We start from the raw sequence: 96,960 nt of genomic DNA, 5'->3' as shown, positions 1-96,960 counted from the left end.
GCATCGCCGATGTCGAACGCACCTATGGCCAGCAGCGCGCGGCGGCGACGCCGCGGTCTTCATAATGGACGTATGAGCCGAAGCAGTTTGTCCCCAGCTTTCCTATCGGGTGAGTGGGTTTTTCGCCTATCTCGATTATCTCCGCTTTAAGCACGAGGCCTCTGTTTGAAAGGCCTTCTATCGGACACTGCCCGCGTTCGATGAAGTCGCAGGGGACGACGTTGGCCTCGCCTATGCGAAGGTTGTTTATCTTTTTAGGCATTCCGCCGCTCATCATGAGCGGTATGGAGGTGGTGCCGCCGCCCGATACAACTTCAAGCTCCCTGCCGATGACTTCTTCTATTTTCATTGCATCGGCGGAAAGCAGGGAGAGGTTTTCTGCCGTCGGAATGACGGAGCCGTAGCAGGTGAGGTTTGTACCCGCGCCGTAAAGGCGCAGGTTTTTGAGTTCCCGCTCAATGTAGACCGCCGTCTCGATAAATTCACGGCTGTCAAAAATCCCTTCCCGCAAGTCGCCGAGATCCCTCATCAGGATCACATTGTGGACGACGTCGGCAGTCTCCGCCGCGCGGTCGAGCGCGCGCATGGTTTCAATTTCGGAGTTGAGGCTGATATCGCAGAGCTTTACGACGTCGGCCGCTTCGGAGAGCATCGGGATGCGCAGCCCAAGCGTCTTTACCGGAAGTCCCGCTTCTTTCACGGCGGCCAGATGCGGCAGCCTTGAGCTCGCGAGGGTCTTATACCCCGCTTCAAGCAGCGCGTCCCTTATCTCGGGGATAGCGTTGAAACCTTTCAGCACGGCGAAGGGCTCGACGCCTCTCTTTCTGCATTCACGAAGAAGTATGCCTGCGTTGCGTCTGATAACGTTCCTGTCTATCTCAAGCAGCGGATATCTATTCATGGGCTTCACCTTTCTAAAAATGGCCGAAGGCCGCGTCGACGCCCTTCGACCGACTTCTCTTCTATCCTCTCGCTTCCCTTATCGACGCCGATATGCCCGCGAGGCCTGCTTTAAGTTCCTCCTCCAGCGGCCAGGCGTATCCTATGCGCATGTAGCGGTCGTCGAAACCGAACCAGTGGCCGGGGCCTATGTATGTGCCGTATTTTTCGTTCATGATCTTGTAGAATTTTTTTATATCAACGCCGGCTGACTCTTTGATGCGCGGGAAGCAGGTACAGGCCGCGCGCGGCTCAACCCACTCGATAAATTCGTCATTGTTCACCCATTCTTTGACTATGGCGAAGTGGCGGGCGATGAGGGCATCGTTTTTCTTTATCCACTCTTCCTTCTGCGAGAGCGCGACCCAGCCGATGTACTCGTCGACGACGCTGCCGCCGATACAGACTTGCTCCTTAGCGCAGATGAGCATGTCCATCATATTCTTATCCTGACACACGGCCCAGCCGATGCGGACGCCTGGTATGCCATAAGTCTTGGAGAGAGAGGAGATGGATACGACCTTCTTCGACAGAGATGCGGACACAGGCAGCGCTTCATCTTTGAACATGTCGCGGTAGGTTTCATCCATCAGAAGCCAGACGTTATGCCTCTCGGCGATGGCGATGACCTTTTTGACCTCCGCAAGGCTCATGAGCGTGCCGGTCGGGTTATGCGGATTCGTCAGCGATATGTACTTCGTGTCGGCGCGTATCAGCGACTCAAGTCTTTCGATGTCCACACGAAAACCATCTTCGAACTTCTGGTCAAGGTAGCTGATATCGGCGCCGATCGCCTCCGGAGTGGCGATGTTGGTGCCGTAATTCGGACGTGCCACGATCATGTGGCTGCCGGGCTCAAGCAGCGAAGAGGCGACCAGGAAGAGCGCCGACGCAGCGCCTGCCGTAACGATGACGCAGTCGGGATCCTCGATTCCAGATTGCTTGGCGATCAGTTCACGCAGCGGCTTATAGCCGAAGTGATCTCCGTAAGGGAGAAGAAGATCGTCTATCACGAGTCCCAGGTCTTTGATGTTGCGGTCGCGGACCGATGTCTCGGTGAGGTTGTTCTTGATCTTATCATAGCCGAACTGCTCCGGCGATTCCTTTTCGATAGGCATACGCGTATATTTCATATTTTGCCCTCCTGTATATTTTTATGTACCTGTACTACGTTTGACTCTGTGCTTTAAAGTTTATTATTTTCAAAGCATCAAGACAAAGGGCATTATATAAAAAATATAACAATATTATTTTTATTTTTTTATAAGAAATAACTATATAATGAAACATTTTCTTAAACTGATGATAAAATAAGGATGTTCATTGGACATCGGAAATCGGATTAATGCTCTATTGTCCAGGATTTAATGATACACGTCTAATTAAGCGACTTACGGCGAAGAATGCATTATCTTTATAAAAAAATATAACAATGCGAGGAAAAACGTGATGAACTATACCGTCTCAGATTTTCTGAACACTTATGAAGCTAAGGTGAAGCTCATAGCAGGAGCTGGTGGAGTTTCCCGCGTCATCAAAGACGTCGGCATCCTCGACTACGAGCTGGACAAGTCTCTCAAAGGCAGATACTTCTACACCAGTTCCTTCCGCGACCAGCTCGTCCTCACGACCTTCCTCTGCGCGAAAGACGACCCCTACATGATAGGCGAAGGCGTCAAACACCTCCTGAAACAGGGCGCCGCCGCTCTCGCGTTCAGAAACGTCTTCCGCCTGTCGATACCGGAATCGGCCATACGCTTTGCCGACTCCCGAAATTTTCCAATCATTCTCATCAACTCCATGGAGCTGTATTTCGAAAAAATAATCTACGACGTAAACCGCCACGCCGAACGCATGCGGAATATCGGTTTCCAACAGGACGAGATAAACGTACTGCTCTCGGGCAACCTATCCGCGGGCGACGCACGGGCGCACGCAAGGCTTATCAATCCTTCGTTTGAAGACAGATTCGCGGCTGTGTATTTCAAGAGCGGTGAATACTTCGGTGAAAGCGAGTTCGAAGAATGTTTCAGAAGATACGAGCGAAGCCCTCTGAACACGCTTGCGAGCACGATGTGCCTGTACAAAAACGGAGCCTTCCTTTTCTATTCGAGCAACGATACCTCAAATTCATTCGGCGACGCATTCGCCGCCCAAGCGATGCGGGAGATATTTCCCGACGTCGAAAATTTATCAGCTGGGATAAGCCGTACTCATTTCAGCCTTACAGAATTTTCCGCTGGTATCCGTGAAGGCCTGTACGCCGCGCTGCTTGGGCGGAGCCTCGCCCTGCCCCTTCTGCACTATGAACGCCTCGGCGCTTACGAGATCATCTTTCCTTTCGCCGAAAGTTTAGAAATGCAGGAATTTCGGCAACGCGTGCTCGAACCGGTGAGCGAGTACGACGCGGAGAACAGGACGAACCTGCTTGATACGCTTAGGCTTTATATCGCGTCTGGATGCGACATGCACAAAGCGGCGCTTGATGCCGCGCAGCACGAAAACACCATAAGGTACCGACTGGAAAAGATCGCCACGCTCACTGGGCTCGACTTCAAAATCCAGCCTCAGATGGAAGAGCTCTCCCTCGCGATAAGAATAGACACCTGCATTAGGCTCCTACAAAACGAAATCGTATAAACCGCGCTGCCTGGCAGGTAGCGCGGCGGCTCCGCAATCAGACTTGCCGCGTGTACATAAAGCTGTTAATAACTGAGTTCTATCGCACATTCCTGTTCTATCATAAGGTAAATAACAGCAAGAACTCGATTCACTTGTCCATGGTACATAAACGCCCACGCCGAACAGCGCCCTTACTGTAAACCTACCGTTGTATTCGTCGTACAGAAAGCTGTGAGCATTTTATTGACCTCTACCATGTTTGCAACACCGGTGAACAGGTAAACAGTGCAGGCGCGTTAATCGGGCGGCCTCATTCCGACTCGACGCACTTGAGAAAATGTCTCGCCGCAGAAGTCAGATAGCGCTTCTTAAGCCACACTACGTAAGACGCGCGTATAATAAATCATGCGGATATCAAACAGGAAATAGTTTTCAGAAAAATATAAAAGTAGGGGGAATGTTAAATGAAAAATATCGGAATCATTGGAGGGGTCGCATGGCCCAGCACTATCGTTTACTACCGAACGATCAACGAAGAGGTGGCAAGGCGCCTCGGAGGCAACGGCCTCCACTGTGCAAAGCTCGTACTGGCTCAGACGGATTTCGAGGAGGTCGAGCGCAATCAGGTCCTCGGAAACTGGGAAAGAGTGGGAGAATTACTTTCTGTAGAAGCGAACAAACTTAAAGCGGCAGGCGCTGATTTTTTCATCATAGCCTGCAACACCGTCCACACGGCGATGCCGTACATTGACGCAAAAACAGACCTCCCATACATACACATCGTAGACCCCGCGGCACAGACGGCGCTATCTAAGGGCTATAAAACCGTCGGTCTTCTCGGCAGCGGTTACACAATTAAGGGAACGTACTTTACAGGCAGGTTGAGGGAACGCTACGGGCTAAACGTACTGCTCCCTGAAGGAGAACACAGAGACAATGTTCACAACGCACTTTACAAAGAGCTTGCGAAGGGAATTTTTTTACCAAAGACGCGCGCTAAATTCAAAGCCGCTATTGAAGATTTGGTCAAGCGCGGCGCGGAAACAATCATCCTCGGCTGCACCGAGTTCGGAATGCTCGTCAATGAGGAAGACTGTCCTGTTCCGCTTATAGACACGACGATAGCCCATGCGAGAGCCGCCGTCGACCGTGCGCTTCAGGAGAATTAGAGGATTGATAAAATCCGCGTTAGATTCCAGATATACTTGCCTTTTTGCCTAATTAATATAGAGAAAGCGCCGCCCATATATGTGCGGCGCCCTGTAGGCTTCTATCAATCCAAAAATTTAGAAATTAGAAATTTCCTATGCTCGCCACCATGACCGCTTTGATCGTGTGCATGCGGTTTTCGGCTTCGTCGAATTGTCTCGCGTGGCGCGATTCGAAGACTTCTTCGGTCACTTCGTTGCCCTTGACGGCGGGGAGGCAGTGCAGGAAGATGACGTCTTCGTTGCCCGTCGCTTTGACAAGCTCCATGTTGACCTGATACGGCTTGAGAAGCTTTTTGCGCTCCTCTGTCTTCGCTTCTTCGCCCATCGACGCCCAGACGTCCGTGTAGATGACGTCAGCGTCCTTGACGGCGACTTTCGGGTCTTCGAATACTTCGATCGTCGCGCCCGATTCGCACTCTTTCGCTATCTTTTCGCACTCTTCTACGAGGGCGGGGTCGGGGTATAGCTCTTTCGGCGTGCCTACGACGAAGCGCATGCCCATCTTGGCCGCTCCAATCATCAGCGAGTTGGCGACGTTGTTGCGGCCGTCGCCGACGTAGACGAGTTTGATGCCTTTGAGGCGCCCGAAGTTCTCGCGAATCGTGAGGAAGTCGGCGAGTACCTGCGTGGGGTGGTAGTCGTCGGTAAGGCCGTTCCAGACGGGGACGCCGGCGTACTTCGCAAGGTCCTCGACGACCTTCTGGCTGAAGCCGCGGAATTCGATGCCGTCGAACATGCGCCCGAGAACGCGGGCCGTGTCTGCGACGTCTTCCTTGTGCCCGAGCTGGATGTCGTTTTTGCCGAGATATTCGGGGTGCCCTCCCTCGTCTATGGCCGCCACAGTGAACGCGCAGCGCGTGCGCGTAGACGGTTTCTCAAATATAAGGGCTACGTTCTTACGATCGAGAAGGTTCCCTTTTATTCCGGCGCGCTTCTTGTTCTTGAGGTCGGCGGCGAGGCTGAGCAGGTAATCGATTTCTTCCGGCGTATGGTGTTTCAGAGAGATAAGGTTGCGATTGCGGAGATTTACGGGCATGTAAACTTTCCCCTTTCAGTTTATGTAGTTTTATTTTAGTGAAGATATTTTACTACTTTTTAATATTTTGTAAATGGCCTTTTAAAATAATTTTATACCGGCAGGCGATTGAGCGGCATCGACATGCAGCGCGGACCGCCGCGTCCTCTGCCGAGCTCCGGTCCCTCGAGTTCGAGTACTTCTATTCCGTTGTCTCTAAGAATTTTCGACGCCGTGACGTTACGGTTGTAAGTTATCACCCTACCGGGCGCGACAGCCAAAGTATTGCACCCATCGTGCCACTGTTCGCGCGCCATTCCGGCCTTGTCGCCGCCCAGCATTTTTATCAGGCGGATATGGTCGAAGCCGAGTTCGTTCGCTATATCGTGCGTCCAGTCGGATCTCTGCTTGAGGCTCGTCAGCACTCCGCCTTCGTCGTAATCCAGCTGCCACACTCTCAAATAGTCGAGCAGCGGCGGATAGATGCAGAAAGCGTCTCTGTCGACCATCGTGAACACGGTGTCGAGGTGCATGCAGAAGCGTTTCCTCGGGATTTCGAAGGCGTATATGCGCTTGATCGAGGTGCGCGAAGAGAGGTTGCGCCCGATTCTCTGAACGGTGGTCGGAGCCGTGCGCTGCGAGACGCCTATCGCCATCGCCTTTTCCGTCAGAACGAGCAGGTCGCCGCCTTCCACTTTCTGCGGCCAGATTTCGTCCGGCGCGTCTCCGAAGAGTATCTGCATGCCTTCAAATCTCGGATGATGGTTCGTGATGTATTTCCAGTAGAGAGGCTCTATGCGGCGCGCTTCAAAGGTCATCTGCCCTATGATGATTCCGTTCGCTACGGTTATCGCTGGGTCTCTCTGGAAATAAAGGTTCGGTATCGGATGGATGAGGAAATCGCTTCCGTTTTCGACGCAGGAAACGAGGCTCAGACCGGTGCAGTCGCAGACATCTCTGACTTCTTTTTTCGTGTAGCCCGCGATCAGATGGTCCGCGAGCTCGAGGGACGGCATGTTCATAAGTTCGGTGATGAACGCCTCGCTGAGTCTGCGGTCGAGGCACTCAAACTTAAAAATGTCTTTTATGAGCCTCTCTCTGATCACAGGCGTTTCCATCACCTGAGCGAGGCACTCGTTAAAGTAGAGGACCTCCGTGCCTTCGTTTCTCAGCATCTCCGCAAAGTTGTCGTGCTCTCTCTGAGCCTGTTCGAGCCATAAAAGGTCGTCGAAGAGCAGCTCGTCCATGTTGTCTATGGTGAGCCTGTCGATTTCTTTGCCTGGCCTGTGGAGCATGACCTGTTTAAGTTTGCCCGTCTCTGAGAATACACAAAAATGGCTTTCCTGGTTCATTTTTTACACCTCCTAAGTTTTTAAAAAACTCTCACCGCAAAACAAAGTTGCATAAAGAAGGTAAAAAAGTATGAAATACCAACGTCACGTCATTATCTTATATTTTTGCGTCTCGTTAGTCAATATGTTTTTTATTATTTTTTATAAACTTGATGTTCATTAAGGTTTAGTAAGGAAAATTTCATGCTTTACCGTTTCTTCAAAGGTTTCCATCGAACCGCGGCATACGAAGGCTCCCTTTTTGAAGATGATGAAGCCTTCCGGGCTTCCGGCGATTCCCAGATCGGCGTTTGCGGCTTCCTTCGGTCCGTTCACTTCGCAGCCCATCACAGCGATCGTCATGCCGCTACAGGCGTCGGCGGGAATTATTTTACGCAACTTTTCAACAAGTGCGGCGACTTCGATTCTCCTGCGCCCGCAGGTCGGGCAGCTGATGAGCTGCCAGCCTCGGCTGCGCAGCGCGAGCGCCGAAAGGATGCTGTACCCAGTTTCGACTTCCTCCGCGCCAGCGCCGGTCAGGCTGACGCGTATGGTGTCGCCCATTCCCTGCGCGAGCATCAGACCGATGCCGACGGCGCCCTTGACGATGCCGGAATTTCCGCAGCCCGCTTCGGTTATGCCGACGTGCAGCGGGAAGGGATACTTCTGCGCGAGCAACGCGTTTGCGCGCACCGTCTCCGCAACCGACGAGGATTTCGCCGATACGATCACGTCTTCGAATCCTCTTTCAAGAAGAGCTCCAAGCTGTTCTTCGACTGCGACGACGAGAGCCGCGCCGCGGTCGCCTCCTGCCGCCGCGAGCTGCGCGTTGCCGACGGAGCCGCCGTTCGCGCCTATGCGTATCACGGCGCCTCTGTCCTTCGCGGCCGCCACCACCTCGGCCAGCCCTGCCGCTCCGCTCATGTTGCCTGGATTTACCCTTATCGCCGGCACTCCCGCGGAGAGGGCTGCAAGCGCGAGTTTATGGTTGAAGTGGATGTCCGCCATCAGAGGCAGCTCGGTTTTTTTCACGAGTTCGGCAAGCTTCGGCGCGAGAACTTCGTCGGGCAGCGCGACGCGCGCGAGTTCGCAGCCGGCCTTTAAAAGGGCGCGGCACTCCTTAACGCAGCCTTCGACGTCCGCGAGGCGCGTCTTTAGCATGCTTTCGACGCGCACAGGCGCGCCTCCGCCTATCTTGAGCCCCTTTATCGCCACGCTCTTTAAGCTCGCCATCGCCGCGCCTCTAACGCATCAGCCTGTAGATGTCTTTGCCTGTGACGAGCACGATAAGCAAAAGGAGTATCACATAGCCGGCGTAATGTATCATCGTCTCGACCCTTTCGGGGACTTTGCGGCGCGTTATCACTTCGATCAGTATGAAGAGGATGCGGCCGCCGTCGAGCGCCGGGAAGGGAAGGAGATTCAGCAGTCCGAGGTTGAGGTTTATTACGCCGAGGAAGGCGATGAAGGTCCAAAAGCCTTCGCGCATCGCGTCGCCGGCCATCGACGCGATGCCGACCGGCCCCGTCACGTCGGCCCTGAGCTGCCCGGTGATCGTCATGTAAAGGCCGCGCAGTATCTGCAGGCTCATGTTCCAGGAATAAATGAAGGATTTCGAAAGCGCCTCAAGTGGTGGAAATTTCTCAAGCGAGGGCTGCACGCCGAGCAGACGCGCGCCGGTCTTGGCGTCCTTAGGGACGCTTATCGTGTAACTTTTTTCCGCACCGCCGCGCTCTACGACTATTTCGAAAGAATCGCCGTCCTTATCCTCCTTCAGTATGTTCTCTCTTATATCGGACCAGCTTTTCAGCTCCACGCCGTCGATGCTCCTGATAAGGTCGCCGCTACGCAGCCCCGCGCTCTGCGCCGGAGTGCCTTCCATGATCTTGCCGAGCTTCGGTGTCTGCATATCGTAGACTCCGCAGCCCGCAAGGTAGAGGGCCGTGATCAGCCAGGCGAGAAAAATATTTACAGAAGCGCCGGCTCCGATGATGAAGATTTTTTCCCAAGGCTTTTTGTTCGCGAGAGAACGGCTCGGGTCGCAGGATTCGCGTTTTCCCTCGTCCTCTTCCTCCGCGTCCTCTCCTTCCAGCTTGACGAAGCCGCCTATCGGGAACGCGCGCAGCGAATACTGCGTCTCGCCGCGCCTGCCGCTCAATATCTCAGGCCCCATGCCGAAGGAGAACTCATGTATCATCACGTCGCGCAGGCGCGCGGCCCAGAAGTGCCCGCCCTCGTGCGATATGACGCATATGCCGATTACTATCAGAAATGAAATAACGCTAAGCAATTATACGTTCCTCCGTTTTATGCAAAGCTCGTCGGCCGCCCTTTCTCCCTCGCCCACAAGCGCTATCGCGTCTTCGAGCGTTTTCGGCGCAGCTCCCGAGTATTTTTCAAGCACGTCGTTTATTATGCCGGCGATGTCCATAAAGGATATCTCGTGATTCAGAAAATGCCGCACCGCGCTTTCGTCCGCTCCGACGAGCAGAGGAGGCATCGCGCCTCCTACTCTGCCGGCCCAGCGCGCCGCAGCGTAGCAGGGAAACAGCTTTTCGTCTATTTCGCGGAAACTCAAATCCCATTGCGAAGGCTCAAGCGGCGGCAGAATTTTTTCCGCCGCAGCAAGGCGCTTCGGCCAGGCGAGAGCCGCGGCCGCCGGCAGGCGCATATCCGCGCGGGAGACGAGCATCTTCAACGTGCCGTCGACGAATTCCGCCATCCCGTGGACCTGCGAGCGGGGATGTATCAGGGCGCCGACTCTTTCGGCCGGCATATCGAAGAGCTGCATCGCTTCGATACACTCTATCCCCTTGTTCATGAGAGTCGCGCTGTCTATCGTTATTTTCGGCCCCATCTTCCATATAGGATGCTTCAAAGCCGCCTCCGGCGTCACGTCCTTCATCTGCTCGCACGTGAAGTCTCTGAAAGGGCCGCCGGAGGCCGTGAGCCATATCCTCGATAACTCCTCCTTCGGCGCGTCGCGCAGGCACTGCCACACCGCGCTGTGTTCGCTGTCGACAGGGCGGAGCTGCCATTGCCGCTTAACGAGCGGCATCACCCACGGGCCCGCCACTACGACGCTCTCTTTATTTGCGAGAGAAACGTCTATCCCGCGTGAAATCGCCTTCTGAAGCGCCGGAATCGCCGCGACGCCCGACGAAGCGAAGACGGCGTGGTCGACGCGATCGTCTTCGGCTATCTCGGAGAGGGCCTTTGTCCCCGTAAGGCACTCGAAGCCATCCTCTTGCCAGCCCGCGCAGGGCTCCGTGAGGCAGAGGAGCTTCGCGCCGTGCCTCCTTCCGAGCTCCGCGAGCTTCTTCGCGTTGCACCTTGCCGCAAGGGCTGTGACCTCGAAAATTTCCGGAAAGCGCGAGCAGACATCGAGCACAGCTCCGCCGACGCTGCCGGTGGCCCCTATGACGGCGAGCCTGATTTTCTTTTCCATCTTACCCCACTAGCTCGAAGATGACGAAGGCGAGAGTCCCGTTCACGAGGATGCTGTCGAATCTGTCAAGCAAGCCGCCGTGTCCGGGTATCAGGCTGCCGGTGTCCTTGACTCCGGCCTCGCGCTTCAGCACCGATTCGCCGAGGTCGCCAAGCTGCCCGGCGACACCGCAGAGCAGGCCCATCAGAAGCAGCGGCATCGGCGGGAAGGAAAATATCAGCGCCATCAGGCCGCCGCACATAAAGCTCGCGGCCGCTCCGCCGATGAAGCCCTCCCACGTCTTATGTGGGCTCACGCGGCTGCAGAGAAGCGTCCTGCCGAAGCGGCTGCCTACGAAGTAGGCGGCGACGTCGCAGCTCCAAGTGCAAAGGAAAAGCGTCGCCAAAAACATCGCGCCTAGCTCCCTCGAGCGTATCAGAATCATGAACGACCACGGCAGCACGACGTAGGCTATGCCGGCGACGATAGCGCCCATAGACGCGAGGGCGTCGCTCTCTCCCGACACCTGATGTCTTAGTACTTCAAGAAAAAGCGCTATAAAAGCGACGGCGGAGATAGAGCAGAGTATCGCCGAAACGCTCATAAAGCCGAACGCCGTCCCAAGCAGGATGCAGAGCCCCGAGAGAAGAAGCAGGAGAGGCGAGGACGATATCCTTTCAGACTGCAGCTTATAGAACTCGCGCAGCGAAAGCGTCGCGATCAGAACGACGATCGCGCTCCACCAGAAACCTCCGAGAAGAATCCCGCCTATGACGAGAAGAACGATAAAAATACTGCTGACGGTCCTGAGCTTCAGCTCCGGGCTCGAAAGAAGAAAATCCCTAAGCTTTCCCATAACGGCGCTCCCTTTCATAGTAATCTTTCGCAGCCTCTTCGAGGCTCGCTTTATCGAAGTCCGGCCAATACTGGCCGGTAAAATAATATTCGCTGTAAGAGCTCTGCCACAGCCAGAAATTGCTCAGCCGCAGTTCTCCGCTCGTGCGTATGATCAGGTCCGGGTCGGGCACGTCGGGCAGATAGAGGTTCGCACGCAGTATCTCTTCGGTAATTGGCACCTTGATATTTTGGGCAGTTATTTTATTTATTGCGTCAAGGATTTCTTTGCGCCCACCGTAATTAAGACATATGATGAGCTGACGCTCCGCGTAAATTTTCGTCCTTTCCTCGACCTCGCGCAGTATCTGCACGATGTCATCCGGCAGAGCGTCGAGGTCGCCTGCGAAGCGCACGCGGCACTCCTCTTTGCACAGTTCGGCCAGCTTAGAGCGCATATAATAGCGGAAAAGCCCCATCAGCCCCGCCACTTCGCTCTGAGAGCGCTTCCAGTTTTCGGTGGAAAAGGCGTAAAGCGAAACGTAGGGAATGCCGAGTTCTTTGGCGGCGCGCACCGTGCGCTCTACGGCGCGCACCCCGGCGTGATGCCCCATTATACGCGGAAGGCGCTTCGCCTTCGCCCATCGTCCGTTGCCGTCCATTATTATCGCGACGTGCTCGAGTTTTTTCTTTTCCATCACGCCCTCCCGCCGACAAATATATCTTCGCTCAGCTTTCCCGCCGTCTTGACTTCTTCCCAGCGGCGCTTTACCTCCTGTATGTCGATCCAGGTGAGGGACTTCGGGCTCCCCTTTTCCCTGCTCTGATTGCGAAGCAGGTAGCTCGGGTGGAACATCGGCATCACGGCGACGCCGCGCCACTCGAACCAGCGGCCGCGCAGCTTCGTGATTCCTTCGTTGGTCTGGAGTATCCAGCGCATCGGCGTGTTCCCCAGCAGCACGATAAGCAGCGGGTCGATCAGCATTATCTGCGTCTGAAGGTGTCTGTCGCAGATGACCGTTTCCTGAGGCGACGGAACACGGTTTTCCGGCGGACGGCATTTGACTATGTTGGTGATGTAGACTTCTTTGCGGCTGATGCCCGCTGCGGTGAGTATCTGGGTCAGCAGCTGTCCCGCCTTGCCGACGAAGGGCAGCCCCTGCGCGTCCTCGTCGGCCCCCGGACCCTCGCCGATGAAGAGCAGCTTCGAATCGGGGTCTCCGTCGCCGAAGACAACCTTCGCGCGCGTATCGGCCAAAGGACAGGCGCGGCACGCAAGTGCATTTGAGCGCGCTTCCTCCCACAGAACTTTTTTGTAGGCAGCACGCTCGCCTTCCGAGAGCTTCATCAGCAGTTTTCTTTCATCGTTCATACCTGTACCTCCGAAATGATCACGTCCACGCTCTTCACGTCGAGACCGGTGAAATAGCGCAGACTGACGGCGATGCGCCTCTTCACGAGGGACGCGACTTCGATAAGCTTTTTATCGCCGAGCTTGACGGCGAGCTTTATCTCTATGCGCAGCGCGTCTTCCTGCGGCGTCACGCCGACTTCGTTCACCTTGACGATCTGGGCTGTCCTGCCGGCGATAAAAGAGACGAGCTCTTTTATCGCTTCGGGCTCTATATGCACGTCGCCGTAAAAGCTGAAGGGCGGACGCACTATCGTCTTTTCGCCTTCGCGCTTGTCCTTCGACTTCCAGAACACCCTCAGCTGGCCGACGAGTTTGCCGGCGAAATTCTTCCGCACGAGGACGTGCGAGACGGGTATCACGTGCTGTCCCTTCTTGAAGCGCTCCCTGCGCGCCTTCACTATCTCCTCCGGCGTCGCGACGTCTTCGATGTGCACGATCTGCGAAGGGGCGGGCAGTCTGAGGCGGCGCAGTATCTTCAGCGCCATGCCGTCGGACGTCGCTATAACCATCACAGACGCGGGCGCGGCCGATTTGAAGAAGGATATCACGGCCTGGCGGTGCTCTTCGAACTCAAAAAGCGCGCGCCTTATAGCGCTGACCTGATTCCTCTCAGACTTCGCACTCTTTCCGCAGACGATGCTGCCCTTGTATATCACGAGCCCGTCGTCGATTATATAATCAGCGTCGACTAAAGAGGCGACGAGCTGGGCGCGCTGGCTCTTCCCCGTGCCGGCTGCTCCGACGAAGGCCGATGTCGTTATCTTATCGTTGATCCGCTCTCTTTCTTCCGCCATTTTATCTTCCGTCAATCGGCGTATTCGATATCCGCGCCGAGAGAGCGCAGCTTTTCGACGAGTCCTTCGTAGCCGCGCCAGACGTGGTGTAGTTCGCAGATCGTGCTTTCGCCTTCGGCCGCGAGTCCGAGCAGTATCAGCGCCGCTCCGGCGCGCAGGTTCGAAGAATGCACCTCTGCTCCGGTCAAAGAGGGCACGCCCGTGATGATCGCGACGTTGTCCTGCACCTCGATTTTCGCGCCCACCTTTTTGAACTCGCTGATATGCAGCAGCCGCGAGTCGAAGACGCTCTCATGTATTACGCTCGTCCCCGACGCTAAAGTCAGCGCCGCCATCATCTGGGGCTGCACATCCGTCGGGAAGCCCGGATAGGGCATCGTCTTGACGGTGACGCCCTTGAGCGGCGCGCCGCACTTCGCGGTTATTTCGTTTCCAAAGACGTCTATTTCCGCCCCCGCCTCTTCCAACTTGTTCAGTATCGCCTCCATATAGGCGGCCGGAATGCCTCTCACTGTGACCGCGCCGCCCGTGATCACGCCGGCTATCAGATAGGTCGCGGCCTCTATCCTGTCCGGTATTATCCGGCCCGTCGCTGAGTGCAGCGAAGTCACTCCGCTCACGCGAATGGTCTCACCGCCGTCGCCGCTCACCGAGGCTCCCATAAGACGCAGAATCTCGGCCAAATTCACGATCTCCGGCTCCTTCGCGGCGTTCTCTATAAAGGTCGTCCCTTCGGCTAAAGTAGCCGCCATCATCAGATTCTCCGTCGCTCCCACGGAAGGGTATTCGAGAGTTATCGTCGTCCCTTTGAGCCGTCCCGCGGTCGCGTTCACCGCGCCCGACTTAAGCTCGATATCCGATCCCATCTTCGCGAGCCCTTTAAGATGGAAATCGAGAGGCCGGCTGCCGAGCACGCAACCGCCCGGCAGCGGTAGGTGCGCGCGTCCGCAGCGCGCGACGAGCGGACCGAGCACGAGCGACGAGGCGCGCATCTTGCGGACGAGTTCGACGGGAGTGTCGGCTTTTAATTTTTCCGGTACGTCGATCCTCATCCTGTGGCCGTTGAAGGTTACCGAAGCGCCGAGATCCGACAGCAGGTCGCGCATCGTGCGTATGTCATAGAGGTCGGGGACACCTTCGAGCGAGAGCGAACCTCCCTTCAACAGAATCGACGCGGCCATGACGGGCAGAGCGGCATTTTTAGCGCCCTGGACGTCTACGGTCCCGCGCAGTTTCCTGCCGCCTCTTATTAGCATTTTTTCCGCCATTTTTTTCTCTTCGCTGCTTTCCATCTATTTCAGAAGGCTCTCCTTAAGTGTATTTACTATTTTAACAGATGCGGTGCCGTCGCCGAAGGGCTGGGCTTCGCACCTCTTTTCGATCGCCGCGATCGCCCCCGGCTCTTCGAGCAGCCTGAGCGCCGCGGCAAGTATCTTCTCTTTCCGCACTCCGACGAGGAGACCGCTGCCCTGTTCGACGACCTCCGGGCGCTCCGTGACGTCGCGCAGTATCAGCACGGGTTTCTTTATCGCGGAAGCTTCCTCCTGAACGCCGCCGCTGTCGCTCAAAATAAATTTTGACGTGTTCATCGCCCATACGAAATCGGGATAGTCAAGCGGGTCGCAGAGTATCGCCCTGTCGCGCCCGCCTAGATATTTTCCGATCGTCTCACGGACCGCCGGGTTTTTGTGCATCGGGACGACCATCCAGACGTCGGGGTGCGCGTCCAGTATTTCAACGAGCGCCTCGCATATGCCTTCGAGCGGCCTGCCCCACGATTCGCGGCGGTGCGCCGTGACGAGAAGGAAGGGCGCTCCGTCCGGAAGTACGGAAAGCTCGCCGGCCTCGGGGCTCCTGCGTTTCGTTATCGTGTAGAAGAGTGCGTCTATGACGGTGTTGCCGGTGACGCTTATCGCGCCCTCGGGCAGACCTTCCTTTCTGAGGTTTTCCGCGGCGAGCTTTGTCGGGGCGAAACCCCAGGTTATCATCTTGTCGACCAGCACGCGGTTCATCTCCTCCGGGAACGGCAGACGCATGTTTCCGCTGCGCAGCCCCGCTTCGACGTGTCCGATCGGGATACCGCGGTAAAAGGCCGCGAGCCCCGCAGCGAAGGTCGTAGTCGTGTCGCCGTGTACGAGCACCGCGGCCGCCCCTGCGCCGTCAAAATATTCTCCTACGCCGGTAAGCACCGACGAGGTTATATAGTCGAGCGACTGACGCTCCCTCATTATATGCAGGTTTCTGTCAGCCGACAGGCCGAAGAAGTCGAGCACCTGGTCGAGCATGGCCGCGTGCTGTCCCGTAGCAAGCACGCGCACGTCGAATGACGCGTCGGCGGCGAGAGCCTTGACGACCGGAGCCATTTTGATGGCTTCAGGCCTCGTGCCTATCACGCATACAACTTTTTTCCTCTCCATTTTCGGCTCCCTCCAAATCAGAAAATATCAAAAAGCGGCACTCCGAGCAGACGGATGCCGAAGGCGATTATCAAAGCGTGCGCGGCCCCCATGACTATCAAGGTGGCAGACTTCGGCAGCCCCATATCCTGGAGCTTGTGATGTGCGTGTCCCCTGTCCGGCTCAAAAGGCGATTTTCCGTGAAGCATTCGCCTCGTCATCGCGAAGAGAGTATCGATCACGGGGACCCCGCCTAAAAATAGCAGTATAAGAGCGAGATAAATAAAATTTCTGCCGAAGGCGCTGGGGAAAATGCTCCACGCAAGCTGCGAAGAACATATATAGCCGAGGAGCGTGCTGCCTCCGTCGCCGAGAAAGGTCCGTGGCTGCGGAAAGTTCCACAGCAGCACACCGAAGACGAGGCCGCAGAAGGGCAGCCAGGCCGAAGCCCCGCCGAAGGTGAGCGCGCAGACGGACGTTATCAGAGTCATCGTCAAGCACAGCCCGTCCATCCCGTCTATGAGGTTATAGGCGTTCGTCGAGCCGGCAATCCACAGGGTAAAGAGTGCGCGCTGCCAGAAAGGTATCGGGAGCGGAAAGGCGACCCACAGCGCCGCGAAAAGGTGAAAGGCGAGGCGCAGCAGCGGGGGCAGCGGATGCATGTCGTCCATGTAGCCGACTATGAAGATCAGCGAAGCCCCCGTCGCGATATAGGGCACTTCGACGCCTGGGTTTCCGGTGAAGAGCGCCCATATCAGGTAACCGCTCCAAAGCACGAGCCCGGCGCCGCGCGGCATTATGCCGCCGTGCTTCTTTCTTCCTCCGGGGACGTCGAGCAGCCTGAATTTCCGCGCAAGAGCGATCGCGACGGGCGTGCCGACGAGTCCCCAGAGGAAGTTTAAAAGCGTAAAGAGATAAATCGAAAGCAAATTAATTTCCCTTCGCGTCAGTTATTTTGTGCCGAACAATCTGTCTCCGGCGTCTCCAAGCCCCGGAACGATGTAGCAGTGTTCGTTCAGATGGCTGTCGACTGCGGCGACAAATATATCGACGTCGGGATGCGCCTCATGGAAGGTCGCTATGCCTTCGGGAGCCGCGATGAGCGAGACGAGAGATATCTTCTTTCCGCCCCTCTCTATGATATGGCCGACTGCCGCCACGGCGGAGCCGCCCGTCGCCAGCATCGGGTCGACGACGAAAATTTCCCTTTCAGAAATATCGCAGGGCAGTTTACAGTAATAATCGACCGGCTTCAGCGTCTTTGGATCGCGGTAAAGCCCTATGTGCCCGACCTTCGCGTTAGGCACAAGCTTCAGTATGCCCTCGACCATGCCGAGCCCGGCGCGCAGCACCGGAACGACGGCGAGCTTCTTGCCGGAGAGAGTGAAGACGCGCGTCTTTTCGATCGGAGTCTCGATCTCCGTCTCTTCGAGCGGCAAATGGCGTGTTACTTCGTAGACCATCAGCCCGGCGACCTCCTGAACGAGGTCGCGGAAGTCCTTCGACGACGTCTCTTTGTTGCGCAAGAGGCCGAGCTTGTGGCGCACGAGGGGATGGTCTATGACGACAGTGCGTCCGCCGCCGGAGGAGGCTTCGAGCTTCTTGCAGTTCTCCTCCTCGTAGGCTGATATCTTGTCAAGACGGAAGGAGTGGCGCCCTCCTTCAAAGGGCTCGTCGAGCCACACATCGACCATGTCGCGCGCCACGTCGGCGCCGAGCACGCGCGCGCCGAGCACAAGCACGTTCGCGTCGTTGTGGCGGCGGCTCATTACAGCCGTGAAATGGTCGTGACAGAGCGCCGCGCGGATGCCGCGCACCTTGTTCGCGACTATGCTCATGCCTATGCCGGTGCCGCAGACTAGTATGCCGCGCTCCGCCTTGTGGCTCGCGACCGCTCCGGCCGCCTTGAAGCCCCAGTCCGGATAATCTACCTTCAGCTCCGCCGACGCGCTCCCAAAATCGAGCACATCGTAATTTTTTTCTGCGAGGTGTCTCTTTATTTCTTCTTTCAATTTGTAACCGGCGTGGTCGGAAGCTACCGCGATTTTCATTATCTATTCCTCCGTAAAAATTTACTTTATTATCTTCTGAATAATTTCTCCGGAGAGCGTATAGGGATCGCACTTCCTCGCGGACAGGTCCTCCATCAGCCCGTCGTTCCGGCGCTCTTTCCATTCCTTTTCGACAATAGAAGAAATTTCGCCGCGCAGTATCGCCTCGACCTCCATTTCGAGCTGCGACCAGCGGCGGCGCCTGCCCTCCGCGCTCTCCGCCAGATACGCGGAGTGCTTGTTTATCACCTCTTTGGCCTGGTCGACGCCGGTGTTTTTCTGCGAAGAGACGAGCACGACGGGAGGGACCCATTCCCTTTCGCCGAGCATCTTCAGCATGACCTGCACGTCTGCCGCAACCTTGTCGGCTCCTTCCCTGTCGGCCTTGTTTACAACGAATATATCGGCTATCTCCATAATGCCGGCCTTCATGATCTGGACGTCGTCGCCCATTCCCGGCGTAAGTATGAGACAGACGGTATCGGCGATTTTGACGATGTCGACCTCGGACTGCCCGACCCCGACCGTTTCGACTATAACTACGTCGTAGCCGCAGGCATCGAGGATCAGCGCGCCTTCGTGAGTGCTGCGGCTCACGCCGCCGAGGTTTCCGCGCGATCCCATGCTGCGGATGAAGACCTCCTCTTCTAGCGCGTGGTCCTGCATGCGTAGACGGTCGCCGAGAATGGCTCCGCCCGTAAAAGGGCTCGAGGGGTCGATCGCGATGACTCCGACCCTTTTGCCTTCGGCGAGGAACTGTGCGATCAGCCTGTTGACGAAGGTGCTTTTGCCGGCGCCCGGACTTCCTGTTATGCCTATCACATGCGCGCGCCCGCTTTTTGGATATATCGTCTTCATAATGTCCTTCGAAGACGAACTCTCGGCTTCCACAAGGCTGATCAGCCGTCCTATCGCCCTTATGTCGCCCGCTGCGGCGCGCTCGAGCAGATTATTCATCGATCAAACTCTCCCTGTCTATTGTATTGGTTGCGGAGCATCAAGAAATTTTTGCGCATCAGAGTCCGCCTCGGCCGAAAAGGATGTCGATTCCCGCGAAGCTGTAGAAACCGAGGCCTATCGACGCGGCAAAGGTGAAGCCGAGGACGACCCGCAGATAAGTGATCCACATCTCGTTTCCGGGCCACTTTCCCGACTGTATGTTCACAATCATCCTGGCGAGAAAGAGCGAAACGCAGAAGAGCGCCAGCGCTGCGAAAGCCTGGATATTTACAGATGGTATGTTTTTAAAAATTTCCGCCAACTTGCAAATCACCCTTCCGGCATCTGAGTGCACAAAAAAGAGAGGAAAAAATCTTTCCCTCTCTTAATAATAACTCTTAAATCGGCAGCTGTCATTGATTTTTTTAACGACTCTCGAAGCGGCGGCCGCCGTCGGTTTTTTACATCGCGGAAAGGATGGACGCGCTCTGCGGCTTTTCCTCGTGTATCTGGCGCAGCGCGGCGACGCAGACCTCGAGCGCGCGCTTGCCGTCCTTGATGCCGACCATGGGCTGGAGCCCGTCGCGTATGCAGGATATGAAATGCTGCAGCTCCATCTTCAGAGGCTCGGTCTTCGGGAAGACGGGATGCTCAACGACCTCGACGATATTGCCGCCGCTCTCGCGGACACTGCGCTGCACCGTTATGTCCTGCGTCTCGAAGTTCACCGTGACAAACCTCTCGGCTTCCGTTATCTCCATCATGCGCTGGCGCTTTTCGCTGACGCGGCTCACGAGAATCTGAGCCATCGCGCCGTTCGCAAAGCGCAGCTGCACCGAGGCGATGTCCTCGTGGTCGGTGCGTATGCAGCGCCCCATCGCCGATATGGATATCAGCTCAGAGTTGACCATCGAGAGGATTATATCCACGTCGTGAATCATCAGGTCGAGGACGACGCCGACGTCGCTTATCCGCGGCGAGAAGGGGCCGACCCTACGCGTCTGTATGAAATAGGGGTCTTTGACGAATTCGCGCACGTGCTCCACCGCGCTGTTGAAGCGTTCTATGTGGCCGACCTGAAGTATGACGTCCCTTTCCACCGCCAGGTTAAGCAGCTTCTCAGCCTCGTCGACGCTCGTCGTTACCGGCTTTTCCACGAGCACGTGCGCGTCGTGCTCCATAGCGACCTTCGCGATCTCGTAATGTTTGCTCGTCGGGACGACTATGCTGACCGCGTCCGGGCGGGCGATTCTCAGGAACGTTGCAAAATCGCCGTAAGCCGGCACGCCAAGCGGTTCCGCTATCGTCTGTGCTCGTTCCTCGTTTATATCGACGACGCCCACAAGCTGGGCGCCTAAAATTTCCGTGTAAACCCTCGCGTGGTGCATCCCCAGATGCCCCACGCCGACGACTCCCACCCGGATATTTTCCATTTGCTTCACCTCTCGGCCGTAAAAATTATTATCCAGCCTTTTAACATTCTCACACTTTCCCAGCGCTTTTGGCCTTCCCCGCCAAAAGAAAAAGCCTTTTTTCCCCGTCGCCGGCGCGGTAGGAGTAAAAATAATCGCGGCGGCAGGACGTGCAACAGTCGTAAATAAAAATATTGCCGCGCGGCACGCCGAAATCGGCGATCTGGCGCGCTATCTCGCGCTTGATGTCGAATCTGAAAAATTCTCCATCCTCGCGGAAGTTTTCAGCGGAAAATTTTTCAACGGCCTCCGCGGCGGACGGATCCTCCCTTCTGCGCGAGTAACACTCGGCGCCGATCGCGGGGCAGACCCACGCCCATACGCCGCGTGGGGAGAAAGAGCGGTACCTCTCCGCGGCGTTTTGGAGCACGGCGGCCGATATATTCTGAAGCGTGCCTTTGAAGCCCGAATGAAGTATATACATCCACGGCTCTTCGGCGCGGCCGGCGATCACGACCGGAGCGCAGTCGGCAAAGCGCAGGCTCGCGAAGGCCGACGAAGAGGGCGCGATATGCAGGGCGTCCGCCTCGGGGCGCAGCGGCAGGGCCACAGCCTCTCCGGCCTCGATTATCCTCGTGCCGTGCACCTGATGCGGCGCGACGAGCGGCGTCTCTCCGTACTCCGCGGAAAGCGTCCTCCACACGGCGCCCGGGTCGCCGCGGGCCGCGTCGTTCATCTCCCCCCTCGCGTAGAGCTTAGCGAAAAAATGTCCGCGTAAAAGAGGCGGCATCGCCATTTCTACGACGACGCCGCGTCCGTCTTCCGTCGTTTTAAAGCCCTCGAAGTTCACCTATATGTTCCTTTATGTAGCCGACGAGAAAGAGGCTGCCGCAGCAGAGCAGCGGCGAAGGCAGCGCAAGCGCCGCGTTTATCGCCTCTACCGGGTCGTCGTAGCCGCCAGCCGTTTCGAGCCCCTCCGCTTCCGCGGCGCGCTTCATCTCATAGGCGTCGAGGGAGCGCGCGCTGCCCGGCACCTGCGTGCAGAAAAGGGCCGCGTCCGCGCCTCGCAGATATGCGAGGGCCCGTCCTACTTCTTTGTCCTTCATCATCGCGACGACGATATTCACGCGCCGGCCGGGCAGCAATGTTTTGAGCGTCTGAGCCACGCGCCTCATAGCGTGCGGATTGTGTCCGCCGTCTATGATAAAGGGGCGCCGCGGGGAGACGACCTCCATGCGTCCCTGCCAGACGGCGGAGGCGGCACCGGCTTTTATCGTCTGCTTAGTGATCTTCGGGAAATCCTTCGCCAGAAGCTCGGCAGCCGTTACCGCAAGAGAAGCGTTCTCCGGCTGGAAGGTCCCGACGAGCGGCGTGTGATATGAATCTTTCGCGCCGGCCGCGTCGGCGAGCGTGAAGTCGCAGCCGCGCAGAGAGTACGACGCGTCGGTTATTCGGCGCAGCGAAGAAAAAATGTACGGGACGGCGCCGCTCGACTTCGCCGCCGCGGCGAACTGCGCGTTTAGCTCTTTGCTTCCGGCGAAGAGCGCGGGCGCGCCCCTGCGCATTATCGCAAATTTTTCCGCCGCCACCTTCGCCAGGGTGCCGCCGAGATATTCCATGTGATCGAGCCCTATCGGGACGATGACGCTGAGCCTGACGTCCCCAAGTATGTTCGTAGCGTCGAGGCGTCCGCCCATCCCCGCCTCGAATATCGCGACGTCCGGCTCCTCCTCGGCCGTTATCAGCATCGCAGCCGCCGTCGTCAGTTCGAAGTACGTCGGCAGATTCTCGGAAAAGAAGGGCGTCCTTCCTATTATAGATTCGATCTCCGCTATCGCGCCGCGCCATTTGGTGGAGGATATCCTTTTGCCGTCGATTTCCAGGCGCTCGGAAAAATCTACCAGATGAGGGCTCGTGTAAAGCGCCGTCTTATAGCCGGACGCGCGCAGAATCGAATAGAGCGACGCGGCGGTCGATCCCTTCCCGTTCGTACCGGCGATGTGGACCGCCGGAAATTTATCCTGCGGCGTCTCCGCTTCAAGGAGGAGCTTCGCAAGGCGGGCGAGCCCGGGGCGGATCCCGGGGCTCGCCATGGCCTGCAGTTTTTTTTCTATTTCCGCAAATTCTTTTTTTTCGCTCATATAGATCAGTCTGTCAGGCTGCTGAGGTTTTCCTTCATGCGGCGCGCCTTCGTTTCGTTGTCGGCGAGGGCACTCTTTTCCTTCTCAATGACCTCTTCGGGCGCGCGTTCGACGAAGTTTTTGTTCGCGAGCTTCGCTTTGCCCTTCTCTATCTCCTTTTCGAGCTTCGCTATGTCGTTCTTCAGGCGCTGAATCTCTTTTTCCACGTCAAGGAGCTCGCCGACCGGCAGATATACCTGTACGCCGTCGAGTACCGCCGCGAGGCTTTTTTCAGGCTTTTCGGAGCTTCCCTCCGCGAAGGTGATTCTCTTTACCTTCGTCAGCAGCGACGTCTGTTCTTCGGCGGAGCGCAACAGCGCAAGCTTGTCGGCGTCGTGCACGTTGAAGGTTACGCCGCCTATGAGCTGCTGAGGGGCGATGCGCGCCTCGGCGCGAAGGTTCCTGACCGCGCGCACGACGTCCTGGACGAAGGCCATATCCGAAAGGGGCTTTTCGTCTATCTCCGCGACGCGCGGCTTCGGCCAGCCGCAGCGCTCTATGAGCTCTTCACCGAAGGGGAAGGCGTGCCACAGTTCCTCGGTGACGAAGGGGATGATCGGATGCAGCAGCTTCAGCACGTCTTCAAAGAGCGCGAGCAGCACGGCCTGCGTCGTCCTGCGGCGCGCCTCGCCCTCTTCGCCGCGCAGCGCGGGTTTCGAAAGCTCCAGATACCAGTCGCAGAGCTCGCCCCAGGTGAAGTCGTACATGAGGCGCGCGGCCTCTCCGAAAAAGTAGCCGTCGAGCAGGCGCGTCATCTCGGCCGATATCTGTGATATCCTGTTGAGAATCCACTTGTCCTGCAGCTTGAGCTCCCCTTCGTCGATGCGGGGCTCCTCCCCTTTCGCGCCAAGGTTCATAAGAGCGAAGCGGCTTGCGTTCCAAAGCTTGTTCATAAAGAGGCGGTAGGTCGAGATGCGCTCGGTCGAGAGGAAGATGTCGCGCCCCTGCACCGTGAGGGCCGCGAGCGTCAGGCGCAGGGCGTCTGCACCGTAATCCTTGACTATCGTCAGCGGGTCGATGACGTTTCCACGCGACTTGCTCATCTTCTGTCCCTTTTCGTCGCGGACGAGCGCGTGGATGTAAACGTCGCGGAAGGGCACTTCGCCCTTCATCCCTTCGAGCCCGAACATTATCATGCGCGCCACCCAGAAGAATATGATGTCGAAGCCCGTTACGAGCACCGACGTCGGATAGAATTTTCTGAGCGTCTGCGTGTCGTCGGGCCAGCCCATCGTCGAGAAGGGCCAGAGCCCGCTCGAGAACCAGGTGTCAAGGACGTCCTCGTCCTGGCGCAGCTTCGCATTGCCGCACTTCGGGCACTTCAGCGGCGTCTCCTCTTCGACCATGACGCAGCCACACTCGTCGCAGTACCAAGCGGGGATTCTGTGCCCCCACCAGAGCTGGCGGGAGATGCACCAGTCGCGGATGTTTTCCATCCACTGATAGTATACGTTCGTCCACTGCTCGGGCACGAATTTTATCTTGCCGGCCTTGACCGCGGCGACTCCCGCATCCGCGAGAGGGCGCGTCTTGACGAACCACTGCTCCGAAAGGTACGGTTCGATGACGGTGTGGCAGCGGTAGCAGTGCCCCACAGAGTGCTTGAGGTCTGTAACGGAGAGCAGGAGCCCTGCCTTTTTCAGATCCTCTACGACGGCTTCGCGCGCTTCAAACCTCCCCATGCCCCGATACTTGCCGGAGTTTTCGTTCATCACGCCGCGCCCGTCTATGACCTGTATCTGTTCGAGGTTGTGGCGCTGTCCGACGAGGAAGTCGTTGGGGTCGTGCGCCGGCGTGATCTTGACGCAGCCTGTACCGAAATCGGGGTCGACCATATTGTCTTCTATAACGGGAATCACGCGCCCGACGAGAGGCACGACGACTTTTTTGCCGACGAGGCGGCGATTCTTCTCGTCGCGCGGATGTATCGCTATCGCGCTGTCTCCGAGAATCGTTTCGGGACGCGTCGTCATTACGACGACGGCGCCCTCCCCGCCATCCGCGAATTTATAGGAGACCTCGTAGAACCTTCCGTCCTCCTCCTCGTGCTCGACCTCCAGGTCGGAAAGCGCCGTCTGACATCTCGGACACCAGTTGATAAGGTACTTGCCACGGTAGATGAGGCCTTTTCTGTGCAGCTCGACGAATATTTTGCGGACCGCGCGTGAAAGCCCCTCGTCCATCGTGAAGCGCTCCCGCTCCCAGTCGCACGACGCGCCGAGCTTCTTGAGCTGATTGATGATCGTGCTGCCGTATTTCTCTTTCCACTGCCAGACTCTTTTCACAAATTCCTCGCGCCCGAGGTCGTGGCGTGAAACGCCCTCTTCTGCAAGGGAGCGTTCGACCACATTCTGCGTCGCGATGCCGGCATGGTCCGTGCCGGGCAGCCAGAGCACCTCGCAGCCCTGCATCCTCTTCGTGCGGCAGAGAATATCCTGCAGCGTATTGTCGAGCGCGTGTCCGACGTGCAGAGAGCCCGTCACGTTCGGCGGAGGGATGACTATCGAGAAGTGCGGCTTGGCCGACGTCTCGTCGGCGTGGAAGAGCCCGCTCTTCACCCATTCCGCGTACCACTTGTCCTCGATGGGTACGGGGTCGTAGCCCTTGCTCAACTGCGTCTTTTCAGGATCCATTTCAGATTTCCTCCTCAACGGACCGGCCTGGTGGCTCGGCCCTTCTATTCCCGTTCCCGGCAGTACGGCCGTTCCGACATACCGGCTCCGGGTAAAGCTCCGACTCTACTCGGCTTCAGCCTCGTCGAGCCGAATCATCTCCCTCAGCGCCTCGATGATTCCTTCGCGCAGCTTCTGCATATCCGCGTCGTTCACTCCGCAGGTGACGAAGGGCGGCAGCAGAGAATCGATTCCTGTGCGCAAGAGGGCGTTATACTGCGCTCTGCGTTTGCCGGGAGATATCTTATCCCCTTTGGTGAATACGACGAGGCGCGGCACTTCCCGCTCGTCGAGCCATTCTGTGAGTTCCCTGTCCTTCGCGAGAGGGCCGTGACGGAAGTCTACGAGATGCACGGCGTAGGATATTTTCCTCTTCTGTCCGAAGTAATCTTCGATAAGACGCCACCAGCTCCGGCGCTCCTGCACGCCGCATGCCGCGTAGCCGTACCCCGGCAGGTCGACGAGAAAAAATTTATCGGCGCCGGCGTCGACGCCGTAAAAATTTATACTGCGCGTCTTGCCGGGCTTAGAGCTGACCTTGGCAATTCTCCTGCCGAGCAGCGCGTTTACCAGAGTGGATTTGCCGACGTTAGAGCGCCCGAGAAAAACGATTTCAGGTAGAGCGGGCGCCGGGAGCTGCCCCTTGTTGAAAGCCGTGCAGAAGAGCTCAGATTTCCACGCCGCCATTTTATTCTCCAAGCGCGAAGGCAAATACCTCGGAGATATCCGAGACAAAATGCAGATGCATCCCCGAAAGCACCCATTCGCTCAGCTCGGATGTGTCTGCTTTGTTCGATATGGGCAGTATTATATCTTTGATTCCATATCGTTTCGCCGCTAAAATCTTTTCCCTGACTCCGCCGATCGGCAGCACGTTGCCGTGCAGCGTCATCTCTCCCGTCATCGCGAAGCTTGCGACGATCATTCTTCCAGTGAGCGTAGACGCGAGCGAAAGCGCGAGCGTTATGCCCGCCGACGGCCCATCCTTCGGGACAGCCCCGGCCGGTACATGGATATGTATGTCCTTCTTGTTCCATTTGAAATCAGAGAGCGAATAATCGGAGGCGTGAGACCGCAGATAAGCGAGCGCCGTGGTCGCAGACTCTTGCATTATCTCGCCTAAGTTGCCGGTGTAGGTGACCTTGCCGTTCCCGTCCATCACGGCGGATTCGATAAGTATCACGTCACCGCCGGCTTCGGTCCACGCGAGCCCTATCGCCGTGCCGAGCGTCTTATCCTTGGGGATTTTCGTGCTGTGAAGCTTCGGGGCGCCGAGGACATCTTTCAACCTGCCCTTCGAGAGCGAAACTTTTCCCTTCCCCTCCGAGAGCTCGACGGCGACCCTTCGCGCGATCTTTGAAAGTTCGCGGTCGAGAGACCTGACGCCCGCCTCTATCGTATAGGAAGAAATTATCTCTTTCAGAGCCGCGTCGGAAAGCTTCATATCGTTCTTTTCGAGCCCGTGTTCCGCCGTTATCCGCGGCAGCAGATGCCGCTTCGCGATGTTCAGCTTCTCTTCCATCACGTAGCCCGAAAGGGAGATCACTTCCATGCGGTCAAGCAAGGGGCGCGGAATCGTCGCGGTCGCGTTGGCGGTCGTGATGAACATCACCTTGCTGAGGTCGAAGGGGACTTCGAGGAAATTATCGACAAAGTGCCAGTTCTGTTCGGGGTCGAGGGCTTCGAGCAGAGCCGACGAAGGGTCGCCACGGAAATCCGAGCCGAGCTTGTCGATTTCGTCCATCAATATGAGCGGATTGTTGACGCCGCACTGCCTTATCTTCTGAATCAGCCGCCCCGGCAGCGCTCCGACGTAGGTGCGCCTGTGGCCGCGTATCTCCGCCTCGTCCCTCATGCCGCCGAGCGAAATGTTTATGAATTTGCGCCCCATAGCACGCGCTATCGAGCGTCCGAGCGACGTCTTGCCGACGCCGGGAGGCCCGGCGAAGCATATCACCTGCGCGCGCATTTTGCCGCCGGCACGGCTCTTCACGGCGAGGTATTCGAGTATGCGCTTCTTGACGTCCTCAAGGCCGTAGTGATCCTCTTCGAGCACGCGCCTCGCATTGCCGAGGTCGAGGCAGTCGTCGGTCGATTTGTTCCACGGCAGCTCGTTCAGCGTCTCTATATACGAGCGCGCTACGGCGGCCTCGGGCGAAAAGGGCGCAAGCTTGCCGAAGCGGTTTATTTCCTTGTTCACCCTTTCGAGAATCGCTTCCGGCATGCCGGCGCCCGCAGCGGCGGCTCTCATTTCCTCCGCTTCGTTAGCCGGGCTTTCCTCTCCCAGTTCTTCGTTTATCACCTTCAGCTTCTCGCGAAGGTAATAGTTGTGCTGCTCCTTTTCCATTTCGGAGCGCACCTTTTCTTCGATCTCGCGTTCGAGGGCGAGCAGCTTGTTCTCCGCGACGAGCATCCTCAGCAGAAGGTCGAGACGTTCCTCCGCGTCGGCGGTTTCCAGCAGCTTCTGCTTGTCTTCTATTTCGAGGCGGCTGTGCGACGCGATGACGTCGCCTAGCGTCGAGGCGTCGTCTATGTCGCTGACTGAGCGGTATATCTCGTCGGGCAGCTTTGGGTCGAGGCGGACGTTCTGCTCGAACTCGCGAAGCAGCGCGCGCATACGCGCCCTGACTGGTGCGGAAGGTGGGTTAGCTATGAGCCCTCTGCTGTCGTCGAGCGGCGCCACCGACGCCTGCATATACGAGTCGTGGTCCGCGAACCTGACGCTCTTCGCCCTGTAACCCCCTTCGGCGACGACCTTCAGAGAGCCGTCGGGCAGCCGGACGTTCTGCAGCATTTTGCAGACCGTGCCGACGGAGTAGAGGTTGCCCGGCGTAAGCGTTTCCGCATAGGGACGTTTTTCCGCCGCGACGAAAATAATGCGGTCGCGCTCCCCCGCTTCCTCCGCTGCGCGAATCGAACGCGGCCTGCTGACGAAGAGCGGCGAGACCACGCCGGGGAAAATTACAAGCCCCCTGACCGGTATAACGGGGCAGACTATATTTCTCTCACTCTGAACTGGCACGCGAAGCACTCTCCATTATAGGTTTTTCGGTACCTTCGACTGACTCCTTAGTAACCGTAAGAGATTTGATATTCGTCGCTTTATTGGGAATTTCGTATTGCAGGTCGAGCATGAGCTTTTCGAGGATCGTGCGCAGGCCGCGCGCGCCGGTGTTCAGCTTGACCGCTTTCTGCGCGATCGTCTTAACCGCGTCGTCCGTAAATTCGAGGTCTATATCCTCGAGCGAGAAGAGCTTCTTATACTGCTTGAGCGGTGCGTTCCTCGGCTCCTTGAGTATGCGTATCAGGTCCTCGTCGGAAAGCGCGTCGAGCGCGACGAGAACGGGAAGGCGGCCGATAAACTCCGGTATGAAGCCGAAGGCACGGAGATCGTCCGGTTCGAGCTTTCTAAGCAGCTCGTTCGTATCGCCGCCCACGCTTTTGGATTTTATCTCCGAGCCGAAGCCGAGCTGTTTTTCGCTCGTGCGCTGCGCGATGATCTTGTCGAGCCCGTCGAAAGCTCCGCCGCAGATGAAGAGGATGTTGTGAGTATCCATGGGGATCGTCTCCTGCGCCGGGTGCTTGCGCCCGCCCTTCGGCGGAATGTTGGCGACGGTGCCCTCTATTATCTTCAGCAGCGCCTGCTGCACTCCTTCGCCGGAAACATCGCGCGTTATTGAGGTGGATTCCGATTTGCGCGCGATTTTATCTATTTCATCGATATATATTATGCCGCGCTCCGCGGCCTGAATGTCAAAATCGGCCGCCTGAAGGAGGCGCAGTAGAATATTCTCTACGTCTTCACCGACATAGCCGGCTTCGGTAAGCGTAGTCGCGTCCGTCATCGCGAAGGGCACGCTGAGGCGCTTCGCGAGGGTCTGCGCGAGCAGAGTCTTTCCGCTCCCAGTAGGACCGACGAGCAGCACGTTGCACTTCGGCAGCTCTACGTCGTCGCTTTCATCGGCCGGATTCATTATCCTCTTGTAATGGTTATACACGGCGACAGAGAGGACCTTCTTAGCCTGGTTTTGCCCTATCACGTACTGATCGAGGTACTCCTTTATCTCATGCGGTTTGGGGAGCTCGTCGAGAGCCGGAAGCGAAGCCGGGGAGCCGGCGGAATCATAGCGCGGAGACTCGTAAGTCATCTGAGGCATGCTGTCCCTCATCATCATGTTGCATATCTGTACGCAGTCTGAGCAGATGTAAACGTTGGACTGCGGAGCAGCGAAAAGCCTCGGAACTTCGTCCTGCGACTTCCCGCAGAAGGAGCAGCGCCCCCTTCTGCTCTTAGCCCTTTCCCTTGCCGCCTCTTTTGTATCGTTGTTCTTGTCCATAGCCATGAAAGCACCTCTTGCATAAATGAGGAGATTCCCGCAGGAATCCCCTCGTGAGATGTGTTATCTTTTTTCGATTATCTTATCGACAAGGCCATAGGAAAGAGCCTCCTCGGCCGTCATATAATAATCCCTGTCGGTGTCCGTCGTTATCTTCTCGAGCGGCTGTCCTGTGTGTTTTGCAAGTATTTTGTTCAGAGTTTCGCGCGTTTTGACTATCTCTTTCGCGTGTATTTCTATGTCAGAGGCCTGCCCCTGCATGCCGCCCATCGGCTGATGAATCATTATCTTCGCATTCGGCAGCGCGAAGCGCTTCCCGGACGCGCCGGCCGTCAGCAGCACCGCACCCATGCTCGCCGCCATGCCGAGGCATATGGTCGAGACGTTGGGGTGAATGTACTGCATCGTGTCGTATATGGCGAGCCCGGCCGAAACGGAGCCGCCCGGACTGTTTATATAAAGTGAAATGTCTTTGTCCGGGTCCTCGCTCTCAAGGAAGAGAAGCTGAGCGACAACGACGTTCGCCACTGAATCGTCGATCTCCGTCCCGAGGAATACTATCCTATCCTTCAGCAGACGGCTGTAAATGTCATAGGAGCGTTCGCCGCGCCCGGATTGCTCGACAACGAATGGAATGTAATAACTCATAAGCTATTCCCCCTCTTTTTCCTCCGCCTTTTCCTCTTTTTCCGGCGCGCTTTCCTTGACCTTCATTGCAGAGACGAGATAGTCGAGCGTCTTGCGGTGGCGGAGCTTGTCAGCTATGTTGTAAAGGCGGTTGGCGTCTCCGTAGACGTATTCCTGGAACTTCTTCTCCTCGACTCCGATTCGCCTTGCAACGGACGCGATCTCCTTAGAAAGGTCGTCCGGCGTGCATTGGATGTCGTTTTCATCGGCCACGGCTTCAAGGACGAGCGCCTGCTTCACTATGTTTCTCGCCGCAGCGTCGAGCTCCGTATCGTAGACTTCCCTGTCCATTCCGTTCTTCTCGAGGTACTCGTCGAACGACGTCTTGTCGTCTCCCTTGAGACGCTCCTCCTGCTGCTTCTTCATCGCGGCCTTTTGGCGCTCGACGAGCTTCTGCGGCAGCTCGACCTCTATCTTGTCGCAGAGCGCGAAGAGCGCGTTGTCCTTCATGGCCTCCGCGCTGCGCGCCTCGCCGGCTTCCTTAAGGTGCTTCTCGATCTCGGCCCTGAATTCGTCGATGCTGCCGATTCTTTTGCCGGTGATTTCCTTCACCTTTTCGTCGGTCAGTTCGTCGTCCTTCTTCTTCATTATGCCGAGTATCTCTATCTCATGACGGCTCTTCAGCGCATGATCCGTCTTCGCATCTTCGCCCGATAGGGGAAGCTCGACCGATACTTTTTCTCCGGGCTTTCTGCCGACTATGGCGTCTACCACTTCGGGGCGCGAGTTCGGAGCTCCGAGGAAAATCTCCGTCTTCCGCCCCTCTTCGGCCTTTTCCTCGCTGCCATCCTCATGGCATACTATCGTGTCGAACTTCACGGAGGCATAGTCCTCCTTTGTAAGCGGGCGCTCTTCGTAGGTCGGGACCAACTCGCTGTAGGCGTCGATTATACTATCCATCCTGGCCTGCACCATCTCCGGCGTCGTCTCGTATATCGGCTTTTCGATCTCTATCTCGGAGATGTCGGGAAGCTCTATATCCGGTGTCACTTCGAATTTGACCGTGAACTCGTAACCCTTGCCTTCTTCTATTTTCTCCGGCTTCAGCTCCGGCTCTCCGATGAGCTTCAGCTCGAACTCTTCGACCATTTTGTCAACGGCGTCCGGAATGATTTTTTCAAGCGTCTCGGCCAGCACCGTCTCCTTCGGGAAATAGAGCTCTATAGCCCTGCGCGGCACCTTGCCCTTGCGAAAACCCTTAATGTTGGCCTCTCTTGAAATTTTTTTGTAAGTCTCGTCGATCGCCTTTGCGATCTCTTCGGCGGTGAACTGCGCTTTAGCTTCAACTATTTCCTTCTCTTGCGAAAGTATCTCTGTCTTCAATTTATTTTCCCCTTTCAAATATTCCAACGCCCTACGTTCAACCATAGCATTTTAACATAAGTGACGGCATTTCACACCCGCATCGCGAAAATTTTTTCCATGGGTCTCAACCGCACCGCCGTTTTTTTATTTCGAGGCGCAGTTCGCTCGACGATGATATCTTGACCTGAAATTTCATAGATTAAACAGCATTCCGTCGGCGAGCCGGCAAGGCGCTTTATTTGCGTCCTCTGCCCCTTTTTAAAAAGCGCGATATCGCTTCGGCGTCGCGATATCCTTTTTCGTACAGATATTTTCCCGCGTTCCTGTTTTTCGACAACATCCTCACACGTCCTATGTCATCCGGCGCAACGATGAGGACTCTGCCTTCGCTTTCGTATCTTTTGCAGAGCGCGAGCTGTGCGTTGTAGCGTTTCGCGCGCATCGAAAGCCCCTTTGCCGCTTTAGGATATTTTTTTCTTATGAGAAAAGAGATGAGAGTCTCCCTCTCGGCGTAATCCCTCGGCCTCGTCAGGATGACGACGACCCTGTCGCACCCTTCGGCAAGCGCCTTTTCGAGCGGGATAGGATCGCTCAGCCCGCCGTCGTAGAGCAGCCTTCCGCGGTAACGGTACGGCCTGTCGGCGATCGGGACGCAGCAGGAGCCTTTGATCATCCCGTAGTCGTCCCTCTTATAATCTTTTTTGGCGTAATAGACGGCTTCCCCGCTCTCCGCGTCCGTCGCGACGATGCACATATCGATATCCGAGTTCATCACGGCGTCGTAATCGAGGGGGTCCTCGCCGTCGGAATTCGTCAGAGTTCCGTAGATGTAATCGAGGTCGATATAATTTCCCGTCTTCAGAAAGCGTCCGACGCCCATGTATTCCTTCCGAAGCGAATACTCCGTGTAAAAACGGTAATTCCGCCCCCTCTGTCCCGCAAGGTAAGATATTATGTTCGCGCCTCCGGCTGAGACGCCGATGCCGTAATCGAAGCGGATGCCGCGATCCAGACAGTAATCAAAGACGCCAGCGCCGTACACCGCGCGCATACCTCCTCCAACATCAACAACGCCGACCATATCGCTCACTCCAATGCCTCGCCGCCAAAAGGATTCGGCCGTCGCAAAACGACAGCCCGCGGCCGCCTCTGATATTTTACATCCAGAAAGTGCCCGCGCGCATCTGACATTTGCCGTTTAGCGCGACGAACGCGGAGTATTCCGACAGCGCGGCCGGTAGATTATCTGTCTTTTATGCGCCGGAAATTTTCACGGCAGGGAATCACTTCAACGCCGTAAGCAGTATCACGGTTATCTCGGAAGGATCGAAGAGGCGCAGCAGAAAGCCGTTCCATATGCCCGTGCCGGGAGAGACGTAGAGCTTCATCGCGCCGACGCGGTAGAGGCCGCGCAGGTAGCCGCCGTTGAATTTTTTCACTATGGGCGACAGAAAGGGAGCCATACCGCCGTGCGTGTGCCCCGAGAGCTGCAAGTCCGCGCCCGCCGCGGCGTTTCTCTTCGCGGCCCCGGGCCGATGGTCTAAAAGTATTATCGGAACACCGGCAGGGATTCCCCAAAGGGCTTTCTTCACATCCGGAGGCTCGCGGCCGGAAAAACGGCGCGCCACTTCGTCCGCCAGGCCGGCGACGGCGATTTCCGCGTTGCCGCGCGAAATCAGCGCATGCGCGTTCAGCAGCATTTTTATGCCGAGCTCTTCTTCGAAAAAGCTCATCCATTCGTCTGGCCCAAAATAATATTCGTGGTTGCCAAGGATTCCCAAGACTCCGCACGGCGCGCGCAGCGCAGCGAGGGGAAGGACGTCTCCGCTTCTGACTTCTCTCGCGCCGTCGATAAAATCCCCCGCGATCAGTATCAGGTCGGGCGACAGTGCGTTCGTCCTCTCGGAGACGGCGCGCGCAAAATCCGCGCGCCGCGACGCGCTTATATGCAGGTCGCAGAGCAGAGCGATTTTGAAGTTTTCAAATTCCGGCGGCAGATTCGCTAGTGGAATTTTTATCTCCACGACTCGCGGCAGACGCTGCGCTTCGTAAGCACCGTAGACGGCGAGCAGCAGGGAGAGCGCGGAGATTGCCGCCGCCGCGCGGGAGGTCGGAGAAAAACGCGGCAGCCGCGGAAAGAAGAATCTCGCGGACAAAGCCACGATTTGAAAGACATCCTTGCAGAGCGTGAAGACAAAGAGCAGAAATAGGGCGCTGAACGCGCAGCCGTAGGCGACTATGAGCCACTGCGGCAGCTCCGGCGAAAAGAAGTCCCCGCCGAAGCGCATGAAGAACTGTTGTTTAAGCGCCGCGGCAAAGAGTAGAAAGGAAGCGGCGATTTTTACGGGGACCGAAAGCTGCAGCGGCAGGAGGAGCCTCAGGGTCACGTATATAGGAAGAAGGAACGGAAACAGCATAAACATGGCAATAGTATATCCGCAGCGCGCCTCCCATACAATAGGCGGTGCAACGCTTTTTCGCCACTGCTGCATCCTACCCTGCCGCGAGGAGGAGGCCGGGCGCGCCGATATTTCTCTTCGAGGGCGGCGACATGATGCTCGGGCTGAAGGGCTCGCTGTGACGACAAGCCCTGACGAAGCGCCGCATCACAGCTTTGAGTAAACCGTTTTCGCGCTCACCCCTGGAAACATTCCGAGCTTTCCGGAGAGGGCGCTTATTTTTTCGTTCGGCGCGTCGATGATCACGCTTATTATCGAAATGTTGCGCTCTCTGTACGGCATGCCCATGCGCCCTATGATAAATTCGCTGTATTCGTGCAGCAGCTTGTTTATCTTCTCAGCCGCGTCCGGGTCCTCTACTATTATTCCTATCTGCGCTATCCTTGTCTCCATTTCTCTCAGCCTTTCCGTCTGTCTCTTTTCTTCGCCGTCGACGGGCAGGATGCTCGCGTAAGCGCGTCCTCCTATCTTGAAGCGGTGTATGTATACGTCGATCTCAAACGCGCGCTTTAAATTTTCCTCGTTCAGCACGTTCGCGGCGCTGCCGTATATCGCGCTCCTGTCCGGGAGCAGCAGCAGGGCGCGCTGCGCGATGTCCATAGCGTGCTCCGGGTAATGGGTGTTAAGTATCGCGGCTATACCGCGCTCCTTGCAGAGCGTCGATATCGTCGAGAGCACCCTCTTTTGATTTTTAAAATCGAGGTTCGACTCCGGCTCGTCGAGCACAAGGAGGCGAGGTTCGGCGGCAAGGGCGCGCGCTATCAGCACAAGCTGATATTCGCCGCCGCTTATCCTGCTGCACAGCCTGCCGGAGAGGTCCGATACGCCGGCAAGCTCCATAGCGCCGCGCGCCGCCTCCCTGTCGCGCTCCTTCGGCATTGAAAGTCCGCCGATGTGCGAGTTCCTTCCAAGCAGCACCATTTCGCCGACGGTATAGGCGAAGGAGGAGAGCTTCGCCTGAGGGACGTAGCCCACGGAGCTCCAAAATTCTTTCGCCCGGATACTTTCGACCCTTCTGCCTCTCAGATAGGAGGCGCCGCGCTTCCACTTCTGCAGGCCGAGCATGCATTTCAGCAGGGTCGTCTTTCCCGCGCCGTTCGCGCCTAATACGCAGAGTATATCCGGCTCGCCGACGCAGAAATTTATATCGCAGAGCACGTCGCCGTCGCCGTAGGAGAAGCAGCCGCCGCGGACTTCAAAAAGGGGGGCCATCGGCTCGGCGGCGGTATTTTCGGCCGTCATGCCTTGATTCCCCCCGTCTTTCTCAGCAGGAAGATGAAAAAAGGCGCTCCTATGACGGCCGTCAGTATAGACGCAGGTATTTCGGACGCCGTCAAGCTCCTCGCAGCAGTGTCTATAGCGAGCATGAAGAGCGCGCCGAAGGCGACGCTCGCCGGCACGACGCGCCTGTTGTCGTTGCCGAAGGCCATGCGCGAAGCGTGAGGTATAAGCAGCCCCACCCATCCGATAAGGCCGCACATCGAAACGACGGAGGCGGTTATCGCCGCCGCGCTCGCTATCACGGCAAAGCGCGTCCTCTTGACGTCTACTCCCAGGGAAACGGCCTCGTCTTCCGAAAGGGTCATAGCGTTGAGCCTCCAGCGGTAAAGCCATATCACCGTCACCCCGGCGACTATCAGAGGCGCGCCGAGCGTCACGCTTTCGCGCGTGGTGCCGGAAAGGCTGCCCATAAGCCAGAAGGTCACGGCAGGCAGAACGTCTTGTGGATCCGCGGCGTATTTCACAAGCGACACGAGCGCGGAAAAGAGCGCGCTCGTCACCATGCCGGCAAGTATCATCATGATCACCGACGAGGAGCCGCGGATGCGGCTGACGAACATCACGAGCGCCACCGCGAAGAGCCCCGACGCAAGGGCGCAGAGCTGCACGCCGAACGACGGAAGCCCGAGCAAAATGCCGAGCGCCGCGCCGAAGGAGGCGCCCGTCGCCACGCCGAGAGTATCGGGAGTGGCGAGCGGGTTGGAAAAGAGCGCCTGAAAGGCTCCGCCCGCAACGCCGAGCCCGGAACCTGCAAGCATCGCGAGCAGCACGCGCGGCAGCCGTATATTCAGCACCACGTCGCGCACCACCTGCGGCGCTTCGGAGCTCCAGAGCCAAGGGCAGAGCGCCGAGATCGTATCGTGCGCCGAAAGGGGAAATCTGCCCGCCATCACCGCCGTTACGGGAGAAACTACAAGCGCGGCGGCTATCAGGGCGAACGCGGTTCTTTCACGCATCAGCTACTGTCTGAAGCCTTCGGCGGAGGCGCGCCCCTGATTGAAGATACCCTTCAGCTGTTTGTCCGTTAGGGTGATTCCAAAAATCTTTTTGTAATATGAATAGGCCTCCCTCTCCACGTTTATCTTGCCGAAGAGCTCGGGGTAGACCTTCTGAGCCATCCACATGAAGGTTATCGGCGTGTCCGCGCCGGGCGTGTAAGAGCGGTACATGCCGAGAGGCATCTTGTAGACCGCGTGGTTCTTCACGGCCGCCACATTGGACCAGTTGTCGCCGCCTATCCTGTTGTTGTATAGATCGTCCGGCATCGCCGGCGTGAAGTTCGTTATGAAGATCACGTCGGGATTCCACCTATATACCTGCTCCATCGTGATGACGGCGTTAGCGTTGTCCGCCGGCACCTCCTCGGCCGCATTCTTGGCGCCTATGGCGTCGCACCAGTATTGCCCGAAGAAGCTGCGCCCCGACGTCACCATGCGCTTGTCGTCGTACTGGAAGAGGAAGAGGACTTTTTTGCGCTCTTCCGGCATAACGTTCTTCACCCTCTTCTGCACGTCGCCGTAGATGCCCCGGCTGTACGAGGAGGCGGCTTCCGCCTTTTTGTTCTCCGGGAAGATGGAGCTCAGCGTCTTTATCCATTCGTCGTACGTGCGCATCACATCGTAATCCCATTTAGTCGGCGATATCGCCACGGCGGTCAAGCCGGCGTTTTTTATCATTCTGCCCATCTCCTTGTTGCCGGCGAGGTAAAAGACTATGTCCGGACGCAGGCGCATCAACTCTTCGATGTTGAGGTCGAGCCCAGACGTGAAATTCGTCTCAGCCTTCAGTATCTCGGGGAAAATTTCACCCAGCAGGCCGGCCTTCGCCGCGCCCATCGACGCAGGCGGTATGCCGACGAGCTTCTCAGCCGAGCCTAAAAACACCGTGAGCACCGACGGGAACGGCAGTATCCCCGCCACCGCGATGCGCTCGATCTTTTCCGGCACGGCGACGCTGTCGCCGGCGTGGTCCGTTATAATGTGCGACGCTTCCGCGCCCGCCGAAATCGTCAACAGCGCTGCACAGATAAGTAAAGCAATAAACTTTTTCATAGAGAAAGCTCCTTTTTAATCCATTCGTTAAAATTTCCGCCCATGATGAGCGGAATCTGATCCCTGAAAATCCTTCCCGAATAGCCCTCGTGGGGCAGAGAAAGGAAGCGGCAGCCCTTAGGCAGGGCCGGCTTGTAAAGCGGGTCGGCGATTACCGTGCGAGCGTTTTTCAATTGAGCGAATATCTTGTCCTCGTCGGGAAAATCGAGAGGTGAAATCGCGCCGACGCTTTCGATTCCAAAATCGCGGTGCAGCGCGCGCGCTATCTCGGCGCTTTGCACCGGCTCGCCTACGACGATAAACTCCGCGCCTTCCGCGTCGGGCGCGGGCATTTTTCTGTCATTTCCGTCCCTCGCCGCCGCGCGCGCCGCGTCGAATAGCTCCCGCTGCGCGGCCGCGCCGATCGGTATTCCCGTCACTGCTGGAATGGCGTATTTTTCGCGCAGGACCTTCGCCAACCCTTCGCCGCACGATGAGACGACGACGTTCACATGAGCCCTTCCGGCCTCCATCAGCCGCTCCCAGCCGTCGCCCATCGCCCAACAGCTGTTGACGCGAAAGCCGGCGTCCACGAAGGATTTTTTCATCGCTTCGACGTTGCCGGTGACGGAAAAATCAAGAGGCGTGACGCCGAGCAGATTGACCTCCGGCGCCTCCTCCGCCGCCAGCTCACGCCGCGAAAGCGATGGATCGCAGAAACGCTCCGCGACGGCGGCCAGCGCCGTAGACGCGCCCTTGTTGTAGGAGTGCATCCCGTTCGTCGCAAAGCCGAACGTCGGTATTCCCGTGCGGCTTTCTATCAGACGCGCGACGCCTTTGAAATCCGTTCCCATCATCATCGGGATCGGCGTGCCGGCGAGCGCGACGAAGCGCGGGCGAAGCTCTTCCGCGGCGCGGCAGACGTCGCCTATGAGTTTTTCGTCGTCGCCCATCACGGCGTCGACCTCGGCGAGAGCCGAGATGAAGACCATCGACGGCATATCGTACCAGCGCGGCTCGTCGTGCGTGTTGTAGGTCGAATTGCAGCCTGAGGCGTCGTGCATCACGGTCATCCCGCCCATTTCGTAGAGCGCCGAGCAGACGCCGGAAACGTCGGCCGCGTAGGTCGACAGAATAGCGCAGGTCTGTTTCAACAGCAGCACCCCCAGCCCTTGACCTGTATAATTTTTTTCGTATCTTTTTCTTCGACGAAGGCGTCGCATATCTCTTCGGCGACGCGCAAAATTCCGTCGAAACCCCAATAGCCGCCGCATTCGAGCATGTTCACGAAGTAAGTGGTGTCTTCGAAATACGCCGCCTTCTGTCCGATCGCCAGTACTTTCTCATCGCGATTCGCCGCGGCGCGCGGCAGCAGCCCCATCTTGGGATGGACGGTCGCGCGCAGCTCAAGCTCGGGAAATTTTTCGCGCAGGCGGTCGAAGGCAGGGCGCTCCTCGGCGATGAACGCGTCGGCGTAAACGGTGCGGACGTTGAAGCCGTGATCCAGCAGCAGCTCCGCGAGGCCGAGCGGGCGCGGCGTCGCGGTGTAGTCGAGCACGACGGGCGTATCGCGGAGGAGGCGCTTCGCCGCCTCAAGCGCGCGCTCCGCGTCGGCTTCTAGCAGCGCGGCGTTTATTTCGGGAATATCGAGGCGTTCGGATAGAGCCTGGATACTCTTCCTTATCTCTTCGTAATCATAGGAAAGAGGCATATAAATATAATCCATACATAGGCGCTCTTTAAGGTCGCGCAGCGCCGGAAGCGCGGGAGGCATATAGCCGACGTTCAGTCGGCTTTCACCCATCTTCCGGTACTCCTCCCAGCTGCGGCAGCGCGTGATGTCGCGTATTTCGTAACCCGCGCCGCGCAGCATCCGCGCGAAGTCGGAGGAGTCTTCCGTCGGGTAGTTGTTCCCGATGATATTGACGCTTTCCGCGTCGCAATGTGCGGACTTCGGCAGGAAGCTGTAGAGCCTCATGCGCATCATCGGATCCGGCGGCGTCTTCGTCTTGCGCATTATCGGATACATGTAGCAGTCCGTGAAATAAATATCGGGGAAGCGTCCGCGGAGCTGCGAATAAACGTATTTCAGATCGCAGCCCATAAAGTTGTGGATGCAGCTCGTGAAGACGAGCACGGCTTTGGGCTTCCGCGGCAGCTTGCGGATGACGTCGGCGACGCCGTCGATTATAAGAGATTCCATGTCGCCGTCGAGGACGTTGTTCTCGCATACCGCCACCGTAGAAAACCTATCCTGCGCGTTCATCTCCGCCGCGGTCAGGACCACGCCGCGCAGACAGCCCTGCGCGCATACGAATATCTGATGGCTCTCAGGCAGCAGCATCCCCGTGTGCACGATATTCCACAGCCCGCGCGCCGGCGAGCCGTATTCAAGGCCGTATTCGAAGGGATCGAGAGAGGCCGCTTCTTTGATTTTCAGCGAAGCGCCGCTCCAGTCGGGATTGTGGAGGTCGATCATCTCATTCACCGCAAGCCGCGAGGAGACGGCGGGCGAGCTCGCGGTATTCGCCGGCCATTTCGCTCTCGGGAAAGGCTTCGAGCACCGTCTTCGATATCTCCTCGGCCCGCTGCACCGTCGGGCTGAAATCCAGCGCGCCGACGATTTTCGTACCGACGTCCGACGCGAGCTCCGCGACTTTCTCTTCCTCGCGCGGTACGTTGCGGCGATTCAAAATTATCCCTCCGAGCGTCGCGTAGCCGCGTGAACGGAAATTCGCGACGGCCTCCGCGATATTCGCCGCGGCGTGAAGCGCCATGTTTTCGCCGGAGGTCACGACGAAGACTTTGTTCGCGTAGCCTTCGCGTATCGGCATCGCAAAGCCGCCGCAGACGACGTCGCCCAAAACGTCGTAAATCACCGCGTCGGGTTTGTAAATTTCAAAGGCCCTCTTCTCCTTCAGCTTCTCCATCGCCGCGATGATGCCGCGTCCCGCGCAGCCGAGCCCCGGCGCCGGGCCGCCGGCTTCGACGCAAAGCACTCCGGCGAAGCCCGGCGTAACGAGCTCTTCGAGCGTCAGCGCCGCGCCGCGCTCCCTTATAAGTTCGAGAACAGTCGGGACGCTCCCGCCGCCGCGCAGATTCACGGTCGAATCGGCCTTCGGGTCGCAGCCTATCTGCATGACGCGCATGCCGTTCTGCGCGAAGGCCGCCGCAATGTTCGACGCCGTGGTGGATTTTCCTATGCCGCCCTTGCCGTAAATCGCCATCTTTATCACTTGCAGCCCCCCATAAAATAAAAAACCCCTCCGCCGCAGACGGAAGGACAAAAAATACAGTGACCTCTCTCAAAAGCTCGCCTTCCGACTCCGAACGAATCATCGTCAATTCAGAACGATTTTATTTCAACTCTCACTGTGTGAATAATAACACGATACGGGCGCATCGGCAACGAAAACTTTAACGATTTTATTTACGGCGGGCTCCGCCGCGCGCCCATGACGCCGAAGCGGCGTGCGCCGCCCCGGCGTCACTTTTTCACTTCTCCGATGAATCACCTTTTATATCCGATGATGTCGCGCAGAAGCTTTACTCGCGAATCCATATCCTTTTCATCTTCGACGCCCTTTGTCCCAAATCCGTCGATGACCCCCATAACACCTCTGCCCTGTCCGCTCTCTGCGACGACAAGCTGCAATGGGTTTGCGGTCGCCGCAAAGATGCGGCAGACCTCCTGCGCGTCCTTGATTCTGCTCAGGACGTTGATCGGGTAGCCTCCTCGCATCGCTATTATAAAGACGTGCCCGGCGTTTATCTTTTTTGCGTTCTCTACCGCCGCGAGCTCCATGTCTTTATTGTTGCCGTCGTGGCGAATAAGGCAGTCGCCCGACGCCTCGCAGAATGCAATGCCGAATTCGATGCAGGGCGCGGACGTCACCATAGCCTCGTAGAGATCCTCGACCGTCTTTATAAAGTGGCTCTGCCCGATGATAACGTTGGCATCCTCGGGGATATCCACCTGCACGATTCCTATCTTCAATTCATCCGCCATGAAAACACCTCCGTAAAAATTTTTATTTTCTCGCTGGGCCGCGGAAGAGGGCATAAAGACGGCCTTCGCCGCGGCGCGGCAGAGGAATACGCGTCATCTGCCCAATTAAAAAAAGTATAGCACAGCGGAATCAAAAAGGGCGGCCTCCGCAACGGAAACCGCCGAAAATATCATTGCGCCGCGTTCGCGCTATTTCTTTTTAAGCTCAGTTATCACCGCGTCGGTGATATCGACTCCGCCGAAGAAGACGGCCTCCTTATCGACGACGACCGTGAGCTTCTTCTGGTTGGCTACGGTCCTTATGGCGAGGTTGATGTCCTTGAAGAGAGGCTCCATGAGCTTCTGCTCTTCCTTGGCAAGTTCCTGGCGCTTCGACTGATAGATTTGGGCTTTTTTCTTGTCGTCCGTCTCCTTGTCGATGGCGCTCTGAGCTTCCTTCTGCTTCGTCGACGATATATCCTTCAGCTGTTTCTGCACCTGTTCGAACTTTGGATGCTGGAACATTATCTTCTGCGTGCTTATCGTGCCGATTACGTCCGCCGCCAGCGCCGAGCCCGCCATAAATATCGCGGCCGCGACCGCGATAATCGATACCGTTATAGTCTTTCTTGAAACCATAGATATTTCCTCCTCTTAAATCTATCGCAGCGAATTTTTCAAACGAACTCCGTCTGCCTGACCGCAATATTTTACAATCTTTTTCAGATAAAGTCCATGAATTTTTTTACAAAACGCACGGCCGCTACGATTGCAAAAGCAAAGCGGCGCTTCTCCTGAAAGGGACGGGCTATATTATTTTTCCATCTCTTTCTTCAAGTTATTCGAGATGTCGCTTTTTCTCTCCTCCCCCTGCGCGTCGAGCAGCTCGATCATCTCCGGGACCGTGACGAAGCGCGCGGGAAGATTTTCATATTTTTTGTCGAGCTCTTCGAGAAAGAGCAGCGTCGCGGGCCTGAAGTGGCAGATGATCACGAGATGGCCTTTTTTCTTCGCGGCCGGCAGCACGTTTGCAAAGGCCGTTTCTATCGCTTTTTTGTCGGATACGTTGTCGATGAAGCCTCCGTTTTTCAGAGCGGGTACGCCCTTTTTGCGCGCGGCGGCGTAGGCGACGCTGCTTCCGATAGTCCTGCTGTCTACGAATATCAGCGAGCGCTCCTTGAGCTCGTCGAGAAAGGGGGACATAAGCGAGTCGTCGGCGGTCGACATAGAGCCCCTGTGGTTGTTGACTCCGATAACGCCGCTGAGCGACGCTAAGGCGTCCGCGGTTTTTTTCCTTACTTCGCCGGCGCTCATACCTTTTCCGATTATGTACCGCGACGCGTCCCTGTCCGTTATCGCCTGCATCGGCAGATGCAGAAGCGCAGGTATCTCTTTTTCCTTCGCAAGTTCGAGCATTTTTTTTGAGCAAGGCTGATAAGGTATTATAGCCCACGTGAGAGGCAGCGACAGCGTCGCCGCACGCTTCGCGTAGTCGAGGCGGAAGCCGCCGTCGTCGACGATTATCGCGAGCAGCGGAAGGGGGCCGGAATATTTTCTTTCCTCGGGCTCTTCGTATGCAGCCCGTTTTTGCCCTTGGGAAATTTTTTTGTCGGCGCTCCTTTCGAAGGCGGTAGTTGCCTTTTCTTCCAGCTCTTTCTTTTCAACGGACGGATGTTCGTTATCCGCTCTCTTTTCCCCGCCGGCGTATCTTTCGCCGAAGTCCTCCTTTTCGGCAACTTTTTCCTCGTCCTTATCCGCGCTTGTCGAGATCGGAGCCTCGACCGACGGCCGCCTTTCGTGCCTCGCCACGAAAGCGGCAGCGGCGTAGAGCGCCGCCGCTGCGAGCAGGAAGAGGATGGTAATTTTTATTATACGGCTCTTTTTGCTTTCTTTGCGATAATGCTTGCCCAATTCGTCATTTCGCCTTCAATTTCTGTTTCATGATCCCGATGGCCTTCTGCAGCTGCTTGTCTTCCTTTTTATTTTTCTTCGGTTCGCCGGCGACGGCGACGTCGGGCTGCAATCCCTTGTGGTCGAGGACGAAGCCGGAGGGAGTATTGTAGCGCGCGATAGTTACGTAGATTCCGGAGCCGTCGGGCAGGTTGAAGAGCGTCTGCACCGATCCTTTGCCGAAGGTCTTCGCTCCGACGACAGTGCCGCGCTTGTGGTCCTTCACCGCGCCGGCGAAAATTTCCGCGGCGCTCGCGCTTCCTTCGTTGATCAGGACAACTAAGGGCAGTTTATTGGCGCGTCCCTCCTTTGCGTAGAGCGTTTCGTTGGCTTTTTCAAAGCGTCCCCTCATCCCTACGACGACTCCCTTGGGGATGAACTGCGACGTGACGTCTACGCACACGTCGAGCAGCCCGCCCGGGTTGTTGCGTAGGTCCATGATCACGCCTTTTGCGTTCTTCTTCTTCGCGTTCTCCAGCGCGGCGCGCACTTCTCCGTCGCTCTTGAGGTTGAAGTGGTTGAGCTTGATGTACGCGATGCCGCCGTCAAGCATTTCGCTGCGCACCGTCTTTATCTTGATTATCTCGCGCACCATTTTGACGGGTATGAGCTTGTTGACGTTTTTGCGGCGTATCTGCAGGGTCACCGGCTTGCCGGCGGGGCCGCGGAGGAGTTTGACTATCTCGTCGCTCTCCATCCCCCAGACGTTTTTGTCGTCAACCTTGACGATCTCGTCGAGAGGCTTCACTCCTGCGCGGTCGGCGGGAGTGTCCTCTATCGGCGCGATTATCGTAGTGCGACCTTCGCGCGACGCGATATATATGCCGAGTCCGCCGTATTCGCCCTCCATCTCGACGTTCTCTTCGGCGAGGTCCTTGGGGTCGACGAATCTCGTATAGGGGTCTTCAAGCGACGCGACGAGCCCCTTCAGAGCGCCGTAATACATTTTCGTGTCGTCTATCTTGCCCTTTTTGTCTCCGTCGACCTGGTACGTAGACAGCGCGAGCTTTACCTGCTTGATTACCGCGAGCTGCTGCGGCGTGAAGGGAAGGCTCTTTTCCCACTCCGCGCCGGTGGCCTGCGAGAGTGCGCCCGTCCCCGCGCAGATGACGGCTCCGGCTATAGCGCCAGCGGCGAAAGATAAGATTTTGGATTTCAAATTTCTCACATGCCTTTCCGAAATTTTTCCGTTACCTCAGATAATTCATCGGGTTGACGGCGTTTCCGTTGACGCGCACCTCGAAGTGCAGATGGTTGCCGGTCGTGATTCCGGTGGACCCAACGCGCCCGATCACGCTGCCGCGCTTCACCCTCGCGTTTTCCGACGTCTCTATCTTCGACAGGTGGGCGTAGACCGTCGTCAGGTTGCCTCCGTGGTCGATGACTACGACCTGTCCGTAGCCGCGCATCCAGCCGGTGTAAAGGACTTCACCGGCCTCAGCCGCGCCTACGGGCGCCCCCTTCGGCGCGCCGATGTCTATGCCGGTGTGCGTGATCTTGGTCTTGAAGACGGGGTGAACGCGCGTCCCGAATGGGCTGTTTATCGTGCCCTGAACCGGCCACATGAGGCGTCCGCCCTTGTAATAGGTTGTAGACGGGCGCGCCGCCGCGCCCTTTTTTCTGCGCTCCTCTTCGCGGAGCCTCTGCTTTTCGGCAAGCAGCTTCTTGATGGCGGACTGCATTTCCTGGGATGCGCGCATCAGCTCCTGCTGCTGCGCGATGAAAAGCGCCTTATCTTTGCGCACTTTTGAAAGAAGCGCGTTTCGTTCGTCCGCAGCGCTCTTGAGCTCTCTGTTCTGCTGCCTGAGGTCGTCGTTCTGCCCTTTCAGCTTTGTCTGTTCTCTTCTCAGCTCTTCCTGCGTCATCGTCAGGCGGTGCTTCCTCTCCGTCAGGTCGTTGATTAGCTTTTTATCCTGATCGGCGATCCTGCCGAGCAGATAGGCGTTAGCGAGCGCGTCCTCGGCGCCCTGCGAGGACATCAGAAGGTTGAATTCGGCGACGCCTCCGTATTTGTAGATGTCTATCAGACGTTTTTTCAGCACGCCCTGCGCCGTGCGGATATCTTTATTCGCTTTTTCTATGTCGCGCGCGAGGGTAAAAATATTGTTCTGCAGCTTCTTTATCTTCGAAGCGACGACGTTCGCCCTCTGCTGCGTAAGCGATATCTTCTGGCTCAGCACGCCTATCTGCTGCGTGACGCTCTTCTCCTGGCGCTGCTTGTCCTGTATGTTCCTGTTGACCCTGGACATCTGGCTCTGTATTTTTTTGTAAGCCTGCTCCTGCTGCTTTATTTCGTTTTCGATCTGGGCCGCCGTCTTGGCGGCTGCAAGCGCAGGCTCGGAGCAGAGAGCGGCGGCAACGAGAAGGAGCAGGAGCGGCAGGAATTTTTTAGCGGAAAATCCCATAGCTTGCCCCGCTACAGCGGCCTGGCCGCCTTTCTGATGAATTTCTCGACCGCTATCAGGCTCGCGAAGAGGCTCAGGACCGTGCCGCAGAGTATCAGCACGAGGCTGAGCTTCCCGAGATAGCGCGTGGCTTCTATGAAAGTGAGGAAGGGCAGCATCTCTTTAAGGCAGGTTATAGCGCGGAAATAAGCGTATCCGAGCGCAGCCGACGCAAAGAGCGCGCCGGAAAGGCCGAGTATGAAGCCCTGTATCACGAAGGGAAAGGCGACGTAGGTCGACGTCGCGCCGACTTTAAGCATCACGGCAATCTCCTCGGCGCGTGAGTAGACGGATATCCTTATCGTGTTGAAGAGCACTACTCCGGAGGCTGTTATCGCCACGATCAGCATCACAAGCGAAAATTGCTGGACGAAATCCGCTACGCGCGAGAGCTTTTCTACAACCTGCCCCGCGTAGACTATGTCCTCGACTTCAGGCAGGGCTATGAGCATCCGCGCCGTATCCGATACGTCGGCGGCATGGCTGACCTTCACTTCTATCGAAGCGGGCAGAGGGTTTTCGCCAAGCAGCGTCACCGCGTTGGCCTGGTTCCCCAGCCTCGCGCGCAGGCGTTCGAGCGCCATTTCCTTCGTAACTATTTTTACCTCGCGGACGTTGGCTATGGCCTTTGCCTTTTGCGCAACGGCGTCAAGCTCAGCGTCCCCCTTCACGTAGGCCTGAATCGAAAGCTGTCCCTCCATCACCCTCACCATGTTCTGTATATTGAGTATAAAGAGCATCGTCGCGCCGACGACGAAGAAGACAGACATCGCGGTGAATATCGTCAGAAGGCTCATACCGAAGTGGCGCCAGACTAAACGCCAGCCGTCTCTGAATACGTATTTAATCCTCGACATTGCTCTCATAGCCTCCTTCTCTGTCGTCGCGCACTATGCGCCCGCGTCTCAGCTTGACGACGCGGTGCCTGTAGCTGTCGACGAGGTACTGGTTATGCGTCGCCATGATAACCGTCGTCCCGGCGGCGTTTATATCGAGCAGAAGCTGCATTATTTCATCGGCGGTATGATTGTCGAGGTTCCCCGTCGGTTCGTCCGCAAGCAGCAAAGAGGGCTCGTTTACCACAGCGCGCGCTATCGCAAGGCGTTGCTGCTCCCCTCCGGAAAGCTGCTGAGGAAAGAGCGCTCTGCGCCGCCATATCCCGACGGTTTTCAGCACGTCGACGACGCGCCCCTCTATCTCTTTTTTCGGCATGCCCATCACTTCGAGTACGAAAGCGACGTTTTCGAATGCCGTCAGATTGGGAAGCAGCGCAAAGTCCTGAAAGACGACTCCTATATCGCGGCGGAAAAGAGCGAGTTCGAAGCGCCCCATCTTGCGCAGGGCGTGCCCGCCTACGCTTATATGCCCGCGCGACGGCACCACTTCGCGGAATATGCAGCGCATCAGCGTCGTCTTGCCAGAGCCCGTCTCGCCTATCAGATAGACGAATTCGCCTTTGTCCACGTTGAGATAAATATTTTCCAGAGCGTTGATATCCGGCGGGAACGTCTTAGATACGCCGGAGAACTGAATTTCCATCGACAAGCTACCTCCTACGCAGCGCCCAGACCTGCGCCGCAGCGTCCACAATCTCTTTCCATGTGAGTCCGTAATATTCGCAGAGCTCCTCCTGCGTTCCACTGTTGACAAACTCGTCGCCGACCGCGACGCTTCTCAGCGGGACCGGATATGTGCGCCCCAGGCACTCGGCGACGGCGCCGAAAAGCCCTCCGAAGGCGTTCTCCTCGGAAGCGGCGACGCAACAGCCCGTCCTCCGCACCGACGAGAGAAGGACGTTCTCGGCGAAGGGCTTCAAGCTGTAGCAATCGATCACCTCTGCGTTTATATTCTGCATTTCAAGCCTTTCCGCGGCCTTCAGCGCGCGGGCGACCATAGCGCCGCACGCGCATATAGTGACGCCGCCGCCTCCGCGCAGTATCCTCGCGCCGCCGATGTGAAACGGCTCCGAAGCGTTCTCGTATTTCTGCGAAAGGGCGGCGCCGTCAAGGCGCATGTAAAAGGGGCACGATATCTCATCGCCCGCTTCGATCACGCGCACGGCTGTCTCTTCGTCCGCAGGCACTATCACGTTCATTCGGGGCATCGCACGCATCAGGGCGATGTCTTCGAGCATCTGCGAAGACGCACCCTCGTGGACGCAGGAGATGCCGCCGTCGAAGGAGACGATGCGCACGGGCAGTCCCGTCTGCACGATCGCCTCACGTATGCGCGAATAGCAGCGCCCCGCTATATCCGCGGCGCGCCCTATGAGCCAAGGCTTCCTTCCCGCCAGCGCAAAGCCGGCCGCGCTCATTACAGCGCCCTCTATCGACGGTGAAAGCGATTCCGAAGAGAAGGGCAGAAGATCTTTGAGTTCTTTTTCCGCCGTCTCCTCGGAAGCGACGAATATAAAATCTTTGCCGGCCGCGCGCTCGGAGAGCGCGGCGCAGAAAGCCGAAAGGGCCGATAGGTTTCCGTCAGCGTTCATTGGATTTCTCCTCCAATTCTTCAAGAGCCATATCAAGCTCGCCCATGCTCAGCGAACGGAAGGCCTCCGAATGCTCCAGCTTCACGAAAACATCTTCCGACTGAAGCGCGACAAGCGCCTTCGGAGCGCCCTCAGCGAAATTAAAAGACATGAAAGCGTTTTCCAGCGATTCGAAATCGCTGGAAAACGCTTCGCGCACGTCCCAGCCGAACGAGGAAAGTCTCGCCGGCGCCGCTATCCTCGCTGTGTCGCCGCGAAGATTTTGCAGGACAAGGACGAGCAGATTGGGCGTATATTTGCCGGACGATTTTTTAAGATCGGCGATAAATTCGTCGCAGAGCAGATTTTTTTCGTCCGTGAGGAAGATCACCCTCGGCGAACTCTCGGCAGGGAAGAGCTCGCGCGCGAGCGCACCGGCCATAGCGATCTGCGGGCGCGCGGCGACGCACGGCGCGTCAACGCCCGGGATACGGCCGAAATCCGGCAGAGCTTGGAGCATCGCGCCGAGGCGTCTGTAATGCCACAGATGTTCGCGCTCGAAAAAACCGCGCCGCGCGAGGACCGCGTAGAGAGCGGGGACGGCCTCCGGCACATCGGTCATGAAGCGGTCGCGATCCTCCCTCCGAGGTTCGCCGGGAACGAAAAGCATTTCTTCCCAATAAAGATAGACGAGGAGGCTCGCGGCCGAGAGCGACTTCTCAAGCGGGCCGGAGCGCGCGATGCCGACCATCCGCAGAATATCCTTGCGCACCTCGGCAGAGATATTATTCAGCTTTGCAAATTTCTTTTCGTCCATCTGTATTACCAATAATAAGAAAGAGCGCCTCCCTGAAATTCTTAAGCGCTTCTTCGCCCTCTTCGGCGGGTATCGCCGCAACGTCGAGCCGCGGCGCTTCCAGCCCGTCGTTTGTCGTCGCTATATTATAACGCATACAGAAGTCCGAGACCTTAGGATCGTAAGGGCAGCCGGCCGCGGGAAGAGCGGCGAGCGCGCAGAGCTCCAGAAAATGGAGCCGCATCCCTATCGCCGCGGAAGCGTCCTCCGCGACACGCGAAAAATCTTCGAGACTCCGCACGGTAATTATATCGCGGAATTTTATATAATCCAGCACTTCGAGCCTTTTCATCTCCGACACGTCCTCGTCGGCGAGAGCTACGCCGACGACCTCGCACTTTCTTTCACGCGCGATGACGGCGCATTTTTTAGCGGACTCCTCGGCGAGCGCGCCGTAGGAAGGGCGTGCGTTGAAGAGCATAGCTCCGCCGCCGCGCGATTTCGCCGGAAGTCCGAGAGTCAGTACGAGGTCCGGCGTCATGCGCGCGTCCAGCCCGAAGCCCTTTACGAGCTTCATCGAGGTTTCGTCGCGGAGAGATATCTCAGAACACATCGAAAGTGCGTGCTTCGCAAAAACACGCGACATTCCTCCGCGCAACGGGCCGACAGACTGCCCAGCCGCGAATATCTTCATGCCGCATAGTTTAGCGATAAGCGTGACACCCCAGTAATAAACGCAGGAGCGCGCACTCGTCGCATCCTGGAAGAGCCCCCCCCCTCCGAGCAGCAGCGCGCCGCTCCGCCTGCAGGCCTTGATCACTTCGGAGGGCTTCCAGCGGTTAAAAGCGCGCACACCGAATTTTTTTTCGCTCTCTTGGGGCCCTGCGGAAAGCATCGCTATTTTCTCCGGCCTTACGCCGCATCTGACGAGAAGCTTTATCGAGGCCTCGGCGAGCAGTTCGTCGCCGAGATTTCCGAAGCCGTAATAGCCTATGAGAAGTATCTCGAACTCTTTTCTCAATGTTTGCTTGCCAGATAAGAGCGGGCCCTGCGGCAGAAGGGGACGAAGGCGAAATGCAGCAGCGCGGTGAAAACAAGCCCGACCGCCATGCCGAGCCACCAGCCGTTCAGAACGCGGATGACGCTCAGCTGAAGGAGCGTGTGGAAATGGCAGAAGGTGTTCACAGCCGAGCAGAAGGCGAGCGACGCAGCGAGGCGCGCCGCCTCGCGGTAGTGCGGGAGATAGTCGCGGCGCACAAGGTACCAGTAAAGCACGAGCGCCGGATAACCGACGAGGAACTCCTTGGTGCGCGGGCGCACCGCGAGAGCGCGCTCCATAAAGTCGCGGAAGGCGACCTCGAGCACGGGGACGTTCGAAACGTTGTCGCTGCGCACAGCCATGACAAGCAGAGCGAGCAGCATCACGCCGATCAGAACGAGCTCGCCCCAAAGCACCGGACGCGAAACTATCTCGCCGAGTGGCTCGGGGTGCACGCGGCGCACGAGGTCGTGATAGAGTACCATCAGAGGCGGCAGCAGCAACGTCAGCTTCACGCCCGAGAATGGAGTAAGGCGCAGCGCGGCCGCCGAAGTCCCGTAGAAGGAGGCTATCGAAAGTCCACCGGCGAGCACGATCAGAAGCGCGCCAATCGAGCATATCGGGCGCCTTTTCCAGCAGTCGAGCGCGGAAAGCGCCGCCTCGGCCGCGACGAGCGCACCGCAGAGGCCGCCCTGCAGCTTAGCGAGCAAAGGGAGCTTCCACATGGCGGCGCCAAGGACTAGCGAAGCGACAAAGAGCGCGGCGGCGGTGAAGGGCGAGACGTTTTCAGCCTCCGATGCGGTGAGCCGCGCGAAATAGAACCACAGCGTAAAGACGAAGACTATCCCGCACGCCGCAGCTCCGGCAAGAGGCGAAGAGCGCACCGGCGAGGTATGCGGCCATTCCATTTTGCAGCCGCGTGCTTCGAGCGCCTCCTTATAAACGGCGAGGTCGCCGGCGAATATATCAAGGCGCCCGCCCATCTGCAAATCGTAAGGGTGGACCATTATCAGCCTTATCGAACGCTCGTGCACCGCGCGAACGAACCTGTCCGCTATAGTGCGACGGCTCAGGCCGCGCGAAATGATCTCGTCGCGCGTGAGGCTGTGCATTGGAATGACATACGGGGCCGCCATCTTTGCAAGTTGAGGCACGCCCACCTGTTTTATAAACTCGACCTGAGACATGGTGATATCGTGAGCCTTCATCACGGAAACGAGAGGCTCGAGCTCCGGATAGCCCGGGGCGACGAGCCCGGCGGGTGTTATATTTTTGATATTCGGATATTTTTCAAGCAGAAGCGAGAAGGCGTCCGCGACATTCTGCCCGGAGGCCGGAGTGCAGGGGCCCGGGCGGAAGAGAGCGGGAACGCCGCTCGCGCGCGCGAATTCGAGAGCCGCTACGTCGGGCACGAACGCCGAAAATTTAAGCTCTTCGACGGAACCCGGCAGAAGTATGACCTTATATCCGCCGTCAGCTATCAGCTCGGAGGCCGGCAGCTTCGCCTTTATATATTCCCAGAGGATGTCGGCGTAAACAAAATCAGGTAAAAAGCGCAGCACCGCGCGGCTGAAATTTTTCTTCGCGGCAGAAGCGCAGAGCAGCGAAGCCGAGCCGAAGCGCACCGGCATCGGGTTATGAGACGCGAGCTCGTCGCCGGTGTATTCGGCGGCGGCGACCCCTAGCACCCCCAAGTCGTTGATCCTGCGCCATACGTCGGCCGGCTCCACGTTGTTCTGATAAGCGAGAGAAGCGACCTCTCTGTACTCGGCGACAAAGGCCACGCTCTTATTCGCCTTCTCCGCCGCTACTCTCGGCAGCAGCCCAGCCGCGGCGCAGACAAAAGCCGCCGCAAGCGCGCTCCACAGCAATACGCGTTTATTTATATCCATTCTCATTCATCCCTCCACTGAGCCGCGAGAGGCACGCCCATCTCTTCAAACATTTTTGAGAGCCTTGAAAGAGGCAGGCCGACGACATTAAAATAACACCCTTCTATCCGTTCGGCAAGCAGCGCACCGCTTCCCTGTATCGCGTAAGCGCCAGCTTTGTCCGCGCTTTCGCCGAGCGCGACATAGGCCCTGATGTCATCGTCCGAAAGAGGGCGGAAAAAGACGCGCGTCTCTTCTGAGCAGACATTTTTGCCGCCGTCCGGAGCGATCAGGGCCACTCCTGTGAAGACCGAATGAGCGCGCCCCGAAAGCGCCCGAAGCATCGCCGCGGCCTCGCGTTCGTCCGCAGGCTTCCCTAAAATTTTCCCCTCCGACGCGACGACGGTATCAGCGCCGACGACCCAGCGCGACGGAAAGCGTGAAGCGACCTCCGAGGCCTTTTCGTCGGCGAGCATTTTCACATATTCCGCGGGCGGCGCCGAGCCGGCCTCCTTTTCCACCATATTCGACGGCACGACCTCAAAGTCTCGACAGACGCGCGAAAGCAGCTCCCTCCGCCTCGGGCTTCCCGATGCGAGTATCAGCGCTTCCTTCATTTCGTTATCAGTATTCCCGCTACCGCTCCGATGATAGTTCCCAGATTGATCCTCATCGAAAAAAGTACGCCGAACCTGAGCATCACGAGATCGATCTGGCGGATATCGAACGTAAAGTCGGTCACGTTCGCAAAAATCGCCGCCGTAGCGCGGAAATTCTGCAAAAATATCCCCAGCCAGGTCCCCAGTATCATGCATAACAGAACGACGCCCCATTTGAAGGACGAATTCTTCAACAGCGACATATTACCACGCTCCCAGACAAGTTACTCCGATCGCAGCGACACCCGCTGCAAGACAGTATACCCCAAAGAGCCACCACTTTGACGTTATCACGAGCTTTTTCAAAACAAACAGTGAAAAGAGCCCCGAGGCGAACGCGCAGAGCGCGCCTAAAAACCAGCCGGATGGCAGGGAAGAAACAAATTCACGCCAGCCTCCGATCTCAAGAGCCTGCACGAGCGCAGCGCCGAGTATCGCCGGAATGGATAGAAGGAACGAGAAGCGGAAGGCGGCCTCCTTCGAAAGCCCCGCGGCAAGCCCCGCCATTATCGTCATGCCCGAGCGCGACACGCCGGGGAATACCGCTAGCCCCTGAGCTATGCCGACGTACAGCCCGTCGGTGAAGGCGACGTGCCCGCAGCCGTTTCCCATCTTCCTCGAAATCAGAAGGACGACGCCAGTGACGACGAGGCCGGCTCCGACCATGATCGAGTTCATAGACGCCTCTTCGGCGAAGTTCTTCAGCGCGAGCCCTATCGCCGCCGTGATGACCGTGCCGGCGATAACGGCCCAGCCTATGCTCCACCCAGCGCTCCTGCGCCGCTGTGCGTTAGAAAAGCCGGAAGACCATTCGATTAAAAGCACGGCGATGTCCGGCGCGAAAAATATAAGAGTCGCAAGCACCGTCGAAACATGCAGTACAAGGTCGTAGTTCAGCGGCGGCATCTCCATGCCGAGAAAAATTTTCGCCAGGGCCAGATGACCAGAGCTGCTGACCGGCAGAAATTCGGTGAAGCCTTGGATAAACCCAAGCAGAATCGCGTTTGAATTCATTTCGCCGCCTCCTTGCCCTTAGGCGCGCTTTCCGTCTTTGATTTTTTATTTTTATGCAGCTTGGAAACCTCGATGACCATATCGGCGAGGTTAGTCGCGTGGTCTCCTACCCTTTCAAGATTGCTCAGTATATCTATGAAGACGACTCCGGCCCCCGGCTTGCAGAGCCCCCTGTTCAGGCGTTCGATGTGCTGGGCGCGCAGCGCCTTCTCCATGTCGTCGATACGCTGCTCCAGCTTGATGGCCTCGGCGGCGAGATCCGGATTTTCCTCGTCGAGCGCCTGGATGCTCTTGTCGAGAGCCGTGAGGACGAGCGCGAACATCTCGTTGCCCTCCTCAAGCGCCTTCGGGGAAAGAGTCAGGTGGTGATCCTGAAGGTACTGGTACATTTCCACCAGGTTCGTAGCGTGGTCCCCGATGCGCTCTGCGTCGCTGACCGCGTTAGTCGAGAGGTTCAGCAGCGTCGACATGTCCGTCGAAAGCCTTCCCTGTCCGACCTCCGAGGCATACTGGACGATATCGCGCGTCATCTCGTTGACGTTTGACTCGCTGCGCTCTACCTCTTCGACGAGCTTCTCGTCGCCCTCGACTATCAGCCTGCGACAGTCCTCGATCATTTGGCGCGCGGTGCGCGAGAGGCGTATCATTTCCTTGCGCACCGCGTCGATCGCGGCAGCGCTGGAAACGGTCAAGAGCGCGCGGTTGAGGTATATCGGGCTCGTTGCCTGCACGCTCTCGTCGTCAGGTATGAGCTTTCTGATGAAATTGGCATACTGGGAGACGAAGGGCAGGAAAAGCAGAGCGATTATTATATTGAAAATAGTATGAGCGTTTGCAACCTGCCTGGAAATAGTATTTGCCGTCATCTCTATCAACGAGGTATAGAATGGCAGGACTAGCAGTATGACCAACGTGCCGAGTATCTTTATCATGACGTGCGCCGCGGCCGCCTGTTTCGCGGCCCTGTTCGCGCTGAGAGACGCGAGAACGGCCGTAATCGTAGTCCCGATGTTGTCGCCGAGTATGATGACGATCGCCGTCTGAAGCGGTATAACGCCCTGTACCGCGATAGCCATCGTAAGGCCGACCGTAGCCGAGCTCGATTGCACGATGAGCGTAAGGATGAGCCCGGCAAGGAAGGCCACCGCGGGATGGCTGCTGAAGGCCGCGGTGACCTCCGGACGTTCCTTCAAAAATGAAAGCGGCCCCTGCATCATCTCCATACCTATGAAAAGCAGTCCGAAACCGACTATACCCACGCCTATATGCTTCACCCTCTTCTTGTGCGCGAGGATGCATATTGCGGCTCCAACTAGAACGCATATGTAAGCCACGTTGGTTATGTCGAAGGCTATCAGCTGTCCCGTAACCGTCGTGCCTATATTCGCCCCCAGTATCACCCCGATAGCCTGCGTGAGCGTCATAAAGCCGACATCGACGAAGCTGACGACCATAATCGTCGTAGCGCTGCTGCTCTGCAGAATCGAGGTTACAGCGGTGCCGACGAGAAGCCCCTTGATAGGCGTCGCCGTCAGCGATCCGATAAGCTTTCGCAGCCTGTCCCCGGCTATGATCTGCAGAGAATCTCCCATGATGATGATTCCGTAGAGCAGAACCCCCACCCCTGCCAGGACCTGAAGCAAATCGCCAAATGACATAAAATTATATCTCCCCTCAGAATATATGCGGCCGCAGCCGCATGTAAAACGTTCTAAATATAGGTTACAAGAGGAATTATCGTCGGATAACAGCGGGGATTCATATCAAGCTTTTCACGTATCCTCTTGCGAATCTCCGTCGGCAGCGTCTCCCTGCGCGCCCCGGGCGAGCGCGAAAATTGTGCGAGCGCCGCGAGCACGGCGGATTCAAGCTCGCGCAGCGTGCTTCCGTCCTCGGAGGAATAGACGCTGCCGCGCGTCTGTATCTGCACCGGCGCGGCCGGGCGCATATCGCCGTTCAGAACTACCGATACCACGACGACGCCGTTTTCCGCCATTTCGCGCCTTTCGCGCAGTATGCTGCCCTCGAACTCTCCGAGCACGAAGCCGTCTATCAGCACAGCGTCGGCGGGCGCGTGCCCGGCGACCTCCGCCTTCGACGAGCCGCTGAATTTCAAGATGTCTCCGTTTTGCAGGATAAAAATATTCTTCGCGTTCACGCCCATCTCTCTGGCGAGCTGCGCGTGCCGCACAAGATGGCGGTATTCGCCGTGACAGGGGACAAAAAATCTCGGGCGCGTGAGGCTCAGCATCAACATCAGCTCGTCGCGCGAGGCGTGTCCCGAGACGTGAATCTTTTCGTCGCGTTCGTAGATCACCTCGGCACCGCACGCAAAAAGACGGTTGACCGTCTGACTGACAAGCTTTTCATTCCCCGGTATCGGCGTCGCTGATATTATGACGAGATCCTTCGAGCCGAGTTTGACCTGCCTGTGAGTGCCGCGGCTCATCATGACGAGCCCCGAGAAGGGCTCTCCCTGGCTTCCCGTAGTCAGGATGACGACGCGGTTGTCGGGAAGCTCTTCGGCTTCCTGCGCGGAGATCATCTGCCCCTCGGGAACGTCAAGGGTGCCTAGGCGCAGCGCAAGCTCCACGTTCGCGACCATGCTGCGCCCGACGAGCAAAACTTTTCTGTTGAAGCGCGCCGCAGTAGCGAAAATCATGCGCGTTCTGTTCAGATTGCTCGAGAAGGTCGCGACGACGATTCTGCGGTCCTTATAAAGGCGGAAGAGCCTCTCAAAAGTTTGCCCTATCATCTTTTCGGAAGGCGTCGAGCCGGGCCTCTCGACATTCGTCGAGTCGGACATAAGCAGCAGCACGCCCTCGTCGCCGAGACGGGCGAGCGCGCTGTAATCCGCGCGGTTGCCGTCTATCGGCGTCGGATCGAATTTAAAATCCCCGCTGTGCACTATCGCGCCGGCCGGAGTGTGCACGACGAGCGCAAAGGCGTCGGGGATCGAATGGCACATCTGTATGAATTCGACTTCAAAGCATCCGGCTGACACCTTGTCGCACGCTTCGACGTAACGAAAGTCCGGATGATAGCCGGTATTCGCGTCGAGCATCTTGTTTTCTATAAGGCCTCCCGCGAGGCGGGAACAGTATACGGGTACGTCGAGACGGGGCAGGATGAACGGCAGCGCGCCGATATGGTCTTCATGACCGTGGGTGATAAAGATTCCGCGTATTTTTGATTTGTTCTCAACGAGGAACGTCGCGTCTGGAATTACAAAATCTATTCCCAGCATATCTTCCTCGGGAAATTTCAATCCGCAGTCTATAACGATATAATCTTCTCCGTATCCGAAGACGGTAAGATTTTTTCCTATCTCGCCCATTCCGCCGAGAGGACACACGAAAAGATCGGACTTTTTCTTACGCTCCCTGCGCGAAATGCCATTTATATTATCGGGTCCAGTCATAAACACAACTCCCCTCCAGTATTATCGTATCACGACTTTAGGAATTGGGCTACAACATTTGACGACACTTTGTCTTTTTCATAATATTTTATGCAGGGCGCACAAAATTAAATTAGCGTTTGAAATTTATTCTGTTTTCTGATAAAATTCACACGATCTTAAGTGAGATTTGCAGGGTGGGATTTGTCGTGGCAAAATCAACGGACGATAAAGTCGTAATGACAAGGGAAGGCTATGAGAAGCTGAAATCCGAACTTGTTTCGCTCCGCACGGATGGGCGCTCGGAGATAGCCGCAAAGCTGGAAGAGGCGAGGGCGTTCGGAGACTTGAGCGAGAACGCCGAATATCACACGGCAAAAGAAGAACAGGAAAAAATAGAGAATAGAATCCTTCAGCTTGAATATCAGCTCTCCAAAGCCAAAATCGTAGAAACGGAAGACATAGACACGAGCATCGTGAGCCTCGGAACTACGGTCACTATCGAAGATCTTGACAAAAAACAGACTCTCGTCTACACGCTCGTCGGCACCGAAGAGGCCGACATAAAGGAATCAAAAATTTCCGCGGCGAGCCCCGTGGGCAAGGCCTTGATGGGCAAGCATGTCGAAGAGGAGACGATGGCGCGGACGCCGCGCGGCATCCGTCATCTAAAGGTCGTAAAGATTCAGCTTAAGTAATTTTTCGCGTGACAATAAACGACGAAGGGACGCAGCCCTCTGTAGGCGTCCCTTTTCGTTTTTACTCGCAGCGGAGCCACCCCGCCGCTATGGACGCGCCGCTATAGATTTTTTATACATCTCGCCCCACTCCCACATAGCGTCGAGAACGGGCTTCAGACTCGCCCCGAGCCCTGTGAGCGAATACTCCACCCTCGGAGGCACCTCGGCGTAAATCTTGCGGCTGACGAGCCCCTTCTCTTCCATATCGCGCAGCTGCGTCGTTAAAACCTTCTGCGATACGCCGCCGAGAGACTTTCTGAGTTCTCCGAAGCGCTTCGTGCCGAGGATGAGGTCGCGCAGGATAAGCACCTTCCATTTGTTTCCGATAAGTACGAGAGTCGTTTCCACCGGACAGGCCGGAAATTTTTTCGCAGGTTTTTCCATGCTCTCTCCTCCGCGCTTTGATTTTTTAAAACTGCTTACGATACTATTTTACCCTATATTTCTTTTTAAAACATACGGCAAAAATCTCACAGAGGCGATACGCGCAAAAATACAAAAATATCCCGCTGGTTCCACTTCGGTAACTATAAAACAATAAAGTGCTTACTTTATGCAAAAAATATTCCTCAATATAATATAGTAAAAGGCGTCGCGGCCGCTTGCCCCGCCGGACGCCCGGTATGACGAAAAATACCGCCGGCTTTGCTCCGGCGATTCGACTCAAGGAGGAATCGTGATGAAAATAGCGGTTGTTTGTGCAAATGGCAGGGCAGGAAGGTTGATAGTCAAAGAAGCACTTTCCCGAGGACTCGACGTTACAGCGATAGTAAGAGGGGAAAATATAACAGAGGCGCCAAATTCGCTGAAAAAGGATATTTTCGACCTGACGGGCGCGGATCTACGCGGCTTCGACGTCGTCGTCGACGCCTTCGGCGTCTGGACGCCGGAAAAGCTGCCGCAACACAGCTCTTCTCTGAAACACCTATGCGACCTGCTCTCACACAGCAACACGAGGCTTCTGGTCGTCGGCGGAGCAGGAAGCCTTTATACAAACAAGGAACACACGGCCTGTGTCGCAGACAGCCCAGACTTTCCCACCGCTTTCAAACCCCTCGCGGCGGCTATGGCGAAGGCGCTTCAGGAGCTCCGCGCGCGCAGCGACGTCAAATGGACCTACATCAGCCCCGCCGGCGATTTTCAGGCGGAGGGAGAGAAAAGCGGCAAATACATCCGCGGCGGCGAAGAGCTGACTCTCAATTCGAAGGGCGAAAGCGTGATAAGCTACGCGGATTACGCGATAGCAGTTGTCGACGAAGCGATAAAGGGGCACAATATCGGCAGGCGCATCAGCGTCGTAAGAGAATAGAGGCGCCCCTCTCCGCGGCGCCGCGCCGGAGGGATAAAATGACGCAGGACGAAAAAAGAATCTGGCTGATAAAGGAGCTGCAGAGGGAAATGCCGCGCTGTGCGGCTCATAAGATTCCCGAAGACGCCGACGGGCAGTGGCTGCTTCTGAGGAGCCTCTTCAACGTCAGGCCGGCGCGTCCCGCGTCAAGGGAATTTCTTGAGATTCAGGACGAATTCCTGACGGAGATGACGAAGGAGAAGGGCATTACAGACTGCAGGGCTCTGAAGCCCTCTCTTATGGGCGGGCGCCTCTGCCTCTGGCGCGGAGACATAACGACATTAAAAGCGGACGCGATCGTGAACGCCGCAAACAGCGAGCTGCTCGGCTGCTGGATACCGCTGCACGGCTGTGTCGACAACATAATACACACGATGAGCGGCGTCGAACTGCGAATCAAATGCGGCGAGATAATGGAAGCTCAGGGACATGAAGAGGAGAGCGGAAAGGCAAAGATCACTCCGGGCTACAACCTTCCGGCAAAATACGTGATCCACACCGTCGGCCCGATAGTGAGCGGCCCTCTGCGCCGCCGTGACTGCGAACTTCTGGCGGACTGTTACCGTTCGTCGCTCGAACTAGCCGCCGCCAACGGCTGCGAATCGATCGCCTTCTGCTGCATATCCACCGGGGTCTTCCGCTTCCCCGCCGACAAAGCGGCCGAAACGGCGCTGCGCTCCGTATCGGATTTTCTAAAAACAAACGACACGATAAGGCGGGTCGTCTTCAACGTATTCAAAGAGAGCGACCTTGATATTTACGACAAACTGCTGAACGGACGGTGAGCTCACGCATGGCCTACACGGAAGCTATAAGGCTGCTGAAAAGGGAAATCGAAACCTCAGACGCGCTGCTCGTAGGTGCGGGTGCCGGCATGTCCGCAGCCGCCGGCATGACGTACGACGGCGAACGCTTCGAAAAGAATTTCGCCGATTTTCATAAAAAATACGGCATAACGGACATGTACTCCGGCGGCTTCTATCGTTATGAGACGCCGGAGGAATATTGGGCGTGGTGGTCGAGGCACATCCTCTTGAACCGCTACGAGGCCGGAGTCGGAAAAACTTATTCCGATCTGTTCGAACTTCTCCGCGATAAGGATTACTTCGTGCTCACGACGAACGTCGATCATCAGTTCCAGCTTGCCGGCTTTGATAGAAAGCGCCTCTTTTACACTCAGGGTGATTACGGCCTGTGGCAGTGTTCCGAGCCGTGTCATCAGAGAACCTACGACAACGAGAAAGCCGTCCGCAGGATGGCCGCTGAGCAGAAAAATATGAAGATTCCTCCGAAGTTGCTCCCCCTCTGTCCTCTCTGCGGAGCTCTCATGACGATGAACCTGCGCAGCGACGACAAATTTGTGCAGGACGAAGGCTGGTATGACGCGGCCGAACGCTACGCCGCCTTTCTCGCAAGCCATGAGGATACGCATCTGCTCCTTCTCGAGCTCGGCGTAGGATCAAACACGCCGCTAATTATCAAATATCCCTTCTGGCAGATGACTGCGAAAAATTCGAACGCCGTCTACGCCTGCGTAAATTCCGGCGAAGCGTTCATTCCGCGCGAAATAGAATCGCGCGGCATACGCCTGAACGCGGATATAGGGAAAGTCTTGAACGAATTGAAAAATAACTGACGGTAAAAATGTGAATTATTTTGCCGCCGCGCTTCAAATGACCCCTGCGAAGCGCGGCGTTTTCGTCCGATCACACATATGTACAGGGACTATCTGAAAAAAGAACAGCCATGATCTGAAAAGCAGTTACGCATAGGGAGGGCGCCGGTCTTAGAGATCTAAAAATGTCGCCCGTTGATTTGATTGTATTTGTTCGAATAAAATTGCAACGACTGTCCCTCACTGCTTTTTTACGCATCCGCAGCGCGTAAAGACAGACGCGGGGCGAAGCAGGCGAACCCCGTCTGCCTCACCCCACAACCTAAGAGGATATCAGAAGTCCCTGCGCCGTCAGCGGGGCCGTTTCCCCATCGCAAGGGCGATAAGGGCCAGGAAGGGATCGTCCACTGAGTTGTGAGCGGGGGAATGGATGAAATAGTGTCCGAAGAGCTCCTGCACGGTTTCGCGGCGCGCTATCATGTCCACGAAACGTTCGGCGAGATGCGCTGGATTATCTCCGTCGGAGACGAGTTGGAATCCCAGAATTTGTCCGGATTTAAATCCTTCGTCTTCGCCAGTGGATAGGACGACCTTCCAAAGAGCGTCTTTGCCGGATGGCATGAAGGGATCGCGGCTGCGCACCGGCAGCGAGAGCGAGGTCACTCTGAATCCGGCGCGCCGAGCTGCTTCCTCGCCCCAACCCACGGAGCCCCAGTGGAGGCCGAATATCTCGCTTACGCCCCAAAGTGTCGCCGGCGGAAGCTGCGCAGGAAGGCCGGCTATATCCATGACCGCAGTCATAGCCTGGCGCATCGCCAGCGTGCCGATCAACGGCAGGACGGGACGACCGGAAGCTGCGTCTGCGATCTGTACAGCGTCGCCGACAGCCCAGACCGAGGGCAACGACGTCTTCTGCGCGGCATCGACGACGAGGCCACGCTCGATTTTGAGCCCCATGGCGCGCGCCAGATCGAGTCGCGGGCGCACGCCCGAAGCGAATACGACCGCGTCGACGGCGAGAGCGCCGCTTTGCAACGTCAGCTTGCCGGGAGCCCAGCTTTTTACTGCGTCCGCAAGCCGCAGCTCCACGCCACGTTCGTGCATGCGCCTCTCCACTGCCGCGGCCATGTCGGCGTCGAGCGCCGAAACGGCATGTTTAAGCGCCTCTATGGCAACGACCGCCGCTCCGCGGTCGGAGAGGGCTTCGACGATCTCCAGCCCGACGGCTCCCGTGCCGACTACGGCTACTTTCTTGGCGCAGGCGGCCAGTTCGTCGAGAGCGCGGGCATCTTCGGCGCCTCTGAGGACGTAGACGCCTTCTGCCAGACGCGAGCGATTCACGAGCTGATCGCTCACAGCGACAACCAGTCCTGTTTCGGCGCCTTTGTCCTTAAGGATGCCATCCGCCGGCGGTAGCCATGGGACGGCGCCGGGCGCGAGGATCAGATTTTCGTAAACGATCTCCGTCTCTCCGTTCGTACCTTCGACAATCGCGCTCTTCGATGCGCTGTTGATCGCCGTCACGGTGCCGAAGACCACGTCTTTTGCCATGTCGGGCGGCAGACGTTTCTCTTTGGACAGATCTACGACCGTCGCTCCGGGACCGTCGGGGATCAGACGGCGCCCCACTCCATAGGGAAGGCTGCAGATGACCGTCGGCTCTTCGTTCAGCACCATCACCGCCGGTTCCACGCCGAAGCGGCGAGCCATGATGTAGGATACTCTGCCGCCGGGGCCGCCGCCGACGATTAAGAGTTTTGCCGAGCGCGTTGCTCTTTTCTTCTCAGACATGCTTTTGCTCCTCCTTTACAGATGAAAAACCGTTTGTTTAATTTGGAGTTTAAAATCTGCAAAGACTTTTCTCAGTGACAAAGTCACCGTTAGCGTGGAATGCGCTCTGGAATTTCAGTTTGTATAACAGACGACACGAATAGTTCTATGTCAGTATGTAAAAACAAGAGCAGCTTGTTTTCATTTAGACGACCCGACGGCCGGGACCTTTCTTGCATGTTCTGCGCCAGATTCTCAGGCTTGCACCGTCTGCTACCGTAATCCGCGGGCCGTGAGCGCGTAAATAATTGCTCCGCTTTATCGTGCCGCACGCCGCGCAATTATGCTATCCTATAACCGCCGCGGATAAAAAATAAAAATGCCTGCGTTCGCGGCGGAACGCGAAAGGAGAACTCATTATGAGCACAGTCGAGAGAAAAAAATATTGCGCCGACGGCAGATGGATCGAATCAAAGGCCGACCGCTACATGCCGGTGACGGATTCCAGCAGCGGAGAGCTCATCGCCGAGGTCCCCTGCTGCACGCCTGACGAAGTCGACGCGGCGATCACGTCGGCTCAGAAGGCCTTCTCGGAATGGTCGCACCTTTCGCTCGCTAAGCGCACCCAGTTCATGTTCAAATGGCGCGACATCCTCATCGCTCACAAGGAGGAGCTTTCGCTTCTATGCTCGAAAGAGCTCGGCAAGACTCTCGGCGAGGCGCGCGGCAACGTGCAGAAGGCGATAGAGCCGACGGAGCTCGCCTGTGCCCTGCCCTCGCTGATTGAAGGAGAGTGCGCGCTGCAGGTGACGTCCGGCTACGACACGTCGACCTACAGGATGCCGCTCGGCGTCACAGCCGGCATCGTGCCGATGAACTTTCCCGCGATGATTCCGTGGGGGTGGATGGTGCCTCTTGCGATAGCCTGCGGCAACACCGTCGTGCTTAAGGCGAACAGCAGCACGCCTCTGACCTCGATACGCATACTTGAGCTCTTCTACGAAGAAGGCGGCTTTCCCTCGGGCGTCGTGAACCTCGTCACCTGCGGCCGCAGCGAAGCTGGGATGCTCCTAACCGACCCGCGCGTCAAGGCCGTGACCTTCGTCGGCACGACCGGAATCGGCAAGAGCGTCTACTCCACAGCCGCCGCTCACGGCAAGCGCGTTCAGGCTCAGTGTGAGGCGAAGAACCACGCGCTGCTGCTCGCGGACGCGGACCTCGAAGCCGCGACCAACGCGATAATCAACTCGACCTACGGCTGCGCGGGAATGAGATGCATGGCGCTGCCGGTCGTATGCGTGCAGGAAAGCATAGCTGACCGCTTCGTCGCGCTGCTGAAGGAAAAGGCTCAGGCTCTCAGAGTCGGCTGCGCTTACGACGAAAATACTCAGCTCGGCCCAGTCGTCTCCGCAGCGCATAAACAGAAGGTCTGCGACTGGGTGAGGCGCGGTGTCGACGAAGGCGCGGAGCTGGTTCTCGACGGACGCGGCGTCGTCGTGCCGGGATACGAGAAGGGCTTCTTCGTAGGGCCGACGATACTCGACCACGTCGAGCCCGGCATGAGCGTCGGCGACTGCGAGATATTCGGCCCCGTGACGACGGTAAAGCGCGTCAAGGATTACGAAGAGGGCATCCGCGTGATGAACGCGAACCCCTTCGCCAACGGCTCCTGCATATTCACGCAGAACGGCTACTGCTCGCGCCGCTTCGTGATGGAGACGGACGGCGGAATGGTCGGAGTCAACGTCGGCATTCCCGTGCCGACCGCCTACTTCCCCTTCTCCGGCAACAAAGCTTCCTTCTTCGGCGACTTACACGTGCTCGGTCGCGACGGCGTGCGCTTCTTTACGCGCGCGAAGACGGTGACGACGCACTGGTTCGACGAAGAAGCCGCAAAGCGCCGCGTCGGCACATGGGAAGGCAGTACGGAGGCGTAACAGAGCCGATTATAGCGCTCCGCTTGTATCGTACAATAGATGTCGATGAAGAGGCCTTCGGAGAGCTGAAAGACCGCCCGGATTTCAGAAGGCCTTTAACTTCTTCCGAGAATTATCCGGAAGGCAAGCTGATTGTAGAATTTACCGCGCTTATTTACCTTCCTACATCAAGAAAAAGATGGAGGAAAAGGACTTGCTATACTATAACATCAGCCGCCGGGAGCTGGATGCATCGAATACTTTATCGACCACGGAAAGGCTCAAATCCAGAGCTAAGTCCTGAAAAATACAAGGGCAGACCTACCGTGATCTCGATGTTGAACCATTGTTTGCATCATCGGACAGCGGGCCCCGTCTGACCCTGACCTGCCGGCAGGCATAGACGCGCCCCTCGCTATGCGATGTGTTTCGGGAAGGCAGGACAGAAAAAGGCCCGCTATCATGAGCGTCGAAGATTTCTTAAAAGACGCGCGCGGCCTTGAGGTGTAATGTGCAGAATATCCACCTCTGCGGCAGCGCTGGAACAAGACGGGCACCGACGACCGCAGAGGGCACACCTGCGGCGGCGGCCGTTTAGGAATTTCCTCTGCTATTCCAATATCAGCAGAAGCGCCATTTTGAAGTTCTGATCCGCGGCAATTGAATGGGCTCCGCCCTTCGCAAACTTAAAGTTTTCGCCGGCGCGGATGCGGTAATCTCCTCCTTCATAGCGAATCGTAGCCTCTCCCTCCAGTGCGAAGACCAGAGCGTCGCCAGTAGCCGCGTGCTCCGGGAGCCCGGTGCCAGCCGTAAAGCTCATAACGACGAATTTCAGCTTTTCCTCGTCGATCAGGTCCATGTTTATGACCCTGTCTTCGGCGTATGGGATCAAATCTTTCAGCGCAAAAACTTTCTTGTCCTTTAAAATTTCGTTCATCGCGGATTCCTCCTTCAATGTAATTTCCGTATAGACGCAACCTCCGTCAGAGGCGGAGCCTACCGCTACGCCGGCCGGCGTGATAAAGGCTTCTCCTTCTTTCAACGCCGCCGCGCCGCCTTTTCCCGTAACGCGAAGTTCCCCTTCGTGCACGATCCAGAGCTTGCGATAGGAGTATAATTCCGCGCTGATGTTGGTCCCTTCCGCCAACGAGAAGTGCATCACGTAATTTCCATTCGCGTCGCTCACGGCCTTCGAAATCGTGCAGCCTGGTACGGACGCGTTTTCTTTCGCTATTGAAAAAATCTTTCCCGCGACTTCGTTCATCCGCTTCCCCCTTTACCCTCATGACGACAGCGTTTTTATCTCCATAATTTGCAGCTTTTGCGACATACAACACATCTGTACAGAGGAGCTCCTATGAGGGGACCGACCGGCGGCCGGCCCCTCTTGATGCGCTTCGGCTCTGCGAACTATATTATCGTGAGATCTCTCCTTCTTTATTTCGCGAGGAGTTTCGCAGCCAGTTCCGGAATCTTGGCAAAATCGCTTTCTTCCGGATTCCAGAGAGAACGCACGTTTTCTTCGATCACCTCGAAGCCGGCGTCGCGCAGGCGCTCTTGCAGCACCTTGACGGATTCTCCGCTCCAGCCGTAGCAGCCGAAGGCGGCCGCCTTTTTATTCTTGAACTTCAGCTGCCTCAGAAACTCCAGCCACCCGGCGATGCCCGATAGGATACTGCTCGATACCGTAGGGGAGCCGACCGCAATCGCTTTCGATTTGAATACCTCAGTCATTACTTCATTTTTATCGGACTTCGCGACGTTGAACAGCTTAACGACAGTCTCCGGGCTCTGCATGTTTATTCCTTCGGCAATTTTATGCGCGATCTTTGCCGTTCCCTCCCACATCGTATCGTAGACTACGGTCACCTGCTCTTCCTGATAAGCGTTCGCCCATGCGGCGTACTTGTCGACGATCTGCAAAGGGTCCTTCCTCCAGATAGCGCCGTGAGAGGGCGCGATCATCTCGATCGGAAGTTTCAGCTTGCCGATCTCATCCAGTTTTTTCACGAGAATCGGAGCAAAGGGATTCAATATATTGGCAAAATACTTCATCGCTTCTTTATTCAGCAGACACTGATCCGCCTTATCGTTGAAGAGTTCCCCCACTGCGTAATGCTGGCCGAAGGCGTCGTTGGAGAAGAGTATGTTGTCGCCGGTCATAAACGTCGCCATGGAATCCGGCCAATGCAGCATCCGCATCTCGACGAAAATAAGCTTTTTACCGTTCCCGATGTCAAGCGAATCCCCCGTCTTTACAATGTGAAAGTTCCAGCCGCGTTTCCCATACTGCCCTTCGATGCTCTTTACAGCGTTAGCCGTACAGTAAATCGGCACAGAGGGAATTTCGTCCATTAGAGCCGTCAGCGCGCCCGAATGATCGCATTCCCCGTGATTGGCCACGACAAAATCGATCTTCTTCAGTTCGACTGCTTTTTTAAGGCTCTCGACAAAATCAAAACGGTGCGGCTTCCATACCGTATCGATCAAGACCGTCTTTTCTTCCTCTATCAAATACGCGTTCTGGCTGGAGCCGTTCATAATGGAATAATCGTCCCCGTGGAAGCTCTCCAGTTCCCAGTCGATATAGCCCACCCAGCTCACATTGCCCTTTACAAGCCTTTTCATTTATTCACCTTCTCTTTCCGTCGTTTATCGACATTATAAATTTTACGTTGCGCCTCCGTAAGCATTATTTTAACGCTTCGCGCATAATAATTCTGTTACTTTGACAACAGTCATGATAAAATTGAGGGCGTGGATGCAATATCGGGGCTGTGCGTTAAGTTTTATCGTTTCGTAGGAGCGTAACAATGGATATACAGGAAGCGTTGGGCCAGTATATTGGAGTAATTAGAAAATGCCGCCTATTCACTGGCATACCGGAAGAGCTTTATCCGGAAACGCTGCGCTCTTTGCAGGCAAAACTCCGGCCCTACGGGAAAGGCGAGATCATTCGGGTGCTCGGCGACGATTTCCCCTACGCCTATTATCTGCTGCGCGGCGAGGTCGAACTTTCTTTTTTTAATCGGGCTTACAATCAGATAAACATAAACCGCTTTCTTCCCGGAAGCCTAATGGGAGAGGCCCTCGCGTTCCTTAGGAACGCGAACAGCCCCGTCCAATTAACGGCGGTCGAAGAAAGCCTCATGCTGCTGTTGGATCTATCTCCGCTGAGCCGCGCAAGCGACGGCTTCGAATACGGACATACGCTCACCGTCAACCTCGCCCGGCTGCTTGCGGGGAAAAATGTTTTTCTTAACAGCAGGCTACACATTCTCGCTCAAAAGGGCGTAAGAGACCGCATACTCATGTATCTATCATCGCTGCCCAAACGCTCCGACGGATATGTCACGCTCCCATTCACGAAGACCGCGCTCGCAGAATTTCTCTGCGTGAACCGCAGCGCGCTCTCCAGAGAATTTACGAAGATGGCAGAAGAGGGGATACTGGAAATCGAGGGCAGAAGAGTGAAGCCGCGCTTCTGCGAGAGCTGAAGCGCGCGGCCGCAACACCGGGCGTCTCCGATAAAATCAGCGCGGACGATGACGACGCATTGTCCACGACAATAATTATTTCCGTGCGAAATTTTTTGTCGAACGGCGTGGCTTATAACCCCAAATAGTCGTTCACCAGAATCAGAATCATCCTTCCAGTCTGGCGCGAATAGCGCGTTACAAGATACTGACAGCATATCGTACCCGGAGCTTTGCAGTCGAAGCATACGCCGGTCTTCGCGCACGGCGTGTCTGCGGAAAGGCGCACGGCGTTGAGCGGGGCCGCCTCGTTTTTTGCTCGGGACAGCGCTGCGTCCAGGTCGCGCGCTATCTTATTCATTCCGACGATCATCAGTACGTGCTTCGGGCCGTAGGCGATACTCGACACGCGGTTCGATCTGCCGTCTATGTTTACAAGTATGCCATCCTCGCTGACCGCGTTGCAGCTTGTGAGGAAATAATCGGCGTTAAAGGCCAGCGTTTCAGCGCGCCGCCTCTCCTCCGGGTCTTTAATATCGTCGACTGCGTATAATTTATATCCGCCCTTCCTTAGCGCGTCCTTCAGCCCGATCTGTTCGATCGAAATCGTCCCGCCCCAGCTGACGGAAGCCCCCTTCGGGATAATTTCGAGCGCCATGCGGAGAGCCTCTTCTCTGCTGTCGGCGTAATAGCCGGTCATATTTCTGCCCTTCAGCTCTTTTATAACCTTCTCGGCTCTGAGCTGATTGCGCATTTTAACACAATCAAATTCTGCCATGTGTGCTCCTCCTTCGACAATAATAAAATTTCATCCTCTGAGTAGTAACGGCAAGCTGTAGCTCCTCTCCACAGAGTTGAGCGGTGAATTGCTAAGCTTTTTGGGCATATCTATTGGCATCTTTGAGAATCTTCCGAAACCCCTCCCTTTAACGAATCGGCTTTCCTATCCCCATTTCTCGTCGCCATTCAGGCACTTTTCCATCATCAGACCAATATTCGTCCATTTCCACAATCAAATCTTCATTGAATTTTATAAAGCTCACCACATGAAATGAAGTAGCTCTATCCGCTGAAAAAACGTGAACAACTGAAATTATAGAATTACCAATTTCCTCAATACGTTCAATTTCCCCATCCCATTTACCTGGATAATCGCAGTTTGCCCGAATATATTCCGCAACTTCAAATTGCTCATTAGAACAATGCCAACGAATAACGGCATCATCACGAAAATATTTTGGCATTTCAGCTCTATTCTGCGAAAGAACATCTTTCCAAAAGCCTTTTATGTCCATAGTTTTCTCCCACAAAATTCAAGTTCGTCCATTCCTATTATATCCACAAAAAAGCCCCGATGCAAAACGACGGAAGGCTTTTACAGGGCAATCCGCTTACGAAATAAGTGCGCCGGTAAGTGCCAGTCCCAAGGCCTGCAGAGCCGTAGGAATGTCAAGTCCGCAGAGCTTACGCTTGCTCCTCATACCACATTTGCATGTGCCGCAGGTCTTTGGTATCTGTAAGGCCTGTTTCCCGCAGAATATTCATCACTTCGGCTGCGTTCTTCGCTCTCGCACGGCAGTCATCATCGCGTAAGGCTATGTCTGGCATGTTTCATACTGTTGCTTCCTGTCGGCGTTCTCGGTTTTGTTTTTATTCTACCGCCTTACAAGGCGATTTGCACGCAATCTTTTTCGTAAACGATTGCCCAGGCCAGGCCGTGTATTTTGGATTGAAAAGTTCGGCAAATCGTGTATAATATCTGAGTTGCCCTTGCGCGGAGAGGTGGCCGAGTGGTCGAAGGCGGGCGACTCGAAATCGTCTTAGCGGTGATGAGCCGTTACGTGGGTTCAAATCCCACCTTCTCCGCCATTTTTGACAACATTGTCGCTCCTGTCGTAATAGTGCGCGAGGGCGATTTTTTATGCCGTCTCGGCAGGCCGCCGCGGCGCTTTAACATTCGCGTCAAATCATGAACTGGGTAGACGACGCAGCGCCTGCACGTCCAACTGCCTCAAAATCGCTATAGATGGCTTGTTCAGCGCCATCAATAATGCAGAATGATTGCAAACGCCAAATTGCCAACTTCGAATAAAATAAGACTGGAAGATTTTAAAAAAGTATGGTAATATATCCGCTGTTGGTTATGCGGATATAGCTCAGCTGGTAGAGCATTAGCTTCCCAAGCTAAGGGTCGCGGGTTCGAATCCCGTTGTCCGCTCCAAAAGAGGCCAGCGTGGCTCAGCAGGTAGAGCAGCGCACTCGTAATGCGCAGGTCTCCAGTTCGAATCTGGACGCTGGCTCCATTTGATAATCTTTAGGATTTTTATAAATCCAAAAGTTGGCGGGAATCCAGTGATAGGTTGGATTTCCGCTTTTTTGTCTGAATCAGCCCCCCCGGTTTCGTCGGTGGTTATGGTTGTTTTTGCTGTTTCTGTAAAATCTTGGAAACGCTCGCATAGAAATTAAACGTTTCGCCTCCGGATTACACTGCTAAAATTCCGCGGCGCAGCCAAGCATAAAAAATTCCCCAAGCGTTTCGAAGGGCTCGCTCGGGGAATACCTTTCACTTTTTTTTTTGCGCGTTTGCGCGGCTTATTTTGTCTTCAGCGCGTTTACGACGTCCTGAGTAAGGTCGACGCCGCCGTAATATACGAGGACTTTATTGACGACAATCGTAACGCCCTTCTGTTTTGCAACTTTTGCGACCGTGTCGTTCACTTCCCTGAGCACGGGGTTCATGAGCTTCGCTTCTTCTTCTCTCATCTCCAGCTGAAGCTTTTCGATTATATTTCTCTTGTTCGCCTCGTCCTTCTCTTTGTCGAACTCGGCTTTGGCTGCGTTTGATTTTTTCTTATCCAGCTCTTCAAGCTGTTTCTGAGCCTGCTGGAATTTCGAGAACTGGCGCAGAACTGCCATGTCATCTACGTAGCCTACCGTATCCTCCGCTGCATATGCGGCTGCCCCGAATACCAAAAGCGCGAGCGCGGCAAGCAGAAGCACAGCTGTTTTTTTCATAGTTATTCCTCCCCACTTATCACATACGGCGTCATATGTCATGGCCGCACTTCGAAGATTTTATAACGACTTTTGCATGTTGTCCATACCGACGTTTCACTGTGGCAGCGTTTTTATAAGCCGGGATGCCGGGATGCATATACGAACAAAGACACGGCGCGACAAGGCGGGCATAACGCGGAAGCGATATAGCCGAGAGGGGCGCTATTTTACGCCGGATCTTTCCGCGATTCTCTTTCCCATCTCGAACGCGGCGCGACAGTCCAAAGGAAATTGCAGTCTGAGGCGCTCGATCTTCTCTTTTTCAGAAAATTTTGACGCTTCATATCTACCGTAATCGTCGAACTGCTTCGTATCGAAGGAAAAGAGCGCTTCCGACTCTTCTCCGAGCAAGCGCGCTGCAAATATCTGACCCGGGCGCAGGTTTGCAATTACGCCGGCCTCATGCGCCGCATCCTCTTTCATGTTCATCGTGTAGATGAAGGCGGACGGTATCCTACGCGGGAAGCAAGTCGTTTCTTCCGTATATAATCCGTAAGGATAGAAAAATCTTTCAAGGAATGACTGCGTAGCTCCGGTTATGTTGAAAAAATATACCGGCGAGCCTATCACAACGGCGCCAGCGTCGCGAAGCGCTTCGAGCAGCGGGCTCAGCCCGTCCTTCTGGACGCAGCGCCCCTTGGATCCGCCCCCCTTCAGCTTGCACGCGAAGCAGCTTGCGCAGCCTTTGTAATCTAATTTATACAGGTCGATTCTCTCCGTTTCAACACCGGCCGCTTTAGCGCCTTCCATAGCTTTATCGAGCAGCACCGCGGTGTTCCCGTTCGTCCTCGGGCTTCCGTTTATAAAATAGATCATGCTCTGCCTCCTTACCCCCAACGGACAGAAAAGCGTTACGCTTTCTGCGCCGGCTTCCCTCAATTATTTTTCAGCCGCCTCCCTTTTCACCGACGCGTCGTCCCTCATCAGCTCTTTCAACGAATAGGCCAGAGCGGCTATGCCCTGTATTTCGGATGGGATGATTATCTTCGTCGCCCTGCCGTCGGCGGCTCTGCCGAATGCTTCGAGGCTCTTTAACGCGATTATTTCTTTCGTCGGCGCGGCTTCGTTCAGCATCCTGATGCCGTCCGCGACGGCCTGCTGTACGACCCTTACGGCTTCGGCCTCGCCGGCGGCTTCGCGGATTTTCTGCTCCTTTACCGCGTCGGCGCGTAGTATCGCCGATTCTTTTTCTCCTTCCGCTATGAGTATCTTGCTCTGTTTTTCGCCCTCGGCCAACAGTATAGATTCGCGCTTTTCGCGTTCGGCCTTCATCTGGCGCTCCATCGCGGCCATTATCTCCTTAGGCGGAACTATATTCTTGACCTCGACGCGATTGACCTTGATGCCCCATTTGTCGGTGGCCTTGTCAAGCGTCTCGGTTATCGTCGAGTTTATGTAATCGCGCGACGTCAATGTGTGGTCCAACTCCATAGAGCCGATGATGTTCCTCAACGTAGTCGCCGTTAGATTCTCTATTGCGGCGAGAGGGCTTTCGACGCCGTAGGTGAGCATCTTTGCATCCGTAACCTGGAAGAAAACGACGGTGTCTATCTGCATCGTGACGTTGTCCTTGGTTATCACGGACTGCGGCACGAAGTCAACGACCTGCTCCTTGACGGATACGTTGTTTGCTATCCTGTCCACAAACGGAAGTTTTACGTGAAGCCCCGCGCCCCATGTGCAGAGGTACGTGCCGAGACGTTCGATCACGTAGACGTTTCCCTGCGGCACTATGCGCACGTTCGCGGCCACGGCCGCTATCAGTATAGCTGCGACGAATATCAGAACTGCTGTCGAGAATATTTCCATAAATTTTCCTACCTCCGCGGAAAGAGTATTTTATATTTTCTCAACGAAAAGGGTCACGCCGCGAAGTTCCTTCACTACGACGACCTCCCCTTCTTCGAGCCTTGTGCCGCTCAGCGTGCGAGCCTCCCATTCGAGGCCGTTCGCGAGCACGCGCCCTCCGCCCCTTATATTGTCTACGGGCGAGACGACGACACCCCGCATACCTATCACCTGATCGGCGTTCGTAGGCGTCTTTTTCACGCGCAGGACTCTTTTAAGGAAGGGACGCGTAAAGAACAAAGCCGCGGCGCTCGCTGCGATGAAGACGGCGATCTGGAAATTGAAAGATGCGCCGAGCGCCGCCGGCAGCATCGCGATCAGAGCCCCGGCGGAAAACCATATCGAAACGAGCCCTGCCGTCAAGGCTTCGACAACTCCTGAGGCGACCGCGACGATGAGCCAAAAGATCACAGGGTTTTCCATTATCAGAGCAACGAATCCTTCCATTGAACTCTCCTTCCAGGCGTCTGTTTTTAGGCCGTTAGGCCGCTGCAAATACGGCGGTCGAGTATCCATTTTATTTTTTCCGCCGCTTAATAAATAATATTATCATTTTTTCCCGCCGCCGTCCTTTTCAATTGACATCTTTTCATTGAGAAAAATTTGCCGCGAAAGGCTTATTGATGTTTCAAGGCGATTTTTTTATAATATTCGGCAAAAGATCGCGTCGACAGGGAACGGACAGAGGCAGATACGCATAGAAGGCAAAGAAACGGTTTTCCCTGTATTGCGTATGGGATTGTGCACGAAAAGATTTCGATAGAATGCCTTTAGCTCGCTTATTGCGCAAAGCATGTGAAAAACAATCGCGGCGGAGACATCAAAAGTGAAAAAACCCGGCTGTATATTCTATCTTCCTGCGTCGCTGCCTTTCGCCGATCACAAAGTCCGCTCGGCAGATAAAATGTCGCGCGGGGCGTTCTCTCCTGTCCCTGGGCGTTCTCCTATCGATGCCATATTCCGGTAAGCCGCACGGCTTCATCGCAACTCGGCGCAGACTCCGTCGGGTAAAACAAAAAGCTAAAGACTGGAGGGATAAGAAATGAAAATAAAAAAATCGACCGCGCTTCTCATGGGGCTGTTGTTCGCCCTGTGCCTCTTCGCCGGCTGCGGGATAATAACTCCGCAGCCGGCGGAGACGGGCGTAAAAGAATCGCCCACAACTTCGAACAGCCAAGCCGCCGCATCACAAAAAGTAGTGTATATGACCAAAGACATCAGCCCCGAAGGACTGACGGCGGTCTACAGGGCTCTGGAATGGCAGCCGAAGGGAAAAGTCGCCGTAAAGCTCAGCACAGGCGAGCCTCCGGCAAGCAACTACCTCCGCCCCGAGTTGATTAAGGATCTCGTGCGGCGCGTTAGCGGGACGATAGTGGAATGCAACACCGCCTACGGCGGTTCGCGCGCGGCAACGGCGATGCACTATCAGGTCGCCGAGGATCACGGATTTACCAAAATCGCGAAATTTCAGATTCTTGACGAGAAGGGTTCTATGGCTCTGCCCGTCGCAGGAGGGAGCCGCCTTAAAGAAAACTACGTAGGCGCCGCGTTCGCGGATTACGATTGCTACCTGATACTTTCTCATTTCAAGGGGCACGCTATGGCCGGCTTCGGCGGAGCGATAAAAAATATATCCATCGGGCTCGCATCAAGCGCGGGCAAGAGCTGGATACACAGCGGCGGCAAAAACAAAACAAACCCGTGGGGCGGCGAGCAGGACGCCTTCCTCGAATCAATGGCGGAGGCGGGCAAATCTGTCTCCGACTACCTCGGAAAGGGAGAACGGATCGTTTACGTCAACGTTATGAATCGTCTGTCGGTGGACTGTGACTGCGACGGCAATCCGGCCGAGCCCGACATGCACGACATAGGCATCCTCGCTTCCCATGACCCGGTCGCTCTGGACCAGGCCTGCGTCGATCTCGTTTACGCAGCCAAAGACGGCAAAACTCTTATCGAGCGCATAGAATCGAGAAACGGGCCCCATACTCTGGAGCAGGCGGAAAAAATCGGGCTCGGCAGCCGCAAATATAAGCTGAAAAATATCGATGGATGAAATCATAAAGCGGGAAGCGGTTTATCTCTGGTATTACTTCGACGTGCAATTCCGTCAGATATTCTTTTACTGGCTCTGGGGAATGCTGCTGGGCTCCACCGTCTCCGTCTTTCTCAAGGAGCGCATACACGGCGCCTTCCGCGTCCTCGGCGAAAAGAGGCCCGGCGCTTTGGGGATCTTCGCGGCTTCCGCGCTGGGCATCGCTTCGCCGCTCTGTATGTACGGGACGATTCCGATTGCCGCCTCCTTTTCAAAAAGCGGCGTAAGGGACGACTGGCTTGCGGCGTTTATGATGTCGTCGGCTCTGCTGAATCCGCAGCTGATTCTTTACAGCGCAGCTTTAGGGGCGACGGCGCTCGCGGTGCGTGTCGCCTCCTGCTTCCTCTGCGGAGCCGCCGCCGCTTTACTGATACACTGCTTCTGTCACGAAAAATCTTTTTTCAGCTTTAAGGGCTTCGAAGATCCGGGCAGCCGCGACACAGACCCGAATTTGCCGGCGCGCTATCTGAAAAACGTATGGCGGAACACCGTCGCGACAGGCCCGTACTTTCTGGCGGGCGTCGCTCTTTCCGCGCTGTTTCAGAGGTACGTGCCAGCCGATTTGGTGACAAAAACTTTTGGAGGGAACGAAGCCTTCGGCGTTCTGACCGCAGCGACGGCAGGGGTGCCGCTCTACGCGTGCGGCGGTGGGACGATTCCCCTCCTGCAGGCGTGCCTCGCCGACGGCATGAGTCTCGGTTCCGCTTCCGCGTTCATGATAGCCGGACCGGCGACAAAAATCACCAACCTCGGCGCGCTGAAAATTGCGATGGGCGCAAAGCGCTTCATCCTCTATCTTGTTTTTGTCATGATTTTTGCCCTTGCTACCGGCCTGTCGGTTAATTTCTTCATATAAAAGTCGTAGCGTCAGAATTTCGCCGGAGGGCGCTTCCCTTCAGTTTCTGTGGTCGCATTTGCGGCACTGATTCATCACGTCGCCTTCGTTCCTCTCTTTACTACCCCGGGTTCCGATAACAAGAAGCAGCTGTAAACTGACGAAAGCCGCGGCCCGGTGTCACAGCGCGCTGGTACGCGGATGCCGGGCGCAGCGGCGTTTTGCATTACCGTCTTTTTGCCGTGAGCTCTACGGCCTCCTTGCCCGTCAAGTGCTCTATCGATATTTCAAAGCACGCGAGGGCGCCTATCTGCCTGTCGATATCCCCCATATACTTTTCCCTGTAGTCATAGCTGTATTTTTCGCCTAGCTTGACGGCGGCGGCCCTTATCTCGCTTTCCTCTGTGAGCTGCCTTACCCTGCCGAAGGCGATCACGCTTTTGAAATACGTCGTGGCCTCGCTCGCTACGACGTCGTCTGCCGCGACTACGCACAGCGAGACTTTTTCGTCCTTGTTTATCGCGTCAACCTTATGCCCGGCTTTCGCGCCGTGAAAATATATTTTCCCATCCTCGTACGCATAGCTTACAGGCACAGCGTAAGGGTAATCGTCATCGCCGTGCAGCGCGAGCACCGCGTGAGAGCCCTCCTTCAATATTTGAACGCTTTCCTCTTCGGGCAGCTGCTGCCCGAAACGCCTCATTTTTCTGAACATTTTGATTCACGCTCCTCAGATTTTTTTCATCAAAATTTTATACCTTTTTCAGGGCATTGGGCTCCGCTGGCCGCTACGCTCCAGTTGATCGGCAGCAAGTGGAAACTGCTGATTTTAAGAAACCTGCTGAACCGCTCTTGGAGATTCAACGAGCTGAGGACACATCAAAATGACAGCGCGTTGCAACGGGACAGATTCGATTTTAAGGGCAGGGATACTCATATCGTATTCTGCTTCTTATCCCAATGCGACATCCAGAGACATCATTAAGGCAAATCCAATCATAAACGCCAATGTCCCCCAGTTGGAATGGGAGCCGGATGCCATATCCGGCACCAGTTCCTCAATGACGACATAGATCATTGCGCCCGCCGCAAAGCTCAACAGATACGGCAGAACTGGAATGATCAAAGAAGAAAGCAATACTGTCAGGATTCCCGCGATCGGCTCTACAAGTCCTGAAAGAACCCCATATCCGAATGATTTTGCTTTTGACAATCCCTGCGCATGTAAGGGCATAGAAACAATGGCGCCTTCCGGGAAGTTCTGTATGGCAATACCGAGCGCCAGAGTAAAGGCACCAGCCTGCGTGATCTGTCCGTCTCCGTTTAACCAGCCTACAAATAAGACCCCGACTGCCATACCTTCCGGAATATTATGGAGAGTAACCGCCAGAACCATCATAGTCGTTTTACGAAGATGGCTCTTAGGACCTTCCAACGATTCGTCAATGTGCATATGAGGCGTTACCGTATCCAAAAGAAGAAGGAAAAGCATGCCTAAGCCAAACCCCATAACAGCAGGTATGAAAGCCAGTCTTCCCATTCCCGCCGACTCTTCCATCGCCGGAATCAGCAGGCTCCAGACGGAAGCCGCCACCATGACTCCTGCGGCAAAACCTGCCAAGACCTTCTGTACTTCTGCTTTCAGCTGATTTTTCATGAATAAGACGCACAAGGCCCCGAGCGTTGTTCCCAGAAATGGAATCATCAGGCCTTCAACCGTCAGCAAATTTATCATTTGACGCAACCCCCTTGAAATTTCAGCCTTGTAACAGGATGTTTCTTACCTAATTAGCAAGCGGCGCCCTCACCGGCTAACGTTTCCCATATCGGAAGTGATCTTTTGGCGCGCTTAATCGAGATGAATCCCTCCAAACATAGCCCCGCATGTCTTTCAAGCGCCTCACAATATCTGAAAAGCCGTCATCAATTATCAATTTCTTTTTCTCTGACATCCAGGGCAGTAGCAGCTGCCCCTGCCGGCAATTTTTATTTTTTTAAATATCTCTCCGCAGACAGGGCATTGCCGACCGGCGTGTCCATATGCCTTTAAATATGGCGTGTTGCGGTATTCCTGGCCTTTATCGGCCAAATATTCCTGTTCCGTCGTCTCATTGGCGCTGATTTCAAACGAAATGACTTTGGGAATTACCTTAACAAGACGTGCAATATCTTCATCACTCAGTTCGCCGCCCTTTGCTCCGGGGTATATGCCCGCCTCGTACAGGATCTCATCCGAATAAATATTGCCGATCCCCGCTATAAACGTCTGATCGAGCAGCATCTCCTTGATCGATTTTTTCTGCTTACAAAGCCTGCTTTTCAGATAGAGAGCTGTCAGATTGTCGTCGTCCGGCTCAAGCCCCAGCTTTTCCTGCCCGGTGACGCTGTCCGCCTCGTCTTTTTTCAGATACCAGAATCTTCCGAATCTGCGCACGTCAATGTAGCGAAGTTGATTTCCGTCCGATAAACCTGCGATCAGATGCGTATGCTTTTCCATCTCATAATCGCCCGGGGTGACGAGCAGCTGCCCGGTCATCCTCAAATGTACGGTCAATCGGTCCCCGCTTTCAAAACGCATTGTTAAATATTTGCCCCTGCGGCTCATCTTTTGAACGACTTGTCCGGAAAACATCTTAATGAAGTCGTCCCTGTCCGGGTAAGCGATTACCCGCGCATTGAGCAGGGAAACGCTTGTGACCCTCCGCCCGACAAGTTGAGGCTCCAGAACCCGTCTTATCGTTTCCACTTCCGGCAATTCAGGCATGGCTTTTCATTCCCTTCTTCGCAGATTTTTTGGCTTCTTCGTGCTAGAAAAAGTTCGCGATAAGCGGCGACGCTTCGAACGAGCGCCGCACGCCGTCATCGTTGTTGCAACTAATCCTAATAATCTTATCCGCCAAACCGGCTCCCAAACCGCCCCCTATACCGTCACCCTGTCGGTTTGGTGCTTTGGGCTGATCTATAAGGGCGTTTTGTAGTTTAAAATGAACACACAAGCCGTTTTCCCTCAAATCATATACCAGTAAACCCGCTCCAAGCTCTTTACAGCGGTTAGTCCTTATCCCTTGACATCAAAACTACTGTCTCGACATGTCCCGTCTGCGGGAACATGTCGAAGGGCTTTGCGTGGACGAGTTCGTAGCCGCCTTCGGCGAGGCGCTTTATGTCTCTGGCCAGCGTTGCGGGATTGCAGGAAACGTAGACGATCCTTTCGGCCGCTATTTTCAAGAGCGCAGCGACGACTTTTTCGTCGCAGCCGGCGCGCGGCGGGTCGAGCACCACGGTCCCGTAGTTTTTTTTGGAAAGCTCGGACGCGGCCTCTTCGACGCGCGCGGCGAGCGGCGTGATTTTTTTTATACCGTTGGCCTCCGCGTTGCACGCGATGTACTTCGCCGCCGGCTCCCAGCTTTCCACGGCAGTTATCTTTGCGCCGCCTGCGGCTAAGAAGGCCGTCATGCCGCCGACGCCGGCGTAAAGCTCGAGTATTTCGCGCGGCAAATCTTCGAGCGCGAGCGACGCCGCGTATTCGTACAGCTTCGCAGCCTGCTCGGAGTTCACCTGAAAGAAGGAGCTCGCTTCGAAGGTGAATACGAATTTCCCGAGCCTTTCGCGCATCGTTTCCTTCCCGAAGAGCGGCACGCTTTTCTCTCCCCAGATGAAATTGCCCGGCGATTCGTTTATATTGCATACCGCGCCGGAAAGTCCCTCTATCTCCCGCAGAGCTCCGCGCAGCAGCTTCAATTCCGCCGACGACGGAGCGCGGCGGCATATCACAGCCAAGAGCGTCTCTCCGGTGAAGCGCGCGCGGCGCACAACTATTTCGCGGATCGTTTCGCGCTCCGCGCTCTTCCCGTTCAGACGCACGCCGCATAGCCTTGTGCCGCGCAGCGCGGAAAGTATTTCTTTGGTTTTGGCGTCGATCTCGGGCGCTACTATATCGCAGCCGCGGTAGGGAACTATGTCGTGGCTGCGCGGCTTGTAAAAGCCCGCGCGCAGACATTCGCCTGCGGCGCTCTGCACGGGAAGGGAGGCCTTATTCCTGTAGCCCCACTCCGAAGGCGACGGCTCGCAGTCGAAGACGCGCGGCTCGCGTTCGCCGCCGATTCTCGTCAGAGCGTCGGCGAGCGTTTTCTTTTTCAGCGACAGCTGGGCTCCGTATGAAAGGTGCTGAAGCGCGCAGCCGCCGCAGCGGCCGAAGGAGGCGCAGCGCGGCTTCACTCGGTGCGGCGAATCGCAAAATCTTTTTACGACCTTCGCGACGCCGTAATTTTTCTTTTTCGTGACGAGGCGCACCTCAGCCTCTTCGCCGGCAAGCGCCCCCGGGACGAATAGGACGAGCCCCTCTTCGCCTATGCGAGCGACGCCCTCTCCCTCGCCGTTCAAATTATCTATCTTAACGCGAAAAATATCTCCCTGCTTCATCATGCGCTATACTATACACGAAATTGCAGGGCGCGGCAAAATCCGCACCGTTTATATCGATATCCGCCGCGTATAGCTTAAGGCGGTTTATAAGTGCTTAAGGGCGTAGTCGATAGGAGAGAAAATATAAAGCGATAGAGGCAGTGAGAAAGATGATGAAAATCAGCCGTCGTTTAAATACCCCTCAGCTGTGCGCCGCGGCCGCAGCCTTATCTTTTCTTGCCGATAGAATCTCAAAGGGCAGTCTGGCGCTTTTCGGCTGCCGGGCGCACTTCAACGGCGGCATTTCCTTCGGCCTCTTCTCCGGCGCGGGGGCCGCTGTGACCGGCTTCAGCGCCGGTGCGGCTGCCGCGCTCGTCGTTGCGGCCTTCGCGCTTCTGCGCCGTCGCGAAAGCGACAAGCTTTTTTCCTGCGGGCTCGGCCTCGCGATAGGCGGGGCGCTCGGCAATTCGGCGGACAGGCTGCTCTTCGGCTGCGTGAAAGACTGGATATTCGTACCCTTTTCACATTTAGTCCTGAAGGGCGGCCTCTGGATAAACATAGCGGACATTTCGCTGTGCGCCGGCGCGGCGGTCGTCGTATTAGATCTGCTGCGCGCCGCGAAAAGAGGCTGACGCGGCGCGGCTTTTCCAGCCATAAAAAAAGCCCCTGCGGCCTCTTTTCGCTGCGAAATATTATCTTTCGCTTCTGTCGATCGAAAATGAGAGCTTGATTATTTCGGCGAGGAATTCTCCGAAGGACATGCCGTTCGCCTCGGCGGATTTCGGGACGAGGCTCGTCGTGGTCATGCCGGGAGCCGTGTTCGCCTCAAGGGCGTAAATCGCGCCGTTTTCGGAGACACGGAAGTCTATCCTGCTGTAGCAGCGGCAGCCTATCGCGTTGTGCGCTTTGACGGCGAGCTCCGCGAGCTGTGAATTTATTTTTTCGGGGAAATCCGACGGACAAATATACTCGGTGCTGCCGGGCGTATATTTGTTTTTGTAGTCGTAGAAGCCGACCTTCGGCTTTATATGTATCGCAGGAAGAGCGGCCGCGCGGCCGTCCGCGCCCTCCATCACCGGCACCGTCACCTCTTCGCCGGCGATGAACTCCTCGACGAGGGCTCTTTTCTCCGACCGCCACGCGAGTTCGAGCGCCGCGCGGTAATCGGAGATGTCCGAAAGCCGCGTCACACCGACCGTGCTTCCCCCGCCGTTGGGCTTTACGATTATCCCGCCGAATTCCGCGAGAAATTTTTCCGCGCGCGCTGCGCCGTCGTCCTCCCTCGTCGCGATGAAGCCCTGCGGCACCGGCACGCCGGCGGCCGCGAAGGCGAATTTCGCCGCCGTCTTGTCCATCGAAAGCATGCAAGCCTCAGGGCCCGAGCCGGTGTAGCGTATCCCGAAGGCGTCAAATACAGCCTGGATCCTTCCGTCTTCTCCCCATCCGCCGTGCAGCGCGATAAACGTCCCGTCCGCTTTATGTGCGGGCCATTTTTTTATAAACGCGCTGATCGAAGAGACGTCGCAGAGCTCTACGCCGAAGCCGCGCTGGGAAAGGGCCTCCGCGACGGCCCTGCCGGAATTAAGAGAGACCTCGCGCTCAGGGCTCGTCCCTCCACATAATACAACGATCTTCATATTTGCTTATGCCTCTTTTTCAAAAAATTTAGAAGTCGCCGCTCTTCTTCCTGTCATTGCTGCTCCCACCTCCCAGATTGATTTTGTATTCGGGATAGGCGTCGATGAAGAAGGTCAGGCCTACTTTCTTTTCGTCGTCATGTCTGTCATCGTGGTACCAGAGCCTCCACGTCATGCAATGTCTGTCGTAGGTCAGAGTATAGCGCAGGGAGTATATGTCGTCCTTCTTCAGATCGTACTGACCACTTATCGAGAAGCTCCACTTTTCCCACGACCGCCCGAAAGGCAGCGGGAAAGATATCGTCTGCATAAAATATTCGTTGTCGTAATATCTGTCCCATCTCATCGGGCTTCTTCCGTCGACCCAGCGCCTGCGGTACGCGCTTGAGAGCGAGACGCTGCCGAGCTTGTATCTGAAGCCGAACCAGGCGTTAGTTACCTTCTGTGACGCGTCGTCGTCGGGATACTCGTACGCCGCGTATCTTGCGCCGTAGAAGGGTTTGAATATGCCGAGAGACCATTTCGGGCGCCCGCTGTAAGCCGCGCCGTACACGTAGCGCTCGGTGAATTCGTCGCTCGTATAGCGGCTGTCGTCTTTATACTTCCCCCAGCTGCCGAAGAGGCGGATCCTTCCGCCCGTAAGGTTCTCATCGAACCACGGCGTGTTCAGGTATATCTCGGGCTTGCGCCAAACGTCGTAGTCGTCGGTCGAGCCGGTATCGTCGTCGTTGCCGATTATCTCGCGCTCGGCCCACCACACTCCGGCTTCCCAGCCGTTTTTCTCATAAGAGAGCCCCCACGACGGGCGCCACACGGTTTCGTCCGTATCGTCGTTGTAAAGGCGCAGGCTCCTGCCGAAGAGAGTGAGTCCGTCGGTGATCTCATAGCTGTAGTCCACTTTGGCCTCCCAGATGTCCTGGGTCCAGTATATGCCGGCTATGTCGAGCTCGCCGAACTTGCCTATATCGATCGGCCCCTTTATGCCGAAGCCACCGCCCTTTGTCGAATCGTAGCGGATTATCGGCGCGAGCCCTTCGTTTTTCTTTCCGACGATGTAGTCGAAGGGGTATGTCATCAGCAGAGTCTTGCCTAGATATATCTTCGGGTTTTTTAAAACGGTTTTCTTACCGGGGTATATTATGACCTTTCTGGAAACGAGCCTGTAGTGCGGCTCCGGGAAGTTACAGGTCGTCGCGGTGACGTCCCGCCACTCGGCCACGTCCTCCGAGATCGCGCGCTTTCTCTTCGCCCTGCGCACTATGCCCATCTTCTCCGCGTCCTCTATCGGCATCACTCTAACGTTTCCGCCGCTCATATAAAGGGCTCCGGATTTTCCCGACGCCTGCGTCAGCACGCCGCGCTTCGTCGTCATATTGTATTTAAGATGCTTTCCGGTGTATGTGTTGCCGCCGGAAATTATCACGACGTTCTCGCGGTGGTCCGAATAGGCGTCGGCGACATTGTTCTGCGAATCGTACTCAACGTAAGGCGCCGTGAGGTATATTTCGCTGTTCCTGATTCTCACGTTTCCGTCGGCGGTGGCGATCCCCGTTTTTTCGCTGTAATTTACCGTATCGGCGTCGATCGTGACCTCGCCGGATTTCATTTCCTGCTTCTCCGCCGCGCCCGCGTCTTTTTCCGCGGCAGAACCGGGCGCGAGATCTTCGGCGTAAGAGGGGACTAAAGCTACCGGCGACGCCGCGCAAAAAAGAAGCGCAAGAGCCGCGGTCAGCGCTTTTCTGTATTTGTGCCCCATGTTATAGTCCCCCTTTCGGTCATGCGGCAGACGCTCTTTTCAGAATCATAATAGCCGCTTTTGCCGCGTATCACCATATTGTTTTCAGTGAGCTTGAACGTTACGCCGTCGCTGAAATACCATATTCCGGATTTGGAATCGTATTTTGCGACGCCGGATTCCAGATCATAGGCTCCGTCGGCCTCTTTCATCGTGCCGACCGCGTCTCTCAGCGTAACGTCGTTCGTATGCCGCGAAAAAACTCCCTTGGCGGCGTATATCTGCGTCTCTTTGCCGGCAGGGTCAGAGATCGTCACGTCCATAGAATCGCCGTAGACCATGTTGTCCTTATGCTCGACGCGCGGCGACAGCAGCTTCCACTTTTTGCCGTCGATTTTGCGCTCGAGCTCGATATTTTCGACGACTACGTCGGGAATCGGCACGTTCTTGATCGACGAAAGATGCAGATCGCGCCACAAAAAGTATGCGCCGGCGGCGACGGCTATCAGCGCCGCCAGCAGGCATAATGTTTTTCTAGGCAGCTTTCTCGCAGGCACAGCAAGGCTTCCTTACTGAAGGGGCGCCGATTTCGTGCCCTGCGGAGCGGATTCCGTCTGCTGTGTGATAGGCGTGATCTGATGTGGCACGCTATACGCCGGCACCTTCACGCTGTCGGTCGACTCGACATAAAAGAGAGTCCCCTCTTTGAGTTGTTTGTCGTTGCCGCGGATAAGGAAGCCGCCGGCAAGGCCGAGCGGGCCAAGCAGGATAGCGCCGCCGATGCTTGCGCCAGCTGCGCCGATGATCCCGCTATCGACCTGCATAGCCTTCTTAGCCGTTTCGCCGAGGTTGACGGCCACAGTAGACGGCCCGAGGACTTCGACGCTGTCGATGAGCATCTCGATCTCGGCGGCGCGCCCGAAGCTGCGCGGCGGCTTCACCTTCGTGATATGCCCGAACACACGGCTGTTCTTCGGAGCAACGAGCATGCCCCCAATAACGACCTGTTCGTTCAGCCCTAGGATGACTATATCGTCGACCTTGATATTCTTTACGGTAAGCGTTTCTCTGAGCACGGCCTTGAAGATCGTCGCCTTCGGCAGGTCGCAGGGAGTGGCGGTTATGCCGTCCGGTAGCAGCTTTGTGAGCAGGCGCTCTGTGCGGGAGACGAGCGGCCCCGGCTGCGACGAGCCTTCAAGTATCGTCTCCATCGAATCGACGCGCTTCGTGAGAGACCAAGTCGGACGAATCTGCTGCTCGACTCCCCACTCAGCGACGGAAAGCTTGAAGAGCAGCGACGGCTGCGAGCCGGTACCCTTTTCAAGGAAATCAAGAAGGGCGGTCTGGCGCTCCGTGAGGCTTCCAGGGAGGTCCCTGCCGAAGACCGACTTTTCGACGTCGTTCAACCTGTTCAGGAGCCCGCCTTCGCGCGGCGAGCCGTATACGATCGTTTCTATCCTGTCAAGCATCTCAAAGGCCGGCTCGCCGCTCTGCGGCTTTACTATCGCGTTTTCCGTGCCGGTAGAGACCATCGCAGGTACCGGTTCCGGAACCTGCTCCGCCTGAGCCGCGGCAGGAGTCTGCGACGGGGCGACCGTCGCCGCCGTGTTCGCCGGAGCGGTCGTAGCCGCCGGAGCCTGGACGGGGGTGTTCTCAGCGGCGAAAAGCTGCGCCGCGCTAAGGACGCAGGCAACCGCCGCAAGTGCCGTTATAAATTTCTTCATGTTATTTTGCCTCCTTCTTAAGCTTCTTCTGTCTTTCGAGAGCCGCCGCGATGAAAGCTTTGAAAAGGGGGTGCGGCCTTACCGGACGCGAAAGGAATTCAGGGTGGAACTGCACCCCTATCATCCACGGATGGTTCGCGTTCTCCATTATCTCGACCTGTCCTCCCGTCGGGCAGACGCCGGCGACTTTCATTCCCGCGGCTTCAAATTCTTTTATGTATTTGTTGTTGAATTCAAAACGATGGCGATGGCGCTCTTCTATATCGTTTGTGCCGTATATTTCTTCTGATTTGGAGCCGCTGCATATTTTGCACGGATAAGCGCCTAAGCGTGAGGTGCCCCCAACGTCTGTCACGCTCTCCTGCTCTTTCATCAGGTAGATGACAGGGTCGGGCGTTTTTTCGTCCATCTCGACGCTGTTCGCCCCGCTGAGCCCGAGGACGTTTCTCGCGAATTCGATGACCGCGACCTGCATGCCGAGGCAGAGGCCGAAGTATGGGATGCCGTTTTCGCGCGCGTATTTCGCGGCGGCTATTTTGCCTTCGACGCCGCGCTGCCCGAAGCCGCCTGGCACCAGTATCGCGTCGGCCCGTCCGAGTATTTCTTCAGCGTCGCCGGTCTCAAGGTCCTCGGCCTCTACCGGGAACATCCTGACCTTTACACCGTTCGCGATGCCCGCGTGAGAAAGCGCTTCGTTGACCGAAAGGTAAGCGTCTTTTATGCTCGTGTACTTTCCTACGAGCGCGACGACGATCTCGCCTCTGCGCGTGTCGTATTTGCGGAGGAATTCCTTCCAGTCCCTCAGATCGGGCGCTTTGACGGAACGCATGCCGAGCTTTTTGAGCACGAGGTTATCGAACTTCTGCGAATGAAGTACGATGGGAATCCTGTAAATGGAATCGGAGTCTACAGCTTCAAATACGGCCTCGGCCGGCACGCTGCAGAAGAGCCCTATCTTTTCGCGGAGATCGGGGCCGACATTATACTGCGAGCGGCAGACGATAACGTCCGGCTGTATCCCTATGCGGCGCAGTTCGTTGACGCTGTGCTGAGTCGGCTTCGTCTTCAGCTCGCCCGACGCCGCGATATAAGGAACGAGCGTCACGTGGCAGTAAAGTATATTTTTGCGTCCGACGCGGCCGGCGAACTGGCGGATCGCCTCGAGGAAGGGAAGCCCCTCGATATCTCCTACCGTGCCTCCGATCTCCGCGATGACTACGTCCTTGCCCTTGCCGACGCGTTCTATCCTGTCCTGTATTTCGTTCGTTATATGGGGGATGACCTGGACCGTGGCTCCGTTATAGCCGCCGGCTCTTTCGCGCTGTATCACCGCAGAGTAAACCTTGCCGGTGGTGCAGCTGTTGTCTCCCATAATGGCCTCGTCTATAAAGCGCTCGTAATGGCCGAGGTCAAGGTCCGTCTCAGCGCCGTCGCACGTCACGAAGACCTCCCCGTGTTGAAAGGGGCTCATGGCTCCGGCGTCGACGTTGATATAAGGGTCCATTTTGATGATGCTCACCTTATAGCCTCGGCGTTTCAGCAAAGCGCCGAGAGAGGCGGCGGTGATTCCTTTACCGAGCGACGATACAACACCGCCAGTTACAAAAATATACTTAGTCACAGAATTAGACGCCCCTTTTTTAGCATTCTTTATGAAATCTCTATCTAAGATATTTCAGCGGATTGCGCGGCGAACCTCCGACCCGTACCTCAAAGTGCAGGTGGTTTCCCGTCGAACGTCCCGTGCTTCCTACGCAAGCTATCGTCTGTCCCTGCGAGACTCTGGCGCCGCTTTTCGCGATAAGCCTGCTGCAATGCCCGTAAAGGGTCGTGAGCCCGCTCGAATGCGATATGACCACAGTCTTTCCGTAGCCGCCCATCCAGCCGGAGTGCACCACCACTCCGGAAGCCGCGGCCTTTATGACGGTCCCGCGCGGAGCCCTGATATCTATACCCGCATGGAAGACCCTGCGCCTGCCGAAAGGGCTCCTGCGCCAGCCGAAGGGGCTCGATATCTGCCCGAGCACCGGCCATCTGAAGCCGCGCACGGCTGTACCGCTCGATATCTTGACCGTCGCGCTGCGCACCCTTCCGTTCTTTTTGGTCGTTATCTTGACTTCCGTATCGGCGATGGATTTTCCTCCAGGCAGGAAGAGCTCTTTCCCCGCGACAAGCTTTTCATCCTTCAGAGCGTTTGCGATCATCACAGAGTCGGCCGTTGAGCCGTATTTATCGGCAAGTTTTGCGATAGTGTCATTCTTCGAGACCCTGACGAATATGCCGTCCTGGTTGGGGATGCGCAGTTCCATGCCGAGCTTGAGGTGGTTTATGTTGCCATTCAGAATTTTTCTGTTCGCGTCGACTATCGTATCTACGTCGAGGTCAAATTTGCCGGCAAGCCCCCACAGCGTGTCCCCTTCTTTGACGATGTAGGGGGTCGTTACGATCTGCTTGCCCTTTTTTGCGAGAAGGATTTCTTCTTTTTGCAGTTTTTTGACAAAAAGCAAAGTGGCCTCTACGTCTTCGTGGCTGTCAGGGACGTAGAGGACTTCGGAGAGGCTCGGCTTTTCGCCTTTTTTGAGCTCGTTCGCCATGCGCAGGTCTTCTTCGCTTATCCCGAATTCGTCCGCTATCGATTTAAGGGTGTCCCCCGGTTCGAGGACGACTTCGGTCCACTTGATGTCCCCGTCGAGCGCGTTTTTATCCGAGCTTGAGATTACTCCGTCGCTTTTTGAGAGAATGCCGTAGAGCTTCAGCTCTTCGTCGGTGAGGGTCGGGATGCTCGGCAGAGGACCTATGGCTAAAGGGACGAGCTCTTTTTCCTTGCCATCGGCCTCAGCCGGCGTTTCGACCGGAGCGGCCGCGGTGTTGTTCAGGAAGTCGGAAACGTCTACCGTGAAAAAGCCCATGCTGTCCTCGGGGCGCTCGGCGACGAATTCGCTGTCGAAGCCTATCCAGTACATCCCCGTGTCCTCCGCCGCCTTTGCAGCGAAGGCGACGGCGGCCCCTACCGCGGCGATCAGGAAAATGACGAGGCAAAGAGTCTTTCGCCGCTTTATCTTCTGTACGTCGTTCCCGGCTTTCATCGCTTCACCTCACGTTGCGGCGCAAAAATACCCAGCGCAAATTAACCGACCTTTATTGTAGCAAGAAAATCGCGATTCGTGGGCGTTATTCTCAATTTTTCAAGTATAAGATTCAACACCTCCGCCTCGTCCATGTTGGCGATCTTTCTGCGGAGAGCCCAAATGCGCTTCAGATCGTCCTCCGGCACCATAAGCTCCTCTTTGCGCGTGCCGGAGCGCGTTATGTCGAGCGCGGGGAATATCCTCAGCTCAGATATCTTGCGCGAGAGATGGACTTCCATGTTGCCAGTGCCCTTGAACTCTTCGTAGATGACGTCGTCCATACGGCTCCCCGTCTCTACGAGCGACGTTCCGATTATCGTCAGGCTTCCGCCGTTTTCGATGTTGCGCGCGGCGCCGAAAAATTTCTTCGGGAAATAGAGGGCCGCTGGATCCATGCCTCCCGAAAGAGTGCGCCCCGACGGCGGAACGACGAGGTTCGACGCACGCGCGAGACGCGTGATCGAATCAAGCAGCAGTACCACGTCCTTCGAAACTTCGACGAGGCGCTTGGCCTTCTCGAGAGCGAGCTTAGCGACGCGGAGATGCTCCTCGGCGGGACGGTCGAAGGTCGACGCGATGATCTCCCCGTCCACCGAACGCGCCATATCGGTGACCTCTTCCGGGCGTTCGTCTATAAGCAGCACCATCAGAATGACTTCCGGATGGTTCGTCGTTACCGAATGAGCTATATTTTTCAGCAGGGTCGTCTTGCCCGCCTTCGGAGGCGAGACTATCAGCGCGCGCTGTCCTTTGCCTATCGGCGCGAAGATATCCACGATGCGCGTCGCGAGCTGTCTACGATCCGTTTCGAGGCGGAGCTTCTCCGTCGGGAATATAGGCGTGAGGTTTTCAAAATGGGGACGATGGCGCGCGGCTTCCGGGTCCGTGAAGTTGACGTTCTCGACGCGGAGCATCGCTTCGTAATGCTCCTGATCCTTCGGCGGGCGAATCACTCCCCATACGACATCGCCGTTGCGCAGCCCGAAGCGGCGTATCTGCGACGCGGAGACGTAGATGTCGTTGCTGCTCGGCAGCAGTCCCGACGGGCGCAGGAAGCCGTAGCCCTCCTCGGTACATTCGAGCGTTCCGCCGTTGAAGCGGTAGCCGAGAGACTCGGCCTGCGTCTTGAGTATATCGTTGATAAGGTCGTCCTTGCGGTGCGTCGTTACGGACGCGACGCCGATTTTTTTTGCTATCTTGCGGAGCTCCGCCAAAGTCTGCGCATCGAGCTGATTGAAGGTTAGTTTCGGATGTTCGTGGCGTATCTGCCCTTTTCCGTTTTCCTGCGAATCGTAAGGCTGCGGTTCCTCTTCGCTCACGGCCTCTTCCTCTTCGGCGCTCTCGTTTTCCCGCCCGGTGAAATCTTTTTCTCCCGCCTCCTCAGGAATGGCGGCTTCCGCTTCTTCGCCGCCTTTTTCCGGCGCGAGCGCCCCGCCTTCCTCTTTTTCAGCCGACCCCGACGCGAGCGCGGCAAGGCGTTCTTTTTCTTTGTTTGAAATCCTTCCGCGCCGTCTTTTCGGCTGAGTTTCTTCGCTTTCATCTTCTCCGCCCGACGGCCTCTCGAACGGGAGAAGTGTCTGACCGGAGTCTTCTTCGCTCTTCCTTCTCCTGCCTCTTCTCGGCTTTTCGGCCTCCTCGGCGGGCGCCTCGGTTTCGCTTCCCTCTTCGGCGCTTTCTTCTTTCTTTCTTCTTGTATAAGTGCGTCTTCTGACTACAGCTTCTTCCTGTCCTTCCTGCGTCCCTTCGGGCTGACGCTCCTCCGTGTCAGCAGGCTGCGCTTCTTCCGCGTTTTCGGCGCCGCCCTTTCTCACATAGCGCCGTTTTACGGCAACAGCAGATTCGTCTGTCGGTTCTTTCTTTCTCCTTGGCAACTTTATAGCCTCCGTTTAATATATAAGTGATAGTGATTGAACAAGTCAATTCTTTTTTATGATTTCGAAATTCAATTCGCTCAAACATTTTGTAGGAGAAGAAATCGTTACCCTGTATTTTCCCTGCGGCAGCGGCGTGCCGTCCTCGCGAAGCAGATAAAAGGCCCTTATGCCGTTCTTTGACATCAGCTTCAGAGGTTCGGAGCGGACGAGGTCTTCTCCGTAATACCACGAGACCTCCAAATGGCTTCCCTCAGGCGCGTCGGAGTACTGAAACCACAGACACACCTGTCTCGTACCATATTGAATCGTCTCTCTTATCTTATGCGGGCGTCTGCTGCGGTCAAGCTCTACACATACAACTGATTTGTCTATGCGGAAAGTTTTGCCGACAAGCCCCGTCTTTAGACTGGCAACGCTTAGCAGCACCAGCGCGACAACTGCGAATGCGAGAATTATCAAAGGCCGTCTGCCGGAACTTTCAAAGTACTTTCGTTCCATAATGTTCCACCAATCTCTTGAACGCTATTCTATCATGATTTTAGCTGAAAAGCGTGATTTTCTAACGAAAGTGATTAAAAAATCGCAAAAAATATAGAATCCACAAATCATTTTACGCCGAAGGAGGCGCATAAACCTTTCAGCGAAGATATTATATCATTCTGTACACTTATTTCAAAGCCGTCGACGGTGAGACGCGGCAGGCGGCTTATCCCGTCAACCGCCCCTGCGGCCGTTTCCGCTTCGAGCATCGCGAGCTCCTCCCATTTTTCGGCGCCGCGCCAGTTGCCCCATGCACAGGAAAGGGCGGCGGCGAACGCGTAGGCGCCCCAATTGCTTACGTCGACGGCGAGCGCGTGGTCAGTTTTAACGACGCTGAAGCATCCGGAATATTCCGGGAACAGCTTTTTCAATTCCTCGTAGAAACAGCCCATCCCAGCCTCGTTTCCGCCGTCGCCGATGCCGAGAGTCGCTATTCCGCGCGCCGCCGCTTCCGCCGCGAGCGCGTCAAGGGGGGGCGACCATTCGCTTATGTCTTTTTTTTTGAAATTATAGTAACGTCCGTCGGCCGCGCGCCCCGGGCGTTCGGTAAAGATTATCCCGCCGGGCGCGTCTTCTTTAAGGCTCCCCGGCGCGGCGCGGACAAATTTTTCCGGAAAGGAGAGGGCGCGCGCGGCGGCCTTCATAACGCCGAGGCAGAGAGAATCCGTCCATATTTCGGCGCGCCTTCCTTCGGCGCAAAACGCGCGCGCAAGCACCGCCGCGCCGCCGGGGCCGTCGGTCTCCGGAGCGTTCGCGTCGGGAACATAAAAGCCAGAGACGATCACGACGCTGCGAAGAGGCGCAAAGGCGCGAGCCGCCTTCTGCCAGCTCTCCACACGGCTCAGCCTCGACACTCCGCGCCCGCCTCTGTCACGCGCGACGATGGCAATCAGTTTTTCGGCAAAAGCAGGGGGAAGAAGAGGCGCGTCCGTCATCTCTTTCATTAAATGCTCAGCATGTCGACAAGACGCAGCATATCGGGGTCGAGCGTACGTTTATCGGTCCATGCGATCTCAATAGGCGATTCGACGACCTCTCCCTTGACGCGTCCGACCATTACACCGCTCCTGCCGCCTATCAGCGCATCGATGGCCGCGGAGCCGAGGCGCGACGCGAGAACCGTGTCGAAACACGACGGAGCGCCGCCGCGCTGCAGATGTCCGAGCACGACGATGCGTGGATCGTAATCGCAGCGCCCCTTTAATTTTTCGGCGAGCTCGGCCGCGTGCATCACGCCCTCAGAGAGCACGATCAGCGAATGAGTTTTTCCGCGCTGCTTCGCGTAATGTATTTTATCCGAGATGGCTTTTAAATCGACGGGAAGCTCGGGGACGAGGATGAATTCCGCTCCGCAGGCGACGCCGGTTTCCAGCGCGAGGAAGCCCGCGTGCCGCCCCATGACCTCTACTATGAACATCCTGTCGTGACTCGACGCTGTGTCGCGCAGCTTGGAAATGCATTCGAGTGCGGTGTTGCACGCGGTGTCGAAGCCTATAGTGCAGTCGGTCCCGGCCATGTCGTTGTCTATCGTTCCAGGTATGCCTACGACCTTAACTCCCCTGTCGGCAAGCTCCTTCGCTCCGCGGAAGGAGCCGTCGCCGCCTATAACGACAAGCGCGTCTATATCATTTTCCTTGAGCTTTGAGACGGCGGCGTTTATTCCCCCGGGCCTCATAAAGGCTTCGCAACGGGCCGTGCGGAGAATCGTCCCGCCGTGCAGGATTATCCCCCCGACGGAGCTGCGCGTAAGCGGCACGAAATCGCCTTCGAGCAGGCCCTCGTAGCCGCGGCGGATTCCCACGACTTCCAGATCATGATAGAGGGCCGTGCGCGCCACGGCGCGAATCGATGCGTTCATCCCGGGGGCGTCTCCGCCGCTTGTAAGTACTCCGATCCTGTGGATCATCTATTTTCACCCCAATCGGTCAGGCTAAAGAATTTCCGTTTTTTCACGCGTCAATTATACCAAAAAATCATCTTCGTCATCAGCGCCGGGCCACGCCGCCGGATTTTCGCCGCAGGGCACCCTGCGCGTCCAAAGAAATATCGCGCGCACGTCCGCTCCGGCCAAGCGCAGCGCGAAGCTCGCGGCGCGTACGGTGCCGCCGGTCGTATACACGTCGTCGACGAGTATGACTCTCCTTCCCGAAAGCTCCTTCGACGCCTCGAAGGAGGCAAACGAAAGGGCGCTCCTCTCCTCGCCGTTCCTGAGCGTCTGGGCCCCGCATGCGACGCGCCATTTGAGAAAATTTTTCGCGACCGCTATCCCGCGCAAGCGCGAAATCCCGCGCGAAATCAACTCGGTCTGATTGTACGCCCTCGCGCTGCCGCGATGCAGCGGAAGCGGGACGAGAAAATCGGCGCCGACCTCCGGAAATCTCAGCGCCATTTCCTTTCCTATCGCTTCGCCGAGAGAGCGGATGTTTTTATATTTCAGCGCGAGTATGAAGCGCCGCGCCGCTCCTTCGTGCAGCGCGGCCGCGTAGCAGGGCAGGCTGCCGTAACAGCATTCGGCGCCGTAGGGTCCTCCGCACTCCGAGCAGAAAGGCGGTAAAGGGGCCGCCGCGGCCTCGCTCAGGCATTCCGCGCAGAAAGGGACCGCCAGCCTGCCGCACGCGGGACAGCGCGTCGGGAATATTATATGCGAAAAATAGGAAAGTACGCCGTTCACGAAAGAAAATTAAAAAAAGCGGGCGGCAGCAGGCCGTCCGCTTATGACGCCGACTATGCGAAACGCTCTGCGGCGTGTTTCAATATTTCCGCCTTGTCCGTGCGCTCCCACGACGGCATTGGGTCGAGGTCAACGCGTCCCATATGCCCATATGCCGCGAGCCTCTTATACTGAGGCTTGCGCAGGTCGAGATCGCGGATTATCGCGGCCGGACGGAAGTCGAAATTCTCGCGCAACAGACAGGTAATGTCTTCGTCCCTTATCTTGCCCGTGCCGAAGGTCTCGACCATTATCGAAACGGGGCGGGCGACTCCGATCGCATAAGCAGCCTGCACCTGGCACATTTCGGCGATTCCTGCCGCGACGATGTTCTTCGCCGCGTAGCGCGCCATATACGCGCCAGAGCGGTCGACCTTCGTCGGGTCTTTGCCTGAGAAGGCTCCGCCGCCGTGAGGAACGGCTCCGCCGTAGGTGTCAACTATGATCTTGCGTCCGGTGAGCCCGGTATCGGCCTGTGGTCCCCCCATCACGAAGCGCCCCGTCGGGTTAACGAAGATTCTCGGCTTCGTAGTGATAAGCCGCGCGGGGATGACGGGCTTGACAACGTGTTCGATAACGTCCGCCTCTATCTGCTTCTGGTCGATGGCCGGATGGTGCTGCGTGCTTATGACCACGGTATCGACGCGGAGCGGCTTGCCGTTTTCGTATTCGACGGTGACCTGGCTCTTTCCGTCCGGGCGCAGATAGGGCAGGGTCTTGTTCCTGCGCACCTCGGCGAGGCGGCGCGTCAGCTTGTGCGCGAGAGAAATAGGCATAGGCATAAGCTCTTCCGTTTCGTCGCACGCGTAGCCGACCGTCAGCCCCTGGTCTCCGGCGCCTATCGCGTCCACTTCGTCGTTGGAAAGCTCCTTCGTCTCTTTAGCCCTGTCGACGCCGAGCGCTATGTCGGGCGACTGTTCGTCGATAGTCGTCAGCACGGAGCAGGTGTCTCCGTCGAAGCCGTATTTGGCCCTCGTGTAGCCGACGTCCTTCACCGTTTTGCGCGCTATTTTCGGAATGTCCACGTAGCATGTCGTGCTTATTTCTCCCGCGACCAGGATGAGTCCGGTTGAGACCAGCGTCTCGCATGCAACGCGCCCATTGGGGTCCGACTCCAGTATGGCGTCGAGAACAGCGTCGGATATTTGATCTGCGAGTTTGTCCGGGTGTCCTTCCGTCACTGATTCCGACGAGATAAGAAACCTTTCTTTGCTCATTTCAAACACCTCCAAGAATGTTTTATTGAACTGGCGCCATTGTAACACCAATCACATTTTTTGTATAACGGCCCGGTGCTCAGGCAGAAAAGCCTTAGCGCGGCCATTATCCGCGCGAACGCGCCCACTCGAACAGCGCGAGCGCCGCGGCGACGGAGGCGTTCAGCGAGCCCGTTTTGCCCAACATCGGGATAAAGCGGATGTCGTCGCACGCTTTGGCGGAGGCTCCGCCGAGCCCCTTGCCCTCGGCTCCGACGACTATCGCGCTGCGCGGCGGCAGGTCGCAGCGGAAGAGCGTTTCGCGCCCTTCCATCGCGAGCCCTGTGACCCAGAAGCCGGCGTCCTGCAACAGCTTTATCGCCTGCGCGACGTTTCCCGTTTTGACTATAGGCACGCGGAGCGCCGCCCCTGCGCTCGTCTTGACGACTGCGCCGGTAGGCATGCAGCCGCCGCGCTTGGGGATCATCACCGCGCAGGCGCCGGCCGCTTCGGCGCTCCTTATCACGGCGCCGAGGTTATGGGCGTCCTGAAGATGGTCGCACAGGAGGATGAGGGCCGGCTCAGGCGACGGCGGCAGCGACGCGAGAAATTCTTCCGTCCCCCACAGCCTCATATCGGTCGAGTAGGCGGCGACGCCCTGGTGCTTCGCGCCGCCGGTCAATCGGTCGAGCGCCGCGCTGTCGACGTACTGAAAGACTATCCCCTTTTCGCGACAGAGCTTCGTTATTTTAGCTTTTACGTGAGGCTGAACGCCGTTTGCAATCAAAACCTTCGAGCAGCGCTCCGGCATATCGGCAAGCAGCGTCTCAACCGGGTTGCGCCCCCAGCATATATCCTCGGGCGCTTCGCTTTCCGCCGCTCTTCTACGGTCAAAATTTCCGCCGCGGCTTTTATTTTCCTTCATGTTTGCTCTTTATCTCCTTCAGGAACTGCGCAAGATACTTCGACGTCGGCCCTTTTCCGCGCGCGACTTCTTCCGGCGTGCCCTTGGCGACGAGCTTCCCGCCTCCGCGGCCGCCTTCGGGGCCTAAGTCCATTATATAGTCGGAGGAGGCGAGCACGTCCAAGTTGTGTTCTATCACGAGGACCGAGCCGCCCTGATCTACGAGCTTGTGCAGCAGTTTCAGCAGCTTCTTCACGTCCGTATAGTGCAGGCCGGTCGTCGGCTCGTCGAGCAGATAGAGCGTGCTGCCGCGGAATTTTTTCCCCAGCTCCGTCGCGAGCTTGACGCGCTGCGCCTCTCCGCCGGAGAGGGTAGGCGCCGGCTGTCCGAGCTTTATGTAGCCGAGCCCGGCCTCCTGCATCACCTTCAGTTTGTTCGCAATGCGCGGTATACCGCCGAAGGTCTCGACAGCCTCGTCGACCGTCAGCTCAAGCACGTCGGCGATCGAAAGCTCTTTATACTTCACTTCCAGCGTCTCCCTGTTGTAGCGCTGCCCCCTGCAAACGTCGCATTTCACAAAAACGTCGGGCAGAAAAAGCATCGAGACCTTTATCACGCCGTCTCCGTTGCAGGCCTCGCAGCGCCCCCCCTTGAGGTTGAAGCTGAAACGCGACTGGTCGTAGCCGCGGAGTTTTGACTCCTGCAGCTGGGCGTAGAACTCGCGTATCGGCGTGAACGCGCCCGTGTAGGTCGCCGGGTTCGAGCGCGGCGTGCGCCCTATCGGGCTCTGGTCTATGAGCACGATGTTGCGCAATGATTCATAGCCGCTTATCGAATCGAACTTTCCCGGGCGCTCGCGGTAATCGCCGTCGAACTTCCTGCGGAGCCCTTTGTAAAGTATTTCGTACAGAAAGGTGCTCTTGCCCGAGCCCGAAACGCCGGAAAGCGCGGCGAAGACGCCGAGGGGTACGTCTATGTCTAGCTTCTTCAGGTTGTTCTCCGCCGCGCCGCGCACCTTTATCGCTCCGCGCGGCGTGCGCCTGCCGCCGGCCGGCAGCCAGGTGCCGTCGGCTTCGCCGCGCAGGTAGAGAGCCGTACTCGAACCGCCCTTCATGATCTCTTCGGCGCTTCCGTTCGCTATAAGCTCTCCGCCCTTTTCCCCAGCGCCGGGGCCGAGCTCGAGTATATGATCCGCCGCCACCATCGTGTCGCGGTCGTGCTCCACGACGAGGACGCTGTTTCCCAGGTCGCGGATCGTCTTGAGCGTTTCCAGCAGCCTGCCGGTGTCGCGCGGATGAAGCCCTATAGTCGGCTCGTCGAGGACGTAAAGCACCCCCGTCAGCTGCGAGCCGATCTGCGACGCGAGGCGGATGCGCTGGCTCTCGCCGCCCGAGAGCGTCTCGGCCCTGCGCGAGAGGCTCAGATAGCCGGCTCCGACGTTGTT

The 96,960-nt window shown here is 56.6% G+C and carries 89 protein-coding genes and 3 tRNA genes (1 of these 92 running past the window's edge); 14 read left to right on the top strand and 78 right to left on the bottom strand.

Going from position 1 to position 96,960, the window contains the following annotated elements; genetic code table 11:
• Window positions 1-22: 22 nt before the first annotated feature.
• Window positions 23-901: an alanine racemase gene (locus tag EH55_RS11525; protein WP_051682868.1), complete on the bottom strand. Its 879-nt coding sequence runs from the start codon at window positions 899-901 to the stop codon at window positions 23-25.
• Window positions 902-962: 61 nt separating this feature from the next.
• Window positions 963-2,072 carry a pyridoxal phosphate-dependent aminotransferase gene (locus tag EH55_RS11520; protein ID WP_037977984.1) on the bottom strand — a complete coding sequence of 370 codons (1,110 nt, stop codon included), beginning with the start codon at window positions 2,070-2,072 and terminating at the stop codon, window positions 963-965.
• Window positions 2,073-2,388: 316 nt separating this feature from the next.
• Here EH55_RS11520 and EH55_RS11515 point away from each other — a divergent pair, with 316 nt between their 5' ends.
• Both EH55_RS11515 and EH55_RS11510 read left to right on the top strand, forming a co-directional pair.
• On the top strand, window positions 2,389-3,579 hold the full coding sequence (locus EH55_RS11515) for a PucR family transcriptional regulator (protein WP_037977982.1): 1,191 nt from the start codon (window positions 2,389-2,391) through the stop codon (window positions 3,577-3,579).
• Window positions 3,580-4,025: 446 nt separating this feature from the next.
• Window positions 4,026-4,730 carry an aspartate/glutamate racemase family protein gene (locus EH55_RS11510; RefSeq protein WP_037977979.1) on the top strand — a complete coding sequence of 235 codons (705 nt, stop codon included), beginning with the start codon at window positions 4,026-4,028 and terminating at the stop codon, window positions 4,728-4,730.
• A 124-nt stretch (window positions 4,731-4,854) separates the two neighbouring features.
• Here the strand turns inward: EH55_RS11510 and argF are convergent, their stop codons facing one another.
• The 48 genes from argF to EH55_RS11270 form a co-directional block, all read right to left on the bottom strand.
• Window positions 4,855-5,808: an ornithine carbamoyltransferase gene (gene argF, locus EH55_RS11505; RefSeq protein WP_037977977.1), complete on the bottom strand. Its 954-nt coding sequence runs from the start codon at window positions 5,806-5,808 to the stop codon at window positions 4,855-4,857.
• Between the two features lie 92 nt (window positions 5,809-5,900).
• The gene (locus tag EH55_RS11500; RefSeq protein WP_037977975.1) at window positions 5,901-7,139 is read right to left on the bottom strand and encodes an arginine deiminase; all 1,239 of its coding nucleotides are present in this window, start codon (window positions 7,137-7,139) and stop codon (window positions 5,901-5,903) included.
• Between the two features lie 159 nt (window positions 7,140-7,298).
• Entirely contained in the window at window positions 7,299-8,351 is a 1,053-nt protein-coding gene (gene ispG, locus EH55_RS11495; protein ID WP_037977972.1) for a (E)-4-hydroxy-3-methylbut-2-enyl-diphosphate synthase, read from the bottom strand.
• A 10-nt stretch (window positions 8,352-8,361) separates the two neighbouring features.
• Window positions 8,362-9,408: an RIP metalloprotease RseP gene (rseP, locus tag EH55_RS11490; protein ID WP_037977971.1), complete on the bottom strand. Its 1,047-nt coding sequence runs from the start codon at window positions 9,406-9,408 to the stop codon at window positions 8,362-8,364.
• On the bottom strand, window positions 9,409-10,566 hold the full coding sequence (locus tag EH55_RS11485) for a 1-deoxy-D-xylulose-5-phosphate reductoisomerase (protein ID WP_037977969.1): 1,158 nt from the start codon (window positions 10,564-10,566) through the stop codon (window positions 9,409-9,411).
• A gap of 1 nt (window position 10,567) precedes the next feature.
• Window positions 10,568-11,401, bottom strand: a complete 834-nt coding sequence (locus EH55_RS11480) for a phosphatidate cytidylyltransferase (protein WP_236617126.1) — start codon at window positions 11,399-11,401, stop codon at window positions 10,568-10,570.
• Window positions 11,388-12,077, bottom strand: coding sequence for a polyprenyl diphosphate synthase (gene uppS / locus EH55_RS11475; RefSeq protein ID WP_081839570.1), 690 nt, complete (start codon window positions 12,075-12,077; stop codon window positions 11,388-11,390). The genes EH55_RS11480 and uppS overlap by 14 nt, the downstream gene beginning before the upstream one ends.
• Window positions 12,077-12,751 carry a uracil-DNA glycosylase gene (locus EH55_RS11470; RefSeq protein WP_037977964.1) on the bottom strand — a complete coding sequence of 225 codons (675 nt, stop codon included), beginning with the start codon at window positions 12,749-12,751 and terminating at the stop codon, window positions 12,077-12,079. Before EH55_RS11470 ends, uppS begins: the two co-directional genes overlap by 1 nt.
• Complete coding sequence (locus tag EH55_RS11465) at window positions 12,748-13,587, bottom strand: Asp23/Gls24 family envelope stress response protein (protein ID WP_037977961.1); 840 nt, start codon at window positions 13,585-13,587, stop codon at window positions 12,748-12,750. Before EH55_RS11465 ends, EH55_RS11470 begins: the two co-directional genes overlap by 4 nt.
• An 11-nt stretch (window positions 13,588-13,598) precedes the next feature.
• Window positions 13,599-14,879: a UDP-N-acetylglucosamine 1-carboxyvinyltransferase gene (murA, locus tag EH55_RS11460; RefSeq protein ID WP_037977959.1), complete on the bottom strand. Its 1,281-nt coding sequence runs from the start codon at window positions 14,877-14,879 to the stop codon at window positions 13,599-13,601.
• Window positions 14,880-16,004 (bottom strand): non-hydrolyzing UDP-N-acetylglucosamine 2-epimerase, encoded by a 1,125-nt coding sequence (wecB, locus tag EH55_RS11455; RefSeq protein ID WP_037977956.1) that lies wholly within the window; start codon window positions 16,002-16,004, stop codon window positions 14,880-14,882.
• Between the two features lie 17 nt (window positions 16,005-16,021).
• A complete protein-coding gene (locus EH55_RS11450) occupies window positions 16,022-16,912 on the bottom strand; it encodes a glycosyltransferase family 4 protein (protein ID WP_037977953.1) in 891 nt (296 codons plus the stop codon).
• 21 nt (window positions 16,913-16,933) lie between these two features.
• Window positions 16,934-18,034 (bottom strand): uracil phosphoribosyltransferase, encoded by a 1,101-nt coding sequence (gene upp, locus EH55_RS11445; protein ID WP_037977952.1) that lies wholly within the window; start codon window positions 18,032-18,034, stop codon window positions 16,934-16,936.
• A 21-nt stretch (window positions 18,035-18,055) separates the two neighbouring features.
• Entirely contained in the window at window positions 18,056-18,991 is a 936-nt protein-coding gene (meaB, locus tag EH55_RS11440; RefSeq protein ID WP_037977951.1) for a methylmalonyl Co-A mutase-associated GTPase MeaB, read from the bottom strand.
• Window positions 18,992-19,049: 58 nt separating this feature from the next.
• Window positions 19,050-19,295 (bottom strand): flagellar biosynthesis protein FliR, encoded by a 246-nt coding sequence (locus EH55_RS11435; RefSeq protein ID WP_081839569.1) that lies wholly within the window; start codon window positions 19,293-19,295, stop codon window positions 19,050-19,052.
• Window positions 19,296-19,434: 139 nt separating this feature from the next.
• On the bottom strand, window positions 19,435-20,406 hold the full coding sequence (locus EH55_RS11430) for a Gfo/Idh/MocA family protein (RefSeq protein ID WP_037977949.1): 972 nt from the start codon (window positions 20,404-20,406) through the stop codon (window positions 19,435-19,437).
• Window positions 20,407-20,455: 49 nt separating this feature from the next.
• Window positions 20,456-21,235 (bottom strand): polyphenol oxidase family protein, encoded by a 780-nt coding sequence (locus tag EH55_RS11425; protein WP_037977948.1) that lies wholly within the window; start codon window positions 21,233-21,235, stop codon window positions 20,456-20,458.
• Window positions 21,216-22,526, bottom strand: coding sequence for a bifunctional folylpolyglutamate synthase/dihydrofolate synthase (locus tag EH55_RS11420; RefSeq protein ID WP_037977947.1), 1,311 nt, complete (start codon window positions 22,524-22,526; stop codon window positions 21,216-21,218). The genes EH55_RS11425 and EH55_RS11420 overlap by 20 nt, the downstream gene beginning before the upstream one ends.
• 5 nt (window positions 22,527-22,531) lie before the next feature.
• A complete protein-coding gene (locus EH55_RS11415; RefSeq protein WP_037977946.1) occupies window positions 22,532-25,198 on the bottom strand; it encodes a valine--tRNA ligase in 2,667 nt (888 codons plus the stop codon).
• A gap of 105 nt (window positions 25,199-25,303) precedes the next feature.
• On the bottom strand, window positions 25,304-25,924 hold the full coding sequence (gene yihA / locus EH55_RS11410; RefSeq protein WP_037977944.1) for a ribosome biogenesis GTP-binding protein YihA/YsxC: 621 nt from the start codon (window positions 25,922-25,924) through the stop codon (window positions 25,304-25,306).
• A 1-nt stretch (window position 25,925) separates the two neighbouring features.
• Entirely contained in the window at window positions 25,926-28,259 is a 2,334-nt protein-coding gene (gene lon, locus EH55_RS11405) for an endopeptidase La (RefSeq protein WP_051682866.1), read from the bottom strand.
• Window positions 28,243-29,574 (bottom strand): ATP-dependent Clp protease ATP-binding subunit ClpX, encoded by a 1,332-nt coding sequence (gene clpX / locus EH55_RS11400; protein WP_037978038.1) that lies wholly within the window; start codon window positions 29,572-29,574, stop codon window positions 28,243-28,245. The genes lon and clpX overlap by 17 nt, the downstream gene beginning before the upstream one ends.
• A 63-nt stretch (window positions 29,575-29,637) precedes the next feature.
• On the bottom strand, window positions 29,638-30,222 hold the full coding sequence (gene clpP / locus EH55_RS11395) for an ATP-dependent Clp endopeptidase proteolytic subunit ClpP (protein ID WP_037977941.1): 585 nt from the start codon (window positions 30,220-30,222) through the stop codon (window positions 29,638-29,640).
• Window positions 30,223-30,225: 3 nt separating this feature from the next.
• Window positions 30,226-31,584 carry a trigger factor gene (gene tig, locus EH55_RS11390; RefSeq protein ID WP_070110174.1) on the bottom strand — a complete coding sequence of 453 codons (1,359 nt, stop codon included), beginning with the start codon at window positions 31,582-31,584 and terminating at the stop codon, window positions 30,226-30,228.
• Between the two features lie 217 nt (window positions 31,585-31,801).
• The gene (locus EH55_RS11385) at window positions 31,802-32,647 is read right to left on the bottom strand and encodes a patatin-like phospholipase family protein (RefSeq protein WP_051682865.1); all 846 of its coding nucleotides are present in this window, start codon (window positions 32,645-32,647) and stop codon (window positions 31,802-31,804) included.
• A 202-nt stretch (window positions 32,648-32,849) separates the two neighbouring features.
• Window positions 32,850-33,989: a metallophosphoesterase gene (locus EH55_RS11380; RefSeq protein WP_037977933.1), complete on the bottom strand. Its 1,140-nt coding sequence runs from the start codon at window positions 33,987-33,989 to the stop codon at window positions 32,850-32,852.
• A gap of 183 nt (window positions 33,990-34,172) precedes the next feature.
• Window positions 34,173-35,267 (bottom strand): TM1266 family iron-only hydrogenase system putative regulator, encoded by a 1,095-nt coding sequence (locus tag EH55_RS11375; protein ID WP_070110172.1) that lies wholly within the window; start codon window positions 35,265-35,267, stop codon window positions 34,173-34,175.
• Window positions 35,264-36,262: a FecCD family ABC transporter permease gene (locus EH55_RS11370; RefSeq protein WP_037977931.1), complete on the bottom strand. Its 999-nt coding sequence runs from the start codon at window positions 36,260-36,262 to the stop codon at window positions 35,264-35,266. Before EH55_RS11370 ends, EH55_RS11375 begins: the two co-directional genes overlap by 4 nt.
• 3 nt (window positions 36,263-36,265) lie before the next feature.
• On the bottom strand, window positions 36,266-37,357 hold the full coding sequence (locus EH55_RS11365) for an ABC transporter substrate-binding protein (RefSeq protein WP_037977929.1): 1,092 nt from the start codon (window positions 37,355-37,357) through the stop codon (window positions 36,266-36,268).
• Entirely contained in the window at window positions 37,354-38,499 is a 1,146-nt protein-coding gene (locus tag EH55_RS11360; protein ID WP_236617125.1) for a nitrogenase component 1, read from the bottom strand. The genes EH55_RS11365 and EH55_RS11360 overlap by 4 nt, the downstream gene beginning before the upstream one ends.
• On the bottom strand, window positions 38,487-39,815 hold the full coding sequence (locus tag EH55_RS11355) for a nitrogenase component 1 (RefSeq protein WP_037977925.1): 1,329 nt from the start codon (window positions 39,813-39,815) through the stop codon (window positions 38,487-38,489). Before EH55_RS11355 ends, EH55_RS11360 begins: the two co-directional genes overlap by 13 nt.
• A 1-nt stretch (window position 39,816) precedes the next feature.
• Window positions 39,817-40,563, bottom strand: coding sequence for a nucleotide-binding protein (locus EH55_RS11350; protein WP_236617127.1), 747 nt, complete (start codon window positions 40,561-40,563; stop codon window positions 39,817-39,819).
• A gap of 284 nt (window positions 40,564-40,847) precedes the next feature.
• Entirely contained in the window at window positions 40,848-41,345 is a 498-nt protein-coding gene (locus tag EH55_RS11345) for an adenosine-specific kinase (protein WP_037977920.1), read from the bottom strand.
• A 189-nt stretch (window positions 41,346-41,534) separates the two neighbouring features.
• Entirely contained in the window at window positions 41,535-41,963 is a 429-nt protein-coding gene (locus EH55_RS11340; protein WP_037977918.1) for an OmpH family outer membrane protein, read from the bottom strand.
• A gap of 174 nt (window positions 41,964-42,137) precedes the next feature.
• Window positions 42,138-43,235: a divergent polysaccharide deacetylase family protein gene (locus tag EH55_RS13640; RefSeq protein WP_051682864.1), complete on the bottom strand. Its 1,098-nt coding sequence runs from the start codon at window positions 43,233-43,235 to the stop codon at window positions 42,138-42,140.
• 4 nt (window positions 43,236-43,239) lie between these two features.
• Window positions 43,240-44,442, bottom strand: coding sequence for a S41 family peptidase (locus EH55_RS11330; protein WP_408054951.1), 1,203 nt, complete (start codon window positions 44,440-44,442; stop codon window positions 43,240-43,242).
• Between the two features lie 22 nt (window positions 44,443-44,464).
• Window positions 44,465-45,679, bottom strand: coding sequence for a murein hydrolase activator EnvC family protein (locus EH55_RS11325; RefSeq protein ID WP_037977914.1), 1,215 nt, complete (start codon window positions 45,677-45,679; stop codon window positions 44,465-44,467).
• 11 nt (window positions 45,680-45,690) lie between these two features.
• A complete protein-coding gene (locus EH55_RS11320) occupies window positions 45,691-46,575 on the bottom strand; it encodes a cell division protein FtsX (RefSeq protein WP_037977912.1) in 885 nt (294 codons plus the stop codon).
• Window positions 46,562-47,257 carry a cell division ATP-binding protein FtsE gene (gene ftsE / locus EH55_RS11315; RefSeq protein WP_037977909.1) on the bottom strand — a complete coding sequence of 232 codons (696 nt, stop codon included), beginning with the start codon at window positions 47,255-47,257 and terminating at the stop codon, window positions 46,562-46,564. The genes EH55_RS11320 and ftsE overlap by 14 nt, the downstream gene beginning before the upstream one ends.
• 7 nt (window positions 47,258-47,264) lie before the next feature.
• A complete protein-coding gene (locus tag EH55_RS11310) occupies window positions 47,265-48,206 on the bottom strand; it encodes a transketolase family protein (RefSeq protein ID WP_051682863.1) in 942 nt (313 codons plus the stop codon).
• Window positions 48,196-49,014, bottom strand: a complete 819-nt coding sequence (locus EH55_RS11305) for a hypothetical protein (protein WP_141730593.1) — start codon at window positions 49,012-49,014, stop codon at window positions 48,196-48,198. Before EH55_RS11305 ends, EH55_RS11310 begins: the two co-directional genes overlap by 11 nt.
• A complete protein-coding gene (gene csaB, locus EH55_RS14480; RefSeq protein WP_051682861.1) occupies window positions 48,971-50,002 on the bottom strand; it encodes a polysaccharide pyruvyl transferase CsaB in 1,032 nt (343 codons plus the stop codon). The genes EH55_RS11305 and csaB overlap by 44 nt, the downstream gene beginning before the upstream one ends.
• Window positions 49,999-51,912 carry a DUF5693 family protein gene (locus EH55_RS14475; RefSeq protein WP_051682860.1) on the bottom strand — a complete coding sequence of 638 codons (1,914 nt, stop codon included), beginning with the start codon at window positions 51,910-51,912 and terminating at the stop codon, window positions 49,999-50,001. Before EH55_RS14475 ends, csaB begins: the two co-directional genes overlap by 4 nt.
• Before the next feature lie 2 nt (window positions 51,913-51,914).
• Window positions 51,915-52,508, bottom strand: a complete 594-nt coding sequence (locus EH55_RS11290; RefSeq protein ID WP_037977907.1) for a Maf family protein — start codon at window positions 52,506-52,508, stop codon at window positions 51,915-51,917.
• Window positions 52,505-52,753 carry a hypothetical protein gene (locus tag EH55_RS11285; RefSeq protein ID WP_037977905.1) on the bottom strand — a complete coding sequence of 83 codons (249 nt, stop codon included), beginning with the start codon at window positions 52,751-52,753 and terminating at the stop codon, window positions 52,505-52,507. The genes EH55_RS11290 and EH55_RS11285 overlap by 4 nt, the downstream gene beginning before the upstream one ends.
• Before the next feature lies 1 nt (window position 52,754).
• On the bottom strand, window positions 52,755-53,564 hold the full coding sequence (locus tag EH55_RS11280) for an undecaprenyl-diphosphate phosphatase (RefSeq protein ID WP_037977902.1): 810 nt from the start codon (window positions 53,562-53,564) through the stop codon (window positions 52,755-52,757).
• On the bottom strand, window positions 53,561-55,222 hold the full coding sequence (locus EH55_RS11275; RefSeq protein WP_037977900.1) for a Na/Pi cotransporter family protein: 1,662 nt from the start codon (window positions 55,220-55,222) through the stop codon (window positions 53,561-53,563). The genes EH55_RS11280 and EH55_RS11275 overlap by 4 nt, the downstream gene beginning before the upstream one ends.
• Before the next feature lie 53 nt (window positions 55,223-55,275).
• On the bottom strand, window positions 55,276-56,985 hold the full coding sequence (locus tag EH55_RS11270) for a ribonuclease J (RefSeq protein ID WP_037977897.1): 1,710 nt from the start codon (window positions 56,983-56,985) through the stop codon (window positions 55,276-55,278).
• A 188-nt stretch (window positions 56,986-57,173) separates the two neighbouring features.
• Here EH55_RS11270 and greA point away from each other — a divergent pair, with 188 nt between their 5' ends.
• Window positions 57,174-57,662, top strand: coding sequence for a transcription elongation factor GreA (greA, locus tag EH55_RS11265; protein ID WP_037977895.1), 489 nt, complete (start codon window positions 57,174-57,176; stop codon window positions 57,660-57,662).
• An 87-nt stretch (window positions 57,663-57,749) separates the two neighbouring features.
• Here the strand turns inward: greA and EH55_RS11260 are convergent, their stop codons facing one another.
• Window positions 57,750-58,088, bottom strand: coding sequence for a winged helix-turn-helix transcriptional regulator (locus tag EH55_RS11260; protein WP_037977892.1), 339 nt, complete (start codon window positions 58,086-58,088; stop codon window positions 57,750-57,752).
• A 295-nt stretch (window positions 58,089-58,383) separates the two neighbouring features.
• Here EH55_RS11260 and EH55_RS11255 point away from each other — a divergent pair, with 295 nt between their 5' ends.
• The 3 genes from EH55_RS11255 to EH55_RS11245 are packed head-to-tail and all read left to right on the top strand — an operon-like array spanning window position 58,384 to window position 60,688.
• On the top strand, window positions 58,384-59,013 hold the full coding sequence (locus tag EH55_RS11255) for an NAD(P)-dependent oxidoreductase (protein ID WP_037977890.1): 630 nt from the start codon (window positions 58,384-58,386) through the stop codon (window positions 59,011-59,013).
• 38 nt (window positions 59,014-59,051) lie between these two features.
• On the top strand, window positions 59,052-59,837 hold the full coding sequence (locus EH55_RS11250; RefSeq protein WP_037977887.1) for a protein-ADP-ribose hydrolase: 786 nt from the start codon (window positions 59,052-59,054) through the stop codon (window positions 59,835-59,837).
• Between the two features lie 8 nt (window positions 59,838-59,845).
• The gene (locus tag EH55_RS11245) at window positions 59,846-60,688 is read left to right on the top strand and encodes an SIR2 family NAD-dependent protein deacylase (protein WP_051682858.1); all 843 of its coding nucleotides are present in this window, start codon (window positions 59,846-59,848) and stop codon (window positions 60,686-60,688) included.
• Window positions 60,689-61,018: 330 nt separating this feature from the next.
• Here the strand turns inward: EH55_RS11245 and EH55_RS11240 are convergent, their stop codons facing one another.
• Window positions 61,019-62,458 (bottom strand): FAD-dependent oxidoreductase, encoded by a 1,440-nt coding sequence (locus EH55_RS11240; protein ID WP_037977882.1) that lies wholly within the window; start codon window positions 62,456-62,458, stop codon window positions 61,019-61,021.
• 398 nt (window positions 62,459-62,856) lie between these two features.
• On the opposite strand from EH55_RS11240, the gene EH55_RS11235 reads away from it, so the two are divergent.
• Complete coding sequence (locus tag EH55_RS11235; protein WP_037977880.1) at window positions 62,857-64,374, top strand: CoA-acylating methylmalonate-semialdehyde dehydrogenase; 1,518 nt, start codon at window positions 62,857-62,859, stop codon at window positions 64,372-64,374.
• A 589-nt stretch (window positions 64,375-64,963) separates the two neighbouring features.
• Here EH55_RS11235 and EH55_RS11230 read toward each other — a convergent pair.
• Both EH55_RS11230 and EH55_RS11225 read right to left on the bottom strand, forming a co-directional pair.
• Window positions 64,964-65,617: a cupin domain-containing protein gene (locus EH55_RS11230; RefSeq protein ID WP_037977878.1), complete on the bottom strand. Its 654-nt coding sequence runs from the start codon at window positions 65,615-65,617 to the stop codon at window positions 64,964-64,966.
• Window positions 65,618-65,790: 173 nt separating this feature from the next.
• The gene (locus EH55_RS11225) at window positions 65,791-66,981 is read right to left on the bottom strand and encodes an oxygen-binding di-iron domain-containing protein (protein WP_037977876.1); all 1,191 of its coding nucleotides are present in this window, start codon (window positions 66,979-66,981) and stop codon (window positions 65,791-65,793) included.
• 185 nt (window positions 66,982-67,166) lie between these two features.
• Between EH55_RS11225 and EH55_RS11220 the strand changes: the two genes are divergently transcribed.
• Window positions 67,167-67,850 carry a Crp/Fnr family transcriptional regulator gene (locus EH55_RS11220; protein ID WP_037977874.1) on the top strand — a complete coding sequence of 228 codons (684 nt, stop codon included), beginning with the start codon at window positions 67,167-67,169 and terminating at the stop codon, window positions 67,848-67,850.
• Between the two features lie 112 nt (window positions 67,851-67,962).
• Here EH55_RS11220 and EH55_RS11215 read toward each other — a convergent pair whose 3' ends face one another.
• Both EH55_RS11215 and EH55_RS13975 read right to left on the bottom strand, forming a co-directional pair.
• A complete protein-coding gene (locus EH55_RS11215) occupies window positions 67,963-68,607 on the bottom strand; it encodes a lactate utilization protein (RefSeq protein WP_037977872.1) in 645 nt (214 codons plus the stop codon).
• A gap of 148 nt (window positions 68,608-68,755) precedes the next feature.
• Window positions 68,756-69,124 (bottom strand): hypothetical protein, encoded by a 369-nt coding sequence (locus EH55_RS13975; RefSeq protein ID WP_081839565.1) that lies wholly within the window; start codon window positions 69,122-69,124, stop codon window positions 68,756-68,758.
• 481 nt (window positions 69,125-69,605) lie between these two features.
• Here EH55_RS13975 and EH55_RS11210 point away from each other — a divergent pair.
• From EH55_RS11210 to EH55_RS11200, 3 genes are all read left to right on the top strand, one after another.
• Window positions 69,606-69,698: transfer RNA gene (locus tag EH55_RS11210), tRNA-Ser, on the top strand.
• 276 nt (window positions 69,699-69,974) lie between these two features.
• Window positions 69,975-70,050 (top strand) — tRNA-Gly (locus EH55_RS11205).
• 6 nt (window positions 70,051-70,056) lie between these two features.
• Window positions 70,057-70,132: transfer RNA gene (locus EH55_RS11200), tRNA-Thr, on the top strand.
• A gap of 289 nt (window positions 70,133-70,421) precedes the next feature.
• Here EH55_RS11200 and EH55_RS11195 read toward each other — a convergent pair.
• From EH55_RS11195 to EH55_RS11180, 4 genes are all read right to left on the bottom strand, one after another.
• Entirely contained in the window at window positions 70,422-70,844 is a 423-nt protein-coding gene (locus tag EH55_RS11195) for an OmpH family outer membrane protein (protein WP_037977869.1), read from the bottom strand.
• A gap of 204 nt (window positions 70,845-71,048) precedes the next feature.
• Window positions 71,049-71,702: a flavodoxin family protein gene (locus EH55_RS11190; RefSeq protein WP_037977867.1), complete on the bottom strand. Its 654-nt coding sequence runs from the start codon at window positions 71,700-71,702 to the stop codon at window positions 71,049-71,051.
• A gap of 63 nt (window positions 71,703-71,765) precedes the next feature.
• Window positions 71,766-72,695 (bottom strand): SPFH domain-containing protein, encoded by a 930-nt coding sequence (locus tag EH55_RS11185; RefSeq protein ID WP_037977865.1) that lies wholly within the window; start codon window positions 72,693-72,695, stop codon window positions 71,766-71,768.
• A gap of 30 nt (window positions 72,696-72,725) precedes the next feature.
• Window positions 72,726-73,181: an NfeD family protein gene (locus EH55_RS11180; RefSeq protein ID WP_160170748.1), complete on the bottom strand. Its 456-nt coding sequence runs from the start codon at window positions 73,179-73,181 to the stop codon at window positions 72,726-72,728.
• Window positions 73,182-73,776: 595 nt separating this feature from the next.
• Here EH55_RS11180 and EH55_RS11175 point away from each other — a divergent pair.
• Window positions 73,777-74,790, top strand: a complete 1,014-nt coding sequence (locus tag EH55_RS11175) for a DUF362 domain-containing protein (protein WP_081839562.1) — start codon at window positions 73,777-73,779, stop codon at window positions 74,788-74,790.
• The gene (locus EH55_RS11170; RefSeq protein ID WP_037977864.1) at window positions 74,783-75,685 is read left to right on the top strand and encodes a permease; all 903 of its coding nucleotides are present in this window, start codon (window positions 74,783-74,785) and stop codon (window positions 75,683-75,685) included. The genes EH55_RS11175 and EH55_RS11170 overlap by 8 nt, the downstream gene beginning before the upstream one ends.
• A gap of 205 nt (window positions 75,686-75,890) precedes the next feature.
• On the opposite strand, the gene EH55_RS11165 is transcribed toward EH55_RS11170, so the two are convergent.
• The 4 genes from EH55_RS11165 to rlmD form a co-directional block, all read right to left on the bottom strand.
• On the bottom strand, window positions 75,891-76,379 hold the full coding sequence (locus tag EH55_RS11165; RefSeq protein WP_037977861.1) for a pyridoxamine 5'-phosphate oxidase family protein: 489 nt from the start codon (window positions 76,377-76,379) through the stop codon (window positions 75,891-75,893).
• A gap of 237 nt (window positions 76,380-76,616) precedes the next feature.
• Window positions 76,617-77,399 carry a ZIP family metal transporter gene (locus tag EH55_RS11160; RefSeq protein ID WP_037977859.1) on the bottom strand — a complete coding sequence of 261 codons (783 nt, stop codon included), beginning with the start codon at window positions 77,397-77,399 and terminating at the stop codon, window positions 76,617-76,619.
• Between the two features lie 195 nt (window positions 77,400-77,594).
• The gene (gene mutM / locus EH55_RS11155) at window positions 77,595-78,428 is read right to left on the bottom strand and encodes a bifunctional DNA-formamidopyrimidine glycosylase/DNA-(apurinic or apyrimidinic site) lyase (RefSeq protein WP_037977856.1); all 834 of its coding nucleotides are present in this window, start codon (window positions 78,426-78,428) and stop codon (window positions 77,595-77,597) included.
• Window positions 78,429-78,715: 287 nt separating this feature from the next.
• Window positions 78,716-80,086 (bottom strand): 23S rRNA (uracil(1939)-C(5))-methyltransferase RlmD, encoded by a 1,371-nt coding sequence (rlmD, locus tag EH55_RS11150; protein WP_328286386.1) that lies wholly within the window; start codon window positions 80,084-80,086, stop codon window positions 78,716-78,718.
• A gap of 152 nt (window positions 80,087-80,238) precedes the next feature.
• Between rlmD and EH55_RS13635 the strand changes: the two genes are divergently transcribed.
• A complete protein-coding gene (locus EH55_RS13635) occupies window positions 80,239-80,700 on the top strand; it encodes a signal peptidase II (RefSeq protein WP_051682857.1) in 462 nt (153 codons plus the stop codon).
• 60 nt (window positions 80,701-80,760) lie between these two features.
• On the opposite strand, the gene EH55_RS11140 is transcribed toward EH55_RS13635, so the two are convergent.
• From EH55_RS11140 to uvrA, 14 genes are all read right to left on the bottom strand, one after another.
• A complete protein-coding gene (locus tag EH55_RS11140; RefSeq protein ID WP_037977850.1) occupies window positions 80,761-81,705 on the bottom strand; it encodes a D-alanine--D-alanine ligase in 945 nt (314 codons plus the stop codon).
• Window positions 81,706-81,733: 28 nt separating this feature from the next.
• Entirely contained in the window at window positions 81,734-83,461 is a 1,728-nt protein-coding gene (locus tag EH55_RS11135; RefSeq protein WP_037977848.1) for an LPS-assembly protein LptD, read from the bottom strand.
• Window positions 83,434-83,997 (bottom strand): LPS export ABC transporter periplasmic protein LptC, encoded by a 564-nt coding sequence (lptC, locus tag EH55_RS11130; RefSeq protein WP_037977845.1) that lies wholly within the window; start codon window positions 83,995-83,997, stop codon window positions 83,434-83,436. Before lptC ends, EH55_RS11135 begins: the two co-directional genes overlap by 28 nt.
• 12 nt (window positions 83,998-84,009) lie before the next feature.
• A complete protein-coding gene (locus EH55_RS11125; RefSeq protein ID WP_037977843.1) occupies window positions 84,010-85,164 on the bottom strand; it encodes a hypothetical protein in 1,155 nt (384 codons plus the stop codon).
• A 1-nt stretch (window position 85,165) separates the two neighbouring features.
• The gene (locus EH55_RS11120; protein WP_037977842.1) at window positions 85,166-86,785 is read right to left on the bottom strand and encodes a CTP synthase; all 1,620 of its coding nucleotides are present in this window, start codon (window positions 86,783-86,785) and stop codon (window positions 85,166-85,168) included.
• Between the two features lie 40 nt (window positions 86,786-86,825).
• Entirely contained in the window at window positions 86,826-88,250 is a 1,425-nt protein-coding gene (locus EH55_RS11115) for a peptidoglycan DD-metalloendopeptidase family protein (RefSeq protein ID WP_051682856.1), read from the bottom strand.
• Between the two features lie 41 nt (window positions 88,251-88,291).
• On the bottom strand, window positions 88,292-89,557 hold the full coding sequence (gene rho, locus EH55_RS11110) for a transcription termination factor Rho (protein WP_037978017.1): 1,266 nt from the start codon (window positions 89,555-89,557) through the stop codon (window positions 88,292-88,294).
• A 651-nt stretch (window positions 89,558-90,208) separates the two neighbouring features.
• Window positions 90,209-90,625, bottom strand: coding sequence for a hypothetical protein (locus EH55_RS14265; protein ID WP_141730559.1), 417 nt, complete (start codon window positions 90,623-90,625; stop codon window positions 90,209-90,211).
• A gap of 146 nt (window positions 90,626-90,771) precedes the next feature.
• A complete protein-coding gene (locus EH55_RS11100; RefSeq protein ID WP_051682854.1) occupies window positions 90,772-91,650 on the bottom strand; it encodes a DUF4392 domain-containing protein in 879 nt (292 codons plus the stop codon).
• A complete protein-coding gene (gene pfkA, locus EH55_RS11095; protein ID WP_037978009.1) occupies window positions 91,650-92,609 on the bottom strand; it encodes a 6-phosphofructokinase in 960 nt (319 codons plus the stop codon). The genes EH55_RS11100 and pfkA overlap by 1 nt, the downstream gene beginning before the upstream one ends.
• Before the next feature lie 57 nt (window positions 92,610-92,666).
• Window positions 92,667-93,377 carry a ComF family protein gene (locus EH55_RS13625; protein WP_051682853.1) on the bottom strand — a complete coding sequence of 237 codons (711 nt, stop codon included), beginning with the start codon at window positions 93,375-93,377 and terminating at the stop codon, window positions 92,667-92,669.
• Between the two features lie 53 nt (window positions 93,378-93,430).
• Entirely contained in the window at window positions 93,431-94,633 is a 1,203-nt protein-coding gene (metK, locus tag EH55_RS11085) for a methionine adenosyltransferase (RefSeq protein WP_037977841.1), read from the bottom strand.
• Window positions 94,634-94,739: 106 nt separating this feature from the next.
• On the bottom strand, window positions 94,740-95,537 hold the full coding sequence (gene rlmB, locus EH55_RS11080) for a 23S rRNA (guanosine(2251)-2'-O)-methyltransferase RlmB (protein WP_081839560.1): 798 nt from the start codon (window positions 95,535-95,537) through the stop codon (window positions 94,740-94,742).
• Window positions 95,524-96,960, bottom strand: the 3' portion of a protein-coding gene (gene uvrA / locus EH55_RS11075) for an excinuclease ABC subunit UvrA (RefSeq protein ID WP_037977840.1). 1,395 nt of this gene lie beyond the right edge of the window; only the last 1,437 of its 2,832 coding nucleotides appear in the window; the start codon falls outside the window, past its right edge; its stop codon occupies window positions 95,524-95,526. Before uvrA ends, rlmB begins: the two co-directional genes overlap by 14 nt.

The organism is Synergistes jonesii (assembly GCF_000712295.1).
GTDB classification, from domain to species: Bacteria; Synergistota; Synergistia; order Synergistales; family Synergistaceae; genus Synergistes; species Synergistes jonesii.
The sequence above is the reverse complement of the archived record's forward strand: the minus strand, read 5'-3'. Positions and strand labels throughout refer to the sequence as shown.

Coding starts and splice junctions, on each gene's coding strand:
- EH55_RS11525 (WP_051682868.1), bottom strand. CDS start 901: ATGAATAGATATCCGCTGCTTGAGATAGACAGGAACGTTATCAGACGC.
- EH55_RS11520 (WP_037977984.1), bottom strand. CDS start 2,072: ATGAAATATACGCGTATGCCTATCGAAAAGGAATCGCCGGAGCAGTTC.
- EH55_RS11515 (WP_037977982.1), top strand. CDS start 2,389: ATGAACTATACCGTCTCAGATTTTCTGAACACTTATGAAGCTAAGGTG.
- EH55_RS11510 (WP_037977979.1), top strand. CDS start 4,026: ATGAAAAATATCGGAATCATTGGAGGGGTCGCATGGCCCAGCACTATC.
- argF (WP_037977977.1), bottom strand. CDS start 5,808: ATGCCCGTAAATCTCCGCAATCGCAACCTTATCTCTCTGAAACACCAT.
- EH55_RS11500 (WP_037977975.1), bottom strand. CDS start 7,139: ATGAACCAGGAAAGCCATTTTTGTGTATTCTCAGAGACGGGCAAACTT.
- ispG (WP_037977972.1), bottom strand. CDS start 8,351: ATGGCGAGCTTAAAGAGCGTGGCGATAAAGGGGCTCAAGATAGGCGGA.
- EH55_RS11485 (WP_037977969.1), bottom strand. CDS start 10,566: ATGGAAAAGAAAATCAGGCTCGCCGTCATAGGGGCCACCGGCAGCGTC.
- EH55_RS11480 (WP_236617126.1), bottom strand. CDS start 11,401: ATGGGAAAGCTTAGGGATTTTCTTCTTTCGAGCCCGGAGCTGAAGCTC.
- uppS (WP_081839570.1), bottom strand. CDS start 12,077: ATGGAAAAGAAAAAACTCGAGCACGTCGCGATAATAATGGACGGCAAC.
- EH55_RS11470 (WP_037977964.1), bottom strand. CDS start 12,751: ATGAACGATGAAAGAAAACTGCTGATGAAGCTCTCGGAAGGCGAGCGT.
- EH55_RS11465 (WP_037977961.1), bottom strand. CDS start 13,587: ATGGCGGAAGAAAGAGAGCGGATCAACGATAAGATAACGACATCGGCC.
- murA (WP_037977959.1), bottom strand. CDS start 14,879: ATGGAAAGCAGCGAAGAGAAAAAAATGGCGGAAAAAATGCTAATAAGA.
- wecB (WP_037977956.1), bottom strand. CDS start 16,004: ATGGAGAGGAAAAAAGTTGTATGCGTGATAGGCACGAGGCCTGAAGCC.
- upp (WP_037977952.1), bottom strand. CDS start 18,034: ATGAAAATCGCGGTAGCTTCCGACCACGCCGGTTACAAATTGAAAGAA.
- meaB (WP_037977951.1), bottom strand. CDS start 18,991: ATGAATAATCTGCTCGAGCGCGCCGCAGCGGGCGACATAAGGGCGATA.
- EH55_RS11430 (WP_037977949.1), bottom strand. CDS start 20,406: ATGGAAAATATCCGGGTGGGAGTCGTCGGCGTGGGGCATCTGGGGATG.
- EH55_RS11420 (WP_037977947.1), bottom strand. CDS start 22,526: ATGAGCGAAAAAAAAGAATTTGCGGAAATAGAAAAAAAACTGCAGGCC.
- EH55_RS11415 (WP_037977946.1), bottom strand. CDS start 25,198: ATGGATCCTGAAAAGACGCAGTTGAGCAAGGGCTACGACCCCGTACCC.
- yihA (WP_037977944.1), bottom strand. CDS start 25,924: ATGGCGGCGTGGAAATCTGAGCTCTTCTGCACGGCTTTCAACAAGGGG.
- clpX (WP_037978038.1), bottom strand. CDS start 29,574: ATGGACAAGAACAACGATACAAAAGAGGCGGCAAGGGAAAGGGCTAAG.
- clpP (WP_037977941.1), bottom strand. CDS start 30,222: ATGAGTTATTACATTCCATTCGTTGTCGAGCAATCCGGGCGCGGCGAA.
- EH55_RS11385 (WP_051682865.1), bottom strand. CDS start 32,647: ATGGTCGGCGTTGTTGATGTTGGAGGAGGTATGCGCGCGGTGTACGGC.
- EH55_RS11380 (WP_037977933.1), bottom strand. CDS start 33,989: ATGTTTATGCTGTTTCCGTTCCTTCTTCCTATATACGTGACCCTGAGG.
- EH55_RS11375 (WP_070110172.1), bottom strand. CDS start 35,267: ATGACGGCCGAAAATACCGCCGCCGAGCCGATGGCCCCCCTTTTTGAA.
- EH55_RS11370 (WP_037977931.1), bottom strand. CDS start 36,262: ATGCGTGAAAGAACCGCGTTCGCCCTGATAGCCGCCGCGCTTGTAGTT.
- EH55_RS11365 (WP_037977929.1), bottom strand. CDS start 37,357: ATGAAAAAGTTTATTGCTTTACTTATCTGTGCAGCGCTGTTGACGATT.
- EH55_RS11355 (WP_037977925.1), bottom strand. CDS start 39,815: ATGATCGACCTCCACAATCCCGACTGGAGCGGCGCTTCGCTGAAAATC.
- EH55_RS11350 (WP_236617127.1), bottom strand. CDS start 40,563: ATGGCGATTTACGGCAAGGGCGGCATAGGAAAATCCACCACGGCGTCG.
- EH55_RS11345 (WP_037977920.1), bottom strand. CDS start 41,345: ATGGCGGATGAATTGAAGATAGGAATCGTGCAGGTGGATATCCCCGAG.
- EH55_RS11340 (WP_037977918.1), bottom strand. CDS start 41,963: ATGGTTTCAAGAAAGACTATAACGGTATCGATTATCGCGGTCGCGGCC.
- EH55_RS11325 (WP_037977914.1), bottom strand. CDS start 45,679: ATGGGATTTTCCGCTAAAAAATTCCTGCCGCTCCTGCTCCTTCTCGTT.
- EH55_RS11320 (WP_037977912.1), bottom strand. CDS start 46,575: ATGTCGAGGATTAAATACGTATTCAGAGACGGCTGGCGTTTAGTCTGG.
- ftsE (WP_037977909.1), bottom strand. CDS start 47,257: ATGGAAATTCAGTTCTCCGGCGTATCTAAGACGTTCCCGCCGGATATC.
- EH55_RS11310 (WP_051682863.1), bottom strand. CDS start 48,206: ATGAACGCTGACGGAAACCTATCGGCCCTTTCGGCTTTCTGCGCCGCG.
- EH55_RS14475 (WP_051682860.1), bottom strand. CDS start 51,912: ATGGATATAAATAAACGCGTATTGCTGTGGAGCGCGCTTGCGGCGGCT.
- EH55_RS11290 (WP_037977907.1), bottom strand. CDS start 52,508: ATGAAGGAAGCGCTGATACTCGCATCGGGAAGCCCGAGGCGGAGGGAG.
- EH55_RS11285 (WP_037977905.1), bottom strand. CDS start 52,753: ATGTCGCTGTTGAAGAATTCGTCCTTCAAATGGGGCGTCGTTCTGTTA.
- EH55_RS11280 (WP_037977902.1), bottom strand. CDS start 53,564: ATGAATTCAAACGCGATTCTGCTTGGGTTTATCCAAGGCTTCACCGAA.
- EH55_RS11275 (WP_037977900.1), bottom strand. CDS start 55,222: ATGTCATTTGGCGATTTGCTTCAGGTCCTGGCAGGGGTGGGGGTTCTG.
- EH55_RS11270 (WP_037977897.1), bottom strand. CDS start 56,985: ATGACTGGACCCGATAATATAAATGGCATTTCGCGCAGGGAGCGTAAG.
- EH55_RS11260 (WP_037977892.1), bottom strand. CDS start 58,088: ATGGAAAAACCTGCGAAAAAATTTCCGGCCTGTCCGGTGGAAACGACT.
- EH55_RS11255 (WP_037977890.1), top strand. CDS start 58,384: ATGAAAATAGCGGTTGTTTGTGCAAATGGCAGGGCAGGAAGGTTGATA.
- EH55_RS11250 (WP_037977887.1), top strand. CDS start 59,052: ATGACGCAGGACGAAAAAAGAATCTGGCTGATAAAGGAGCTGCAGAGG.
- EH55_RS11245 (WP_051682858.1), top strand. CDS start 59,846: ATGGCCTACACGGAAGCTATAAGGCTGCTGAAAAGGGAAATCGAAACC.
- EH55_RS11240 (WP_037977882.1), bottom strand. CDS start 62,458: ATGTCTGAGAAGAAAAGAGCAACGCGCTCGGCAAAACTCTTAATCGTC.
- EH55_RS11235 (WP_037977880.1), top strand. CDS start 62,857: ATGAGCACAGTCGAGAGAAAAAAATATTGCGCCGACGGCAGATGGATC.
- EH55_RS11230 (WP_037977878.1), bottom strand. CDS start 65,617: ATGAACGAAGTCGCGGGAAAGATTTTTTCAATAGCGAAAGAAAACGCG.
- EH55_RS11225 (WP_037977876.1), bottom strand. CDS start 66,981: ATGAAAAGGCTTGTAAAGGGCAATGTGAGCTGGGTGGGCTATATCGAC.
- EH55_RS11220 (WP_037977874.1), top strand. CDS start 67,167: ATGGATATACAGGAAGCGTTGGGCCAGTATATTGGAGTAATTAGAAAA.
- EH55_RS11215 (WP_037977872.1), bottom strand. CDS start 68,607: ATGGCAGAATTTGATTGTGTTAAAATGCGCAATCAGCTCAGAGCCGAG.
- EH55_RS13975 (WP_081839565.1), bottom strand. CDS start 69,124: ATGGACATAAAAGGCTTTTGGAAAGATGTTCTTTCGCAGAATAGAGCT.
- EH55_RS11195 (WP_037977869.1), bottom strand. CDS start 70,844: ATGAAAAAAACAGCTGTGCTTCTGCTTGCCGCGCTCGCGCTTTTGGTA.
- EH55_RS11190 (WP_037977867.1), bottom strand. CDS start 71,702: ATGATCTATTTTATAAACGGAAGCCCGAGGACGAACGGGAACACCGCG.
- EH55_RS11185 (WP_037977865.1), bottom strand. CDS start 72,695: ATGGAAATATTCTCGACAGCAGTTCTGATATTCGTCGCAGCTATACTG.
- EH55_RS11180 (WP_160170748.1), bottom strand. CDS start 73,181: ATGGAAGGATTCGTTGCTCTGATAATGGAAAACCCTGTGATCTTTTGG.
- EH55_RS11175 (WP_081839562.1), top strand. CDS start 73,777: ATGAAAATAAAAAAATCGACCGCGCTTCTCATGGGGCTGTTGTTCGCC.
- EH55_RS11170 (WP_037977864.1), top strand. CDS start 74,783: ATGGATGAAATCATAAAGCGGGAAGCGGTTTATCTCTGGTATTACTTC.
- EH55_RS11165 (WP_037977861.1), bottom strand. CDS start 76,379: ATGTTCAGAAAAATGAGGCGTTTCGGGCAGCAGCTGCCCGAAGAGGAA.
- EH55_RS11160 (WP_037977859.1), bottom strand. CDS start 77,399: ATGATAAATTTGCTGACGGTTGAAGGCCTGATGATTCCATTTCTGGGA.
- mutM (WP_037977856.1), bottom strand. CDS start 78,428: ATGCCTGAATTGCCGGAAGTGGAAACGATAAGACGGGTTCTGGAGCCT.
- rlmD (WP_328286386.1), bottom strand. CDS start 80,086: ATGAAGCAGGGAGATATTTTTCGCGTTAAGATAGATAATTTGAACGGC.
- EH55_RS13635 (WP_051682857.1), top strand. CDS start 80,239: ATGATGAAAATCAGCCGTCGTTTAAATACCCCTCAGCTGTGCGCCGCG.
- EH55_RS11140 (WP_037977850.1), bottom strand. CDS start 81,705: ATGAAGATCGTTGTATTATGTGGAGGGACGAGCCCTGAGCGCGAGGTC.
- EH55_RS11135 (WP_037977848.1), bottom strand. CDS start 83,461: ATGGGGCACAAATACAGAAAAGCGCTGACCGCGGCTCTTGCGCTTCTT.
- EH55_RS11125 (WP_037977843.1), bottom strand. CDS start 85,164: ATGAAGAAATTTATAACGGCACTTGCGGCGGTTGCCTGCGTCCTTAGC.
- EH55_RS11115 (WP_051682856.1), bottom strand. CDS start 88,250: ATGAAAGCCGGGAACGACGTACAGAAGATAAAGCGGCGAAAGACTCTT.
- EH55_RS11100 (WP_051682854.1), bottom strand. CDS start 91,650: ATGAAAGAGATGACGGACGCGCCTCTTCTTCCCCCTGCTTTTGCCGAA.
- metK (WP_037977841.1), bottom strand. CDS start 94,633: ATGAGCAAAGAAAGGTTTCTTATCTCGTCGGAATCAGTGACGGAAGGA.
- rlmB (WP_081839560.1), bottom strand. CDS start 95,537: ATGAAGGAAAATAAAAGCCGCGGCGGAAATTTTGACCGTAGAAGAGCG.